The organism is Alsobacter sp. R-9 (genome assembly GCF_054612375.1).
Genome location: NZ_JBTSWJ010000006.1, coordinates 111,214 through 223,577, shown reverse-complemented (window position 1 = coordinate 223,577; position 112,364 = coordinate 111,214). Strand labels below are relative to the sequence as shown.

Below are 112,364 nucleotides of genomic sequence, written 5' to 3'. Positions count from 1 at the left end.
CACCCAGTTGGCGCCGGCGTTGAAGACGAGCGCGATGACGCAGGCGACGAGCGCCCAGCGCGGGCGCTCCAGCGCCGCCACGAATGAGCGCAGCACGAGATAGGCGAGAAAGGGCAGCATGCTCAGCATGAGCGTGCGCAGGTAGGCGCCGGCCATGGCGGCCAGCGCCGGCTCCTGGCCGAGCAGCAGCATGATGGCCTCGCCGTTCCACAGCACGACCCAGCTCGGCAGCGACACCATCACCGACGCCCACAGGCCCTGCCGGACCGTGCGGCGGACCTCGCGCACCGCGTACCGGTTGCGGCCGCGCTCGGCGGCGATCATCGCCGAGGTGGCGCTCATCACGCCGATGCCGAAGATGAGCACGGCGAAATAGAGGTTGGCGCCGAGCGCGCCCGCGGCGACCGCCTGCGGCCCGAGCCGGCCCATCATGAGCACGTCGGTCGCGGTCATGCCCGTCTGGGCCAGGTTCGTCAGGATCATGGGCCACGCCAGCACCAGCGTGGCCCGCGCCTCCGCCAGCCACGCCTGGCGCCCGGTCGCGGCCGGCACCGTCATGTCGCTCATGGCCGTCCTTCTAGGGGCAGAACGTGACGGTTCCAAGCATGAGCGTGGCGGCGGCCGGTCAGGCCCGGGCCTGCGGCGAACGGCTGCAGCCCTTGCGGGCGGGGGCGAGGACCCCCACATCCCCATCGAGGTTGCGTGGAGAACCCCCCGTCTCCGCAACCCAGCACCGCCAGGAACCCGCGGCCGACGCCGGATGAACGCGCCGCCGCAGGTTCTCTGGCGGTTTCTTTTTGTGCGGCCGTCAGGCCCCTCATCCGCCCCGCGGGCGCGGGCCTTGGCCCGCTCCCGCATCCTTCGAAGCACGAGCGGGGCAAGCCCGGCGCGTTCCGGGGCACCTTCTCCCCGCTGGCGGGGAGAAGGTGGCGCGAAGCGCCGGATGAGGGGCCTCTTGTGACGATCCTGCGAAGCGCCGGATGAGGGGCCTCTTGTGACGATCCTGAGAAGCGCCGGATGAGGGGCCGCTTCCTCGCGACGAGAAGAGCGGCACCGCGGTCGATGCCGGCTTGCCGGAACCTGCGTCCCGGCGCCCCTCCAGTGGAGCGGGCTGCCTCAGACGAAGGCGAACACGCGGGTCGGGCCTCCGGTCGCGCCTCGGATCTTGGGCGCGCCGACGACGAGCATCGCGCCCTTGGCGGGCAGGCGCCCGAGGTTGGCGGCGCATTCCAGGCCCCAGCGCCCGGCCGGCAGCCAGGCGTAGTGTGTGGCGAAGTCGGGCGAGGGACCGAAGTCGAGCGACAGCGTGTCGACCGCAATGCCCGACGCCGTGGTCGTCTCCAGCAGCATCTTCGCCGCCTCGACGTGGAAGCCCGGGAAGTGCATCACCTTCTTGTCGTCGGCGTTGCGGAACTTCGGGCCCGTCACGAAGGCGTCCCAGCCCGACAGCATGGCGACGCAGGCCTTGCCCGGGATCGGGCCGTTCCTGCCCACCCACGCCTTGATGTCGTCCGGCGTCACCTGCGCGTCGGGGTTGCCGGCGGCCTTCTCGCGGATGTCGATGACGGCGAGCGGCACCACGAGGTTCTCGACCGGAATCTCCGCGACGCTGCGCCCGTCCGCGGAGAAGTGCAGTGGCGCGTCGAGGTGGGTGCCCGTGTGCTCGTTCACCACCCACTCGTTCAGGTTGAACTTGTGCTCCTTGTAATTGAACTTGTTGACGATCTTCAGCTGCGGCTCGCCGAAGAAGGTCGGGAAGTCGGGGTAGAGCTCATGGGTCAGGTCGCGCACGCCCGCCGCCGAGACGGCGACGGTCGGCGCCTGGGCGGCGGCGGGCGTGACAGCCACGCCGGCTGCGGCGGTGGCCACGGCGGCCGCGGCTGCGCCGCGGAAGAGGCTGCGGCGGTCGAGCATCCGGCGCTTGACGCCTTCGATGACGCAATGCTGGCACATGATGGAGGCTCCCTCGGGGCCGCGGCCGTCGCTGCGTCGCCGGCCGTCGGCGCCTGAAAATCATGAGGCCGGGTTCTGCCAAGTCAACGGCTGCGCACGGGTGTCAGCCCGCGCGCTTGCCGCCTGTGAGAGCGAGCCGGCACGGATGCCGCGGGTTGTTCACGCAAGAATGCCGAACGCCGGTTTCCACGCGTCCGCCGCATGTTCTAGCGTGGCCCTGCCGAGGGAGACTCCGCATGGCCACCGTGAAACTGCTTGCCGACCACGAACTTTCGCCGGAGGCGAAGGCGGTCTTCGACGACATCCGGGCGACGCGGCGCAGCGACTACGTCAACGACTTCTGGCGCGCGCTCGCGCACGACCCGGCGACGCTGCGGCGCACCTGGGAGAGCATCCGCCAGGTCATGGCACCGGGCGCGCTCGATCCCAAGGTGAAGGAGATGATCTACGTGGCCGTGTCCATCGCCCACGGCTGCAGCTACTGCATCCATTCCCACACCGCGGCGGCCCGGGCCAAGGGCATGACCGACGCCGAGCATGCGGAACTCGTGGCGATCGTCGGCATGGCCTCGGAGACCAACCGGCTCGTCACGGCGCTGGGGGTCGAGGTGGACGACGTCTTCAAGGTCTGAGGCCTGGCGCCTCTTTCAAGGGACACGATGCCCGGTCGGACGCGCCGGGCCGGGAGGGGAGGGCGCATGGCGCTGGAATTCCTGCCGCCGCTGGAGCGGCTCACCCAGATTTTCGCCAACGCCACGGCCCCCGCCTTCTTTCTCGGCGCGGTGGCGGCCTTCGTGTCGCTGATGACCAGCCGCCTCGCCGTCGTGCGGGACCGCGCGGTGAAGCTGCAAGCAGCCGCGCAGACCAAGGAGAAACGCATTTTCATCAAGCAGATGAAACGGTTGATCCGGCGGGCCCGCCGCCTGAACGACGCCATCGTGCTGACGCTGGCCAGCGGCATCTGCGCGACGCTGCTGCTGACGGTGCTGTTCATGTCGCAGTTTCTCGGCGAGGACCACGCCTATGGCGCCGCGGTTCTCTTCTGCACGGCCACGCTGCTGCTGAGCGCAGCCTTGTACCTGTTCTTCGACGAGGCCCGCCTCGCCCGCTACGAGTCCGACGAGGAGGTCATCGCCGGGATCGACGCCGGCATGCTGGACGAGGGCTAGTTGGTGGGCGTGCGGGCGTTGTGGACCTGCACGCATTCGACGAACGCCTGCCACACCTTGACGTCGAAACCGGCAGGGTAGGTCTCGGATCGTCCTTCAAGCGTGATGACGACGTGAGTCGACAGACTAAAGACGTGGAATGCCTTCGGCGGAAGGAAGATCGTGATCCAGGTTACGCCCGGTGAGGACCAACGAGCCGACTGGATCATGATGTCTTGCCCCAACGACTTGTTGACGAAAGCAACCTTGGCCTGCCCCGACTGACCCTCCCGTGGCTGCAGTCCTCGAAGCCTAACCCACAGTTCGGTGTTGTCGCCCCACGCGCCGAGGGCGACGCGTCCCCCGCGGCGCTCGATCAGGCACGTCGTCTGGTACTGGCCCGGGGTGTAGGTGACGACCCACTCGCCGAACCGGCGATAGACGCTCGTCTTGTACTCGAAAGCCCCGGCCGGACCGACGAGCATCCACGCCGCCAGGACCAGGCGTGACACGCGTCGCATGAACATTCTCCCCCGGCCAGATGGACCGGAAGGCATTGTGGGACAGGCGTCTCTACGCGCTCCTTGATGCAGGACAACGCATGCGTCCGGGCGAAGATGTGGCCCGCGGTCGCTATGTCCCGACAGACCATTCCGCCCGGCTCACCCGGGCTCGCCCCATGAATGGTGTCGTGGGATCTGTCCCGGCGGCCCGCATCCGGGCCGGCGGACTCAGTTGTCGAGGAAGCTGCGCAGCTTGCGCGAGCGGCTCGGGTGCTTGAGCTTGCGCAGCGCCTTCGCCTCGATCTGGCGGATGCGCTCGCGCGTCACCGAGAACTGCTGGCCGACTTCCTCCAGCGTGTGGTCGGTGTTCATGCCGATGCCGAAACGCATGCGCAGCACGCGCTCCTCGCGCGGCGTGAGCGAGGCCAGCACGCGCGTGGTCGTCTCGCGCAGGTTCGACTGGATCGCCGCGTCGATCGGCAGGACGGCGTTCTTGTCCTCGATGAAGTCGCCGAGGTGGCTGTCCTCCTCGTCGCCGATGGGCGTCTCGAGCGAGATCGGCTCCTTGGCGATCTTGAGGACCTTGCGCACCTTCTCCAGCGGCATGGCCAGCTTCTCGGCCAGTTCCTCCGGCGTCGGCTCGCGGCCGATCTCGTGCAGCATCTGGCGGCTGGTGCGGACGATCTTGTTGATCGTCTCGATCATGTGCACCGGGATGCGGATGGTGCGGGCCTGGTCGGCGATCGAGCGGGTGATCGCCTGCCGGATCCACCACGTGGCATAGGTCGAGAACTTGTAGCCGCGGCGGTACTCGAACTTGTCGACGGCCTTCATGAGGCCGATGTTGCCCTCCTGGATCAGGTCCAGGAACTGCAGGCCGCGGTTCGTGTACTTCTTGGCGATGGAGATCACGAGGCGCAGGTTCGCCTCCACCATCTCCTTCTTCGCCTGCCGGGCCTCGCGCTCGCCCTTCTGCACCATGTGCACGATCTTGCGGAATTCCTGGATCTCCAGGCCCGTCTCGGAGGCGAGGTTGTGGATCTCCTGGCGGATGTCCTTGATGGCGTCCTTGTCGTTCGCCACGAAGTCCTTCCAGCCGCGGGTGCCGAGCTTGGAGACGCGCAGCAGCCACTTCGGGTCGAGCTCCGACCCCTGGTAGTTCTTCAGGAAGTCGTCGCGGGCGACCTTGTAGCTCTCGGCAAGCCGCATCAGCCGACCCTCGAGGCCGATCAGGCGCTTGTTGATGTCGTAGAGCTGCTCGACCAGCGCCTCGATGCGGTTCTGGTTGAGCGACAGGGACTTCACGTCCGTGACGATCTCTTCCTTGAGCTTCTTGTACTTGCGCTCCTGGGCCGGCGTCAGCGACGTGTTCTGCAGCTTGGACTCGACGTTCTGGTCCTGCAGGCGGCGCAGCTTCTTGTAGGCATCCGCGATGCGGTCGAAGGTCTCGAGCACCTTCGGCTTCAGCTCGGCTTCCATGGCCGACAGGGAGACGTTGTTCTCCATGTCGTCTTCTTCCATGTCGCCTTCGGGGATCGGCGGCTCGGCCCCCTCGGCGAGCGCCGTCTCCTCCTCGCCTTCCTCGGCCTCGCCGTCAGCCTTCGGGCCGCCCTTGCCGTCCGGGCCGGCATAGGTCGCCTCGAGGTCGATGATGTCGCGGAGAAGGACCTTCCCGTCGTTGAGCTCGTCGCGCCAGATGATGATGGCCTGGAAGGTCAGGGGGCTCTCGCAGAGCCCGGCGATCATCGCCTCGCGGCCGGCCTCGATGCGCTTGGCGATGGCGATCTCGCCCTCGCGGGAGAGGAGCTCGACCGAGCCCATCTCGCGCAGGTACATGCGGACCGGGTCGTCGGTGCGGTCGGCGGGTTCGGCGCGCTCGGCCTTGGCCACGACGGCCCGCGGCGCCGCCTCGACGAGGTCGCCGCCTTCCTCCTCGTCGTCGCCACCCTCGGCCGTCTCGGGCCGCTCGCCGTCAGCCTCCTCCGACTCGACGACGTTGATGCCCATCTCGTTGAGCATCGCGAGGATGTCCTCGATCTGCTCGGAGGTGACCTCCTCGGACGGGAGCACCTCGTTCAGTTCCTCGTACGTCACAAACCCGCGCTTCTTGGCGAGCTTGATCATGCGCTTGACGGCCTGGTCGGTGAGGTCGAGAAGCGGGCTGTCCGTCTGCGGGGCATCCGCCACGTCGCCGTCGGCCTTCTCGTTGCTCTTCGTCGCCATTGCCCGTTCGCTCCACGCATGCCGCGGACGGTGCAGGCACAAAGGCGCCCGGTCGGCCACGGAAGTTCCGTCCATGCAAGAGAGGGCGGGACAGGTGTCCCCGTCCGCCCGCTTTGCATCCCTTCGCCCATGAGTGTCGCGAATCGATTAAGTGAGCCTTAACCGTTCGATCGCCCCGACGGGCCGACCGCTGCGACGTTTCACGGGTTCTGCAACCCCGACCCGGCTCCGTCGCCGGCGCGACTGCGATCGGCAGTGGCACCGCAACCGGCACGCCGGAAGCTCTCAATCCCCCAGTGTCAGGCTTCGTTCCGGTCCGCGAAGGCGTCCCTGTCGGCCTCCACACCATCCAGCGCCGAAATCTGCACCTGCAGATCGCGAATCCAGGCGAGGTGGGGCTCGGTCGGGTCCTGCGCGAAGGCGGTCTCCGCCAGCCTGAGCTCGTTATGTAGCGTGAGGGCGCGCCTGTGCAAGGTCATCGCCTGTCGCAACGTATCCCTCACTTCCGTGGGATCGGCGCCCGAGTCAAGACACCATCGGTCCCCGGGGCGCACCGCGGCGACGAGCCGGCCAAGCCCGGGGCCGTGGCCGGCGGCCTCCAGGGCGGCACGCAGCCGGGCCGATGCGGCGGCAGGGTCGGCCTCGCCCACCTCGCCGGTGTCGCCCTCTGCCGCGGCGTCCACCAGCGCCTCGCGCAGGCGCAGGGCGTCGGCGTGGGCGAGGTCGAGCCCCGCAAGGGCCTCCACCTGCTCGGCGAGCAGCGCCGGATGGCTGGCCAGTGCCAGCACGATCAGCGCCTCGCGCGGGGAGGGGCCGGGCGAACGCGTGAACAGCGGGCTCGCGGCCAGGCTCTGGCTGGCGCGCAGCCGCTCCGGGACGCCGGTGGGGCGGCGCGGGTCGCGCCCGCCGCGCCGGTCCTGCTGCCAGCCGCGCCGTCCGGCGCCCTCGCCGCGGCCCCCGCCGGCCTGCGGCAGGATGGCGCGCAGCCGCGCGTCCATCTCGGCGCGGTAGTGCTTGCGAAGGTCCTCGTCCTTCACCGCCGACAGGATCTCGCGCAGCCGACGCTCCAGCGCGGCCCGGCGCTCCGGCGTGTCGAGCGGCCCGGCCTCGACCTCGCGGGACCACAGCACATCGACCAGCGGTTGCGCCGCCTCCAGCACCCGGGCGAGCGCCGGCTGGCCGCCGGAGCGGGCGAGGTCGTCCGGGTCCTGGCCCTCCGGCAGCATGGCGAAGCGCAGCGACTTGCCCGGCTGCAGAAGGGGCAGCGCCGTATCGACGGCGCGCCAGGCGGCGCGGCGGCCGGCCTTGTCGCCGTCGAAGCAGAGGATCGGCTCGTCGGCCATGCGCCAGAGCAGGCCGAGCTGGTCCGGCGTCAGCGCCGTGCCCAGCGGGGCGACGGTGTTGGGAAAGCCCGCGACGCTCATGGCAATGACGTCGACGTAGCCCTCCACGGCGATCACCGTCCCGCGGTCGTGTGACGCCTTGCGCGCCAGATGATGATTGTAGAGGACGCGTCCCTTGTGGAAGAGCGGCGTGTCCGGCGAATTCAGGTACTTGGCCGGGACGTCCTTCTCCATCGCCCGGCCGCCGAAGGCGATTACCCGGCCGCGCGCGTCGTGGATCGGGAACATGATGCGGTCGCGGAACCGGTCGTAGGGGACGGCCACGTCCTCCGCCGCGATCAGCAGGCCCGCCTCGATCATCACCTCCGCCGGCACGCCCTTGCCGGCGAGGTGGTCGCGCAGGGCGAAGCGCTCCGCCGGCGCGTAGCCGAGGCCGAACTGCTCGCGCGTCGCCGGCAGAAGCCCCCGCCCGTCCAGATAGGCCCGTGCCCGGCCCCCGCGGCCGCCCTTGAGCTCGGCCTGGAAGAAGGCGGCCGCCAGTGCCATGGCCTCGCCGAGGCCCTTGGCCTTCTGCTCGTGCTCCTCCGCCTCGCGCGACTGCTTCGGCAATTCGACGCCGGCGAGGCCCGCGAGCCTCTCGACCGCCTCGGGGAAGGGCAGGCCTTCCGTTTCCATGAGGAAGGTGAAGATGTCGCCGTGCTTGCCGGACGAGAAGTCGTGGTAGAAGCCCTTCTGGTCGTTGACGAAGAAGGACGGCGTCTTCTCGGCGTTGAAGGGCGACAGCCCTTTCCACTCGCGCCCCGCCTTCTGCAGCCGCACGCGCTTGCCCACGACCTCCGACACCGGAAGCCGCGCACGGATCTCGTCGAGGATGCCGGGCGGAAAGCGCATCGCTCCGCAATATAGGGCGGCGGCGAGTCGGCCGGGAAGCGCCGCGGCTTACTCCCGTTATCCACAGGGTGGGCGGTTCGCCGTTGCTGCCTCTAGGGCAGGTCGTCGAGATCGAGGTCCGCCAGAACGAGCGGCAGGTCGGGCGCCAGGGTCGGAACGAGGGGCGTGTCGGCCGCGTGAACCGTCAGGTGGGCGTATCCGGCATCCCCGGGCCCCGTGAAGACATGCGTTTCCCGTCGCACCGCGTCGATCACCCACAGTTCGCGCACGCCGAAGCGGGCGTAGACCGTCGGCTTGCGATGCAGGTCGTAGCCCAGCGACGAATCCGCCACCTCGACCGCCAGCAGGATCGAGGGGCCGGTGATGGTGCGCAGGGTGACGGGCGCGCGAAAGACGACAAAGTCGGGTTCGAGAAACGTATCCGGCGACAACCGGAACGTCGTCTCCGGCACGATCTGGAGGTCCGCGGCCGCAGCCCTGTTCCAGCTTCGGTTCACGGCCGCCTTCAGGACCTCGTGGTGAATTCCCTTGGCCGGCATGACGACGAGCTCTCCGCCGATGAGCTCCAGCCGGTCGTCCTCCGACAGCAGGCCGCACTCCACCATGCGCTCGACCTCCGCCACGCTGAAGGCGCGGCGGGGCAGGCCTTCGGCGGCCTGCGTCTGGCGGATCGAGCCGGGAAAGGGGACCGGAGCGTTCATCGGCATCAGGCTAGTATGCCGCAGGACGCGCCTTCCAGAAATCGGGAGTTGCAGTTCCGGGGCGACGCACGCCCCGAGACGCAGTGATCCGCGCTGCGGCGACGGGGCGCTCAGCCTGCCAGCTTGGCCTTGATGGCCGCGCTGGCCTTGCCGAAGTCCATGCGGCCGGAGAACTTCTCCTTGAGCGCCGCCATGACCTTGCCCATGTCCTTCATGCCTGCCGCGCCGGTCGCGGCGATGGCGGCGTCGATGGCGGCCGAGACCTGCGCCTCGTCCATCTGCTGCGGCATGAAGCCCATGATGATGGCGATTTCCTCGCGCTCCTGGGTCGCGAGGTCCTCGCGGGCGTTCTCCTCGTAGATCTTCAGGCTCTCCTGGCGCTGCTTCACCATCTTCTGGAGGAGACCGAGGATCTCGTCGTCGGAGAGCGGGTCCTTGCCTGCGCCGCGGGCCTCGATGTCCCGGTCCTTGAGGGCCGAGGTGATGAGACGGATCGTGGAGACGCGCCGCTTGTCCCCGGCCCGCATGGCGTCCTTCAGGGCGGCGGTGAACTCGTCGCGCATGGCGCTCTCCTGCGATGAGGGCTCCCGCCGACGGCGGAACGGCCCGTACGGCCGCGCATAAGTCTCTGCGCAGCCTTGTGAATTGTCCCTCAGGGCGGTTGACGCGGCGCGGCGACGCGCCTAGTGTCCCGCGCCATGACGCCGGACCATGGTCCGGTCGAAGGCGCACGGCCGCGAGCACGCGGGCCGGCCCGGGCCGCAGGACTTAGGACGAAAATGGCGACGCTTCAAGATCAGGCCACCTCCGGCCCGGCTTCCGCCGGCTGGGAAGAACCCCGTCCCACGGCGCTGCTCGTCCTGGCGGACGGCACGGTGCTGGAAGGCTTCGGGATCGGCGCGACGGGCGAGGCCGCGGGCGAGGTCTGCTTCAACACGGCCATGACCGGCTACGAGGAGATCCTCACCGATCCCTCCTATGCCGGGCAGATCGTGACGTTCACCTTCCCGCACATTGGCAACGTGGGCACCAACGAGGAGGACGTCGAGACGGTCAACATGGCCGCGGCCTCCGGGGTACGCGGCGTGGTGGTGCACACCGCCGTGACGAGCCCGGCCAACTGGCGCGCCACGCGCCACTTCGACGCCTGGCTCAAGGCGCGCGGCATCGTCGGGCTCGCCGGCATCGACACGCGAGCGCTGACCGCGCTCATCCGCGAGAAGGGCATGCCCAACGCGATGATCGCCCACGACCCGGCCGGGTACTTCGACGTCGCCGACCTGAAGGCCAAGGCCGCGGCGCTGCCGTCGATGGACGGGCTCGACCTCGTGCCGATGGTCACCGCCGCCCAGCGCTTCGACTGGGACGAGACGTCGTGGGTGCTCGGGCAGGGCTATGGCCGGATCGGCGAGGGCCGGCACCACGTGGTCGCGATCGACTACGGCGTGAAGCGCAACATCCTGCGCCTGCTGGCGGACCGCGGCTGTCGCGTCACGGTGGTCCCCGCGACGACCCCGGCCGAGGACATCCTGGCGCTGAAGCCCGATGGCGTGTTCCTGTCCAACGGCCCGGGCGACCCGGCTGCGACCGGCGAGTACGCCGTCCCGGTGATCCGCCGCATCCTCGACGCGCGCATCCCGACCTTCGGCATCTGCCTCGGCCACCAGATGATGGCGCTCGCGGTCGGTGCGAAGACGCGCAAGATGCACCAGGGCCACCACGGCGCGAACCACCCCGTGAAGGACTTCACCACCGACAAGGTGGAGATCGTCTCGATGAACCACGGCTTCGCGGTGGACCGCGAGACGCTGCCCGCCAACGCGAAGGAGACGCACGTCTCCCTCTTCGACGGGTCGAACTGCGGCATCGCGCTCACCGACCGCCCGGCCTTCTCGGTGCAGCACCATCCCGAGGCCTCGCCCGGCCCGCAGGACAGCCACTATCTCTTCGATCGCTTCGTGAAGCTGATCGAGGACCGCAAGGCAGCCTGACGCGGGGGCGGGCGCACCGCCTGCTTGCCGAGCCTCGTTTCTCCGGCGTCATCCCCGGCCGGAGCGTCGCAGGCGCGCAGGGACAAGGGATCCAGCGGGTCTCCGGATGCGAGGCGCCGGCGACGGCCAAGTGCCTCGATCTCCTTCCCGGCCTGCGGCGCAGGCCGCCGGGGATGACGGCGCCAGGCTCGCGCGGCGTCCCGGGCCGACGGGTGGGTCCGTCGGCGGTCTCGTCCCATACCCCCGCAGGCGGGGCCTTTTGGACGGCCTCCCGAAGTGCCACCATGGCGGCCCGACCCCCGGAGGCCCGACCATGCTCGATCACATCGGCTTTCCCGTCGCCGACTACCAGCGCTCGCGCGACTTCTACATCGCGGTGCTGAAGCCGCTCGGCTACGGGCTCGTGATGGAGGTGGGCCCCGACGACGGTGCGGACGGCTGGCACGCCGGCTTTGGCCGCCCCGGCCGCCCGCAGTTCTGGATCAACGCCGGCGAGCCCATCCAGGGACGCCTGCATGTCGCCTTCATGGCGGCGGACCAGGAGCAGGTGGATCACTTCTACTTCGCGGCCATGGCCGCCGGAGCCTTCGACAACGGCGCCCCGGGGCTGCGGCCGCACTACCACCCCCACTATTACGGCGCCTTCGTCATCGACCCGGACGGCCACAACGTCGAGGCCGTCTGCCACGACCCGCCGCGCTGATCGGTTCCGTTCCCAAGATACCGTTCGCTCCGTGCCTCCGCTGCCGCCATCGGCGGCGCGCTGCAGGGGCACGCACGGTTCGCGCTGTGTGCGTTATCGCACATCATCCGGCTTGAACGAGGCGCATGATGTTTTCCAGACGACGCGGGGATCACGCCGTGAGCCCGGACGTTGTCGGTACAAGGGTCGAAAATGACCCGCCAGGGAGCGTACGATGCCTCACCTCGATGCCTCGGCACTCGAGACCGACCCGGAAGGCATGGCGCTGTTGCGCGCCGCCATCCGCCCCCAGCCGGAGGGGGAGAGCTTCACGCTGGTTCTTGAACAGCCGCGCCCCCGCGCGAGCCTCGTGCGCGACGCCCTTCAGAGGGTTCGCCTCCACGTCGAGCCGCGAATCTGCCGTCTCGTGCGGCTCCCCGCCGCCCTCGCCTGAAGCCGGCAACCTTCGAACGTTGGCCGGGGCGCGCGTCGTTAAGCGCCCTCAGGCTCCCGCGCTTGACGCCGCGACCGCGATGCGGGCCGCCAGCCGCGCGTTGTTGCGCACCAGCGCGATGTTGGCGGCGAGGCTTCGCCCTCCCGTCAACGCCACGATCCGCCCCAGCAGGAACGGCGTGACCGCCTTTCCGGTGATGCCCTGAGCCGCCGCCTCGCGCAGCGCCGTCTCGATGACCGCGCCGATCTCGGCCGCGGGAATCTCGTGTTCTGCCGGAATGGGGTTGGCGATCAGCGCCCCGCCGGGCAGTCCCAGCCTCCACTTCGCGTTCAGGACCGCAGCGATCTCGGCCGGCGTGTCGAGCCGCAGCGGCGCGCGGAGCCCGCTGTCTCGCGAGTAGAAGGCCGGGAACACGTCCGTCCCTACGCCGATCACCGGAACGCCGGCCGTTTCCAGCGCCTCCAGCGTGACCGGAAGATCGAGGATCGCCTTTGCGCCGGCGGAGACGACCGCGACGCCGGTGCGGCCGAGCTCGGTGATGTCGGCCGAAATGTCGAAGGTCTCCTGCACGCCCCGGTGGACGCCGCCGATGCCGCCCGTGGCGAAAATGCGGATGCCGGCCATCGCGGCGATGCGCATGGTCGCCGCCACGGTGGTGGCTCCGTCGCGCCGCAGCGCCACCGCGAAGGGGATGTCGTGGGTGCTGAGCTTCAGCATCTGCGGCCCGTTTCGGGCGAGCCGCTCCAGCGCCGCGTCGTCGAGGCCGACCGCGAGCCGTCCGCCGAGCACGGCGATGGTCGCCGGCTCCGCGCCTTCCTCGCGCACGATGGCCTCCACCTCCCGCGCCGTCTCGAGATTGGCCGGCCAGTCCATGCCGTGCGCGACGATGGTCGATTCAAGCGCGACCACGGGCCTGCCCGCTGCGAGCGCCCCGGCGACGGCGGGTGAGACCAGGAGCTCGTCGGGTGCGCGGTTCATCGGCTGATCCTTTCGGCGGCGATGCAGCCGCCTTCGCTTGACGGACCGCGGATGCCTGTGGTCTCAGCGCCGCGACGGGCCGCCGCGGCGGCCGAGGCAAGCGGGGTTCCCGTGCTCATCGACGTGACCTCCAGGCGGGTCGATCTTGATCCGCGCGACCCTGGCTTCGTGCAGGATCCGTACGCCGCGTACCACGAGATCCGGGCGCAGGCACCCGTGTTCTTCTGGGAGCAGTACGGCTTCTGGTGCGCGGCGGGCCATGACCTCGTCTCCGCCGCCCTGCGCGACAGGCGCCTCGGCCGCCAGATCCTGCACGTCGCGACCCGCGAGGAACTGGGCTGGCCGGAGCCCGCGCCGCATCTTGCGCCGTTCGACGCGATCGAGCGGCATTCGCTGCTGGAACTGGAGCCGCCCGCGCATACACGGCTGCGCACGCTGGTGAACCGGGCGTTCGTTTCCCGGCAGGTGGAGCGGCTGCGCCCGCGCATCGGGGCACTCGCGGAGAGGCTTGTCGACGGCTTCGTCGGCGACGGCGAGGCGGACCTGCTGAAGGCGTTCTGCACGCCCATTCCCGTCATCACCGTCGCCGAGCTCATCGGCGTCGATCCGGCCATGGCGCCGCAACTGCTCGCATGGTCCCACGACATGGTGGCCATGTACCAGTTCCGGCGGGACCGGGAGGTGGAGGATCGGGCGGCGGCGGCCAGCGCAGCGTTCGCCGCTTTCCTGACGGACGAACTGGAAAATCGCAGGAGAAGGCCGCGGGAAGACCTACTCTCCCACCTCGCCGCCGCGAGTGCGGGGTCGGACCGGCTCTCACCGGACGAGACCGTCTCGACCTGCATCCTCCTGCTGAACGCCGGGCACGAGGCGACGGTGCATGCGTTCTCCAACGGCCTTGCCTCGGTCCTCTCGGCGGGATTTTCGCTGGGAGAGATCCTGTCCACCCCGGAAAGGGCCGAGACTGCGGTGGAGGAGATGCTGCGGCACGACGCGCCGCTGCACCTGTTCACCCGCTACGCGCTGGAGCCGGTGGAGCTTCCCGGCGGAGTTGTGCTGCGGAAGGGGGATCGGCTGGGGCTGCTGCTGGGCGCCGCGAACCGCGACCCCGCCCGCTTCCCCGATCCGGACCGGTTCGATCCGCTGCGCGAGGGGAATGCCCACGTCTCCTTCGGCGCCGGCATCCACTTCTGCCTCGGCGCGCCGCTGGCCCGCCTGGAGCTCGACGCGGCCCTGCCCGTGCTGGCGAAGCGCCTGAAGAACCTGCGTTTTGCGGAGCCGCCCCGCTACCGGGACAGCTACCACTTCCACGGCCTCGAAGAGCTGCGCCTCGCCTGGGACCGCTGACGCGGACGGTCAGCGGCCGTCGAAGTCCTCGACCCGCCCGACCCTCGGGCGTTCGGTGCGGCGCAGTTCGGCGCCGGTTTTCTCGACCTTGCGGAACACCCTGAGGAAGTTGCGGGAGGCGAGGCCGGCGAGGGCGTCGTCGCTCCAACCGCGCCGGATCAGCGCGGCGAAAAGGTGCGGAAAGCGACCGACATGCTCCAGCCCGTGCGGAGTCCGGCCGCCGAAGAAGTCCGACCCAATGCCGATGTGCGCCAATCCCGCCTTATCCGCGAGATATTCCACGTGCTCCACGAACTGATCCAGCGTCGCCAGCGGGAGAGAACCGGCCTGTTCCAGCAGCGCCTTCTCTTCCTCCGGTTGCAGATCCCGGGCCTTGCCCCACGGGTCGCAGAAGGGCCGGTACCAGTCGCGCATCTTCTGGTTGATGAACGCGGGCACGAACGTGGCCATGACGATTCCGCCGTTGCCGCGGACGCGTGCAAGCACGTCGTCCGGCACGTTGCGCGGGTGGTCGCAGAGGGCGTACGCATTACTATGTGAGAACACGACCGGCGCGCGGGTGATGTCGAGCACCTGGCGCATCACATCGTGGGACACGTGGGCCAGGTCCACGATCATCCCGAGCCGGTTCAGTTCGAGCACGACTTCACGACCGAAGGTTGAAAGACCGCCGCTGCGCGGGGCATCGGTTGCGCTATCGACCCAGTCCAACGTCTCGTTGTGGCAGAGCGTCATCAGCCGCGCGCCGGCGGCGTGCCAGACGCGCAGCGGGCCGAGGCTGTTCTCGAGCCCGACGCCGCCCTCGACGGCGATGAAGGACGCGATCTTCCCCATCCGCTTCGCGCGCGCCACGTCGGCGGCGCGGCGGGCCGGCAGGAAGGTGTCGGGATGGCCCTCCGTCAGCCGGATGATGACGTCGATCAGCTCCAGCGCCGTTCGGCCGGGGTGGTCGCTCAGGGTGGGCAGGAAGGCCGCCCACCACTGCGCCGCGACGCGCCCCTCCCGCAGGCGCGGCAGGTCGGTGTCGTGCTCCTGGTGGACGCGCGAGGGGTCCCAGGCGGCGACGTCGCCCTTCGCCTGCGGGTCCGAGTGGATGACCCACGGCAGGTCGTTGTGCCCGTCGACCAGCGGGACGCGGTCCAGCAGGTCGAGCGCGTGGGCGAGAGCGGGGTCACGGGCGGGGGTGCGGGCCGGCTTCGGCATGGGGCGCTCTGGGCTGTGGCGGATGGGAAGAGGAGACGGCGTCAGAGGGGCGGGACGGGCAGCGGATCGCGCCAGCCCCAGCGGGAGGCGAGGGCGAGGCAGTCGGCGGCGGGCTCGATGGACCCCACGGTCGACAGCGCCCGCAGGCTCGCCGCCGCCACGGCATGTCCGAGCGCCAGCGCCTCGCCGATGGGCACGCCGTCGTGGAGGGCCAGCAGGACCCCGGCGGCGAAGGCGTCGCCCGCCCCGTTGGTGCCGGCCACCGCGTCGGGCGGCACCGCGACCGAGGGCTGGACGGCGACGGTCCCGTCGCGCAGCGCCGCGACGGCGCCGCGCGGGAAGTGGACGACCACGGCTTCCATCGCCCCGGCCTCCATCACGCGCCTTGCGGCGTGGCAGCAGGCCGCGACGTCGGTGACCGCGCCTTCCACCGTGGCGATGCCCGCGACGGCGCCGATCTCGGCGTCGTTGACGACGAGCAGGTCGAGGTACGGCAGCAGCGGCTGGCCGGCGGCGGCGATCCGCTCGGGGGCCAGCGTCACCAGCTCGGCATTGGTGCGCAGTCCCGCAGCCCGGGCGCGGCGCAGGACGGTGACCCAGCCGCTCGGATCGCTGCCGTCGGGCCGGTCCAGACGCTCGTGCACGCCCGGCATGCCGAGGTGCAGCCAGCGCGCGGTGCTCGCCGCGACGTCGATGTCGTCGGGCCCCATCACCGCGTTGGTGCCGGGGCGCAGGAAGAAGGTGCGCCGCCCCGTCGAGGCGTCACTCATCACCTCGGTGTAGGACGTCGGTGCCGTCGCGGTGGTGGCGATGCCGGACACGTCGACGCCATGGGCGGCCAGCGTGTCGATGAGGAAGCGGCCGTCCGGGTCGGCGCCGACGAGACTGCGGACCGAGACGGGGAAGCCGGCGCCGAGCTTCGTGAGGTCGACGGCCATGTTGAAGGATGAGGCGCCGCCCTGGTTCTCCTCGGAGAGGATCTCGGCGAGCCCCTCCTGCGCGGGCCAGGCGGCGATCCGCTTGACCCGGTCGACGGTGAGCGCGCCTGCGCAGACGACGCCGCGGCGCATGGTCAGCCCGCCTTCAGCACCGGGTCGGTGATGACGATGTCCCGCTCCAGCGGCAGCGTCGGCCTGAGGCCGAGGCGGCCGAGCTCGGCGTGGTACGCCTTCACCGCCTCCTCCGCCGTCACCTCGCGGGCCACGACGCGGCGCATCAGCCCGACGAGGGCGACGGGCGCCTCGGCGAGGTTGATCTTGCGGCCGAACAGCGCGACCCGCGCCCCGTGCCGCTCGGCCTGTCCGACGAGTTCGAAGGTGTCGCGCGTGGTGCCCTTGGCGCCGCCGAGGATGCCGACGATGACCCTGGCCGGGTCGTAGGCGGCGAGTTCCTCCATCGCGCGCGGGCCGTTGTACTGCATCTTCAGGAACAGCGGCTGCTCGGCAGAGACGACGCCGGCCAGCGCGCGAATGATGCAGTCGTTGACATAGTCCCCGAGCCCGTCGTCGGCGATGCCGATGTCGATGGCCGGGTTGAACACCTCCAGGAAGTGCCGCATGCCGAGCGCCAGCGCCTCGGCGCGGAACGCCCGGTAGGCCTCGAGGCTCTCCAGATCCCGCGCCTGGTCGTTCATGAAGGTGACGGAGTAGAGCCCGAGGTCGGCGAAGGGCGCCACCAGCGGGATCGACGCCGTGCGGAAGGGGCGCGACGGGCTCGCCTTGTAGGCGCCGTGGCGCTGCGACCAGATGTCGGTGGTGTCGTTGAGCCGTACGGCCGGCGTGACCGGATGACCGGCGAAAAGGCCCTCGCCGGCCAGCGTCTCGGCGGTCGAGGCCGACATCAGCATGATGTCCACGAGCCCGCTGCGCGTCATGTCGCGCATGGCGTCGAGATAGTCCGCCTTCGTCTTCACGCCGTCGCCGGGCCTCGGCCCGGGCGCCGGAAGGCCGAAGCCCATGTCGCCGTCCTTGGCGTCGGCGATGATGAAGTCGTGGGCGGTGTAGCGGCCGGCGCGGATGCGCTCCAGCTTCGCGTCGAGGCTCTTCATGGCGATCCCGGTCACGCAGGCGGAAAGGGGCGGCGGGACCCTAGCAGCGATTCCGTGCCGCAGGAACGGGGCGGAGGGGCGCCTGGCCGCACGGGGCGGGAGGCATGGCGGAGCCGCCCCTCATCCGCCCCTCCGGGGCACCTTCTCCCCGCAAGCGGGGCGAAGGGGGCGCACGACCGTTGCGCCGGGGCGGAGGGGGCCGGCTTGTGCGACGGGGCGAAGGGGCGGGAGGTGGCCGACGGGCGAGCAGATGCCGGGCTTGCCCGGCATCTGCTCCGACGGATGCGGGAGCGGGCAGGGGATCCGGCCGACGGTTGTTCGACGCGTGCCGGGACGGGCCGATCGATCCTCTTTCCCGCGCCTCCGGCGCGCCGGGAATGACGGGGCATGGAGAGCGGCGCGGTCAGCCGCCCGCGCCGGCAGGGGGCTGTGACGACTGGTTCCGTCGCGGCGGCGGGCGGTTCGCGCAGGCATCGCGATGATGGGCTCTTGACGCCGGATCGGTCCTGAACGATCATCCAAAACGTTTCGGATCGCAGGGAGGGCGCGGTTTGTCGTCGTTGAAGACGCTCGCTCAATCACTGGGGCTGTCGATCACGACGGTGTCGCGGGCGCTCGACAACTATTCCGACGTGTCGGAAGCGACGCGGGCGCGGGTGCGGGCGGCGGCCGAGGCGGCGGGCTACCGGCCCAACGCCGCCGCACGACGCCTGCGCAAGGGCTCGACCGAGATGGTCACCATGGTCCTGCCGACGGAGCCCGGCCAGTTCAACGAACCCCTCTACATCGAGCTCCTCGCCGCGCTGGGGAAGCGTCTCGCGAAGGACGGCTACGACCTCACACTCCTGGCCTCGCCGCCCGGAACCGAGGAGATCAAGACCTACCGGCGCCTCGTCGAAGGACGGCGGACGGACGGCCTCATCGTGGTTCGTACCCGCCGCGACGATGCGCGCATCCGCTGGCTGCTCGATGCCGGATTTCCGTTCGTCGCGATGGGCCGCACGGAGGTGCCGGGCGCCATTCCCTTCGTCGACGGCGACGGCGAGGCCGGCTTCCGCGAGGCCACGCGGCGTCTGGTGGCGCTGGGCCACCGGCGCATCGCCCTGCTGGGCGCGCCGGCCGCCTTCACCTTCGCGACGCTGCGCCGCGCCGGCTATCTCGCCGCCATGGCGGAGGCCGGCCTCGCGCCGCGCGACATCGAGGTGGCGGCGGACGAGGAGGGGGGACACGAGGGCGCGACCCGGCTGCTGACCGCGCCTGACCGCCCGACGGCGCTGCTCTGCGCCACCGACCGCATCGCCTACGGCGCCCTGAGGGCGGCGCGGCGGTTGGGGCTGGCGGTGCCGGCGGACCTTTCGGTCGTGGGGCACGACAACCTGCCGGCGTCCGCCTTCAGCGATCCGCCTCTCACCACGATGGAACTGCCGATCGCCGAGACGGGCGACCTGCTGGCCGAGACGCTTCTGGCCCGGATCGCCGGGGAGGACGTGCGCGGCCTGCAGCGTGTGTGCCCGGTGCGGTTCGTCGAGCGGCAGTCGATGGGACCACCGCCGCCCTGACGGGCCGGCAACGCCGCCGCGCACCGGCCGCGGCGGCGACGGAACGAGACGCCGGACCATTCGCGACAAACCGGAGGAAACCAGCATGACCGACCGCTTCCCAGTCCCCCGCCGCGCCGCCCTTGGCGTCCTCGGCGCCGCCGTCGCCTCGGCCGCCCTCGCGGCGGGCGCCACGACCGCCTTGGCCCAGCAGGACCTCGTCTTCCTCTCGACGCAGCTGCGCCCGATCGAGGAGGCGCAGAAGGTGCGCGAGATGATCCTCAAGGGTGCGCCCAAGACGACCTACGTGGTCGACGAGCCGGCGCCCTTCACGGTGCGCATGAAGGCGGAGCAGGAGGCCGGCAAGCGCACGGTGAGCGTCGTCGGCGCGCTGCACGGCGAACTGCAGCCGCTGGTGCCGATGGGCGCGCTCGACGCCATCGACGACGTGGCCGCCAAGGTCGCGAGCCGCGGCATCCCGGCCGGCCTGATGGAGCTCGGCAAGCTCGGCACCGGCAAGCAGATGTACATCCCCTGGATGCAGGCCACCTACGTGATGGTGGTGAAGAAGGACGCGCTGCCCTTCCTGCCCGCGGGCGCCGACGTCAACGCGCTGACCTACGAGCAGCTCGCGGCGTGGGGCAAGGCGATCCAGGAGAAGACCGGCCAGCGCCGCATCGGCTTCCCGGCCGGCCCGAAGGGCCTGATGGCGCGCTTCCTCCAGGGCAACCTCTGGCCCTCCTACACGGGCTCGATGGTGACGGAATTCCGCTCCGCCGAGGCCGAGAAGATGTGGGGCGACTTCAAGGCCGTGTGGGCCAGCGTCAACCCCAACTCGACCAACTACGACTTCATGCAGGAACCGCTCATGGCGGGCGAGGTGTGGATCGCGTGGGACCACGTGGCCCGCGTGAAGGACGCGCTGCAGGCTGCTCCGGGCGACTTCCAGGTCGTGGCGCCGCCGGCCGGGCCGAAGGGCCGCGCCTACATGCCGGTGATCGCCGGCCTCGGCATCGCCAAGGGCGCGCCCGACCGCGCCGGGGCGGCTGCGCTCATCGAGCACCTGTCGAAGCCGGAGACGCAGGTCATCACGGCCCGCGAGGTCGGCTTCTTCCCGGTGGTCAACGCCACGCTCCCGGCCGACCTGCCGGCCGGCGTGAAGCTGCTGTCGGAGGGCGTCGCCAAGACACAGTCGGCGAAGGACGCGCTCGTCGCGCTGCTGCCGATCGGCCTCGGCGACAAGGGCGGCGAGTTCAACAAGGTCTACTTCGACACGTTCCAGCGGATCGTGCTGCGCAACGAACCGGTGCGCGCGACGCTCGACGCGCAGGCCGGCGTGCTGCGCGACATCATGACCGCGAGCAAGGCGCCGTGCTGGGCCCCGGACAAGGCCAGCGACGGTCCCTGCCCGGTGAAGTGAGGCGGTCGTAGCCTCTCCTCCGGCGGGCGCCTGCGCGCCGGAGGGCCGGCCGCCGTCGGCCCGGTCTCCGGCCGGGATCGCGCACCTGCTCACCCATGGCGAGGGGCCCGCGCAGCGGGCGTCCCGAACCACGCAGATTGCCGTTCGAAGCCGCGCTTCGCACGACGATCCTGCGCTCTTCGGGATGGTGAGGGGGGGAGTGCGGGCCGGATGACCAAGGCCGTGCCGGGGTTGTGGCAGGCAGGACGGACCGCGCCCGCGGGCGCAGCGTCCGGAACGATCGGGAGGGCTCGGGATGACGCATTCGCGATGGCTGCCCTATGCGCTGATCGCGCCGGCGATGGTGTTCCTCGCCGCCTTCTTCGTCGTGCCGCTGGTGCAGACGATCGCCCTGTCGTTCCAGGGCGACGCCGGCACCGGGCTCGGCAACTACGCCAAGATGGTCGGCGACCTGAACTTCGGCACCGCGATCCGCAACACGTTCCTGCTGGTGATCGTCGTGATCCCGCTGCAGGTGGCGCTGGCGCTGGCCATGGGGCTGATGCTGCAGAAGATGAGCGTCGGCCGCGACGTGGTGCTGTGGATCTGGACGATCCCGCTCGGCGTCTCGGACCTCGCAGCCGGCCTCGTCTGGCTCGCGATCCTGCAGAACACCGGCTATCTCAACAGCGTGCTCTTCGCGCTGGGGCTGGTCCCAGGCCCGACGGCCTGGCTCAACAGCGAGACGCCGCTGACGCTCTTCGCCGCCGTGGTGGCGGCCGAGGTGTGGCGCGCCACCGCCATCGTGCTGGTGATCCTCGTGGGCGGGCTGCAGCTCATCCCGAAGGAGTTCGGCGAAGCGGCGGAGATCTTCGGCGCGAAGCCGTGGACGCGCTTCACGCGGATCACGCTGCCGCTGCTGAAGCCGAGCCTGCAGTCGGCGCTGATCCTGCGCACGGTGCTCGCCTTCGAGGTCTTCGCCGTCGTCTACGCGCTCGGCGGGCGCAACTTCCCGGTGCTGGTGGGCGAGGCCTATGTCTGGCAGCGCGAGAACCAGAACTACGGCGTGGCCGCCGCCTACGCGGTCCTCGTGATGGTCATCTCGCTCGCCGCCACCGTGTTCTGGCTGAGGGCGCTCAGGACCAGGCCGGAGGCGCAGACATGACCGGGTCGCGGCGGTTCCTCTTCGTCACCGGCGTACTGGCGCTGTGCGCCTGGATCCTGGTGCCCATCTACCTCATTGCACTTGGCGCGTTCGGCGGGCGCCCTGCGGCCTTCCGCTGGCCGAAGGACTGGCTGCCGTGGAACGCCTCGCTCGACGCGATGATGCTGTTCCTGCGCATCGAGGGCGTGTGGAACGCGGCGATCAACTCCGTCATCGCGGCCGGGCTGACGATGCTGTTCTCCATCGCGCTCGGGGCGCCGGCGGGCTACGCGCTGGCGCGCTTCCAGTTCCGCGGCGCCAACGCCTTCCGGCTGATGGTGCTGCTGACGCGCGCCTTCCCGCTGGCGATCCTCGCGCTGCCGCTGACGGTGATCTTCATCCGGCTCGGCCTCTACGACACGCCGTTCGGCGTCTCGCTGGTGCACACGGCGCTGGCGCTGCCCTTCGCAGCGCTTGTGACGGCGAGCCTCTTCGTCGGCATCCCGCGCGAGCTGGAGGAGGCGGCGTGGGTGTTCGGCTGCACGCGCTTCCAGGCGTTCCGGAAGGTCGTGCTGCCGCTCGCCCTGCCGGGCATCGCCGCGGCGGCGATCTTCGCCTTCGTCATCTCGTGGAACGAGGTCTTCGCCGCCTCGGTGCTGACGGTGCGCGAGCGGACGCTGACGGCCTACCTGCTGACGGTGCTCAGCGAGAGCCCGCTGCACTACCGGTTCGCCGGCGGCTTCATCCTGATCGTGCCGTCGGTGCTCTTCATCTTCGCGGTGCGCAAGTACCTGTTCGCCATGTGGGGCGTCTCGAGCAAGTGAGGGAACGGCCATGGCCGGAATCGTCATCGACCGGATCGCCAAGAGCTTCGGCGCCACCACGGCGCTGAAGGAGGTGTCGCTCGAGATCGCCGACGGGGAGTTCGTCGCCCTGCTCGGCCCCTCGGGCTGCGGCAAGACCACCCTGCTGCGCATCATGGCGGGGCTGGAGACCCGTTCGTCGGGGCGGGTCCTCATCGGCGGGCGCGACGTCAGCGACCTGAAGCCGCGCGAGCGGGGGCTCGCGATGGTGTTCCAGAACTACGCCGTCTTCCCGCACATGACGGTCTACGACAACGTCGCCTTCGGCCTCGCCATGCAGGGCAAGCCGAAGGACGTGATCGACCGGCAGGTGAAGAAGGCGGCGGCGCTGCTGCACATCGAGCCCTACCTGGAGCGCTACCCGGCGAAGCTCTCCGGCGGCCAGCGCCAGCGCGTGGCGGTGGCGCGCGCGCTGGCCGTGGAGCCGGCGGTGCTGCTGATGGACGAGCCGCTGTCGAACCTTGACGCGCTCCTGCGTCTCGAGATGCGGGCGGAGCTCAAGAGCGTGCTGCGCGAGGCGGGGACGACGACGGTGTACGTCACCCACGACCAGACCGAGGCGATGGGCCTCGCCGACCGGATCGCGGTAATGTACGGCGGGCGCATCGTGCAGATCGCGCCGCCGACGCAGGTCTATTCGCGGCCGGCGACGACCTTCGTGGGCGGCTTCGTCGGCTCGCCGCCGATGAACTTCATCCCGGTGGAGGCGAAGGGCGGGGCGGTTCAGCTCGGCGGTCAGGCGCTGACGGCGCCGCGCGAGGGTGCCGCCGTGCTCGGCTTCCGCGGCGAGGACGTGACGCTGGTCGGCACCGGCGAGGGCCTGCCGATGACCGTGCGGGTCGCCGAACCCATGGGCTCTCACCTGCTGCTGACGGGGCGCATCGGCGAGGCGCTGGTGCGCGTCGTGGCCCCGCCGGCCGCCAAGGTCGCGGCGGGCGACGCCGTCGGCCTTCGACTCGACCCCACCCGCGTGGTCTACATGGACCCCGCCACCGGAGACGCGCTGGACCACGCCGCATGATGACGCCCGACGATCTCGACCGCCTCGCGAGGGACATCCTCGTCCGCAACGACCGCGGCGGCTACACCGTGCCCAACGAGAAGGTCTACCCGTTCCAGTGGAACTGGGACTCGGCCTTCGTCGCCATGGGCTTCGCCACCTACGACGTCGACCGGGCCTGGCAGGAGCTCGAGACGCTGTTCCTCGGCCAGTGGGACGACGGCATGGTGCCGTCGATCGTGTTCCACCGCCCGGCCGACAACTACTACCCGGGCCCGCCCGCGTGGGGCACGACGCACGAGCCGCCGACGACCGGGATCTCGCAGCCGCCCGTGGCGGCCACCGCCGCGCGCGTGGTGCTGGCGGCCGAGGACACGCCGGCCTCCCGGCGCCGGTGCGCCGCGCTGTTTCCGAAGCTCTTCGCCTCGCACCGGTGGTGGCACGAGGTGCGCGACCCCGACGGCACCGGGCTCGTCACCGTGACCCACCCGTGGGAAACGGGGCGCGACAACTCGCCCGAGTGGGACGCGCCGCTGGCGGCCGTCACCCCGACCGTCGACGTCGCGGCGCTGCGCAAGGACAAGACGCACGTCGCCGCCGCCGAGCGGCCGACGGACGACTTCTACAACCGCGTGATGACGCTGGTGCAGGAGGCGCGGGCGCTCGACTGGGACGGCAAGGCGGTGGCGCGGACGCTGTCGCTGCGCGTCTGCGACATCGGCGTCCAGTCCATTCTCGTGCGTGCCGACCACGACCTCCTGTGGCTGGCGCGGACGCTCGGCTTTACGGCAGAGGCGGTCCAGCTCGAGGCCTGGATCGATCGCTCGACGAAGGCCTTCGATCGGCTGCGCGCCCCGGACGGGACGTGGCGCTCGTTGGACCTGCGCACCGGGGCGCTGGCGCCGACCGCCTCGTCGGGCTCGTTCCTGGCGCTCTACGCCCATGTCGGCGGGCGGGAGGGGGCGGACCGCATGGCGGCCGTGCTCGACGGGTGGGCCTCGTCCATTACCTACGCCGTGCCGAGCAGCGACCCCGGCGCGCCGACCTACGACCCCTGCCGCTACTGGCGCGGGCCGGTGTGGCTCGTCGTCAACCGCATGATCTGCGACGGCTTCGCCCGGGCCGGCCGGGAGGACGTCGCCGCGCGAATCGCCGAGCAGTCGCGGGCGCTGGTGCTGCGGCACGGCCTCGCGGAGTACTTCGACCCGCGCACCGGCGAGGGCCTCGGCGGGCGCGACTTCACGTGGAGCGCGGCCATGTGGCTCGCCTGGCTCGCCGGCCGGGGATCGAGGCCGCTGCTGACCTGACGCTGCGGCGGGCCACCCCTGCACGGATCGCGCCCGCTCCGCGTTGAGCGCCGGCGCGGCGCCCCCTATGCTTGGGCCGAAGCCGGGACCACGCCCGGCACAGGGGGGCCGTCATGCTCGTCCGTTCGCTTGCCGCCGCCGCGGCGCTCGCCCTGCTCGCCGGCCCGGCCGCCGCCCAGCAGCAGATCGTCCTGTCCGCCTTCGGCATCAGCCAGGACCTGCTGCGCAAGCACCTCTACACGCCCTTCGAGAAGGAGTGCGGCTGCAAGGTGGTGGTCGAGGTCGGCAACAACACCGACCGCCTCGCCAAGATGGAGGCGCGCAAGGACAACCCCAACGTCGACGTGGCCGTGTTCACCGAGACGGCGGCACTGGAGGCGGCGCGCAAGGGGCTGATCGAGCCCATCGACACCAAGGCGCTGGCCAACTTCGCGAAGATCTATCCTTTCGCGCAGGACCCCATCGGCGGCAACATGGGTGTCGCCTACACCTTCTACTCGACGAGCATCGTCTACCGGACCGACAAGATTCCGGCCGTGAAGAGCTGGAAGGACCTGCTCCGGCCGGAACTCAAGTCCCGCGTGTCGCTGCCGGCGATCAACACGTCGCAGGCGCCCCTCATGCTGATGATGCTGGAGATGGCACTGAAGGGGCAGTCGCCCTTCTTCGGCACCGCCATCGACGCCATCGCGGCGTCCAAGGACGGCATCGTCACCTTCTACGGAACCGGCTCGCAGCTCGTGCAGCTGTTCCAGCAGGAGGAGATCTGGGCGGCGCCGGTGGGCCGCTTCTCCTGGGGCAACCTGAAGAAGCTCGGCCTGCCGCTCGGCTGGGCGCAGCCGGAGGAGGGGCTCACCGGCGGCGTCAACGTGATGGTCGTCGTGAAGGGCACCAAGCAGCGCGAGCTGGTGCACAAGTTCATGGACTTCTGGCTCTCCGCGCCGGTCCAGACGGCGCTCGCCAAGGATCTCGTCGACAGCCCGGTCAACAAGGACGTGAAGCTCGACGCCGAGACGCGCGACCTGATGTCGGATGCGGGCGACATCGCCGGCTCGCTGAAGCTGCTCGCGCCGGACGTGGCGCTGGCGCAGCGCGACGCGTGGCTCGCCCAGTGGAACGCCAAGGTCGCCAAGTGACGGTCGGTGCGGCGCCGGGGGCCGGGGGCTGATGGACCGGTCGGCGCGCACGGGCCTTCTGCTCACGCAGCCGGCCATCGTGCTGGTGGCCGGCGTCTTCGTCGCGCCGGTGCTGATCTTCTTCGGCCGCAGCGTCGAGACGCCGACCGGCTACGGGCTCGCGAACTTCGTCGCGTTCTTCGGCGACCCGCTGAACCAGACGGTCTTCCTGCGGACGCTGCGGCTCGCGCTGCTCGTCACGGCCATCTGCGCCGCCATCGGCTATGCCACGGCCTTCGCCATCATCGCCATGGGACCGCGCTGGCGCGGCAGCCTCGTGGGCCTCGTGGTGCTGCCGCTGATGATCTCGCCCGTGGCGCGGACCTACGCGTGGATCGTCGTGCTGGGGCGCACCGGGCTCGTCAACAAGGCGGTGGTCGGCCTCGGCCTGTCGCCCGAGCCGCTGCGCATTCTCTTCACCGAGACGGCGGTGGCGATCGGCCTCGTCCAGCTGTTCCTACCGCTGATGATCCTGTCGCTCCTCTCCTCGCTGGAGAACCTGCCGCGCGACGTGGTGCCGGCGGCGCGCACGCTCGGCGCGGGGTGGGGCACCGTGTTCCTCAAGGTCGTGCTACCGCTGACGCGCGAGGGGCTGGTGATCGGCGGCACGCTCGTCTTCACCGGCGCCGCGACCGCCTACATCACCCCCGCCGTGCTCGGCGGCTCCAAGGTGCTGATGCTGGAGACGCTGCTGGTGCAGCGGGTCAACGTCGCCAACGACATGGTGAGCGCGGCGGTGATCGCGGTGATCCTCGTCGTCACGACGCTCGCCGTGCACGGCCTGCTGAAGCGTCTCGGCGGAGGGAGGACCTGATGCGCAGCGCCTCCTTCGCCGTCCTGGGGCTGGTGCTCCTGTTCCTCATCGGGCCCTTCGTCGTCATCCTGCTCGCGGGTCTCAGCGCCGGCGAGACGCTGGCCTTCCCGCCGCAGGGCCTGTCGCTCCGCTGGTTCGCGGCGGTGCTCGAATCGGACTCGCTCTGGGACGCCTTCGTTCTGAGCCTGTGGCTCGCCATCGGCTCGACGGTGCTGGCGCTGGCCGTCGGCGTCCCGGCAGCCTATGCGCTCGCCCGCCATCGGCTGCGCTACGGCGAGGCGGCGCGGGCGCTGCTGACGTCGCCGGCCATCGTGCCGGGGCTCGTCGTGGGCCTCGCGCTGCTGCGCTACTTCGTGGTGCCGCTGGACGTCCCGGTCATCACGGCCCTCGTTCTCGCGCACACGGCGCTGCTCGTGCCCTACGCGGTGAGGGTGGTGGGGGCGAGCCTCGCCAACCTCGGCGTCGACATCGAGGAGGCGGCCGTGACTCTCGGCGCCTCGCGCTGGCGCAGCTTCGTCCTCGTGGTGATGCCGAACATCCGCTCGGGCCTGCTTGCGGCGTTCATCCTCGGCGTGGTGACGTCGTTCAACCAGCTGCCCGTCTCGCTGTTCCTCACGGGGCCGGGCGTGGCGACGCTGCCGGTCGAGATGATGGTCGCCATGGACTACACCTACGACCCGTCGCTGGCGGCGCTGTCGTCGCTGCTGGCGCTGCTCTCGGTCGCCGTCGTCTTCGCCGCCGAGCGCACGCTCGGCCTGTCGCGGCACATGTGAGGCGGGCATGGCCGAGGCGCTCCTCTCCCTCTCCGGCATTCGCGTCGATTTCGGCGGCGAGCGGCCTGCCGTCGACGGCCTCGACCTCGACGTGGCGCGGGGCGAGATCGTCTCGCTGCTCGGCCCGTCGGGCTGCGGAAAGACGACCACCATGCGCGTCGTCGCGGGGCTCGCGACGCCGCAGGCGGGGAGGGTCCGGCTGGCGGGGCGGGACATCACGCAGGAGCCGCCCAACAAGCGCGGCGTGGGGCTCGTCTTCCAGTCCTACGCGCTCTTCCCGCATCTCTCGGTGTTCGACAACGTGGCCTTCGGCCTGCGGTTGCGCCGGCAGGCGGCGGACGCGGTGGCGAGCAGGGTCGCCGCGATGCTGGCGATGGTCGGCCTGACGGGGCTCGAGGGCCGGCTGCCGCGCGAGCTCTCCGGCGGCCAGCAGCAGCGCGTGGCGCTGGCCCGCGCGGTGGCCATCGCGCCGGACCTGCTGCTGCTCGACGAGCCGCTCTCCAACCTCGACGCCCGCCTGCGGCTCGACATGCGCGCCGAGCTCGCCCGCATCCAGCGCGAGAGCGGAGTGACCATGCTCTACGTCACGCACGACCAGGCCGAGGCGCTGGCGCTGTCGACGCGCATCGCCGTGATGTCGCAGGGGCGCATCGAGCAGCTGGGGCCGCCCGAGGCGGTCTACGCGGCGCCGGCAACGGCGTTCGTCGCGCGGTTCATGGGCTTCGAGACGATCCTCGCGGTGCGGGACGGCGTGCTGGCGGGGCCGACGGCGGCGCTCGGGCCCGCGCCCGCCACCGCCGCGAAGGCCCTCGCCTGGCGGCCCGCGCAGGTGCGGCTGGGGCAGGGGCCGTATTCCGGGCGGGTGCTCGCGGCGTCATTCCAGGGCGAGACGGTCGAATACCTGCTCGACACCGCCGCCGGCCCGGTGAAGGCGGAGGCGCCGGCCTCCGCGCCGCGCTGGCGCGACGGCGAGACGCTCGCCTTCGACCTCCCGCTCGACGCGGCCGCGCCGCTGCCTTCGGTGTAGGATGGCGCGAAGATGAGAGTCTTCATCGACACCGACTGCGGCTTCGACGACATGGCGGCGATCGCCATGGTGGCGGCGCAGCCGGCCTTCGACATCGTGGGGCTGGGGCTCGTCGCCGGCAACGCGCCGCTGCCGACGGTGATCGACAACGCTGCCCGCATGGCTGCCTTCTTCGGATGGACCATGCCGCAGCACGCCGGCCGGGACCGGCCGTTGCTCGGGCCGCTGGTGACCGCGCAGGACGTGCTGGGGGAGGATGCGCTCAAGAGCGCGGGCCGCACCTTGCCGCCGGCGCCCGCGCGGCTCTCCGGCCTGTCCGCGCACGAGGCCCTGTCGCGGGCGGCGGAGGGCGGGTCGCTCGACGTGCTGGCGCTCGGGCCGCTGACCAACGTGGCCGTTGCGCTGCTCGCCGACCGTGCACTCGCCGGCCGGCTCGGCCGCGTCATCTGGATGGGCGGCAGCGCGGGTGCCGGCAACCACACGGCCGCGGCCGAGTTCAACGCGGCGGTCGATCCCGAGGCGGTGCAGGTCGTGATCGAGAGCGGGGTCCGGCTCACGATGGTGGGGCTCGACGCCTGCCGCACGGTGCCCGTGACCCTGGACGACGTGGCCCGCTGCCGTTCGTTCGGCGGCGAAAGGGCCGAGACGCTGGCGGATCTGCTCGAGGGCTACGTGCGCATCGCGCAGGGACGGCCCATGGCGCTCTACGATCCCGTGGCGGCGGCGGCGCTGGTGGCGCCGGACCTCGTCGAGGTGGCGCCGGCGCATGTCCGGGCCGAGTGTGCCGGCGCGGCGACACGCGGAATGACCGTGTGCGAGTTCCGCGCGCGCAAGGCGGAGCCGAACGCGCTGGTGGCGCGGCGCGCCGAGGCCGCGCGCGTGATCGACCTGATGCTGGACGCCTTCGCGTCGGCGAGCCGAGGGAGCCTGTCATGACCGAGGAGGACATCCTTCCGCTGCGCCGCCGCGCCGTCGACGCGGCCATGGGGCGCGCGCCGTTCGACGTGCTGATCACCGGCGGCACGGTCGTCGACGTGGCGACCTGCGAGCTGCGCGACGCGGACGTGGGGCTTGTCGGTCCCATCGTCGCGAGCGTCCATCCGCGCGGCGCCCGCGGCGACGCCCGCCGGATGCTGGACGCGTCGGGCGGCTTCGTGGCGCCGGGGCTGATCGACGCTCACATGCACGTCGAGAGCTCGATGATGACGCCGCGCGGCTATGCGCGCACCGTGGTGCCGCAGGGCACCACCACGGTGGTGTGGGACCCGCACGAGTTCGCGAACGTGCTGGGGCTCGGCGGCGTCGGCTACGCCATAGAGGCGAGCCGCGACCTGCCGCTGCGAATGCTGGTGCTGGCCCCGTCCTGCGTGCCGTCGGCGCCGGGGCTCGAGCGATCGGGCGCGAGCTTCGGCGGCGACGAGATGGCCGCCATGCTCGCCATGCCCGAGGTGGTCGGCGTGGCCGAGGTGATGGACATGCGCGGCGTGCTCTCCGGCTCGCCCCGCATGGCCGCCATCGTCGGGGCGGGGCTCGCCAGCGGCAAGCTCGTCTGCGGCCATGCGCGCGGGCTCGCGGGGGCCGAGATCGAGGGCTACCTCGCGGCCGGGGTGGCCTCCGACCACGAGATCGTCTCGGCGGACGACCTCCTCGCCAAGCTGCGGGCGGGGCTCACGGTCGAGTTGCGCGGCAGCCATGACTACCTGCTGCCCGACTGCGTCGCGGCGCTGAAATCCCTCCCGCTGATCCCGCAGACGCTGACGCTGTGCACCGACGACGTCTTCCCCGACGACCTCGTCGAGCGCGGAGGCATGATCGACCTCGTGCGGCGGCTCGTGCGCTACGGGCTCGACCCCGTCCAGGCGATCCGCGCCGCGACATTGAACGCGGCAATGCGCCTTCGTTTGCCCGACCTCGGGCTCGTCGCGGCCGGCCGGACGGCGGACCTCATCGTGCTCGACGACCTTGCTGATTTCGGCGTGCGGCATGTCGTGGTCGCCGGCGAGCCGGTGGCCATGCGCGGGCGGCTGCTGCAGCCGCTGCGGCCCGACGCCGTTCCCCCGCCCACACACACCATGAAGCTTGGGCCCCTCTCGACGGCCGACTTCATGCTGACCGTGCCGTTCACGCCGGACGGTCCGATCGCACTGAACGCCATCCGCGGTGCCCGCTTCACAGCGTGGTCGCGGCTGGAAACCACGCTGGAGCGCGGGGTCGTCGCCTTGCCCGACGGGGTGTCGGTGATGGCGATGGTGCATCGCCACGGGCTCGCCGACCCGCAGCCGAAGCTGGCTCCGGTGGAGGACTGGGGCCATTTCCGCGGCGCATTCGCCACCACCGTCTCGCACGACAGCCACAACCTATGCGTGTTTGGTCGCGACCCGCGGGACATGGCGGCGGCTGCCAATGCGCTGATCGAGTGCGGCGGCGGGATGGCCGTCGCGAAGGACGGCCGGGTCACCGCGCTGCTTCCGCTCCCCGTCGCGGGGCTCGTCGCGGACGACGATCCCGAGGCGATCGCCGAGGGCTTCAAGGCCGTGAAGGCTGCCGCCGATGCCGTGGCCGAATGGCAGCCGCCCTATCGCGTCTTCAAGGCCTTCGTCGGCGCGAGCCTGGCCTGCAATGCCGGGCCGCACCTGACGGATGTGGGTCTCACCGACGGCGGCTCGCGCGAGATCCGGCCGCTCGTGATCGCCTGAGCCTCAGGCGCAGATCGCATCGCCGACGGCGCGGCGCAGCGCGACGATGCCGCTGTCGCGATGCCGCGTCGGGTGGACGCGGTTCGTCAGCAGTGTCCAGGCGCGGCCGTTCTCGCGGTCGAGCCAGAGCCCCGTGCCCGTGAAGCCGGTGTGCCCGATCGTCGTTGCCGTGGCGGCATTGCCGCCCGACCAGCCAGGATAGGCCATCTCCCACCCGAGCGACCGCGTCGGCGCCTGGCGGGTCCAGAGCGCGTCGCGCGCGGCGTCGGAGAGAACCGCTCCCGACAGCAGCGCCCCGGCGAAATCCAGGAGGGCGTCCGCCGTGCCGAAGAGCCCGGCGTGGCCCGAGGCGCCGCCGAGCGCGAACGCGTTCTCGTCGTGAACCTCGCCACGCATCACGCGTCCGCGCCATGTGCAGCGCTCGGTGGCCGCGCAGGCCGCCGGGTCGGGTCGGAAGGTGAAGCCGGGGAGCAGCGGCTGCTCATGCAGCGGGCGCCCCGTCAGGCGCTCGATGACGATGCCGAGCAGGATGAAGTTGATGTCCGAATAAACCGGCGGGCCCTGCTTCCAGACCCGCTGGAGCACGAAGGCGCGCAGCGTCTGCGGGTCCTGGCCGTAGGTGTAGAGCGGCTCCACAGCGGGCAGGTGGGTCTGGTGAGTCAGGCACTGGCGGAGAGTCAGCCGGCGTTCCAGCGCTCCGGCCACGTCGTATTGGCGCAGGTCCGGTATGGCGGTCGCGAGCGGATCGTCGAGACCGATGAGGCCGTCGTCGACGAGCCGCAGGATGGCCGTGGTCGTGAACACGACCTTGGTCAGCGAGGCGAGGTCGAACACGGTGTCGGCCTGCATCGGGACGGGCTCCGGCTCGACCTGCGCGAGGCCCGCGACGCGAAGGCTGCGCTGGCCGCTTGGCTCCAGCAAACCGAGCACGGCGCCGGGTATGCGTCCCTCGCGGACGGCGTCCTCGACGGGCGCGAAGGCGCGGTCGATGCGGCTTCCCGCGCTATGGGTCATGGCAGTGCGCTTCCGGTGGCAGGAGCGTCCGACGGCGCAACCGGCTCGAGAAGATGGCACGCCGTCTCCCGCGTTCCGTCGGGCGTCCGTCGCGGCAGGAGGACGGGGCGTTCTGAAGAGCACCTTGGCATGGCGTGGCGGCAGCGGCCATGGAAGGCGCAGCCGGGCGGCGGCGACGACGGGTCGGGCAGGTCGCCTTCCAGCACGATGCGCTCGCGTGCGGCTTCGCCGGGGCGGCGCGGCACGGCCGAGAGCAACGCCTGCGTGTAGGGATGCGCCGGGCGCTCGAAGACGTCCGCGGCGGCGCCGATCTCGACGATGCGGCCGAGATACATCACGGCGATGCGGTCGCTGACATGCCGGATGACCGACAGGTCGTGGCTGATGAACAGCATCGACAGCGCCAGCCGGCGCCGCAGGTCTGCGATGAGGTTGATGATCTGCGACTGGATCGAGACGTCGAGCGCGGAGACGGGCTCGTCCGCGACCAGCAGCTTCGGGGAGAGCACGAGGGCGCGGGCGATGGCGATGCGCTGGCGCTGGCCGCCGGAGAACTCGTGCGGGAAGCGGTCCGCCGCGTCGGCGGGCAGGCCGACCAGCGCGAGCATCTCCGCGACGCGGTCCTTCACGTCCGGGACGCCATGCACGGTGAGCGGCTCGCCGACGAGGGTGCGCACCTTGTGGCGGGGGTTGAGCGAGCCGAACGGATCCTGGAAGACGATCTGCAGGTCTTTCCGCCGCTTCTTCATGGCGGACGCGGACAGGGCGAGGAGGTCTTCCCCGGCGAAAAGGACCGCGCCTGCCGTCGGCTCGACGAGGCGCAGCACGGCGCGGCCGAGCGTGGTCTTGCCGCATCCGGACTCCCCGACGATCCCGAGCACCTCGCCCTCCTGCAGCGAGAAGCTGACGTCCTCGAGTGCGCGCAGCACGCGTCCGCCGGCACCGGGGTAATGCTTCGTCAGGCCACGGACGTCGAGGAGCGCGCTCATGCGGCAGGGTTCCAGCACGCGGCCCGGTGGGAGCCGCCGGCGAGCGGCGGGCGCTCCGCGCGACAGCGGTCGACGGGTGCCGCGCAGCGGGGGGCGAAGGCACAGCCGTGGCCCCGGCTTCCCGGCGGCGGCACCATGCCCCGGATCGACGGCAGCAGCGCTCCCGGCGGATTCATGGCGGGCATCGTGTCGAGGAGAGCCCGGGTATATCGGTGACGGGGCGCCGCAAACAGCTCGGCGACCGGCGCCTCCTCGACGATGCGTCCGGCATACATCACCGCGGCCCGGTCACAGACCTCGGAGACCACGCCGAGATCGTGGGTGATGAGCAGGCACGCCATGCCCATGTCGCGGCGAAGCCGGTCGATGAGGGCGAGGATCTGCGCCTGAACGGTGACATCGAGCGCGGTGGTCGGCTCGTCGGCGATGAGCAGTCGGGGCTCGCAGGCGAGCGCCATCGCGATCATCACGCGCTGGCGCTGGCCGCCCGACATCTGGTGGGGGTAGCGCGCCAGCTGTTCGCGCGGCGCGGGCAGGTTCACCAAGGCGAGGAGCTCGGCCGCGCGGTCGAGCGCCTGCGCGTGGCCGAGGCCGCGATGGATCTCGAGCACCTCGGCGATCTGGTCGCCGACCGTAAACACGGGGTTCAGCGAGGTCATCGGCTCCTGGAAGATCATCGCCATCCGGTCGCCACGCAGGCGGCGGATCGCCTCGTCGGCGAGGCCCGGCACGTCCGTGCCGTCGAAGAGGATCCGCCCCGCGGTGATGCCGACCGGAGGAGGAAGAAGCCGCATGATGGAGAGGGCTGTGACGCTCTTCCCACAGCCCGACTCCCCCACGAGCCCCACCATCTCGCCGGCGCGGATCGAGAGGCTGACGTCCTCGGCGAGGGTGCGCCCCCCGACGGCGATGGAGAGACCCTCGACCTGCAGGACGGGAGGCTCGGAGGTGCCCGTCACGCGGCTTTCCAAAGCTCGCCGCCCGTCATCGGCTCGGGCACGCCGGTCGTCGTCGGCACGCTGAGCGGGAGGCCCTTCAGCGACCGCAATGCGAGGTAGCCGAAGCACTGCGCCTCCAGGTAGTCGCCGTTCCAGCCGACGGCCTCCACGGGCTCCACCGGCACGCCGAGACGTTCGGCGAGCGAGCGCATGAAGTGTCCGTTCAGGCGACCGCCGCCCGTCACGAGCCAGCGCTGCGGGCGCTTCGGCACGTGCATGAGGGCGTAGACGGCGGACTCCACCGTGAAGGCCGCCAGCGTCGCCGCGCCGGTCGGGTCGTCCAGCCCGTCGACCGCCGCGGCCCAGGCGTGGAAGTCGTTGCGGTCGAGCGACTTCGGCGCCGGCCGGTCAAAATAGGGGTGCTGCATCAGCCGCGAGACGAGAGCGCGGTCAGGCTTGCCGGAGGCGGCGAGGGCGCCGTCGCGGTCATAGCGTTCCCCGCGGCGCTTCAGCATGAAGTCGTCGAGGAGCGCGGACGCCGGGCCGGTGTCGAAAGCGATGACCGTGTCGCGGTCGATGTAGGTGACGTTCCCCACGCCACCGAGGTTGAGAACCATCACCGGTTGCGGAAGCCGGCTGGCCAGAGCCCGGTGGTAGAGCGGCGCGAAGGGCGCCCCCTCGCCGCCCGCGGCGACGTCGGCGTGGCGGAAGCGGTTGACGACGTCGAGCCCGAGCGCGCGGGCGACCCGCGGCCCGTCGCCGAGCTGGCGGGTGAAGCGCCGCTCGGGCCGGTGCCAGACCGTCTGCCCGTGCAGGCCGACGACGGTCACGGAGGCGGGATCGACGGAGAAGTCCTGCATGAACGACCGGATGGCGGCGGCGTGGGCGTCGCTGACGCGGGCCTCGAGTTCGCGCAGCGGATCGGTCTCGGCGCGGACCGGATCGGCGATGAGCGCGAGAAGGTCGCGCCGGAGGTCGGCCGGGTAGTCGTAGGTCCGGCCGGGGCCGGGCTCGACCCGGTCCAACCCGTCGGAGCGGATGACGGAGACGTCGATGCCGTCCATCGAGGTGCCGCTGATTGACCCGATGGCGGTGGACAGCCCGTCTGGAGTCATGGCGGCATCTCCCGGTGTGTTCGGCGCCAGGACGGGAGCCCACGGCGGCTTGCAATTGGTATTATACCGGCATAGCCTCCGGCAATACCACCATCAAGAGACGGGGAGAGACAGGATGGTCCGCACCACGCTTCGTTCGATGCTGCTTGCGGGCGTCGTCGCCCTTGCCGCGGCACCGGTCTCGGCCCAGGTCCTCGAGGCCGCGATCGACCAGTCGCCGGCCGGCCTCGACCCGCACATCATCACGGCGTTCTCGTCCTTCATGGTCGTCAACCGGACGATCTACGAGGGGCTCACCTCCATCGACAAGGACCTGCGCGTCGGGCCCGGCATCGCCGAATCGTGGACGGTCTCGCCCGACGGCAAGACTTATGTCTTCAAGATCCGCTCCGGGGCGACGTTCCACAACGGCGCGCCGGTGCAGGCCGAGGACGCCGCCTCCTCGCTGCGGCGCGTGCTCGCCAAGGAGATCGCGTCGCCGCTGGCCAGCCGCCTCGCCGCCGTCGACACCATCGCGGCGTCCGGTGACAGCGTCACGCTGACGCTGAAGGAGCCGGCGGCGCCGCTGCTCGTGTCGCTGGCGACCATCGCGGTCGTGCCGCGCACCTTCGAGACGGACAAGGACGGCCTGCAGAAGCTGCCGGTCGGCACCGGGCCGTTCAAGTTCAAGGAATGGCAGCCGAACGGCTTCATCCAGCTCGCCAAGCACGACGGCTACTGGCGCAAGGACGCGCCGAAGCTCGACGGCGTGAAGTTCAACATCGTGCCGGAGTCGGCCACCCGCCAGGTCGGCCTCTCCAGCGGCCAGTACGCGATGCTGCCGAACATCGACGCGGCGACCGCGATCCAGCTCAAGGGCAAGCCGGGCGTGAAGCTCGCCGAGACGCTGGAACTCGCCTACACGCTGATCGGCCTCAACACGTCGAAGCCGCCGTTCGACAACGCCAAGGTGCGCGAGGCGGTGAACTACGCCGTCAACCGCGACGAGATCGTCGCGGCCGCGCTCTTCGGGGCGGGCGTGCCAGGCGGCCCGCTGTCCCCGGCCCTGAAGGACTGGGCCGTGCCGGTCTCCGACTTCCCCTGCTACAAGCCCGACCCGGCCAAGGCGCAGGCTCTGCTGAAGGAAGCCGGGGTTGCGACTCCCGTCACGGTGACCATGAGCGTCCTGCCGCGGCAGGACATCAAGGACATCGCGCAGGTCGTCCAGCAGCAGCTCGGCAAGGCGGGCTTCAAGGTCGAGCTGAAGACGCCGGAACTCGGCCAGTTCATCCAGGACTGGCGCAACAGCAACTTCGACATGTTCGCCTCGACGAACGCGGGCAGCCCGGACCCGGACGACTACTTCTTCCGCACCTTCCGCACGGGTGGGTCGACGAACGTCTTCAAGTACTCGAACACCGAGATCGACGCGCTGCTCGACAGGGGCCGGGCGACGATGGACCCGGCGGCCCGCAAGGCGGACTATGCCAAGGTGCAGAACGTGCTGGCCTGCCAGGGGCCGATCGTGCATCTCACCTACGGCCAGCTGTTCACCGCCATGCGGCAGAACGTGCAGGGCTTCGAGATCGTCGCCAACCGGTCGCTGTCCTATCTCGCCGACACGTCCGCGAAGTGATCGGCGACGCATGACGTCGCGCCTCGTCCGCGGCCTGCCTCCCGTCGCCTTGTGCGCAGGGCGGCGAGCGGGCCTGCACGGGGCTCCTCCCCGGTCCGCGAGCGGATCCCTGCCATGACGCTGCGCCGCCTCGTCCTGACGCGGCTTCTCGATCTCGTGGTGGTGCTGGCCTGCGTCAGCATCATCGTGTTCTTCATGATCCGCCTCATCCCCGGCGATGCCGTGGCGATCATGCTCGGCGCCAACACCGAGGTGACGCCGGAGCGCGTCGCCGAACTGCGCGCGCGCATCGGCCTCGACCAGCCCATTCCCGTGCAGTACGCCGGCTGGGTGACGCGGGCGTTGTCGGGTGACTTCGGCACCTCGCTGTGGACGGGGCGACCCGTCATCGAGGAGATCGGCCAGCATGTGTGGCCGACCCTGCAGCTCACGGTGCTGGCGCTCGTGATCGGGGCGGGGCTCGCCGTGCCCACGGGCGTGCTGATGGCGCGCCTGCGCGGCCGGTTTGCCGACGGCGCCATGCGTGTCGTCACCGTGGCCGGCCTCACCATCCCGTCGTTCTGGCTGGGGATCGTCATGATCCTTGCGCTGGCGACGTGGGCCCCGACCATCCAGGCGCTCGGTTACGTGCCCTTCTGGCATGATCCGCGAGGCAATGTCGTGCGGCTCATCCTTCCGGCGACGGCCCTCGCGCTCCCGATCCTCGCCAACCTCTCGCGCCTCGTGCGCTCGGCGATGCTCGACGCGCTGGGGCAGGACTACATCCGCACGGCGCGGGCAAAGGGCGCGACGGAGCGTTCCGTGCTGTACCGGCACGCGCTGCGCAACGCGCTCATCCCGTTCATCACGTCCGTCGGCATCATGACGGGCTACCTCCTCGGCGGCGCCATCGTCGTCGAGCAGGTCTTCGCCATTCCGGGGCTCGGGCGGCTCATCCTCGGGGCCATCGCCGAGCGCAACTACCCCCTGCTGCAGGCGACCATCCTCGTCGTCACCTGCGGCTTCGTGGTGGTCAACTTCGTCGTCGACCTGCTCTACCTCTTCATCGATCCGCGGGTGCGGGCATGAAGGCGCTCGCGCAGCACCGGCTCCTGGCCTTCGCGGTCGTGTTCGTCGGCCTGCAGGGCGTGATCGCCCTGCTGGCGCCATGGGTCGCGCCCTACGACCCCCTGCAGCAGAACGTGCTCGCCCGCCTGAAGGGGCCGAGCGCGCAGCACTGGCTGGGCACGGACCAGTTCGGGCGCGACATCCTCTCGCGCATCATCCATGGCTGCCAAGCGTCCCTCGGCGTGTCGCTCGGGGCGGTGCTCTCGGCGCTGGTGGTCGGCGGGACGCTGGGGCTGCTCGCGGCCTACTACCGCGGTTGGACCGACCGCCTCCTGATGCGCGCGATGGATGTCATCTTCGCGTTCCCCGTACTGCTGCTCGCCATTGGCATCGTCGCGGTGCTCGGCCCCCGGTCGTCCACCGCGGCCATCGCCATCGCCATCGTCTACGTGCCGATCTTCGCACGTCTGCTGCGCGGGCCGGCGCTCGTGGTGTGCGAGAGCGACTACGTGACGGGAGCCCGGGCGATCGGCGCGGGCGACGCGCGGATCATCCTGCTCCACGTGCTGCCGAACCTCGCGAGCGTGGTCCTCGTGCAGACGAGCCTGCTGCTCTCGGCCGCCATCCTCGTGGAGGCCTCGCTGTCCTTCCTCGGCCTCGGCACCCAGCCCCCGACGCCGTCACTCGGCCTGATGCTCTCGGAAGGCCGCAACTTCCTGATGATCTCGCCGTGGAGCGCGATCTTCTCCGGCTTCGCGATCCTGTTCCTCGCCTTCGGCCTCAACCTTCTCGGCGACGCGCTGCGCGACACGCTCGACCCGCGGCTGAGGGGCCAGTCGTGATCGTCCGGCGGGCGCGGGAGGCGGACATCCCGGCGATGGCGGCCGTTGCCGTCGCGGCCTACCGGTCCGGCTTCGCCGGCATCCTCGAGCCGCTGACGCTGGTCGGCTTCGATGCCTCGTTCTTCCGCACCCGGTTCGCCGACGCGCTCGCGTCACTGACGGTGGCGGAGGAGGACGGAGCCGTCGTCGGCTTCGCCAAGACGACAGGCGAGCACCTCGACATGCTCTTCGTGCTGCCGCGCCTTCACCGCGGCGGCGCGGGGTCCGCGCTCCTCGCGGAGGCAGAGGCGAGGGGCGTGCGGACGCTGGAGTGCTTCCGCGACAACGAGGCGGCGCGCCGGTTCTACGAGGCACGTGGCTGGCGCCTGCTGCGCGCCTATGACCGTGACTTCGCGGGGCGGACGCGCTCGTTCGTCTTCTACGGCAAGGACCCGGTTGTCAGAGGGTCCGCGTGACCTTCTGCAGGAAGGGCGGGCGATCGGGGTCGAACCCCTTCGCGCGGGCGGCAGCCTCGATCGCCGCGTACGCGGGCACGAGCATCACCACGGGATCGAGCACCGGATGGTCGTCGCCGATCCAGGGCAGTCGGGACGCGGGTCCGCCGGCGCAGAAGATGGGCTCTCCGGCCGCCGTCAGGTCCTCCACCAGCCCGTCCACCGTGGCGGCCGTGCCGTCGTCCTGGCGCAGGGCCAGCACGGGCGTGTCGGCGGCGATGGCCGCGCGGGGTCCGTGCCGCAATTCCGCGGCACTGTAGCCGAGTGCGGGCAACCGTACCGTCTCCGACAACTTCAGGGCGAGTTCGCGCGCCGGTCCGAAGCCGTAGCCGCGCGCAGCGACATAGGCCGCGCGGGCGTCGGCAAGGCTCCGGCCCCATGCGGACCAGTCGAGGGTCTTGGCGGCGTCCAGCCGGTCGGCGACGCCCGCGCAGGCGCGGTCCAGCCCGTCGTCGCCGGCGATCCGCGCCACGAATCGCGCACCGGCCAGCATCGACGACACCACCGACTTGGTGGCGGCGACGGAGAGTTCCGGCCCCGCGCGCAGCGGCACGACGTGGCGGGCCGCGTCCGCCACGGGTGAGTTCGTCTCGTTGACGAAGGCGACGGTGAGGGCGCCAGCCTTGTCGGCGGCGCGGGTCGCGGCGACGAGGTCGGGGCTTCCGCCGCTCTGCGAGATGACGACGAAAAGCGCGCCGGCGAGGGCGGACGGCCGGTCGTAGCTGGTGACGACCGATGGCGCGGCGGCGGAGACGGCGATGCCGAGATGGGTCTCGATGCAGTAGCGCAGGTGGACGCCTGCATGACCCGAACTGCCGCGCCCGCAGATCACGGCGAAGCGCGGGGCGAGCGCGCGCACGGCGCCGGCGGCGGCGTCGGTGGATGCCTCGTCGGCCATCAGCCGACGCGCTGCCTCGGGGATCTCCGCGATCTCCCGGGCCATCAGGGTTCCGGTCATCGGGCAGGGTCCTCGGCGGGCCGCATCGAAGGATCGCGCACCTCGGTGACGAAGTCGTAGCGGTCGCCGCGATACGCGGACCGCGTGAACTCGACCGGCGCGCCTGAAGGCAGGAAGCTGCGGCGCTCGATGCGCAGGATCGCAGCGCCGACCGGAACCGAGAGAAGCTGCGCTTCTGCCGGCGTCGCCAGCGAGGACTGCAGGCGCTGGAGGCCGCGCACCGGCCGGTTCCCGAGCCGGCTCAGCGCGCCGTACAGCGATTCGCCGATTTCCTCGACGGGCGGCAGAAGGGCGGCAGGAACGACGGCACGCTCGATTGCCAGCGGCTCGTCGTCCGCGGTCCGTACGCGCGACAGCCGAACCACATGGCTGTCGGGAGCAAGCGCCAGTGTCATCGCTTCCTCGGGCGTCGGGGGCCCGACGGTCTTTTCGATCCAGATCGAGCCCGGGCGGCTTCCGCGGTTCGCCATGTCGGCGCTGAAGCCGGCGAGGAGCGAGGCGGGCTGCTCGATGCGGGTGGAGACGTAGGTTCCCGACCCCGGCCGTCGCGACAGCATGCCCTCACGCAGGAGCGTGTCGATGGCCTTGCGGACCGTGACGCGCGAGATCTGCGTCATCGCGCTCAGTTCCCGCTCCGACGGCAGCGCCTCGCCGACGCGGACGTTGCCGGCGTTGATCATGCTGCGCAGGCTCTCGGCCAGCTGCAGGTAGAGCGGCGTGGGGCTCGAGGCGTCGACGCTGAGGCGGGACGGGTTGAGCATCGGCCTAGTCCGCGGCCACCGCGGCCAGCGCCGCCCGCAGGCTGCCGCCGCTGCGCGCGAGCAGCTCGGCCGACCTCTCCGGCTTCTGGCCCCGAACCACGAGCACGGCCCGCTTCACCTCCCAGCTGCAGCGCGCGAGGGCATCGACGGCCGTCGCATGATCGCAGCCGGTGATGCGGATCACCATGTCGGCGGCGCGGCGGTGAAGCTTGGAATTGGACGCGTGCATGTGGACCATCAGGCCCGAATAGACGCGCCCAAGGCGGATCATGATGGCGGTCGACAGGAGGTTCAGCACGACCTTCTGCGCCGTGCCGGCCTTCATGCGCGTCGACCCCGCCACCACCTCCGCGCCGGTCTCGGCCAGCACCGCGTGCTTCGCCGCCGCGAGCAGCGGCGCGCCGGCATTGTTGGCGATGCCGATGGTGACCGCGCCGCGCTCTGCCGCGCGGGCCACCGCGGCGACGGTGTAGGGCGTCGTGCCACTCGCGGCGACGCCGACCACGACGTCGTCGGGGCCGATCCCGGCCTCGTCGATGACCCTGGCACCGGCTGCCGCGTCGTCCTCGGCGCCCTCGGCGCTCTTCACGAGCGCGCCCTGTCCGCCCGCCATGGCGAAGACGAGCCGGTCGAGCGGCCAATCGAAGGTCGGCGGCAACTCCGCGCCGTCCTGTACGCCGACACGGCCCGATGTGCCGGCGCCGGCGTACACCAGCCGTCCTCCGCGGCGCAGCGCGCCGGCTGCCTCGTCGGCGGCCGCGGCGATCACCCCGAGCGCGGGCCGCACGGCTGCGACAGCCGACAGCTGCGCCTCGTACATGGCCTCGACGGCATCGCGGGTCGGCCAGTCGTCGAGGTCGACGTAGCGGGCGCTGACATCTTCGGTGGGCATGGGGCTCGGCCGCTGGCGATAATACCGGTTCAACGCCAGTCTAATGCCATTTGCGCCGTGACGCCAAGCGGCGCCGGGCACCTCAGGCCCCCGAGGTCTCGCGGGCGAGGCGGATGGCGCCCGACACGGCGTCGCCGTCGAGCGGCTTGAGGCGGCGCCGGACGTCCGGGGCGAGCCATGGCTCGATGGCGCTGGAGAGGCCGCCGATGAGGGCGATCCGCGGCGCGCCCCGCTCCACCAGGGCGCGCACCAGCGCATCGACCTGCTCGGCCGCGCCCTGCACGATGCGGCGGCCCACGGGGTCGCCGTTGTCGGCGTGTCGCATCACCAGCGGCGCGAAGGTGGCGTAGTCGGTGGCGCTGGCGCGGTCCATCCAGGCGACCGCTTCGAACGGGTCGTCCTGGAAGCGCGCGAGCACGTCCGTGAGCAACGCCGTGCGGTCGATGCGGCCGTCGAGGGCGCGCAGGGCGAGGCGGATCGCCTGCAGGCCAAGGTCGGCGCCGGAGCCTTCGTCGGAAATCGGGAAGCCGTAGCCGCCGACGCGCAGCTCCTGTCCTCCGACGCGGCCGAGGCCGCAGGTGCCCGTGCCGACGATGACGATGCCGCCGTCGGCACCCGAGTGCGCGCCGATGCAGGCGACGAGCCCATCCGACGCGAAGGCGATCGAGGCGAAGGGATGGGGCCGGGCCTCCAGCGCCTCGCGCACGCCCTTGCGGCCCATGCCGGCGAGGCCGATGCCGCAATGGACGTGGCCCGCGGTGTCGAAAGAGAGGCCGGCTTCGGCGAGGGCGGCGAGGCAGGCGGTCTCGACCGAGGCCATCGCACCGTCGACGCCCAGCCGGGTCGTCGCGGGTCCGGCCACGCCGGCGCCGAGCACGGTGCCGTCGGCGTCCTCGAGACGGGCGCGACAGCCGGTGCCGCCGCCGTCGACGCCGAGGAAGAGCGGGGCGGGCGCCCCGGCCATCACGCGTCCTCCCGGCGGATGCGCGCGCCGCAGCGCACCAGCTTGCGGTCCAGCGCCTCGTAGCCGCGGTCGAGATGATAGACGCGATTGACGATGGTCTCGCCCTCGGCGACGAGCCCGGCGAGCACGAGGCTGACGGAGGCGCGCAGGTCCGTCGCCATGACCGGCGCGCCCTTGAGAGTGCGCACGCCGCGCACGACGGCGGTCGTCCCCTGGAGGGTGATGTTGGCGCCGAGGCGCGACAACTCGGGGACGTGCATGAAGCGGTTCTCGAACACCGTCTCCCGGATGAGCGACGCGCCGTCCGCGATTGTCATCAGGGCCATGAACTGCGCCTGCAGATCCGTCGGGAAACCCGGATAGGGCTCGGTCGTCACGTCGATCCCGCGCAGGGGGCCGGTGCGCGACACCATCAGCCCCCGGTCCGTCGGCCAGATCTGGACGCCGGCTGCCTCCAGCGCCGCCCCGACGGCCGCGAGGTGCTCGAGGCGGGCGCCGGTGAGTTCGAGGTGACCGCCGGTGATCGCGGCGGCGACCGCGTAGGTTCCCGCCTCGACCCGGTCCGGAATGATCTCGTGGCGGGCCTTCCGCAGGCCGTCGACACCCTGCACCAGCACGCGATGCGTGCCGGCCCCCTCGATGCGGGCGCCCATGGCGACGAGGCAGGCCGCGAGGTCGCAGACCTCGGGGTCGCGGGCGGCGTTCAGGATCTCGGTCTCGCCGCGCGCCAGCACGGCCGCCATCAACGCCGTCTCGGTGGCACCGACGGACGGCGTCGCGAAGACGATGCGGCCGCCGACGAGGCCGCCCTCGGGGGCGCGGGCGTCGATGGTCCCGCCGTCGAGCGAGACGGTCGCCCCCAGCGCCTGCAGCGCCTTGATGTGGAGGTCCACCGGCCGCGCGCCGATGGCGCAGCCGCCCGGCTGCGAGACGCGCGCATGGCCGAAGCGGGCCAGCAGCGGCCCGAGCACCAGCACGGTGGCGCGCATGCGCCGGACGATGTCGTACGGGGCCTCGACATTGCGCGCGCCGGACGCATCGAGCGTCAGCACCGCGTGGGACGGTCCGGACACCGCCACGCCGTAGTGCTCCATCAGCGACAGCATGGAGCGGATGTCGGCGAGTTCCGGCACGTTGGCGAGCGTCAGCGGTTCGCCGGAGAGAATGGCTGCCGCGATCTGCGGGAGCGCGGCGTTCTTGGCGCCGCAGATCTGCACCGTGCCTTCGAGCCGGTGACCGCCCTGGATGACGAGACGTTCCATGGAGACCTCCCGGCCGGGCACGCGGGCCTGCCTTGTCGCGCCCCAACTGGTGCTATACTGGTCTTGTCGCACAAAGCCAACCGGAATGCGGGAGGGACCCGTGCTCGCCATTCGCGCCCCCCGCCTGTTCGACGGTGCCGGCTTCCTCGACGACCGTGTCGTCGTGGTGGACGGTGGCCTCGTGACGGCGGTCCTCCCGCCGGACATGCCGGCGCCCGTCCCGGCCGAGACGCTGGCACCGGGGACGTTGCTGGCGCCCGGGTTCATCGACGTGCAGGTCAACGGCGGCGGCGGCGTCCTGCTCAACGATGATCCGACGCCTGCCGGCGCGGCCGCCATCGTGGCGGCGCATCGACGGCACGGCACGACGGGCTGCCTGCCGACGCTGATCACCGACCGGCCGGAGGTGCTGGAGAGGCTCGTTGCCGCATCGCCCGACATCCTGAAGGTGCCGGGCGTCCTCGGGCTCCACATCGAGGGGCCCTTCATCAATCCGGCCCGCAAGGGCGCGCACCGGGAGGACTACATCCGCCGGCCGGACGCTGCCGACCTCGCTCTGCTCTCCCGTCTCGGTCGGGCGGGGCGGTCGCAGGTCACGCTGGCGCCGGAACGGATGCCGCCGGGTTTCGTGCGGGCGCTGGCCAACGCCGGGGTGCGGGTATCCATCGGTCATTCCGAGGCGAGCGCCGAGGAGGTCGCGGCCGCGGCGGCGGAAGGCGCCACCGGCGTCACCCACCTCTTCAATGCGCAGTCGCAGATGCAGGGCCGCTCACCCGGCGTGGTGGGCGGAGCGATGGCAGACGACCGGCTCTTCGTCGGAATCATCCCCGACGGGCTGCACGTCCACCCGGCGAACCTCAAGGTTGCGTTCCGGGCAATTGGCCCCGAGCGCCTGATGCTCGTGACCGACGCCATGTCGTCGGTGGGCGCGACGAGCGACCGCTTCATGCTCATGGGCCGCGAGGTGCATCTTGCCGACGGTCGACTGACCACGGCCGACGGCACGCTGGCGGGAGCCCACCTCGGCATGAACGAGGCCGTCCGGAATGCCGTGTCCATGATGGGTGCGACGCTGTCGCAGGCGCTGGCGATCGCCAGCGCCACGCCGGCTGCCTATCTCGGCCTCGCCGGATCCCATGGTCGGATCGCGCCTGGCTATGTCGCCGACCTCGTCGCGCTGACCCCGGCCCTTGACGTCGTGGGGACGTGGATCCGCGGCGAGTGGGAGCCCGCAGCCGAGGCGTGACGGCTTCGCCCGCAGGACACCAGGCGTCGGCTCGGCGGGTTGTGCGGTGTCGCGCGGTCGTCATAATCGCGGCTCCACCGCAGCCGTCGCAACCGCGCCGGCGTCCACCGCCCTCGCCCGGAGCCCGTCAGCCATGGCCGGCAATCTCACCTTCGACGCCCTCAAGAAGGCCGTCGCGGACGGCAGCATCGATACCGTCGTCGTCGCCATGACCGACATGGCGGGCCAGCTCATCGGCAAGCGGTTCCACGCGCAGCATTTCGTCGATTCGGCCCACGAGGAGACGCACGGCTGCAACTACCTGCTGGCCAACGACATCGACATGGAGCCGGTGCCGGGATACGCCGCGGCGAGCTGGTCGCAGGGCTACGGCGACTTCGTGCTCAAGCCCGACCTCGCGACGCTGCGCGTGATTCCGTGGCTGCCTGCCACGGCGCTCGTGCTCGCCGACGTGCTCGACCACCATCACCACGAGGACGTGCCGCATTCGCCCCGCGCCATCCTGAAGAAGCAGGTGGCGCGCCTCGAGGCGATGAAGATGAAGGCGTTCTTCGCCTCCGAACTCGAGTTCTACCTGTTCGACGAGAGCTACGAGGCGATCCACGCCCGCGGCTACCGGGACCCGAAGACCGTCGGCTACTACATCGAGGACTACCACGTCTTCCAGACATCCAAGGAGGAGCCCGTGATGCGCGCCGTGCGCAACGGGCTGCAGGGCGCGGGCATCCCGGTCGAGAACTCGAAAGGCGAGTGGGGGCCGGGGCAGGAGGAGATCAACGTCCGCTACGCCGACGCGCTGGAGATGGCGGACCGGCACGTCGTCATCAAGAACGGCATCAAGGAAATCGCCTACGGCGCCGGCAAGGCGGTCACGTTCATGGCGAAGTGGCGCTACGACCTCGCCGGTTCCAGCAGCCACGTCCACGCCTCGCTCTGGGACGCCGCGGGGAAGAAGCCGCTGTTCTTCGACCCGAAGGCTCCCCACACCATGTCGCCGCTGGCGCGGCAGTTCCTCGCCGGGCAACTGGCCTACGCCCGCGACATCACCTATTTCCTCGCGCCCTTCATCAACTCCTACAAGCGCTTCCAGGCGGGCACCTTCGCGCCCACCCGTGCCGTGTGGAGCATCGACAACCGCACCGCGGGCTTCCGGCTGTGCGGGGAGGGGACGAAGGCGGTGCGGGTGGAATGCCGCGTCGGCGGGGCCGACCTCAACCCCTACCTCGCCTTCGCGGCGCTTCTCGCTGCGGGGCTCGCGGGCATCGAGCAGAAGCTGGAGCTCGAGCCCGCCTTCAGCGGCGACGCCTACCAGGGCCGCCGGCTGCGCGAGATCCCCAAGACGCTGCGCGAGGCGACCGAGACGCTGCGCAAGTCGAAGATGCTGCGCGCCGCGCTCGGCGACGCCGTGGTCGACCACTACGTGCATGCTGCGGAATGGGAGCAGTTCGAGTACGACCGTCGCATCACGGACTGGGAGCTGAAGCGCGGCTTCGAACGCTACTGATCCGCCCACGCCCCAGTCTTCGCAGGTTGCCATGACCGACATCATCCGCTGCGTCTCCCCCGTCGACGGCCGCGTCTATGCGGAGAGGCCCGCCGCCTCGGCGTCCGAGATCGAGCGCGCCATCGCCGCGGCCCGGACGGCGCAGGCGGCATGGCGGCGCGAGCCGATTGCCGCGCGCGCCGCCGTCGTTTCGGCGGCGGTCGACGCCATGCTCGCGATGAAGGACGAAATCGTCCCCGAGCTCGCCTGGCAGATGGGTCGGCCGGTGCGCTACGGCGCGGGCGAGCTGCGCGGCTTCGAGGAGCGCGCGCGCTACATGATCGGCATCGCCGCGGACGCGCTGGCGCCGGTGAAGCCGGAGCCGAAGGACAAGTTCCAGCGCTGGATCGCGCGCGACCCGCTCGGCGTCGTCTTCGTCATCGCTCCGTGGAACTACCCGTACCTCACGGCCGTGAACTCGGTCGTGCCGGCGCTGATGGCCGGCAACGCGGTGATCCTCAAGCACGCCGCCCAGACGCTGCTCGTGGGCGAGCGCTTCCGCATGGCCTTCGAGAAGGCTGGGCTGCCCGCGGGTCTCTACCAGACGCTCGCGCTCACCCATGACGCGACGGCGAGGATCATCCGCGGCGGCGAGGTCGACCAAGTGAACTTCACCGGCTCGGTGGCGGGCGGTCGTGCGATGGAAGCGGCGGCGGCCGGCACCTTCACCGGGCTCGGGCTTGAACTCGGCGGCAAGGATCCCGCCTATGTCCGCGCCGACGCCGATCTCGCGCAGGCGATCGAGAACCTCGTCGACGGTGCGTTCTTCAACTCCGGGCAGTCGTGCTGCGGCATCGAGCGGATCTACGTCCATCGCACCCTCTTCGACGCCTTCGTCGACGGCGCGGTGGCGCTCACGAAGACCTACGTTCTGGGCGACCCGCTCGACGAGGCGACGACGCTGGGGCCGATGGTCAAGGCCGATGCGGCCGCGTTCTGCCGCGGGCAGGTGGCCGAGGCCGTTGCGGCCGGTGCCCGCGCGCTCGTCGATCCGTCGCTTTTCGCCCGCGACGCAGCGGGAACGCCCTACATGGCGCCGCAGATCGTGACCGGCGTGACGCACGCCATGTCGATCATGCGCGAGGAGAGCTTCGGGCCGATCGTCGGCATCATGCCCGTCGAGAGCGACGAGGAGGCGATCCGCCTCATGAACGACAGCGACTACGGCCTCACGGCCTCGATCTGGACGAGCGATCCCGAGGCGGCCGCGCGCATCGGCGCCGAGGTCGAGACGGGCACCGTCTTCATGAACCGGTGCGACTATCTCGATCCCGCGCTCGCCTGGACCGGCGTCAAGGACACGGGCCGCGGCGCCACGCTGTCGCGCGTCGGCTACGAGACATTGACCCGGCCGAAATCCTTCCACCTTCGCGTGTCCTTCTGACACCTCCTGACCTGCGGTGCCCCGATGACCCTTTCCGCCAACTGGAACTATCCCACCTCCGTGCGCTTCGGCGCGGGCCGCATCGCCGAACTGGCGAAGGCCTGCAAGACGGCGGGCATCTCCCGGCCGCTGTTCGTCACGGATCCCGGCATCTCCGGGCTGCCGATCGTGAAGAAGGCGCTCGCGGTGCTCGCCGAGGCCGGCATCCCCACGGCCGTGTTCGACCGCGTGCAGCCCAACCCCGTGGACGCGAACGTCGAGGACGGGCTCGCGGTCTACCGCGCGGGCGGCCATGACGGCGTCATCGCCTTCGGCGGCGGCTCGGCGCTCGACTGCGGCAAGGTCATCGCCTTCATGGCGGGGCAGACCCGGCCGATGTGGGACTTCGAGGACATCGGCGACTGGTGGACTCGGGCCAACCCCGCCGGCATCGCGCCCATCGTCGCCGTGCCGACGACGGCCGGAACCGGCTCCGAGGTGGGGCGCGCCGGCGTCATCACCAATGCCGCCACCCACACCAAGAAGGTGATCTTCCACCCGAAGATGATGCCTGCGGTGGTGATCTGCGATCCCGAGCTGACCGTCGGCCTTCCGGCCGGCGTCACGGCCGGCACGGGCATGGACGCGCTGGCGCACTGCCTCGAGGCCTATTGCGCGCCGGGCTTCCATCCGCTCGCCGACGGCATTGCCGCCGAGGGCATCCGCCTCGTGAAGGACTACCTGCCTCGCGCGGTGAAGAACGGCTCGGACATCGAGGCGCGGGCGCAGATGATGGCCGCCGCCGCCATGGGCGCGACCGCGTTCCAGAAGGGTCTCGGGGCCATTCACGCGCTGTCCCACCCGGTCGGCGCGCTCTACGGCACGCATCACGGCATGACGAATGCGGTCTTCATGCCCTACGTGCTGGCGTTCAATCGCCCGGCGGTTGCGGAACGCCTCGGGCGCCTCGCCGGCTATCTCGGGCTGCCGGCGACCTTCGACGCCTTCATGGGCTGGATCCTCGCGCTGCGGACCGAGGTCGGGGTGCCTGCCACGCTGGCCGGGCTGAACGTCGACGACGCCCGCATCGGCGAGATCGTCGAGATGGCGGTCGTGGATCCCACGGCGGGCGGCAATCCGGTGGAACTCACCAAGGACGCCGCTCGGTCGATCTTCGAGGCTGCGCTGGCGGGGCGGGTGGCCTGAGCGTCAGGCTTCCAGCCTCACGGCCGAGGAGACACCCTTCCACTCCGGCAAGGCGACGACATCGCCGACGTCGTCGTCCACCACCGCGAAGCCGGAGACGGGCTCGAACTCGGGCGAACTCAGGAGCAGGTCGCGCGGCAGCGGGAGCATGTGGCTCTCGCTGCGCGTCAGTAGTCCGACGAGACGGGTGCCGATCTCCACCACGTGGAGGAAGAGCGGCGCGAGCGGATCCTGGTCTGCGGCGCGGTCCAGGTCGAAGATCGTCACGATCCGATTCTCGAACCGCATGACGGCCACGGCGCACGGCGCCCCGACATGCCAGAGCTCTTCCGGCAACCCCTGGTCGAGGCGGTAGATGGCGCGGCGCACGAGCTGGTGCGGCCGGCCCTCGACCAGAACCGTCGTCGAGGAAGCCCCCATCACCGCGTCCCGTCCGTCCATGGAGACCCGCCCCGGCGCAGGACTACCTGCCGCCCACACTGCGCTGCACTGTGACCGAGCCTAGCGTCGGGTTCGTGAATAAAGTGAGAACTGCTTCGAATAGAGCTCGATACTTCAACCTGTAGTTGTTCTCTTCGAGTATTGACGAATGTCTATTGCGGCGTTGTGCTGCTACGCGGCGGCAAGGGCCGAGACCTCGTCGTCGGACAGGTCGACGCGCAGCGATCCCCAGCTCCAGGCCACCTGCTCCGGGGTCCGGCAACCGACGATCGGGATGGTGAGGAACGGTGAGCGCATCATGGCGGCCAGCATGACCTGCGTGGGCGTCGCGCCGTGGCGTCGCGCCATTTCGGCGACGGCGTGCCCCTTTCGCCGGTTCACCTCGTTGTCGTATCTCGCGGCCGTGACCGCATCGACCTGGCCTGCCGCGAACTTGTCGAAGAAGCCGCGCGCCTGCGACGAGTAGGGGATCGCGGGCAGCGACAGCCGCTTGTGGGCGAGCATCATCGCGTCGTTCATCTGCAGCAGGTCGTCGGACGCGGTGCCCGGATTGCGCACGGCGAGGCTCCACTCGGACTGGCTGGCGACGAAGCCGCTCCAGCCGTTGCGGCGGGCTATCTCGGCGGCCTCCTCCATCCGGATGCCGGGCCAGTTCGAGCAGGCGTAGTGGCGGATCAGGCCCTCCCGCCGCAGCGTTTCCACCACGCCCAGCATCTCCTCCACCGGCCGATCGGGGTCGTCGCGGTGCAGGTAGAAGAGGTCGAGGGAGGCCACGCCGAGGTTCTCGAGGGCCTCGGTGACGTCGCGGCGGATCGACGTCTCGTCGAGACGCCGGACCTCCGGCGTCTCGGGCTCCGGCGATCCGCCCTTGGTGGCGATGACGACACCATGCGCGCCGCCCCGCGCCTTCAGCCAGCGTCCGAGCGTCTTCTCGCTGCTGCTGCGCTCGTTCCCCTTGATCCAGTTGGCGTAGACGTGGGCGCTGTCGATGAACGTCCCGCCCCGCTCCACGAACGCGTCGAGCAGTGCGAACGACGCCGACTGGTCGAGTTCTCCGCCGAGCCGGTTCCCGCCGAGGCAGATGCGCGAGACCTGCAGGTCCGTGCGCGGGAGGGTGACGTAGTCGCGGTCGGTCATGGCGGGCTCCCGGGGTCCTGTCGCCGTTCATTCTCGCTGACTCAGGCCGCGTCGCAAGCGGTCGGGCCAAGGGGCAGCCCCGCCGTCGGCGCCGGGCTCAGCCGCCGGGCGTGTCCGCGGCGGGCTGTTCCCGCGTCTGTCCGTCGTCCGGCGGGGCCGGGTCGTCCGCGTGGTTGGCGCTGTGGTCCTGGAACTGCTCGGTCTGGACACTCTTGCCGTCGAGGCCGCGCTCGGCGGTGTGCATCGCCTTGTCGCGGTTCGACAGCACCATGTTCTCGCCGAGGCGCCCCTCGACGATGCTGTCGTCCGTCATCGCGCCGCTGCCGTCGCCCTTGCCGGACGGCGCGGGCCCCATGTGCGTCTTGCTGGCGTTGGCCATGCCGTGCTCCTCCTCGGGTTGGGCACGGTCAACGCCGCCGGGCGCCCGGCGTTCGTCAGGCGGGTTCGGTGTTGCGCGCGGCCATCATGGCCTGGAACGCGGGGCGCGCCTGGCACGCCTCGATCCACGCCTTCACCGAGGGGGCCTCGGCGAAGAGTTCCGGCGCCGGCTGCGCGTAGCGGAAGATCTCCGCGAGGTTGATGTCGCAGACGGTGAAGCGCCCGCCGACGACGAAGCCGCCGCCCGAGGAGAGCGTCTGCTCGAGCACGGCGAAGGGCCGGCGCAGCGTCGCGATGCAGGTCTCCACCAACTTCGGGTCGCGCTCCTCCGGCGGCTTCGCCACGCGGTGGTAGAGGATCTGCAGCGCGTGGGGCTCGCACTCGGTCACGGCCCACAGCGCCCACATGGTCATCAGCGCATCCTCCTGCAGGTCGCGGGGAGCGAGGGGGCCGCCGGCCTTCTTGGCGAGGTAGAGGTTGATCGCGAGCGACTCGTTCAGCCGGAAGCCGTCGTCGTCGAGCGTCGGGATGAGACCGTTCGGGTTGACCGCCCGGAAGGACGGGGAGGCCGTGTTCAGCGGCGCGTCGGCGGCGGCCGGGTCGGACAGGCGATAGGCCTGGATGACCGGGATGCTCTCGAAGGGCAGCCCCAGTTCATGGGCCAACCACACGTTGCGCGAGGCGCGGGACCGAAGGACGCCATAGATCTTGAGGGACACGCCGGTTCTCTCCTGCTGCGAATCTGCGACCCCACGCTAAGGCCCCGGCTCGTCCGAAGCGAGACGCGACCATCCGGTTGACCTCCGTCAATGACGTTTGCTGCAGTGCACACTATCCTGCCTGCAACCATGAGCCGACCGACGGTCCGCCCTGATGGACAAGCGGGGTGACTTTCGAGCGGCCGAACCGACAGGAGAGCAGCGTGTCGTTCCCCCGCGAGCACGAGAAGTACGGCCGCCTTCTGGCCGCCGCACGTGCCTTGCCGAAGCTGAAGGTGGCGGTCGCGCACCCCTGCGACGAGGTGTCGCTCGGTGCCGCCGTCGAGGCGGCGGAACTCGGGCTGATCGAGCCGATCCTCGTCGGTCCGCCGGCCAGGATCGAGGCAGCCGCCGCCAAGGCGAAGCTTGATCTCACGCGCTTCCGGCAGGTCCCTTCCGACCACAGCCACGATTCCGCCGCGAAGGCCGTTGCGCTTGTCCGCTGCGGGGACGCGGAGGCGCTGATGAAGGGCAGCCTGCACACCGACGAACTCATGGGCGCCGTGGTCGGGCGCGAGGGCGGCCTGCGGACAGCACGGCGCATCAGCCACTGTTTCGTCATGGCCGTTCCCGACCACCCGGACCCGCTCATCATCACTGACGCTGCGGTCAACATCGCGCCGACGCTGGAGGAGAAGGTCGACATCGTGCAGAACGCGATCGACCTTGCCCATGCGCTGTTCCTGCCGGAGGTGCGGGTCGCCATTCTCTCCGCGATGGAGACGGTGAACGCCAAGGTTCCCTCGACCATCGAGGCTGCGGCCCTGTGCAAGATGGCGGACCGCGGGCAGATCACGGGCGCGCTCGTCGACGGGCCGCTCGCCCTCGACAACGCCATCGACCTCGGCGCCGCGCGGATCAAGAAGATCCAGTCGCCCGTCGCCGGACGGGCCAACGTTCTCGTCGTGCCCGATCTCGAGGCTGGCAACATGCTGGCCAAGAGCCTGACCTTCCTGGCCAACGCCGACGCCGCGGGCATCGTGCTCGGTGCCCGGGTGCCCGTGATCCTGACGAGCCGGGCCGACAGCGAGACGACGCGCCTCGCGTCCTGCGCGGTGGCTTCCCTCGTCGCGGATGCCGCCCGCAAGCGCGCCGCGCTCCCGGCGGTGTGACATGGGCGACATCTCCCTCGTCCTCAACGCCGGGTCGTCGAGCCTCAAGGTCCAGGTGTTCGACGCCGATGGCCGTGGCGAGAAGGCCCTCTTCAAGGGACTGTTCGAGGGGCTGTCGGGCGCCACGCACGATGCGCCCGCCCGGGGCGCCCTGCGTGATGCGGCCGGCGCCACGGTGGCCCGGATGGAATGGGTGCCGGACGCCGGGCAGGGCCACGCCGACGCGCTGGAGCGGCTCTTCGGCTGGGCCCGCGACGCGCTGTCAGGCCGGAGGCTGGCGGGCGTGGGCCATCGTGTCGTTCATGGCGGGCGCGAGTTCTCCGCCCCGGTGCTCGTCGACGACGCGGTCGTCGCGGCGCTGGAGCGATACGTACCCCTCGCGCCGCTGCACCAGCCGCACAACCTCGCGCCGATCCGGATCATCCGCGACCGGATGCCCGCGATGCCGCAGGTGGCGTGCTTCGACACCGCCTTCCACCGGACCCAGGACCGCCTGGCGCAGCTCTTCGCGCTTCCCAGGGAACTGACCGAGAAGGGGGTCGTTCGCTACGGCTTCCACGGCCTGTCCTACGAGTTCATCTCGGGCTCGCTCGCCCGGTTCAGCCCGGACCTCGCGCAGGGGCGCGTCGTCGTCTGCCACCTCGGCAACGGGGCCAGCGCCTGCGCGATGCAGGCAGGGCGGAGCGTCGCCTCGACCATGGGCTTCTCCGCCCTCGACGGACTGATGATGGGCACCCGCAGCGGGGCCATCGATCCGGCCGTGGTGTTCTACCTGATGCGCGAGCTGGGCCTCACGCCCGACGCCGCCGAGAAGTTCCTCTACACGAAGTGCGGTCTCGCCGGGGTCTCGGGCCTGTCGAACGACATGCGCGCGTTGCGCGAGGCTGCGGGGGAGAACCCGGACGCGCGAACGGCGCTCGATCTCTTCGTGTATCGGATCGCCCGCGAGGTGGGCTCGCTGGCCTCCGCTCTCGGAGGACTCGACGGCCTCGTCTTCACCGCAGGCATCGGCGAGAATGACGCGGCCACGCGGGCCGAGGTGCTCGCGAGGCTGGAGTGGCTGGGCTTCCGGCTCGATCCGGATGCGAACGGTGCCGGCGGGCCCTGCATCACGCGCGGCGAGGGGCCGGCGGCGTGGGTCATCCCCACCAACGAAGAACTTGCGATCGCGCGGCACATGGCCGCCCTTCTCGGCGCCAGAAAACCCTGAAGAGAACGGAGAACGACGATGTCCGACACCAGCGTCCACGGCCAGCTCGGCGACGAGTCCTTCATGTCCGCCAACGAGCTGCGCTCGTACATGAACCAGATGGAGATGGCGAAGGCGTCCAAGGCGGTGGATGCCATGGACAGCGCCGAGAAGGCGCGTCGCGAACTGATCAAGCAGCTCTCCGAGCCGATGAAGCTCACGCCGGAGGTGATCAAGACCGTGGCGGATCGCCTGAAGGCCGCCGTACGCCGCGCGGCGGAGCGCGGCGAGACGGAGGTCCTCGTCATGCGCTTTCCCGTGGCGCTCTGCTCCGACCATGGCCGCGCGATCAACAACGGCGATGCCGAGTGGCCGGACTCGCTGACGGGCCGTCCGCGACAGGCCTACGAGTTCTGGCGCGACCACGTGCGCCCGGCTGGCTATCGCCTCAAGGCCCTCATCATCGAGTGGCCGGGCGGCATGCCTGGCGACGTCGGCATGTTCCTGAGCTGGGCCGATCAGAAGAAGCACTGACGGTGTTCCTTACCGGCGCGGGCGCCATCGGCCCCGCGCCCGCCACGGAGGTCGAGATGACGACCCAGACCGAGACCACCTTCCTCCACGCGCGGCTGGCCCGGCTCTTCCACGAGCGGCTGGCGACGGCGTCGACGGCCTACTTGCACACCACCCAGGCCGCCGGCCGCGCCATGATGGAAGGGCTGGCCGCCCGGCACCCGGAGCCGGCGGGCCTCTGGAAGGATGCCACCTCCTACTGGATCGACTTCGCCCAGCGCAGCGCCCTGTTCTGGGACACTTTGCGCCAGCGCGGCGACAACTGGCTGGAGCATGAGAAGGCCGGCAAGCCGCCGCTCCTCAAGTTCCCGTACGAGACGATCGCCGATGCACGCACCTTCGAGCGACCGGTGAACTACGTCCTGCTGCGGATCCTGCCGGGCGACGACACCCCGGTCGATCCCCGGCGGCGTCCGTTCGTCATCATCGACCCGCGCGCCGGCCACGGGCCGGGCATCGGCGGCTTCAAGGCCGACTCCGAGGTGGGCGTCGCGATGAAGGCCGGCCACGCGGTGTATTTCGTCTCCTTCTTTCCTCGACCCGAGCCGGGCCAGACGCTGGCGGACGTGTCGCGGGCGGAAGCTGAGTTCCTGCGCATCGTGCGCCAGCGCCATCCCGACACCGGCCGGCCGATCCTGATCGGCAACTGCCAGGGCGGCTGGGCGGCCATGCTCGTGGGCGCCATGGAACCCGATCTCGTCGGACCGATCGTCATCAACGGCGCGCCCATGTCGTACTGGGCGGGCAACGACGCCGAGAACCCGATGCGCTATGCGGGCGGCCTGCTCGGCGGCGTGTGGCCGGCGCTGCTCGCCGCCGACCTCGGCGGTGGCGTCTTCGACGGCGCCGATCTCGTGTCGAACTTCGAGAACGCAAATCCGGCGAACACCTTCGTCGACAAGTACTACACGCTGTTCTCGCGCATCGACACGGAGCCCGAGCGCTTCCTGGACTTCGAGCGGTGGTGGGGCGGCTACTTCCTGCTCAACCGGTCCGAGATCAAGTGGATCGTCGAGAACCTGTTCATCGGCAACAAGCTCTCCGCCGGCGAGGCCGAGTGGTCCGAGGGACGGGCGTTCGACCTGCGGTCGATCCGCTCCCCGATCGTCGTCTTCGCGTCGCTGGGCGACAACATCACGCCGCCCCAGCAGGCGATTAACTGGGTGACCGACCTCTACCAGACCACCGAGCACCTCAAGGCCAACGGGCAGGTGATCGTCGGCCTGATGCACCAGAGCGTCGGCCACCTCGGCATCTTCGTGTCGGGCAGCGTGGCGACGAAGGAGCATGCGCAGATCGTCGAGCTGCTGCACCAGATCGAGACCCTTCCGCCGGGCCTCTATGCGATGCAGATCGACGAGAGGAAGGACAAGGCGGGCAACGTCCACTACGACGTCTCGCTGGTCGAGCACCGGGTCGAGGACCTGCGCAAGCTCCAGAAGTACGACCGCAAGGACGAGATTCCGTTCACCTCGGTCGCGCAGGTCTCCGAGGTTTGGGAGACGGCCTACGAGGCCTTCGTGCATCCGTGGCTGTCCGCAACCGTGAGCCCGGCCTCCGCCGAGATCGTGCGGGCCTTCCACCCTCTGCGCGTCCAGCGCTGGGCCCTGTCGGGGCTCAACCCGGCGATGACGGGGGTGAAGTCCGCGGCGGAACTCGCCAGGGTCAACCGCGCGCCGCGCGACGACCGGGGGCCGGCCGTCCTCGGCGAGCGCTTCGCCGTCACGCTCGCCAGCAGCGCGCTGGAACTCTACCGCGCCACCCGCGACGCCCTCGGCGAGTACCTCTTCTTCAGCATCTACGGCTCCATGGCCGTCGCCGAGGCGGTCGGCCGGCCGCCGCGGACCGTGACGCTGCCCGAGGAGGAGGTCCCGGGCGAGGCCTTCGTGCGAGACGCCATCGCCCATGCCGACAGGGGCGACTTCTACGATGCGGCGGCGCGCATGGCGATGCTGGCCATCAAGGCGGGCACGGGGCGCCGGCGACTGTCCACGTCCCAGGCGGCCATCGACGTCGTCGCGCGCGAGTTGAACATCGTGGCGCTCGACCCCGATGTCCTGCGCCAGCGGGTGCGGCAGCAATCCGCGATCGTGGAGTTCGCGCGCGAGAAGGCCATTGCCACGCTGCCGAGCCTCCTCACGACTCCCGCGGACCGCAAGGCCGCGCTCGACCTGTTCGACAAGCTCGGGCAGACGCTCGACCTCAACGAGAGCCAGAAACGCCTGCTCGCCCGCTTCCACGAGTTGCTGGGTCCGGAAACGGCACGCGACGACCGCGTGGTGTCGCTCGCGGTCGCCGCACGTCCGAAGCGCGCCGGGCGGGGAGGGCGGTCATGATCGAGCTTCCGGCCGGACTCCCGCTTGCGGGCAAGAAGGTGCTCGTGCTGGGCATCGCCAACGAGTCCTCCATCGCCTATGGCTGCGCGCGCGCCTTCCGCCGCATCGGCGCCGACCTCGCGGTCACGTGGCTCAACGACAAGGCTCGACCGCATGTCGAGCCGCTGGCGAGGGAGCTGGAAGCGTCGATCATGATGCCCTGCGACGTCTCCGTTCCCGGAGAGCTGGAAGCGGTCTTCGACCGCATCCGGTCGACCTGGGGTCGCCTCGACGTCGCCCTGCATTCCATCGCCTTCGCGCCGAAGGAAGACCTGCAGGGCCGCCTGGTCGACAGCTCCGCCGAGGGCTTCGCCAAGGCGATGGACATCTCGTGCCACTCGTTCCTGCGCATGGCGCGGCTCGCCGAGCCGCTCATGACCGACGGCGGCACCCTGCTCGCCATGAGCTACCTTGGGGCGGAGCGGGTGGTTCCCAACTACAACCTGATGGGCCCGGTGAAGGCGGCGCTCGAGAGCAGCGTGCGGTACCTCGCGCACGAACTGGGGCCGAAGCACATTCGTGTGCATGCGGTCTCGCCCGGCCCGCTCAAGACCCGCGCGGCCTCGGGGCTCAAGGACTTCGACCAGATGCTGGCCGAGGCGGTCGACCGCGCGCCCGTCGGTGAACTCGTGGACATCGACGACGTTGGCGTGACGACGGCCTATCTCGCCACGCCCTTCGCCCACCGGCTGACGGGCATGACGGTCTACGTGGACGGAGGCCTGAGCATCATGGCGTGAGGTTCGGCCATCGCGGGTGCACTGCTGCGACAGCACGAAGCGGTTGACAGCCGGCGCGGCGAGCCTGAGCGTGACGTTGGCGCGACGCGACGGAGGCGACGATGTTCACCGTGTCAGAACTGGCCGCCGATGCGCTGGGGCCCTTCCTGGCCGAGGATTTTCGCCGGACGTTCGGATCGTCGGAGGCCCCGCTGGCCGAGGGCATCGAGACGGCGGCGCGGCTGGCGCTCGAATGCATCGGGCTCAGCGACGCGCCGTACCACAACGTCGAGCACACCATGATGGTGACGCTCGTGGCCCGTGACATCATGCGCGGCCGCTACCTCCTGAAGAAGACGACGCCGCAGGACTGGCTGCACGTCCTCATTTCCTGCCTCTACCACGACATCGGCTACGTCCGGGGCGTGCTGAACGACGACCGGCCGCCGCGCTACGTCGCCAGCATGCACGGAGAGACGGTGGAGCTGCCGCGCGGCGCCTCGGACGCCTGGCTCTCGGCTTACCACGTGGACCGCAGCAAGCTCTTCGTGCTGGAGCGCCTCGGCGACGGGGCCGGGTTCATCGATGCCCGGCGGATCGCCAACGCCATCGAGTCCACGCGCTTTCCCGCGGCCATCAGCAACGATGAGACCGAGGACGGCGTCCTCGTGCGCGCCGCCGACCTGATCGGACAGCTCGGCGACCCGGCCTACCTGCGCAAGGCCTTCGCGCTGTTCTGCGAGTTCCGCGAGACGGGGCTCGACGTGCAACTCGGCTACACCTCCGCCGCCGACGTCATCGAGCGCTATCCGGACTTCTTCTGGAAGTCGATCTCGCCCCACCTGGGGCTCGCCATGCGCTACCTCAGCGTCACCGCCGACGGACGGGCGTGGATCGCCCGCCTCGACAGCAACGTCTTCGCCGCCGAGCGTGGGCGCACGACGCTGCAGGCCGACCCCACGACCTGAGCGACGCGGGAGTCCCGTCTCCGTCCGCGGCGCGGGCTGTGCCGTCTGCGGCAGGCGGCCGTGCCGGCAGGATCGGGCGGCTCGATCCGAGGCCCTTGCCGCCACGGAGGGTGATGCGCCACCATGTGCGCCGTCGCGGTGGCCGGACGGTCGCCCGCATCTTTGCCATCGCAGTGCCGTGCCATGACATCCGCCGCCTCCCACCAGGGCCCCGTCGACTTCGAGCCCGCCGCCCTGGCCGAGTACCTGGCGGCCCGGCTCCCCTTCGCCCGGGGGCCGATGCAGCTGACGCGGATCAGCGGCGGGCAGTCCAACCCGACCTACATCGTCTCCTTTCCTGACGGCGGCGCCGTGCTGCGCAAGAAGCCTGCGGGGGTGACGCTTCCCTCGGCGCACGCCGTGGACCGCGAGTTCCGCGTGCTGAGCGCCCTCGCGGGCACGCCCGTGCCGGTGCCCCGCCCGCTGCTCTACGAGGCCGATGCGGGGGTGCTTGGCACGCCCTTCTACGTCATGGAGAAGCTCGAGGGCCGCGTCTTCCACGACTGCGCGCTGCCCGGCATCGCCCCGGCAGACCGGACGGCGATGTACTTCTCGATGGCGGAGACGCTCGCTGCGCTCCATGCGGTCGATCCGGCCACGGTCGGTCTCGCGGACTTCGGCCGGCCGGGCAGCTACTTCGCGCGGCAACTGGCGCGCTGGTCGCGGCAGTGGGAGGAGTCCCCCACGGACGACATCCCGGAGCTCGACGCCGTCGTGGCCTGGCTCTCCGACAAGCTGCCGCCGGACGACGGGCGCGTCTCCATCGCGCATGGCGACTTCCGGCTCGGCAACCTGATGTTCCACCCGGTCGAGCCGCGGGTCGTGGGCATCCTCGACTGGGAGCTCGCGACGCTGGGCGATCCGCTCGCCGACCTCGGCTTCTGCTGCATGACGTGGCATTCGAGCCCGGACGAGTATTCCGGCATCCTCGGCCTCGACATCGAGACGCTCGGCATCCCGGCGCAGGACGCGTTCGTGGCGCGCTACGAGGGGCTGCCGGCGCCGTCCGGGCGGCTCCGGCCCTTCCACGTCGTCTTCGCGCTGTTCCGCTTCGCCGTGATCTTCGTCGGCATCGCGGACCGGGCCCGGACCGGCACGGCGGCGGATGCCAACGCGGCGAAGACGGGGCGGCTGGCAGTCAACTTCGCCCGGCGGGCCCATGCGCTCGCCATGGCGTCGTCCTGAGCGGGGAACGGTCCATGGATCTCGGCGCACGCATGCGCGACCGGCACGTGCTCGTCACGGGGGCGTCCGGCGGCCTCGGCGAGCATTTCGCGCGGCTTCTGGCGGGCTGCGGCGCGGCCGTGACGGTGGCCGCCCGGCGGATCGACAGGCTGCAGACGCTCGTCAACGAGCTCGCGGCGGCCGGGGCGCCGCATGCGCGGGCGGTCGCCCTCGACGTGACGGACGAGGGCTCCATCGCGTCGGCGCTCGCCACCGCCGTGGCCGACGGCGCGCCGCCGCTCGACGTCCTGGTCAACAATGCCGGCGTCGCGGCGAGCGAATCCGCCATCGACGTCGACGCCGCCATCTTCGACCGCGTGCTCGACACCAACCTGCGCGGGCCCTTCCTGCTCTCGGTGGGGGCGGCGAGGGCATGGCGTGACGCCGGCCGGCCGGGCGTCATCGTCAACGTCGCCTCCATCCTCGGGCTCAACGTCGCCAAGGGCGTGGCGCCGTACACCGTGTCCAAGGCCGGCGTCGTGCAGATGACGAAGGCCATGGCGCTGGAGTGGGCGCGCTACGGCATCCGCGTCAACGCGCTCTGCCCGGGCTACGTCGCCACCGACATCAATGCCGCCTTCTTCGCCACCGAGGCGGGGCAGCGCACGATCCAGCGCATCCCGATGCGCCGGATCGGGACGCCGGAGGACATGGACGGCGCCTTCCTGCTGCTGGCGTCGGACGCCTCCGCCTTCATGACCGGCTCGGTGCTGGCCGTCGACGGTGGGCATCTGGTGACGGGACTCTGACAGACACGAAGGACGCATCGGCCATGGACTTCACCCTTCCCGCCCGGATCGAGGACATCCGAGCCCGCATCGCCGCGTTCGTCGAGCGCGAGGTCATGCCGGTGGAAGCCGACCGCTCCACGTGGGACGCTCACGGCAACATTGCCGCGGCGCCTCTGGCCGCACTCCGCGACAAGGCGAAGGCCGAAGGCCTGTGGTGCCTGCAGCTGAAGCCCGAGACGGGTGGTCTGGGCGTCGGCAAGATCGGCATGGCGGCGTGCTACGAGACGATGAACCGGTCCATCTTCGGGCCCGTCTGCTTCAACTCGGCCGCACCCGACGACGGGAACATGATGGTGCTGGAGAAGACGGCGACGCCCGCCCAGCAGGAGCGCTGGCTGCAGCCGATCGTGCGCGGCGAGGTGCGGTCCGCCTTCGCCATGACCGAGCCCCATCCCGGCGGCGGATCCGACCCGCAGATGATCGACACGCGGGCGGTGCGCCGCGGCGACGTCTATGTCGTCACGGGCCGCAAGTGGTTCATCACCGGCGCCGAGGACGCGGCGCACTTCATCCTCATCGCGCGGACCTCGGACGATCCGCGCCACGGCCTGACGGCGTTCCTGTTCCATCGCGACCAGCCGGGATGGCGCATCGTCCGGCGCATCGGGATCATGGGGCCGGAGGAGCACGGCGGCCACTGCGAGCTCGCCTTCGAGGGTCTCGAGATTCCGGTCGAGAACCGGCTGCTGGAGGAAGGGCAGGGGATGCGCTTCACGCAGATCCGGCTGGGACCGGCGCGCCTGACGCATTGCATGCGCTGGCTCGGCCTGTCGAAGCGCTGCGTCGAGATCGCCAAGGAGTACGCGGCGGTCCGCACCGGGTTTGGGGTGCGCCTCGCCGACCGGGAGAGCATCCAGCTGATGCTGGGCAAGCTCGCCATGGACATCGAGATCGGCCGTCTCCTCGTCATGAAGGCGGCGTGGGAGCTCGACCGCGGCGGCTTCGCGCGCAAGGAGGTCTCGATGGCCAAGGTGCACGTCGCCAACCTCCTGCACCAGGCGGCGGACGTCGCGATCCAGATCAACGGTGCCCGCGGCTACTCGACCGACACCGTGCTGGAATGGATCTACCGCTATGCCCGGCAGGCGCGCCTCGTGGACGGCGCGGACGAGGTGCACCGCATGGTGCTGAACGGCTTTCTCGACAAGGAGGGCAGCGGCTTCTGGTCGTGGCCAGCGGCCTGAAGCCCCCGGTGCATGCCGCGGCATTTCCGCGACGCCAGCGGCTTGGCGTGCGGACCCGAATGTGAGAGAACCGATGGCCTTCGGTCGTGGTCGCCTGAGCCCCATGAAGAGCATCGCCGCCCTGCTGCTGACGATCGCGCTGGCCCTGTTCCCGCTGTCGGGGACGCGTGCCGTCGCGGCTGCGGCGCCTCAGGCCCACGGGATCACGACCGGGCATGGCCACGCCGCGGTGCAAAGCCACGATGCCCACCATGTCGCCGCCCAGGCCGATCATGCCGGCCACCTCCACGACGGGGGCGGACACGCGCATGCAGCCATGGACGCAGGTGCGGATCACGACGGCGGGCAGAAGCACTGCGGCAGCGACGCGGCGTCCTCCACCTGCTGCAACGTGACCTGCCACGCCATGACCCAGCAGGTTTCGCAGGGCGTTGCCGTGCGGGCGCCCATGGCCGCGATCGTGGTGATGGTCGCGCTGCCCCTTCCGAGCGGGATCGCCTTCGACGGGCTCCTGAGACCGCCGAAACCGGCCTGAGCGACTGCGGGCCGCGGCCCGCCCGCCGGACCCCGTCGGGTCCATGGTCGAGGTCAGGCTTCGGCGCTGCGCTCCCATCCGTGGAGGCGGCATGTCAGAGCCCACCCATCCGGATTATCCATGCCCAGACTGTCGCCCCTGGTGCTGGCGACGATCGGCCTTGCGGGCTGCGCGCCCGCGGTGCCGGCCTACCTGGCCGGGCCAGCCGACGCCACGCACGTCGTCCGCCCCGTTCCCGCAGCCCCCGTCACCGCCGGTGTGGGACGGTTCGAGGTCGTCGAGCCGAAGGGCTGGGACGAACTCAACAGGACTGTCGCGCCCAAGGGGAACGCGCATGCCGAATGATCCTCGTGCGCGGGGTTCAGCTCCCGCCCGCCTCTGCGGCGTCGGCGTGCTCGCCGTCGTGCTGTCCGGCTGCGTCACGACGGGCCCCGAGGGCGCGCTCGCGCCGGTCGACTCCGTCGCGAAGGCCGAACTTGGCCAGGGCGTGACGCGCATCACCACCGACGCGGAATCCGCGGAGGCGGCGGGCCGCGTCAGGGCCGCGCTGAAGCGGCCGCTGACCGCCGAGGCCGCGGTGGGCGTCGCGCTTGCCAGCAACCGCGGATTGCAGGCCGCCTACAACGAGGTCGGCGTTTCGGAGGCGGCGTTGCTGCAGGCGAGCCTGCCGCCGAACCCGAAGGTCGGGTTGTCCCGGCTCGGCGGCGGCCTCGAGCTGGAGCTCGAGCGTGCCATCCTCCTCAACCTGTTCCAGCTGGCCACGTTGCCGGCCCGGCGCGAGATCGCGGGCGACGCCCTGCGGGCCGCCCAGATGCGCGCCGCCGAGGCCACGCTGAAGCTCGCGACGGACGTGCGGCGGCAATACTTTCGCACCGTCGCCGCCAACCAGCAGGTGGCGACGCTGCAGCAGGCGAAGGTGACCACGGATGCCACGGCCGAACTCGCCCGCAAGCTCGGCGAGACCGGCGGAATGAACAAGCTCGACCAGGCCCGCGACTACGCGCTGGCCGCCGAGCTCGATTCCCAGCTGGCGCGGGCGCGGCTGCAGCAGCGGCTGGAGCGCGAGCGACTCATCCGCCTGCTGGGTCTGTGGGGGCCTGACACCGACCTGCGGCTGCCGTCGTCGCTGCCGCCGCTGCCCGCCGCCGTGAAGACTGCGCGGGACGTGGAAGCGCAGGCGCTGGCGCGTCGCGTCGACCTCGAGGCGGCGCGGATCGACCTGGAGGCCCTCGGCAAGTCGCTCGGCCTCACCCAGGCGACGCGCTTCACCACCGACGTCGAGCTGGCGGGCACGAGCAAGTACGACCGCAAGATCGGCGTCGCCGAGAATGGCGGGATCGAGAAGGAATCCCTCACCCGCCGCGGGCTCGCCATCGACTTCGAGATCCCGCTGTTCGACTTCGGGCAGGCGCGTGTGATGGACGCCGAGCAGCGCTACATGCGCGCCGCCAACCGCCTCGCCGAGAAGGCGGTCAACGTCCGCTCCGAGGCGCGCGAGGCCTATCTCGCCTATCGCGGCACGTGGGACATCGCGCGCCACTACGAGACGACGGTGCTGCCGCTGCGCAAGCAGATCCAGGAGGAGGCGCTGCTGCAGTACAGCGGCATGCTCGTCGACGTGACGAGCCTCGTCGCGGACGTGCGCGGCCGCATCCTCGCGCAGGCGCAGGCCATCGACGCGCGGCGGGACTTCTGGATCGCGGACGCGGAGCTGCGCGCCGCTCTTGCCGGGGGCGGGGCAGGGGCCTCCAGCGGCGGGGCCGGAGCCGTGACCGCCAGCGCCGAAGCGGCCGCCGGCCACTGAGAACGGGACTGATCGACATGGACATCTCGCGCAGACATCTCATCCGGGCCGGCGGCGGCCTCGTCGTCACCGGTGCCGCCATGGTCAGCGGCCGGGCGCAGGCGGCGGCGATCCCCGAGGCGCCGGTCAGTCCCGGCCCGGCGACCCAGCCGCCGCTCGTCCCAGGCTCGGGTCCCGACTACCAGCCGACGGTCACCGTCAACGGCTGGACGCTCCCCTGGCGCATGAACGGCGACTGGAAGGAATTCCACCTCGTCGCTGAGCCCGTCATCCGCGAGATGGCGCCCGGCATGAAGGCGCATTTGTGGGGCTACAACGGCCAGTCGCCCGGCCCGACCATCGAGGCCGTGGAGGGGGACAAGGTCCGCATCTTCGTCACCAACCGGCTGCCTGAGAACACGGCGGTGCACTGGCACGGGCAGCGGCTGCCCAACGGCATGGATGGGGTCGGCGGGCTCACCCAGCCGCACATCCCGCCTGGGAAGACGTTTGTCTACGAGTTCCAGCTGCGTCGCAGCGGCACCTTCATGTACCACCCGCACTCCGACGAGATGGTGCAGATGGCGATGGGCATGATGGGTCTCTTCATCGTGCACCCGCGCGACCCTGCGTTCCGCCGTGTCGACCGCGATTTCGCCTTCCTGCTCAACGCCTTCGACATCGAGGCGGGCAGTTACGTGCCGAAGGTGAACACCATGCTGGAGTTCAACCTCTGGTGCTGGAACAGCCGCGTGTTCCCGGGCATCGACCCGCTGGTCGTGGGCAAGGGGGACAAGGTGAGGATCCGCTTCGGCAACCTCACCATGACGAACCATCCGATCCATCTGCACGGCTACGAGTTCAAGGTCTCGGGCACGGACGGCGGCTGGGTGCCGGAGGAGGCGGCGTGGCCGGAGGTGTCCATCGACTGCGCGGTGGGGCAGATGCGCTCGTTCGATTTCGTCGCCGACGAACCGGGCGACTGGGCCATCCACTGCCACAAGTCGCACCACACGATGAATGCCATGGGCCACTCGGTGAAGAACTACATCGGCGTCGACAAGAAGGACCTCGCCCAGCGGCTGAAGAAGCTCGTTCCCGGATACATGCCGATGGGATCGACGGGCATGGGCGAGATGGGCTCCATGGAAATGCCGCTTCCGGACAACACCTTGCCGATGATGACCGGCTTCGCGCAGTTCGGTCCGGTGGAGATGGGCGGCATGTTCTCGGTCGTGAAGGTGCGCGAGGGCCTGGCAAAGGACGACTACAAGGACCCCGGCTGGTTCAGCCACCCGCCCGGGACCGTGGCCTACGAGGCGAAGGGCGCGGTGCCCGCGCCGCCGCGGGCGGGACGGCCGCCGGACGATGCCAGGGGACAGACGTTCTCCGTCGTCGACCCGCGCAGGCGGCCGTCGCAGGGCGGACATGGACAGCATTGATTTCGAAGGAGTTTCGACCGTGAAGAGACATCGTCTTGCCGCGCTCATCGCCGCGTTCGCCTGCGCGGCGGTGACTGGCGGCGCGGCATGGGCCGGTTCCGGGCCCGCCGGCCACAAGCACGCGATGGACGCCTTCGGGCGCCCGGGGGACCCCCGCAAGCCTGCAAGGACCGTCGAGGTCGTGATGCAGGAGGGGAGCGGGACGATGGCCTTCGTCCCGAACCGCATCGAGGTGAAGAGGGGCGAGCAGATCCGCTTCCGGCTCAGGAACGACGGGCTGCTCGACCACGAACTCGTGCTCGGCACGCTGGAAATGAACCTCCGGCACGCCGAGGAGATGAGGAAGAACCCCGACATGGAGCACGACGACCCGAACGCGAAGCGAGTAGAGCCAAAGAAGAAGTCGGAGATCCTGTGGCGCTTCGACAAGGCCGGAACGTTCGATTTCTCGTGCCTCATCCCCGGTCATCGTGAAGCCGGCATGACCGGAACCGTCATCGTCAAGTAGCGAGGAGATCAACTCATGACCCGCAGCAAGACCCGGAGCACCGTTCTCGCCGCCCTGGTGGCCGTTTCCACTGCGATTTCGCCCGTTTTCGCGCAGGAAACGCCGAAGGTGAGGGGGACGATCGAGAAGGTCGACGAGAGCGCCGAGAAGATCACCATCGACCACGCGGCGATCCCCAATCTCGACATGGGCGAGATGAAGATGGTCTTCCGGGCCGGGGACAAGTCCATGCTGAAGCAGGTGAAAAAGGGCGACAAGGTGCTCTTCACCGCCGCCCGGGTGAACGGCCAGCTCACCGTCACGTCCATCGCCAAGGCGAACTGAACCGTATCCTTCCGGGGCGTTTTCGACCCTTTCCGAGGCCGGCGGAGACACTCTCCGCCGGCCTTTTCGCGTTTGAACCGCCCGTTCCCGGCTCTTCCACCGCCTTCCCACGGCCTCTCCAGCGGCAACCGGAAGGCGAAACGTCTCCGAGAACGCCCGCCTTCGGCGTTGACGAAACCCCTCATCGCGTCTATTGAACTCTGAATTCAGAGTTCAAGGAAGCGCCCATGAAGCTGTTGCCGGCCCAGCCGAGCCTGACGCAGCAGGTGTACGACGTGATCGTCGACGCGATCTGCGACGGCTCGCTGAAGCCCGGCGCGCATCTGGTGCAGGAGCAGCTGGCGGCGCAGTTCGGCGTGTCGCGGCAGCCCATCCAGCAGGTGATGGCGCTGCTGAAGGCGGACGGGATGGTGGAGGAGATCGGGCGGCGGGGCCTGCAGGTGACGCCGCTCGACCTCGACCTGATGCGCCATCACTACGACATCCGCGCCGCGCTCGACGGGCTTGCCGCGCGGCGGGCGGCGGCGCAGGTCCGGGACAATCCCTCCGCCGCGGCGGCGATCGGCGCCGAGGGGCGGGCGCTGCTGCGGCGCGGGCAGGCGGCGGTCGAAGCCGGCGACGTCGGCGGGCAGGTGCGGGCCGATGCCGAGTTCCACGGCCTGATCTACCGCGCTTCGGGGAACCCGCTGCTGGCCCGCACGGCGGAGCCGCACTGGCGGTTCCTGCGGCGCGCGATGGGCGAGGTGCTGCGCCTCGGCGAGGCGCCGGCCGAGATCTGGCGCCAGCACGCCGACATCCTCGCCGCCATCGTCTCGGGCGAGTCGATCCGGGCGGAACGTCTCGCCGTCGAGCACGACGTGACGGCGGCCGAGGCGCTCAGCGCTGCTCTGGCCGAACGCGAGACGAGCGCCGCTCCGGCGGCCTGAGGGGAGGACCGCCATGATCCGACTGCTCACGGCCGGCGAGACGCTGACCGCGCAGGCCCGCCTGCAGCCCGACCGCATCGGTGCGCGCGACCTCGAGCGGACCATGACGTTCGCCGCCTGGAACGACCGCGCCTGCCGGCTCGCCAACGGCCTGCTCGGGCTCGGCCTGAAGAAGGGCGACCGCGTCGCCGTGCTGGCCTACAACAGGGTCGAGTGGGCCGAGATCTACGTCGCCGTCGCCAAGGCCGGGCTGATCGCGGTGCCGGTGAACTTCCGCCTCACGGGCGCGGAGGCGCGCTTCATCGGCCTCGACTGCGGCGTCGCCGCCTTCATCGCCGAGGAGGCGCTGCGCGGCCTCGTCGAGGGCATCCGCGACGCGCTGCCCGTCCCGGCCGACCGCTACGTGCTGATCGGCTCCGCACCGGCGCCCGGCTGGCTGCCCTACGAGACGCTGCTGGCCGGCGCGTCCGCCGCCGAGCCCGCCGTGCCGGTGTCGCCGGACGACCCGTGGTGCCTGATGTACACCTCCGGCACCACCGGCAACCCGAAGGGCGCGATCCGCAACCACCGCGGCATGGCGATGCTTGCGTACATGACGGCGGTGGAGCTGAAGCTCGGGCGCAAGGACGACGCGCTGCTCGTCATGCCGATGTGCCACGCGAACTCGCTGAACTTCTTCACCTCGTTCCTCCATGTCGGCGCGGCCGTGACGGTGTTCTCGCGGGCGAACTTCGATGCCGCGCTGTGCCTGCGCACCATCGGCTCGATGGGCGTGACCTTCACCTCGCTGACGCCCACCCACTACATCATGATGCTCGAGGTGCCGGCCGCCGAGCGCGGCACGGCGGGCTTCGAGCGCGTCGAGAAGCTGATGATCTCCTCGGCCCCGGCGCGGGTCGAGACGAAGCGCGCCGTCATGGAGATGTTCCCCAACTCCGGGCTTTTCGAGCTCTACGGCTCGACGGAGGCCGGCTGGGTGACGATGCTGCATCCCGACGAGCAGTTCGACCACCTCGGCACCGTCGGTCGCGAGGTCGTCGGCTCGGCACCGATCCGGCTCCTCGACGACGATGGCAACGAGGTGCCCGACGGGCAGATCGGCGAGCTCTACTCCTGCGGGCCCTACGCGTTTGAGGGCTACTGGAACCTGCCGGCCAAGACGGCCGAGGCGTTCCGCGGCGAGTACCTGACGGTGGGCGACATGGCGCTGCGCGACCCGCAGGGGTTCATCCGCCTCGTCGACCGCAAGAAGAACATGATCATCACCGGCGGCGAGAACGTCTATCCCACCGAGGTGGAGGCCGTGATCGGCCAGCACCCGGACGTGCGCGACGTCGCCGTGGTCGGCTGCCCGGACGCCAAGTGGGGCGAGCGGGTCGAGGCCGCCGTGGTGCTGCGCGAGGGCGCCACCGTCACCGAGGCCGAGCTGATCGCGTTCACGCGCGACAGGCTCGCCGGGTTCAAGCGGCCCAGGGCCGTCCTGTTCCTCGAGCACCACGAGATGCCGCGCAACGCGACGGGCAAGATCCTGCATCGCGTCCTGCGGGACATGCTGGCGGGGCGGGCGACGTAGCCCGGGCTGCCGACCCCGGGGGCGACGGCGCCCGGCCGTGCGACCCCCACCCCCAACCCCTCCCCGCAAGGGGGAGGGGAGCAGGGGGCGGACTTCGTCGACGGCCTGTTTCCGCGGGGAGGCTGCTGTCGGCGACCCCCACCCCCAACCCCTCCTCACAAGGGGGAGGGCAGCAGGGGGCGGACTTCATCGACGGGCTGTTTCCGCGGGGAAGCGGCTGTCGGCGACCCCTACCCCCAACCCCTCCCCACAAGGGGGAGGGGAGCAGGGGGCGGACTTCATCGACGGGCTGTTTCCGTAGGGACGCGGCCGTCGCAAGACCCCCACCCCCGGCCCCTCTCCACGAGGGGGAGGGGAGGATCATCCGAGATGCATCGCGCACCCGTCATGACGGGAGGATGCACGAACCGAGGAGAACGCCCATGTCCGTCCAGCAGGACCTCAACAGGGACGAGGACACCATCGCGGCGTGGATCGCGCACGCGCTGCAGCTGCGCGGCATCGACCGCATCTTCGGGCTGCAGGGCGGCCACATCCAGCCGATCTGGGACCACCTCGCCCGGCGTGGCATCCGCATCGTCGACGTGCGCGACGAGGGGGCGGCCGTGCACATGGCGCACGCCCATGCGGAGCTGACCGGGACGCTCGGCGTCGCCATGGTGACGGCCGGCCCCGGCGTCACCAACTGCGTGACCGGCATTGCGAATGCGTCGCTCGCCCGCGTGCCGCTGCTGCTGATCGGCGGCTGCACGTCGCGGCCGCAGGCCAACATGGGGCCGCTGCAGGACATCCCGCACGTCGACATCCTGCGGCCCGTCACGCGCTACTGCCGCACCGCGCGCGTCGCCGACCAGGTGATCCGCGAGCTCGACGAGGCGATCGCTCGGGCGGAGGGCGACATGGGCGAGCCTGGCCCGTCCTACATCGAGGTGCCGACGGACGTGCTGCGCACCCGCGTCGCGCCCAACCTCATCCCCCGCGACTGGCTGGTGCCGAAGCCGCCGCGCCGGCCGGTGCCCGATGCCGCCCGCGTCGCCGAAGGCGTCGCGGCCCTGCGCGCCGCGAAGCGCCCGCTGGTCATCTCGGGCCGCGGCGCGCGCGGCGCGTCGGACGCGCTGGTGCGCTTCCTCGACGCGACTGGCGCACTCTACCTCGACACGCAGGAGAGCCGCGGCCTCGTGCCCGCCGAGCACCCCGCCGTCGTCGGCGCGGTGCGCGCCGCCGCGATGGCGCAGGCCGACCTCGTCGTCACGCTCGGCCGCAAGCTCGACTACCAGGTCGGCTTCGGCTCGCCGGCCGTGTTCCCCGACGCGACCTTCCTGCGCATCGCGGACACGGCGGGCGAACTGGTCGACAACCGCCGCGGCGAACCGGAGATCCTCGCCGCCGTGGACCTCGCGCTCGATGCGCTGACCGAAGGCCTCGGCAACGATGCCGGCGAGCGCGACACGGCGTGGTCCGACGGGCTCAGGGCCAAGCACCGCGAACGGATCGCCAAGGGCGCGGCGACGGCGGCGCCGCAGCGCGGCCCGGACGGCAAGATCCACCCGCTGACGATCTTCGAGGCGCTGAAGCGTGTGGCGGAGGAGGACTACATCGCCATCGCCGACGGCGGCGACCTGCTCAGCTTCGCCCGCGTCGGACTCAATGCGCGCACCTACATGGACGCGGGGGCCTTCGGCTGCCTCGGCGTCGGCGTGCCCTTCGCGGTGGCCGCGGCGCTCGCCTTCCCCGGCCGGCAGGTGATCGCGGTCAACGGCGACGGCGCCTACGGGATCAACGCCATGGAGGTCGACACGGCGGTGCGGCACGGCGCCAAGGCGGTGTTCATCGTCTCCAACAACGCGGCGTGGAACATCGAGCGGTTCGACCAGGAGATGAACTACGGCGGCCGCGTCGTCGGCACGACGCTGCGCCACTCCGACTACGCCGCGATGGCGCGGGCGCTGGGCGCGCACGGCGAGCGGGTCGAGGACCCGGCCGACCTCGAGGGCGCCATCCGCCGCGCGCTCGCCAACGCGCCCGCAGTCGTCGACGTGGTCACCTCGCAGGGGGCGGTGTCGTCGGACGCCGAGAAGGGCCTCGGCTTCGTGCCGGACTACCAGGCGCTCACCGCCTGGGACGACGCCGAGCGCCGTCGCCGCGGGCTGCTGTAGGCGGCGGGGCCGCGTGAGGCGCGGGGCCGCCGCGGCACCGTGCCAGCGCGTCAGGGGCGGGCGCGGAGGCGGTGGGTGCCGCCTTTCTCGGAGACGGCAGTGACCTCGACCGAGCCGTGGCCGCCGGGGAGGCGGACGAGCCATTCGACGGGCTTCGTCGTCGCCGTCCACTGCTGGCCCCAGGGCGACCACGGGTACTGCCGCTCGTTGCGGCCGGCGAGGTGGCCGAGGTCGGCCTCGACGGGGTTCATCACCACCTCGCCGCCGTCGACCGCGATGCGCACGCGCACCGGCTTCGCGACCTTGTTGGCGAGCGCCACGTCGGAGAGGTTGGTCGGCAGGTAGCCGTGGTTCCCGACGACGGCGCGGACACGGTAGAGGTCGGCCCCCAGCGCCTCCAGCGTCACCTCGTCGACGCGCACCCGCGGCGCGCAGGCGGCGTGGCGGAGGTTGAAGAGGACGTTGCGGCGGCAGATGTCCTCCAGCAGGCGTCCCGGCGGGTTGCGGTAGGTCCAGATGTTGACCATGCCGCCGATCTCGACGGGGCCGAGCTGCGGGTGGTCGAAGGGCGTCCAGTCGCGGAAGCCCTTCTCGCCGACGTTCTCCAGCACCCAGCCGAAGACCTTGATCTGGATCTCCTCCGTGCGCGGGTAGAGGTTCATGTAGCCGACCTTCTGGACCCCCGCCTCGCGCTCGAGGTCCCACAGCTCGGTGCCGAACGAGATGATGCCGAGCTCCTCGTAGGTCCAGTCCATCAGCCCGCCGCGGCGGATCTTCGTCTTGTCCGGCGTGAAGTCCTCGTAGATCGACACGGTGGGATAGCCGGTGAGCTCGGTGCCGACCTTGCCGATCTCCTTGAAGAGCGCGATGTCGCGCGCGCCCATGGCGCTGTCGGGCTTGGTCATGCTCGGCCGCATGATGATGCCGCCATGCGTGTGGTAGGCGCACATGCCGCAGATGTTCGGATGGTCGAGGATGAGGCGCGCCATGGCGTGCGCCTCGGGCTCGGAGAGCGGGTGCTCGCCGGCGCCGTACTCCTGCGGCGACCAGTGCGTCGGGAAGTTGCGGTTCATGTTGCCGTCGAACGGCATCTCGACCGGCACGTTGACGCCGTCGAAGTTGCGAATCCGCCCCTCGGGATAGATGCGATAGTACTCGCCGCCCTCCTCGCCGGGGCGGCGCTGCACCATGATGCGGGGATCGACCTCGCTCTTCTTCCACTCGCCCTTGCCGTCGGGCACGCGCATCCAGACGATGGTGCCGTCGCCGTCGAGGTCCTCCGGGATGAGGCCCTCGATGCGGTCGAAGCCGGGCATGAAGCGGCCGTTGCCGCACCAGTTGTAGTAGGGCGGCACCAGCGACAGCTCGGCCCCGTCCGGGTTGATGCGCGGCAGGATGTAGAACACCTGCTGGTCGACGAGGCGCGTCACCTCCGGGTCGCGGCCGTAGCCGGTCAGCAGGTGCCAGATGGCGTAGAGCGCCGTGGCGCTGGTGGCGTGCTCCTCGGCGTGGATCTGCGCGTCGATGTAGTAGCCGGGCTTCTCGGCCGCCGGGCCGGTCTTCGGGTTGGTGATCTCGACGAGCCAGACGTCGCGGCCCTGGAAGGTCTTGGCCAGCGAGCGCATCGTCGCGAGGTGAGGGTGGGCCGCGACCAGCGCCTTCAGGCGCTCCGTCATCTCGGCGTAGGTGTAGTAGCGGTCGAAGGCGATGTCCGGCAGGGCAGGGGCAGAGCTGGCCACGGGCGCGTGTCCTCGGGGTGGGGAAGGTGCGCGCATCGTCCCCCACGCGGCGCCGGGGGCGCAAGCGGCGCGGCGGGATGGCGGAGCTGCGGCCCATGGTGCCGCGCCTCCTGTCGCAGGGCGTGCACAGGGCTTTCCGGCCGCTGCGGAGATCGCGCTAGGCGGGGCAGGCGAATTGCGTCAATATGTCGCGCATCATCGATCACTTGGACATGCCGCCGCAGCGGCGCACGGTGATGCGTGGAGGGGAATATGCAGATCGCAGGTCTCCTCTACGGCGCGCCGTTGCTGAAGCACGTCGACTTCCCCGTGGCGGAGGTTCTCGGCCCCGGGGCGAGCGAGGACGAGATCAAGGACCTCATCACCCGGCACCGGCAGATCTTCATCAAGCCGCTGTTCAAGGGCGCCATCGGCAAGAAGGGCAAGGCCGGGCTGATCGGCCGGGCGACGGACCTGAAGACCGCGCTCGCCGAGAAGGAGCGGCTCTACTTCGTCGAGCACCGGCACGGCGAGGCCATCGCGAAGTCGAACGGCGTCACCTTCGAGGGCGGCGTGCCGGCCGAGCACGAGGTGTACTTCTCGATCACGGACTCGACCGTCTACCGCGCCCCGACGATGACGCTGACGCACCGCGGCGGCATGGAGATCGAGGAGGTGGACCGGCGCGAGATCGCGGAGGTGCCGTTCGACGCGCTGACGGGGCTCAAGGCCTTCGTCGTGGCGAACGCGCTCTCCGACATCGGCGCACCGAGGGAGATCATCTCGCCGCTGGTGCAGTACCTGCCGAAGCTGTGGGAGCTGGTGCACCACTACGGCATGACGACGCTGGAGCTGAACCCGCTGCGCATGCGACCGGGGCGCGACGGCCGGCTGACGCCGGTGGCCTGCGACTTCAAGTGCGGGTTCGACCGCGACGACCAGCGCTGGCAGCGGCTCGACCTGCCGCAGCACATCTTCACCGCCGACACCTCCGACTTCGAGCAGGAGGTGAACGAGCTGCGCACGCACCAGGGGCAGTCGGACGTCTTCGTCGTCAACGACCGGGGCACGATCCTGGCGCCGACCTTCGGCGGCGGCGCGAACTCGCTGGTCACCGAGGTGCTCGGCGACGCGGCGATCATCTCCTCGGACTTCGGCGGCAACCCGCCCTACGAGAAGATGAAGCAGGTGGCGAAGATCTGCTACAAGCACTGGCTGCGCCAGGCCAACGTGCTCTTCATCATCGGCGGCAAGTCCAACAACACCGACATCTACGAGACCTTCCGCGCCATGGGCGACGGGCTGCGCGAGCATTGCAGCGCGCATGGCCGCACGCCGCTCTACGTGGTGGTGGGCCGCGGCGGGCCGAACCTCATCCGCGGCATGGGCGCGCTCGCCGAGACCTGCGACGCGCTGGGGGTGCCGTACCGCTTCTTCGGCTTCGACAGCGCCATCTCGGAGGTCGTGAACTACGCCCGCAAGGTGGACGAGTGGATGAAGGCGGGCGGCCGCGCCGAGGTGGCGCGGCGGATGGGGCTCGTCCCGGCGTCCCACGCCGCGGCGCAGTGAGGGAGGCCGACATGCCCCGCAACGGACTCCCCGGCTTCCCCTACTATCTCGGCATCCCCTCGCTGGAGGAGGTGGCGCGGCGCGACGACCGCGTCTGCGTGCTCAACATCCTGGGCGGCGAGTCCCGTCAGGTGACGCCGGTCAGCCACGCCTTCTCCGGCGGGAACGTCGTGTTCGGCACCTCGCCCGGGCGGCGGGGGCAGGTGCTGCCGACGCCCATCGGCGACATCCCCGTGTACAACAGCGTGCGCGAGGGCCTCGACGACGGGCACGCCTTCGACACCGGCGTCGTCTACCTGCCGCCGCCCAGCGTACGCGACGGCGTCGCCGAGCTGATCCGCGTCAACCGCGGCATCCGCAAGATCGTGATCGTGACGGAGAAGGTGTCCGTGCACGACGCCCGCGAGATCCGGGCGATGGGGCAGGCGAACGGTGTCGACATCATCGGCGGCAACTGCCTCGGCGTCGCGGATTCATGGAACCGCGTGCGCATCGGCGGTGCGCTCGGCGGCGACAAGCCGGACGAGGTGCTGCTGAAGGGCTCCATCGCGATCTTCTCCAACTCGGGGAGCTTCACCACCACCATCGCCCAGTACCTCGCCTCCGAGGGGTGGGGGACGACGACGCTGATCTCGTCGGGCAAGGACGTCTACATCCACTACGCGGCGCGCGACTTCGCGCATGCCTTCCACGCCGACCCGCGCACGCGGGCCGCGGTGCTCTACGCCGAGCCGGGCGGCTACTACGAGGCGGGCGTCGCCTTTGACAAGCCGATCGTGGCCTGCGTGGTGGGGCGGTGGAAGTCGAAGCTCACCCGCGCCGTCGGCCATGCCGGCGCCATGGCGGGCTCGGGCGACCGCGCGGAGGACAAGGAGCGCTGGTTCCGCGAGGCGGTCGGCGTGGAGGAGCTCTACACGCCCGAGCGGCCCTGCGTGTCGAAGCGCGGCGCGGTGGTCACCAACATCGCCGACATCCCGGCGGCGCTCACCGCGGTGATGGCGCTGAATGGCGTGAAGCCCGACTTCGCCGGTACGGGCTCGCTGTCGCTGAAGCCGTGGCTTGCCAACGACCAGGGCCTCGACCTGCCGCCCGACATCCGGCTGCCCGTCGTGCGCGCGATGGCGCCCTACGACGAGCAGATCGAGGCGCTGTCGCGCACCATCGGCGCGGTGATCCCGCGGCAGGGGATGAAGGACCGCTCGGGCGCCTCCGTGCTCAACACCGGCACGCAGGTGACGAGCGTGCACGGGCACCCGGTGACGGAGCTCGCGCTGCAGCCGGTGCAGGCGCACTTCGCCCTGCCGCTCGTGCACGAGATCGCGACGGAGAACGACCGGGCGATGCTCGACATCGCCGTCGCGGCCGAGATCAACCTCGTCGGCGATCCGGCCATCATGGCGGCGGACGCGGCACGCGAGGCGGGCAACTCGCCGAACACGGTGATGGCCGCGGCGGCCGCGATCATCGGGCCGAAGCGCGTCGAGCGGACGCTTGCGTGCGGGCGGCTGCTCATCGACCTCTTCGCCCATTCCGGGATGCAGGACGCCCACGACGAGGCGTTCGACCTTGCGCCCATCACGGTGACGGAGGAGCAGCGCGCGCTGTTCGCAGCATCGCCCGAGGAGGCCGCGGACCCGCGCCCCGAGGCCATGCTGCGGGCGGTGAAGACCCGCGGCGGCGCGTCGATCTTCCTCGTCTTCCTGTCGCGGCTCGGCGTGCAGCCGTCGCGCGACGCGGTGCTCGCCGCCATCGCGATGACGATCGCGTGGGGACCGCTGATGCGCAAGCGCATCTCGCGCCTGACGGCGGAGACGCTGCCCTGGTACCTGCGGCTCTACGGCGTGATGATCGGCGCCTCGATCCCCGGCCGGGAACACCAGCACGGCAGCCTCTGCGGCATCCCGCGCGACGAGCGCTTCGGCCACTGGACCATGGCCGACTTCCTGTGCCTGCCGCTCATCGGCAAGAAGCCCGGCGAGCGCGAGGCGCGCCTGCTGCAGATGCTGGTCGGCCTGCTCATCTCCAACGGCCCCGGCGCGATCTCGGCGCAGGGCGCCAAGGGTGCGGTCTCGGCGGACGGGCCGCAGACGCCGGGCCGGGTGCAGATCAACAAGGGCATGATCGGCTTCCTCAGCCACAGCGGCTACGCCCATGGCGGCAACGGCTACGAGGGCATCTCCTTCCTGCTGGAGCAGTTCCGCGACGTCCCCCTGGACGACCCGACGGACCCTGCCCACGGCATCGACCTGAAGGCCCTGGCCCGCGACTTCGCCCGCAGCTACCGGGCGGAGAAGAAGCGGTCCAAGGAGCTCGGCCAGAGCGAGCCGCGCGCGCTGCCCGGCGTCCACCACCCGGTGTTCCGCGGCAAGCCGGTGAACCACGATCCGCGCGAGCGATTCATCGCCGACGACATGGCGCGCCGGGGCGACTACAACGTCTTCCACGCCTTCTACGTTGAACTCGTGCACGCGCTCTACGAGGAGGGTGCGACCCCCACCGTCTTCTGCGTCAACGTCGACGCCGTGATCGCGGCGCTGCTGCTCGCCGTGCTGTGGAAGGACCATCGCGCCGGCCGGATCACCGACCACGAGCTCGAGACGGCGGCCTTCAACGTCTTCCTCTACGGCCGCATGATCGGCGCCGCCGCCGAGATCGACGACCACCTCAACCGCGGCCGCAACATGGACACGCGGACGCCGCAGGAGCAGTGCTCCTTCGTCGCCTGAGACGAACGGCCGGGGCGGCGCGCGGCCTCCGCACCCTCGCATGCGCTGTCTGCATCGGCGGCAGGCTCCCGCATGCTTCCGTCGCCCGCGGTCCCCATGCAAGATGACGGTGGCGGTCCCCTCGCTCGCTCCGGGCCGCGGTCGTTTCCGGGAGTCACGCATGATCTCGCTCGCCGTCGTCGGCCTCGGCCGCTGGGGGAAGGTTCTCGTCAACGCGGTGCAGGGGAAGAGCGACTCGGTGCGCTTCGCCGCCGCCGTGACGCGCGACCCGGCGTCTGCCGCCGCCTTCTGCGATCCGCTGGGCATCAAGCCGCTTCCCGGCCTCGATGCCGCCCTGGCCGATCCCTCCATCGACGGGATCGTCCTGGCCACACCCCATTCGAAGCACGCCGACGAGGTGGTGGCCTGCGCGCGCGCGGGCAAGCCTGTCTTCGTCGAGAAGCCCTTCGCCCTCAAGCGCGAGAGCGCGGCGCGGGCGCTCGACGCGGCGCGGGATGCCGGCATCATCGTCGCGGCGGGGCACAACCGCCGCTGGCTCCTGCCCGTCGCCGCGCTGAAGCGCATGATCGACGCGGGGGAGCTCGGCACGGTCCTCCATGTCGAGACGAACTTCTCTTTCAACGCCGTGGGCCGCTACACGAAGGAGATGTGGCGGGTGGCCCCGGGCGAGAGCCCGGCCGGGGGACTGGCGGGATCGGGCATCCACCACATCGACGCCATCATCCATTTCCTCGGACCGATCACCGAGGTCTTCGCCATCACCACGGCGCGGGTCCACGACATCCCGCTCGACGACACCACCGCCGTGCTCTTCCGGCTGGCCAACGGCGCGACGGCGTCGCTCCTCACCATGACGGCGACGGCGGCGACATACCGCATCCAGGTCTTCGGGACGAAGGCGAAGGTTGAGATCAACGGGCTCGCTGAGACGCGCGGATCGGAGACGATGGTGGTGACGCCGGTCTCCGGCGAGGCGACCACGCACCGGTTCGGGCCGCTCGACATCGAGCGCGCCGAACTGGAGGCGTTCGCCGCCGCCATCCGCGGAGACGCGCCGTATCCCATCACGCCGGAGGAGATCCTCAACGGCGTCGCGGCGTTCGAAGCCGTGCCGCTGTCGGCGGAGCGCGGCCTGCCCGTCCGGATCGGCTGAGGCGGCCGGCTCTTCCCCCCGGGTTCAGCGTCCCGACAGCTCGGTCTCGAGCCGCGCGATCTCGCCCATGAGGCGGGATCGGGCCGCCGCGGTGTCGCCGACGATGTCGTGCAGGGGCCTGACGCCCACCTTCGGCAGGTCCGGAACGACGGTCTCGTAGATCTGCCGGCGCCGCTCGGTGCGCATGTGGGTGCCGAGCTTCATCAGGAGCGCGTTCAGGCGGCTCATGCTGGCGTCGTCGAAGACGGCATCCCACGCCTCGCGCTCGGGGCCGAAGTCGAACGGCTTCAGCGGCCCGCGTTCGCGGGCCATGCACCCGCGCAGCGCGAGGGTCGCGGCCTCGTCGACGGCCTCGCCCTCGATCACGACGCCGTACTCCTCCCGCGCCGCCGGCACGGAGACGTAGCCGTCCAGCACGTCCTCCAGCACGAGCGCGGGCTCGCGCTCCAGCGGATCGCCATAGCCGCCGCCGCCAGGGGTCATGATGGTGACGATGTCGCCCACCTTCGGGTGGAAGATGTCGAGCTTGCCGAGCTCGCGCTCGTCCGGCTGGCCGAGGTTGACGACGACGCGAGCCTTCTCGCCCGGCCGTCCGCCGGCCATGCCCCAGGGGCGGAAGACGAAGCGCTCCATGCCGCGTCCGAGAACCGCCGACCCTTCCCGCGCGATGCGCACGGAGAACACCACGCCGGTGCCACCGCGCCAGCGTCCCGCGCCGCCCGAGTCCGGGCGCAGGGAGTAGCTGACGATGCTCGCCGCGGCTTCCTCCTCCGTCTTCTCGATGGGGGTGTTGCGCTGGTTGGCGAGGCTGGAATCGCGACCGTCCACGCCGTCGGCGCCGATGCGGGCACCGGTGCCGCCGACGAGCGACTGCAGCACCATCACGGCGCGGCGGCCGGTGACGGGGTCCTGCTCGACGAGCACGGAGGGGATCATGATGCCGCCCGAGGGCGCCGGCATCAGGTCGGGGCTGGCGATGTTGAGCGCGCCGACGATCGCCTCGTTGAGGCGGATCGCCGTGGCGCTGCGCACGCCCACGGCGGCGGGCGCCTCCGGGTTCACCACCGTGCCGGCCGGGGCCTCGACGGTGACGTGCTCGAACATGCCGTAGTTGATGGGGATCGTCTTGTCGTGGCTGTAGACGAAGTGCATCAGCTTCAGCGTCAGCCACGGATGCCGCTTGCCGGCCGTGGGGATGTTGTAGGCGGCCGCGACCTGCGGGTCCGACCCGGTGAAGTCGAGGTGCACGTGGCCGTCCTTCGCCGTCAGGCGGCAGCGCACGCGCACGGGGACCTTGGAGACGTAGTCGTCGTCCAGCAGGTCGGCGAACTCGTAGGTGCCGTCGGGGATGCGCCGCTGCACGGCGATCGCCTTCTCCGCTGCATAGTCCACGAGGCCGCGCTGCATGGCGAGGAAGCCGTCGACGCCGAGCTGGGCCACGAGCTCGCGCACGCGCTTGTCGCCCACGGCGAGCGCCGCGAGCATGGCCTTGATGTCGCCGAGGTTGGCGTCGGGCGTGCGGCAGTTGGAGCGGTAGAGCGTGATGAAGTCCTCGTTCATCCGGCCCGCCTTGACCAGCTTCATCGGCGGGATCTGGAAGCCCTCCTGGTAGAGGTCGGAGAAGCGGGGCGAGATGGAGGACGGCACGCCGCCGCCGATGTCCGCGGAGTGGATGAAGTCCCACGCGTGCGCCACGACCCTTCCGTCGATCACGATCGGCCGGATCAGGTGCAGATCCGGCATGTGCGTGGCGAGGCCTTCGCTCGCATAAGGATGGTTGGTGATGATGACGTCGCCGGGCTCCAGCTCCGGGATGCGGGAGAGCGCGGGGCCGACGTTGCTGTCGAGGAAGCCCGAGACGCCGAGCACCTTCGGATAGGCGAAGAACCGGCCCTCCGGCGTCGCCAGCGCGCAGCCGTAGTCGCCCGCCTCCTTCACGTAGGTAGTGCGGGCGGTGCGCTGCAGCGTGATCGCCATCTCCTCGGTGATGGCGGTGACCTTGTGGAAGAAGATCTCGAGGCTGACCCGATCGACGGTCATGGCTGGGTCTCACGCGTGAGGTGGAGGGTGCCGAGGCGGTCCGCGCGGGCCTGCCACCCGGGCAGGATGTAGACCGTGGTGTCCGGCTGCTCGACGATGGCGGGGCCGCGCACCAGGCTGCCGGCGCCGATGCCCGAGCGGGCATGGACGGCGGCCTCGATGTCGCGGCCGCCGAAGCGGACCGTGCGGTGCCCGATGGGCGCGGCCTCGCGCGGCGGCACGTCGGGCAGAGCGACGGGAGGCACGCGGCCGATGACGCCGAGGCGCACCGTCGTCACCTGGATGGCGCTCTGCGGCTCTGCGAAGCCGTAGAGCCTCTCGTGCTCGGCGTGGAAGAGCCGCGCCACCGTCGCAGCGTCGAGGCCGGCCCGCAGCTCCTGCGGCACGATCACCTCGAGCTCGTAGGCCTGCTCGGGGTAGCGCAGCTTCAGCGCCACGACGGTGTCGTGCTCGCCGATCAGCGCGCCCTCCTTCTCGACCCAGGCGACCGCCTCGCGCTCGAGATCGGCGATGATGGACGCGACCACGGGGAAGGCGTCCTTCGCCGCGTCGCGCGTCCCCGCCGGGGCGATCAGGTGCCGGGCGGTGTGGACGTAGTCGCGCCGCACGTCGGCGAGGATTGCGCCCATTGCGCAGAACGTGCCGGGGGCAATCGGCACCATGACGGCGTCGAGCCCGGCCTCCTCGGCGAGGAGGTTGGCGTGGGTGGGGCCGGCGCCGCCATAGGCCACGAGGGCGAAGTCGCGCGGGTCGACGCCGGCGGTCGCCATGAGCTTGGTGAGCTCGGTCGCCATCTTGGCGCTGGCGACGCGCAGCGCCGACTCGGCGACCTCGAGCGCGCGGTCGGGGCCGGTGAGGCCCAGCTTCCCCGCGATGGCGTCGAGGGCGCGGCGCGCGGCGTCGACGTCGAGTGGCATGCGCCCGCCGAGGAAGCGCCCGGCGTCGAGGATGCCGAGCGCGAGGTAGCAGTCGGTCACGGTGGGAGCGGTTCCGCCGCGCCCGTAGGCGACGGGGCCGGGGTCGGCGCCGGCCGAGAGCGGGCCGACCTTCAGCATGCCCTGCGCGTCCACCCACAGGATCGACCCGCCGCCGGCGCCGATGGCCCCGACGTTGACGACCGGCATCATCAGCGGGAAGTCGCCGACGAAGGTCTGCGTGGTGAACTCGGGCGTGCCGTCGGTGACGATGGAGATGTCGGCGGAGGTGCCGCCCATGTCGATGGTGACGAGCTTGCGGCGCCCGACCGCGACGCCGACGCGCGTCGACGCCACGACCCCGGAGGCGGGGCCGGACAGCACCGTGTCGATGGGGCGGCGGCGCGCCGAATCCAGCGACAGCGTGCCGCCGTTGTTGGCGGTGATGTAGATGGGACCTGCGACGCCCTTGCCCGCGACGCGAGCCGTGAGGCGGTCGAAGTAGCGCGTCATCAGCGGGTGGATGTAGGCGTTGAGGCCCGCCACGAGCGAGCGCTCGTACTCGCGGATCTCCGGCCAGAGCACCGCGGATTCGGTGACGAGCACGCCCGGCAGCCGCGCCCGCAGCGCCTCGCCGATCTCGCGCTCCAGCGCGGCGTCGCGGTAGGAGTTCAGCAGCATGATGGCCACGGCCTCGACGCCGGTCGCCGCGATGCGCCGGGCGAGATCGTCGAGCTCGGCGGTGTCGGGGCGGCTCTCGACGGTGCCGTCGGAGCGGACGCGGGCCGACACCTCGAACATCAGGCGCCGCGGGACGAGGGGCGCCTCGCGCGGCTCGGTGAAATCGTAGGAGGAGGGCAGGCGCAGCCGGGCGATCTCCAGCACGTCCCGGTTGCCCGGCGAGACCACCATCGCCATGCGCGAGCCGCGCCGCTGGATGATGGCGTTGAGGCCGATCGTGGTGCCGTGCACCACGAGCTCGAGGCCCGCGGGATCGACGCCGTGCTCGGCGACGAGGGCGGCGATGCCGCGCTCGACCGACGCCGAGGGGTCGGACGGGACGCTCGGCTCCTTGTGGAAGAGCAGGGTCCCGCTCTCCATGTCCGCGAGGACGAAGTCGGTGAAGGTTCCGCCCACGTCGATTCCGACGCGCGTGTGACGCCAGCTCATGCGGTTGTTCCAGTCCTCGTGGCCGAGAGAGTGTCCTTCAGCGCCGGCGCGAGGCCGGCATAATCGTCGTCCTCGTTGTAGGCGGCCGCCGAGATGCGGGCCCACAGGGCACCGGCGAGCGCCGTGACGTGCATCTCGATCCGGTGCCGCTCCCACAGCCGCTGGCGCAGCAGCCGCGCGACGTCCCAGTCGGCCGGGCCGTCCCACGGCAGGCGGATGGTCGCGATGGAGCCGAAGAGGGCCGTCGGCGCTCCGGTGTCGGTGCCGAGCTCCGTGGCGAGCCGGACCGCGTGTCGCCGCGCCAGCTCCATGTTTCGCGCGCGCAGCGCCGGGCCGCCCAGCCGTTCGTGGAAGGCGATGGCCGCGGGCGTCGCGAGCCAGGGCGCGTAGTCGCGCGTGCCGATCTTGTCGAACTCGGCCGCGAAGCCCTGCCCGTAGTTGTGGGAGATCACCGTCGGGTGCACCTCCCAGGCGGGGTTCGCCGACACCGCGATGAAGGCGGAGCCCTTGGGCGAGCAGAGCCACTTGTGGCAGTTGCCGACGTACCAGTCCGCGCCCAGCGCCTCGATGTCGAGGTCCATCATGCCGGGACCATGGGCCCCGTCCACGAGCACCGGGATGCCGTGGGCGCGGGCGAGGGCCACGATCGAGGGCAGCGGCAGCACGACGGCGGAGGCCGAGGCGATGTGATCGACGAGGATCAGGCGCGTTCGCGGCGTGATGGCCCGTTCGATGGCGTCGACGACGCACTGCCCGTCGGGCGTGGGGAACGGCACCTGCGCCTCGACGGCGACGATGCCTGTCATGCTTGCGAGCCATGCGAGGTTCTTGCGCACGGCGTTGTAGACGTGGCTCGTCGTGAGGATCTCGTCGCCCTCGCGCCAGCGCACCGACCGCAGCACGGCGTTGGTGCCGTCTGACGCATTCTCGACGAAGCCGAGGCGGTCCGCCGGAACGCCGACGAAGCCGGCGAGGCGCGTCGCGGCGTGGCGGATGGCAGCCGGCAACTCGTCGTTGAAGAAGCGCACAGGCTGGCTTTCCAGCCGCGCCCGCCAGCGGTCGGCCTCGGCCGTCACGTCCCGCGGCGTGGCGCCATAGGACCCGTGGTTGAGGAAGGTGATGCCCTCCTCGAGCGCCCACAGCGGCAGCAGGCTTCGTCCCAGTGCGTTCATCGCCAGTCCCCCGTCGCCGCGCGGGCGATCGCGTCCGGAAGGTTGCGCGCGGGGCGGAACCCCGTGTCCACGGCCAGCCGCGAGACGTCGAGCGGCGGACGTCCGAGCGCAGCGTCGAAGGAGGCGTCGGCGCGCGACGCGTCGGGCTCGATCCGGATGTCGAGGCCGGCCGACCGGAACAGGTCGAGCACCTGCGACCACCGCCACCCGACGCCACGCGACAGGTTGTAGACCGGGTGTCGCAGGCTCGGGGCCGCGAGCAGCGCGCAGAGGCCGTCGCCCACGTCGTCCGCATGCGTCCAGTCGCGCACCGTCTCGGAGGGCGTCGCCGAGATCGGCGTGCCGCGGCGCAGCGCCTCGAACAGCGGGTAGAGCTGGCTCATCGTCTCGCGGTGCGCCGTCGGCCGCTCCATCGGGCCGTAGACGGCAGTAACGCGAGCCGCCACGGTCGACACGCCGCGCAGCAGGCCGAAGCGCCGGGCGAGGCCCTCGCACGCCAGCTTCGACACCGCGTAGAGACCGAGCGGGTCGGCGGGGACGGTTTCCGGCACGGGGGAGGGGAGGTCGGGGCGGAACCCGTAGACGACGCTGCTCGACAGCACCGCGACGCGCTCGATGCCGGGGGATGCCGTGGCGGCGTCGATGACGTTCGCCGCGCCGCCGATGTCGACGTCGATGACGCGCAGCGGATCGGCCGTCTCCATCGCGAGGGACGGCGTGATGGCCGCCATGTGGATCACGGCGCGCGGCCGGTGCCGGTCGATGGCGCTGCGCACGCCGTCCCGGTCGACCACGTCCAGGGTCTCGAACGTGACCGGGCCGCTCGTCCAGAAGCCGAACACGGCCTCGGGCGGCGGCGCGAGATCAGTCGCCACCACGGCTTCGCCGGGGACATTCCGCAGGAGCGACGCGACGACGTGGGCACCCACGAAACCGCCGGCGCCCGTAACGAGGATTGTCATACAGTATTACATAGCTCAAAGTCGGAGCCGGCGTCATCTGCCGCTCGCACGGAATCCGGGGACGGCGTGACGGAGCGGTTCCGACGGGTGTCGAGGAGCGCGCACGGCCGGGCATCCGGCCGGCCGCGCGGCCGCTTCGCGGCGCCGCCGGGGGCGGGCGAAGGGCGTGGAGGCCGGCGGTCGCCGCCGGTTCTCGGGAGGAGGCGGGATGGACCTGTCGGGGCGAATAGCGGTCATCACGGGCGCGGCGACCGGCATCGGCGCCGCCACGGCGCGGCTGTTGGCCTCGCACGGCGCGAGGATCGTCGCGGTGGATCGCAACGGGGCGGCGCTTGACGCGCTGTGCGCCGAGCTACCCGACGCACTGGCCCTGGTCGGGGACGTCGGCGACGAGGCGACGGTGGCGGCGCACGCGGCCGCCGCCCGTGCCCGCTTCGGCACGCCCGACATCCTCGTCACCGCGGCCGGCTGGTCTACGGGGAAGAGCGTCGTGGACAGCACGCTCGACGACTGGCACGCGGTGCTCAACACCAACCTCACCGGGACGTTCCTCTGGTGTCGCGCCCTTCTCCCGGGGATGGTCGAGACGCAGAGGGGGTCCATCGTGCTGGTGGGCTCGCAGCTCGCGCTGGCCGGGGGGCGCTCGAATGCGCCCTACCTCGCCTCGAAGGGCGCCGTGCTCAGCCTCGCCCGGTGCATGGCGCTCGACCACGCCGGGGACGGCATCCGCGTCAATGCGGTCGTGCCCGGCGCCATCGACACCCCGCTGCTCGCTCGCGCCTTCAACCGGAGCCCGGATCCCGAGGGCGCGAAGGCACGCTCCGTCGCCCGACACCCGCTCGGCCGGCTGGGCCGTGCCGAGGAGGTGGCGCGGGCGATCCTCTTCCTGGCAGGCGACGACGCCAGCTTCACCACCGGCAGCTGCCTGATGGTGGACGGCGGGTGGCTCGCCGCGTGACGCCTTTCCTTCCCTGGTGGCCGCAGGCTTTTCGCAAAGAGCCGGCTTCCACCTTTTCGCAGCATGCCCTGGGGAGACACCCGTGATCGACGCCGCCGCCCTCGACCGCATCCGCCACCTGCTCGACGGGGTCGCCGTGCCCACCGTCGTCTCACTGCTCTACCGAAAGGGCCTGCGCGGGATGATGATGCAGGCCCCCAAGCCCCTGAACCCCGCCGCCGCCCGTTTCGTCGGCCGGGCCTTCACCGTGCGGACCATTCCCGTGCGCGAGGACCTCGTCGAGGCGACGGCGCGCGGCGAGCGGCCCAACCTGCAGGGCGAGGCGACCGCCCGGCTCGGCCCCGGCGACGTCCTCGTGGTCGCCATGGACGGCGAGACCCGCACGGCTTTCATGGGCGACATCATGACGACGCACTTCATGGCCAAGGGGGCGGCGGGCGCCGTGCTCGACGGCGGGGTGTCCGACGCCGCCGCCATCGCCACGATCCCGTTTCCGGTGTTCTGTTGCGGGACGGCGGGCACGCCGGTCACGTCGCACCGGCTCGTCGTCGAGCTGCAGGCGCCCATCGGCTGCGCGGGCGTTCCGGTGTTCCCCGGCGACATCGTCTTCGGCGATCCGAACGGAATCGTCGTGATCCCCGCACACCTTGCCGAGGAGATCGCGCAGGCCGCCGCCGACCGGGAGGCGTTCGAGGCGTGGGTCATCGCGCAGGCGCGGACTGGACGCCCGCTGAAGGGCCTCTATCCGGCGAACGAAGAGACGATGCGCGAATACGAGGCCTGGAAGGCGTCTCGGGGCTGACGGCCGCGGGGGGCGTCGGCCCGGGGGCCTCAGCCGCGCGCGCGGTACGCGGCGAGGGTCTCCGCATTCGGCGGATAGGTGCCCTCGAGCGGGGCCCCGGCCTGCAGGCGTTCGAGAAGGAAGGCCTCGAGCCGCTCCTTCTCCAGCGCCTTCTCAGCCACCGTGTCAGCCAGGTGCGCCGGCACCACGACCGCGCCCGCCGGATCGCCGACGACGATGTCGCCGTCGTAGACGGGAACGCCGCGACAGCTGATCGGCTGGCGGATGTCGACGACGACCACCCGGCCCGAGGCCGGCACCGGCGCGGACCCTGCGGAGAAGACCGGCAGCGGGACCGCGGCCAGCGCCGCGAGGTCGGCGACGCCGCCGTCGGTGACGATGCCCGCGACCCCGCGGTTGGCGAGGTGCGTGCCGATGAGGTCGCCGAACAGCGAGATGCGGGGAATGTCGCCGATGTCGGTCACGATCACCTCGCCCGCCTTCACGCCCGCGAGCGCCTGCCGGTGGGGATTGGGGAGCCTGCCCTCGGCGATCGCGACGCGGATGTCCTCGCGCATCGGGATGGCACGCAACGTGCAGGCCGGACCGGCGAAGCGACAGGTGTCGGGACTGGCGGGAGAGAGCCCCGGGATGAAGGCGTTCATGATGCCGAGGCCGAACAGCGTCTGGCTGACTGCAGGCACCCCGGCGGCCGACAGCATCTCGAGCGTCTGCTTCTCAACGGTCACCGCGTGCCTCGCGAACGTGTTCCCGACCCCGGTGCGGAACGACGCCGACAGCGTTGCGCATCGTCGGGTTCAAGTCCAGACTGTATGACAAGCTAACACTCGGGCGCGCCAATGACGCTGTTCATCCTCCGCAGATTGCTGCAGGGCGCACAGCTCATGATCGTGATGTCGATCATCGTGTTCATCGGCGTCTACCTGATCGGCAACCCGGTCGACATCCTCATCCATCCCGCGGCGACGCAGCAGCAGAAGGCCGAGATCATCGCGCGGCTCGGCCTCGACCGGCCCCTGTGGGAGCAGTACGGGCAATTCGTGCTGGGCGCCCTGCGGGGCGACCTCGGGACGAGCTACGTCTACCGGGTGCCAGCCTTCAGCCTCATCCTGAAGGCGCTCCCCGCGACGCTGGAACTGGCTCTCTCGGCGATGGTGATCGCCATCGCCATCGGCATCCCGCTCGGCCTGTGGGCCGGCTACCGGCCGAACAGCATTCCTGCGCAGGCCATCACGGCCTTCTCGATCCTGGGCTTCAGTCTTCCGACCTTCTGGGTCGGCCTGATGCTGATCGTGCTCTTCAGCGTCGACCTCGGGCTCGCACCATCGGGCGGGCGGGGCGCCACGGTCGACGTGCTGGGCGTCCCGCTGAGCATCCTCACGCTGGACGGCCTGCGCCACCTCATGCTCCCGGCGTTCAGCCTGGCCCTGTTCAAGATCGGGCTCGTCATCCGCCTGACCCGGGCCAGCATGCAGGAGACCCTGCGGCAGGACTACGTGCGGTTCGCCCGGGCCAAGGGCGTGCCCGAGCACCGGGTCGTGGTGTCGCACGTCTTCCGCAACATCCTTCTGCCCATCGTCACCGTCATCGGCATGGAGTTCGGCTCCCTCATCGCCTTCGCGGTCGTGACCGAGACGGTCTTCTCATGGCCGGGGATGGGCAAGCTCATCATCGACTCGATCGGCGTCCTCGACCGTCCGGTGATCGTCGCCTACCTCATGTTCACGGCGTTCCTCTTCGTGCTGATCAATCTCCTCGTGGACGTGGCCTATTCCGTCCTCGATCCGCGCGTGCGGCTGGCGGGGCGCTGATGACGGCAGCCGCCACCGCACCCTCGCCGCCGATCCAGCGCCCCGGACGGCTTCAGCGCGCCTGGCGCTGGATGACCGTGTTCTGCCGCAGCCCGCAGGCCGCGCTCGGCGCGGCGCTGCTCGCCCTGATCGCCGTGGTCGCCATCCTGGCGCCGTTGATCGCGCCGCAGAACCCCTACGACCTCGCCGCCCTCGACCTGATGGACAGCCGCCTGCGCCCGGGCGAGGTCGGCTCCACCGGCATGCACCACTGGCTCGGCACGGACGACCAGGGCCGGGACCTGTGGAGCGCCATCCTCCACGGATTGCGGATCAGCCTCGGCATCGGGCTGGGCGCCGGCCTGATCGCGGCCGTGATCGGCACCACCGTCGGCGTCCTCTCGGCCTACTGGGGAGGCGCTGCCGACACGCTCATCATGCGGGTCGTCGACTTCCAGCTGAGCTTCCCGGCCATCCTGATCGCGCTGGTGCTTCTCGCAGCCCTCGGCCCGGGGATCGAGAAGGTCGTGTTCGCGCTCGTGGCCGTGCAGTGGGCCTACTTCGCGCGGACCGTCCGCTCGACCGCGCTCGTCGAGCGCGAGAAGGACTACATCTCCGCCGTCCGTTCGCTGGGGATCGGCGGGCGGCGGATCGTGTTCGGCCATCTCGTGCCGAACTGCCTGCCGACCGTCCTCGTGGTCGCCGCCGTGCAGGTGGCCAACGCCATCGCGCTGGAGGCGACGCTGTCCTTTCTCGGGCTCGGCCTGCCGGTCACGCAGCCGTCGCTCGGCCTGCTGATCGCCAACGGTTTCCAGCATATTCTCGCCGGACGCACGTGGATCAGCGCCTACCCCGGGGTCGCGCTCGTGCTGCTGATCGTCGCCATCAACCTCGTCGGCGACCGCCTCCGCGACATGCTGGACCCGAGGTCGGGCTCGTGAGCGACGTCGCGCTTGCCGTCCGCGATCTCACCGTCGAGGCGGTGACGAGGGACCGCCGGGTCACGCTGGTTGACGGCATCTCGCTCGCCGTCGGGCGCGGCGAGATCCTGGCGGTGGTCGGGGAGTCGGGTTCCGGCAAGTCGATGACGGCGCTGGCCGTGATGGGGCTGCTCGAGCCGCCGGTCCGGATTGCCTCCGGCGGGGCGACGCTCGCGGGCCGGTTGATCGATCCGACGGACCGGCGCGCCATGCGCGCCATCCGCGGGCGCGACATGGCGATGATCTTCCAGGATCCGATGATGACGCTCAATCCCGTCATGCGGATCGACGAGCAGGTGTGCGAGGCGGTCACGGTGCACGATCCCTCCGTCTCTCGCGCCGAGGCCCTGCGGCGGGCGCGGGAGGCGCTGGTCACGGTCGGGATACCTGCGCCGGACGAAAGGCTCGCCGCCTATCCGCACCAGCTCTCGGGAGGCACGCGCCAGCGCATCGTGATCGCCATCGCGCTCATCAACCGCCCCGCCGTGGTGCTGGCGGACGAGCCCACGACGGCGCTCGACGTGACCACGCAGGGGCAGATCCTGCACGAGGCGAAGCGGCTGTGCCGGGAGACGGGCACGGCGATGGTGTGGATCACGCACGACCTCGCCGTGGTCGCCAGCCTCGCGGACTCCATCGCGGTGATGTACGCGGGCCGCATCGTGGAGCAGGGACCCGCCGAGCGCATCCTCTCCGCGCCCCTGCATCCCTACACCCGCGGGCTCCTCGACAGCGTGCCGATGATCGACACGAAGACGGCGCGCCTGCGCTCGATCCCCGGCATGCCGCCGGTGGCGGGGTCCATCACGGCCGGCTGCCGTTTCGCGCCGCGCTGCGGGCGCGTCGTCGACGCGTGCCGCACGGCCGAGCCGGCGCTCGTGACGTCCGACGCCGGCGACCGCCTCGTGCGGTGCCTCAGGCCCCTCGAGCCGGCGGGAGAGGCCGGATGACTGCTCCCACGCGCACACCGCCCATCCTCGCGCTCGATGGGCTCGAGATGAAGTTCGTCACGGAACTCGACGTGGCGGCCCGCCTGCTCAACCTTCTCGGCGCCCAGCACCGGCGCAAGGTTGTGCACGCGGTCGACGGGGTGACGCTGTCCGTGCAGCGCGGGGAGGTGCTGGCGCTGGTCGGCGAGTCGGGGTGCGGCAAGAGCACGCTCGGCCGGGTCGTCGCCGGGATCCTCGGGGCGACGGGCGGCACCATCCGCTACGACGGGATGGACGTCGCCGCGATGGACGGCGCCTCGCGCCGGCGCTTCGTGCGCGAGGTCCAGATGATCTTCCAGGACCCGATGACCTCGCTCAACCCGCGTCGGTCGGTGCACGACGCGATCGCGGAGGCGCCGGTCGTCCACGGGATCATCACACAGGCGGAGGCGCCGGCTACCGTCCGAGACCTCCTTGCGCGCGTCGGGCTGGACCCGAGCTACGCGGACCGGTTCCCGCACGAACTGTCGGGCGGCCAGCGCCAGCGCGTCGGCATCGCGCGGGCGCTGGCGGTGAAACCGGCGCTCATCGTCTGCGACGAGGCGACGGCGGCGCTCGACGTCTCGATCCAGGCGCAGGTCCTGAACATGTTCATGGACCTCAAGGACGAGTTCGACCTGACCTACCTGTTCATCAGCCACAACCTCGGGGCGGTGCGGCATGTCGCCGGCCGGGTGGCCGTGATGTATCTCGGCCGGATCGTGGAACTGGCTCCGGCCGACGCGATGTTCGGGCAGCCGTCGCATCCCTACACGCAGGCCCTGCTGCGCGAGGCGCCGAGCCTGAACCGCCGCAGGGCGTTCGAGCCCATCAAGGGGGAAATCCCGTCCCCGCTCGCGCCGCCGCGGGGTTGCCACTTCCACCCGCGCTGTCCCTTCGCGGTGGAGCGCTGCCGCACGGAGCGCCCCGAACTGGGGCCGCTGCAAGGCGCGGCGGCGGATCACATGATCGCCTGCCACCGCGGCGGCGAACCTGAGCTCGCCGCCGCGGCAGGGTCCGTCACTTCGGCTTGACGTTGATCGCCAGCGTCTCCTCGTCAACGCGCGGCGTGAACGTGATGGTGTCCGTGCGCGCGCCCCACAGGACGTTCAGGTGCACCAGCGGGATGACGGCCGTCTCGGCCATCACGGCGCGGGTCGCCTCCTCGAGCAGCTGCTTGCGCTGGGCCGGGTCGAGTGTCGTCGACGCCTTCTGGATCAGCGCGTCGATGGCGGCGTTCGAGTGGTGCCAGTGGTTGAAGCCGCCGAAGCCCTTGTCCTTGTCGCGGGTGTGGACGGCGGTGGTGATGAAGTAGCTGCCCTCGCCGGTCGGGGTCGAGAAGCCGTTCATCATCAGGCTGTAGTCACCCTTCGCCTGCGCCGGGATGTAGACCGCGCGCGGCGTCGCGTTGACCGTGACCGTGATGCCGATGCGCGCCAGCATCGGGCCGAGCGCTGCGCACACGGCGCCGTCGCCGGGCAGGCGGTCGGACGTGCAGTGCAGCGCGACCTTGAAGCCCTGCGGATAGCCGGCCTCGGCCATCAGCGCCTTGGCCTTTTCCACGTCGTTGGCGATCGGCTTGAGGCCGTTGTCGTAGCCGAGGAAGCCCTTGGTGAGGAACTGGTTCGCCGGGGACGCCGCGCCCTCCAGCACGCGCGAGGCCAGCGCCTCGCGGTTCACGGCCATCGAGATCGCCTCGCGGACGCGCTTGTCCCGGAAGGGGTTCTTGGCCATCGGCTGGCCGGCGTTGTCGGTGATGGTGGGCGAGGGCTCCCGGTAGTCGGTGAACAGGAAGAAGATGAAGATGCCGGAGCTCTCCACGACGCCCATGCCCGGCGTCGACTTGACGCGCGGCACGTCCGCCGCGGGAAGGCCGTTGATCAGGTCGACGCGCTTGGACAGCAGCGCGGCGACGCGCGCGCTGTCATTGGTGATCTCCGTGATCGTGACCTTGGAGAAGCCCGACTTGGGACCCCAGTAGCCGGCATAGGGCTCCAGCACCATGTCGGCGCGCGGGGTGAAGGACACCAGCTTGAACGGCCCGGTGCCGATCGCGTACTTGCCGTTGTTGAAGTCGGCCGGCGTCGCGTCGAGCGGCGTCTCCGACGGAATGACGAGCAGGCGCCCGAGATCCTGCGGCAGGGACGCGGTCGGGCCCGCGGTCTTGATGGTGACCGTCAGCGGGTCGTCCGCCGTGATGGTCTCGATGCGGCGGAGGAACGGCACGAGTCCGCCGTCGGTCGGGGCGACCTTGCGGATGCGGGCCAGCGAGTGGACCACGTCCTGCGCGTCGAAGCTGCTGCCGTCATGGAACTTGACGCCGGGACGCAGCTTCACCTTCCACGTGACGGGGTCGACGAGTTCCCACGACAGGGCGAGGCCCGGCGAGGGCTGCAGGCTGTCGTCGAGCGCGACGAGCGACTCGAACACGTTCTTGGCCGAACCGATGTTGGAGCCCACGCCGGAAGCGTGGGGATCCATGCTTTCGCCGCCCGCGCGGACACCGATCTTCAGCTCCTGCGACATGGCCGGCGTCGCCAGGAAGATCCCCAGCGCCAGCGTCGCGACAATGCTCCTGCTTCGCATGTTCCGTGTCTCCTGAGTGAAGGACCGCGCTGTCCGGCGCGTCGGCAGGCGTCTTGGTATTCCTGTATTCAATCTTACAGCCAGAACGGGACGCAAGACCGAATCGGCTTCCGCGCCATGATCGGACCGCTGCCGGAACGAGCCGCCGCTTCCTTGGGCAGCGGACGGTCCCGGATGCTCACTGACGCGGCAGAAGGCGGTCCATCATCGACGCCAGCCGGCGCCGCTGCTCCGCCGGATCGGGGAACAGGTTCGCCATGCCGCGCTCGCCGACCTCTGTGATTCCCGGGACCACGGCTTCGACGATCTGACGCTTCACCTCGATGCGCCTCGGCGGCGAGCGCAGCAGCAGGCGGCTGGCGAGATCGGTCGAGACCTCGTCGTCGAAGACGCTTTCCCAGGCGGTGCGCTCGGGCCCGAAGCCGAAGGCCGGCCGCGCGTCGCGCGGGGCGGCGCGCAACGCTGCCGTCGCCGTCGCGTCCAGGCGGCCGTCCTCCACCACGACGCCGTAGTCGCGGCGTGCCGCCGCGGCGCTGACGAAGCCGGCGCGCACGTCGAGAAGGACCTTTTCGGCCTCCCGTTCGAACGGATCGCCGAAGCCGCCTCCGCCGGCGGTCATCACCGTGATGGTGTCGCCGGGCTGCATCACGACCATGTCGATCTTGCCGATGTCGCGCGCGCCGGGCTTCCCCTGGTTCAGGATGACCCGGCAGGTGGCGCCAGGGCCGCCGCCGGCAGCGCCCCAGGGGCGGAAGACGAAGCGCTCGAGGCCGCGGGCAAGGACCGACGAGCCCTCCCGCAGGATGCGGAAGCGCATCACGAGCCCCGTCCCGCCTCGCCACCGGCCGGGACCGGCGCTGTCGACGCGCAGGCCGTATTCCTCGATCAGCACGCCGACGTCGGCCTCGCTGCGCTCCAGCGGCGTGTTGTAGAGGTTGGCCAGGCCGCTGTCGCGGCCGTCGACCCCGTCCATGCCCGACTGGGCACCGGTGCCGCCGACCAGCATCTGGATCACCGACAGCTTCCGGTTGCCTGTGCGAGGGTCCTGCTCGGCGATGACGATGGGCACGTTGGTGCCGCCGGACGGTGCCGGGATCAGCCCCGGCAGCGCGGTCGTCAGCACGCCGACGAGGGTGTCGTTGACGCGCACGGCCGTCGCGTGCCGCACGCCGACGGCTGCGGGGAACTCAGGGTTGAGAACGGTTCCCTTCGGCACCTTGACGGTGATGTTCTCGAAGAGCCCGTAGTTCAGGGGGATCGTCGGGTCCCACGTGCCGACGAGGTGCATCAGCTTCAGCGTCAGCCACGGGTGCCGGATGCCGCCCGTGGGCACGTTGTAGGCCGAGCCGACCTGCGGATCGGTGCCTGCATAGTCGAGGTCGACCATCCCGTCGCGGACCCGCATCGTGCAGCGGACACGGATCGGCACGCGGGTGGCGAAGTCGTCGTCCATATAGTCCCAGAAGCTGTATTCGCCGTCCGGGATGCGGCGCTGGACATCACGGGACTTCGCAGCGGCCCAGACCGTGAGGTCGTTCGCCGCTGCCTCGAAGGCCGCGATTCCATGGCGCTTGATGATGGCCGCCACCCGCTGCTCGCCGACTGTCAGCGCCGCCAGCATGGCGTTGACGTCGGCGAGGTTGAGGTCGGGCACGCGGCAATTGGCGCGGTAGAGGGCGAGCAGCGTCTTGTTGATCCGCCCCTCCTCGACGAGCTTCATCGGGGGGATCTGAAGCCCTTCCTGGAACAGCTCGTTGAAGCGGGGGCTGATGCTCGACGGCACGCCCCCTCCGATGTCGGCGGAGTGGATGAAATCCCAGCCGTAGCAGACGATCCGACCCTCGTGGAAATAGGGCCGGATCAGCTGCAGGTCCGGCATGTGCGTGGAGAGGCCGCCGCTCGCGTAGGGGTGGTTGGTGATGATGACGTCGCCGGGCGCGAGCTCGCCGACGGCCTCGATCGCCTGGCGGCAGTCGAGGTCGAGGAAGCCCGAGACCCCGAGGGCCTCCGGATAGGCGAAGAACTTCCCGTTGAGGTTGGCCAGTGCCGTCCCGAAGTCGTGCGCATCCTTGACGTAGGTCGAGCGCGCGGCGCGTGCCAGCGTGATCGCCATTTCCTCCGCGCAGGCCCGGAGCTTCTGGTGCAGGACTTCCAGCGTGACGGGATCGAGCTTCATGCCGGTGTCCTCTCGAGACGGAGGCTGCCGTGCCGGTCGCACACGATGTCCCAGCCGGCGAGCGCGAGCGTCGTGGTGTCCAGCTGCTCGACGATGGCCGGTCCGCTGAGCCGCGCGCCGCGCCCGATCGCGGCCCGGTCGTAGACGGGCACGTCGAGGCCGTCGTCGAGGTGGACGCGGCGCCACTCCTTCGGCGCCGGCGGCGCAATCTCGGCCGCGTCCGGGAGCGGCACGGGGGCGAGGAGGCCGGTGGCCGCGAGCCGCACGTTCATCACCTCCACCGCGCTGCCGACCTCGCGGAACCCGTAGGCCCGCTCGTGGGCGAGGTGGAACGCCTCGACGGCGGACGCCTCGTCGAGGCTGCCGTCCGCGCCGGGCGAAAGGCCTATCGGCAGCTCATAGGACTGCCCCGGATACCGCATGTCGCAGGAGAGCGTGAAGGCGTGGTCGCGGATCAGCTCGCCTTCCTGCACGATCCAGGCGGTCGCCTCGACGCGAAGGGTCTCGACGAGCTGGGACACGAGGGCGAACCCCGCGCCTGTGTCGCCGATGGGGACGCGCGCGGGCCGGACGAAATCGCGCCGGACGTCCGAGATGAGGGCACCCAGCGCACAGAAGGTGCCGGGCGAAGGCGGAATGAGGATCGAACCGACATGGGCCTCGTCGGCGAGGATGTTTGCCATCGTCGGTCCCGCGCCGCCAAAGGCGATCAGGACGCAGTCGCGCGGGTCCGTTCCCTTCTGGGCGAGGAACTTGGTGAGCTCGGTCGACATGCGCGCGGCGGCGATGCGGATGATCGCGTCGGCCGCCGCGGTCGCATCGGCAAGACCGAGCGAGGTGGCGGTCTCCGAGAGGGCGGCCCTCGCCTTCCCGGCGTCCAGTTTCATGCGTCCGCCCAGGAACCGGTCCGGATGGAGGACGCCGAGCACCAGCAACGCGTCGGTGATCGTCGGGACCGAGCCTCCGCGCCCGTAGGAGATGGGACCCGGGTCGGCGCCGGCACTGTCGGGGCCGACCTTGAGGATGCCCTGGCCGTCGAGCCAGGCGAGCGAGCCTCCGCCGGCGCCCACGGCCGAGACGTTCACGACCGGCAGCATCAGCGGGTAGTCGCCGACCATGGAGGTGCGTGCGAACTCGAACTCGCCATCGGTGACGGTCGCCACGTCCGTCGAGGTCCCGCCCATGTCGAAGGTGAGCAGGTAGGGCAACCCGTCGCCGAAATGGGCGGCAGCCCGCACGCCGGAGGCCGGCCCCGAGAGGATCGTGTCGATCGGCCGCTCTCGCGCGGTCGCCACGCTCATGGCCCCGCCATTGTTCGAGGTGATCGTCACGGGCGCGGTGACGCCCATGGCCGCGAGGCGCTCCGTGAGCCGGTCGAGGTACGACGCCATCAGCGGATGGACATAGGCGTTGAGGACCGCGATCAGGGCGCGCTCGTACTCGCGCAGCTCGGGCCACAGTGTCGCCGACGCGCTGACGAGCACGTCGGGCAGGCGGCGCCGCAGTCCCTCGGCCACGGCGGTTTCGAGTGTGGGGTCGCGATAGGAGTTGAGCAGCATGACGGCGACGGCGCCGAAGCCGCGCGCCCCCAGCTCGGTCGCCAGCCTGTCCAGCTCGGCCTCGTCGATCCCGGCCTCGACGGTGCCGTCGGCCATCATCCGCGCGCCGATCTCGTAGACGTTCTCGCGCGGGACGAGCGACTTCTCCCGCCCGATCCTGAAGTTGTAGGAGTTGGGGAGCCGGCCCCGCGCCAGTTCCATGACGTCGCGGTTGCCGCGGCTCACGACGAGCGCCACCGGCGAGCCGCGCTCCTGGATGACCGCATTGAGGGCGAGGGTGGTCCCGTGCGCGATGAGCGCGATGTCGGAGGCGACGGCTCCGGCCCGCTCCAGCAGGGCCGCGACGCCGCTGGCGACTGCCCGCGAGGGATCGGCGGGGACCGACGGCTCCTTGTGGAAGATGAGTCCGCCGGCCGCGAGGTCGGCCATCACGAAGTCCGTGAAGGTGCCGCCGACGTCGACGCCGATCCGGTAACGTCCCGGCCCGCTCCCCCTGCCGCCCATGCGCCGCTCCGCGTTGCCGTTCTCCAAGTTGTATGATTGTATACCAACGAGTCAATCGCCGTGGGCGAAGGACCAGAGCGGAGGATCGCAATGCCCGACCGGCGGCACGATTTCTATCTCCTGACGCCCGGCCCAGTGACCGTTGCGCCGTCAGTGAAGCAGGAAATGCTCCGGGACCGGAGCCCGAACGGCGACGAGATGATGGCGCAGGTCAACGCCATCCGCGCCTATCTCCTCGAGATCTGCAACGGCGTCGGCACCCACGAGTGCGTGCCCGTCCAGGGCAGCGCCACCTTCGCGATCGAGGGCGTGTTCCACACGCTGGTGCCGAAGGGATCGACGATCCTCGTGATCCAGAACGGCTTCTACGGCATCCGCCTGAAGGAGGTCGCGGAAGGTGTCGGTCACAGGGTCGTGATGCTGGAGCTGCCGCTCACGGTGACACCCACCGAAGCCGACCTCGACGCGGTGATCGACGAGAATCCCGGCATCACGCACATGATCATGTGTCACGTCGACACAGGCACCGGGATCTACAATCCCGTCGAGCCGCTGGCGGCCGTGGCGCGGCGGCGCGGCATCAGGCTGCTGATCGACGCCGTCGCCTCGTTCGGCTCCTTCCCCCTCGACGTGAAGGCCCTGGGCATCGAGGCAGTGATGATCTCGCCGAACAAGGGCCTGGAGGGTGTCCCCGGTGTCGGCATCGTGATCTGCCGGCGCGACGTGCTGGAGGCGTCGGCCGGGCGCTCGCCATCGGTGGTGCTCGACCTGCATGCCCAGTGGGCTTTCATGGAATCGCGCGGGTGGTGGCGCTTCACGCCCCCCACGCACGTGCTGGCCGCCCTGGCCAAGGCCTGCGAGCGTCACAAGGCCGAGGGCGGCGTCGCGGCGCGCGGCGAACGTTACCGGCGCAACTGGCGCCGCCTCGTCGACGGGCTGCGCCAGCGCGGGTTCAGGACGCTTCTGCCGGACACCGTCGCTGCGCCCATCATCGCGACCTTCATGGATCCCGACGATCCCGCTTACGACTTCCAGAAGTTCTATGCGGCGATGGAGCGGCGGGGGATCGTGATCTTCCCCGGCCGGCTCACGGCGGCAGGGACGTTCCGCATCGGCTGCATGGGCGACATCGTGGAGGACGACATCTCCGTCATCCTCGACGCGATCGAGGAGTCGATGCAGGAGATCGGCGTGACGCGCACGATTCCCCGCGTCGAAGAGAGGGCCTGACCGGCATGGCCAATCGCCACCGGGTCCTGATCATCGACCCGCAGTTCGCGACGGAGCCGGACGTCGAGCGTACCGTCCTGCACGAGGATCGCTACGACATCGCCATCTGGCGGCCGGAGGGCGCGGAGCCCGTCCCGGCCGAACGCCTGGCGTGGGCGGATGCGGTGCTGAACTGCCGCAGCCGGCACGGGCTGAAGGGCGGGGCGGTGGCGGCGATGGAGCGGACGCGGATCGTCGTGCAGGCCGGCGTCGGCTTCAACCACATCGATCTCGACGCATGCGGCGCGCGCGGCATCCCTGTGTGCAACACGCCGGACTACGGCACCATGGAGGTCGCCGACCACGCCCTCGCGATGACGCTCTCGATGCTGCGCGGCGTGACGGCCTACCACATGCGCCTGCTGACGCGCGACGATGCGTGGGCGACCCTGTCGCTTCCTCTCGCGCCCGTCCGGCGCCTGCGGGGCCTGACGTTCGGTGTCGTGGGGATGGGGCGCATCGGCACGGCCGCGGCCCTGCGGGCCAAGGCATTCGAGATGCGGGTCGCGTTCTTCGACCCCTACCTGCCTCCGGGCGCAGAACTGTCCTTCGGCTTCACGCGGGCGTCGACGCTCGACGAGCTCATGGCCATGAGCGACGTCGTCAGCATCCATTGCCCCCTGACGAAGGAGACGGCCGGCTTCATCAATGATCGCGCGCTGGCGGCGTCGAAGCCGGGCGCGGTCCTCGTGAACACGGCGCGCGGCGGCGTGGTCGATCTCGATGCGGTCGAGCGTGCCCTGCGCTCGGGGCGACTGGTGGGTGCGGCGCTCGACGTCCTGCCGGTCGAGCCGCTCGACCGCTCGCATCCGCTGATCGCGGCGTGGACGCGGCAGGAGCCGTGGCTCGAAGGGCGGCTGATCATCACCCCGCACGCAGCCTTCTTCACTCCCGAGAGCCTGTCCGACATGCGCCGGCTGTCGGCGCAGGCGATCTTCGACTTCTTCGAGGACGGCAAGCTGCGCAGCTGCGTCAATCTCGACAGCCTCGACATGCGCCGGATGGCGGGCGACGCAGAGGGCGGTCGCTGACGGCTGCTCCCGTCCCGGACGCTCAGGCCGTCACGCGCCCCGTGACGACGATGTGCTGCCCCTGCAGCACGGGGGCCGCCCAGGCCTGCGCGATGACCACGCCGTCGACGCCTGCGCGCGCCTTCCACGGGGGCAGGTCCAACCGCTCGAAGTCGTGCAGAAGGCCGACAGGCTCGCCCGCCCTCACCATCGTGCCGCAGGCCATCAGCGGTTCGTAGTGCCCAGCGAAGGGTGCGACCGTGAAGCAGTCGCGGTCGACCATCGAGGCCTTGATCTGCGTCCCCGCGGCGTGGTGCGCGATAGGCTGGATGTCGCCGGTGAGCTGCCCGTGACGGATTGCGGCGGCCAGGACGCCCTGGCGGCCGTAGCGGACGCCCTCGTGGCTCACGGCGCCGCCGTGGCCGAGTTCCGTCCCGACGGTGATCTTGCCCAGCCGTTCCGCCTCGCTGGGCAGCAGGCCCGGCGTCTCGTTCTGGTAGGTGATGACGAGCGGCGTGCCGAACCAGCGCGCCGTCTCCTCGATCAGCTTTCCCTGCACCGGATCGTCGATGGGATGGAAGCTCGCGGACGGAGCGAACCGCGCCACCTGCCCGCCGGAATGCAGGTCGATGACGACGTGGACGTGCGGCCAGATGAAGGTTCGCACGAAGTCGGCGATGCGGTGCGTGATGCCGGCAAGGGCCGGGGTCCTCCCGGCGTCGCGCACGAAGGCGCGGTTGAGATTGACGCGGTCGTCGAGCGTGGAGTCCCGCGTGCCGGCGCGGAACGCCGCGGGGTTGAGGACCGGCACGAGGATGATCCGGCCGCGGACGTCGGGCAGGGCGATCGTGTCCGTCAGATGCCGGAGCGCGATCGGCCCTTCGTACTCGTTGCCGTGGTTGGATCCGAAGGCCACGAGCCCCTGTCCCGGGCGCGCCTCCGGGCCGACGAAGACCGTGAGGGGGATCAGGTGGTCGCCCCAGATCGAATCGTGTTCCAGAGCGACGTGGTAGTCGCGCCGGCCGGGGCTCTCGAGGTCGAGGCCGGATGGGCGGACGATGCGGCGTTCGGCGGGCATGACGCCTCCTCAGTTGACGCGGTGGGAGCGCACGAAGTCGGTATCGATCTCGACGCCGGCTCCGGGCGCGTCCGGGATCAGCACGGTGCCGTCTTCCTCGAGCCGGAAGGGCGCGCCGCGGGTGACGCCGCGCGTCAGGGCGCTCTGGCTGACGTTGAATTCGACGAACCGGGCACGGGGCAGGGTGGCGATCAACTGGAGGCTGTAGCCCGTCAGAAGATGCGTGAGCCACGAATGCGGGACGAGGTCGATCCCCGCCTCCTCCGCCATCTGCGCGACGCGGCGCGCCACGGTGAGGCCGCCGCAGCGCGACAGGTCGGGCTGGATGACGTCGACGCAGCCGGCGCCGATGAAGCGCTCGAAGTCCCACACGGTGGCGACCTGCTCGCCGGCAGCGACGGGCACGGGGCTTTCCGCGCGCACGGCGGCGTACTCGTCGAACCGATCCGGGTGGATGAAGTCCTCCACCCAACCGACGCGGTAGTCCGCCAGCCACTGGCACAGGGCGATGGCCTCGCGGCGAGAGCGCATGGGCCCGGGCTTGGACCAGCCCACCGGATACCAGCCGGGATCGACGAGCAGGTGCCGGTCCGGCCCCAGCGCCTCCCGTGCGGCGGCGACGAGTTCACGGTCGCGGCCCGGATCCTCGCCGAAGACGCCCCAGCCAAACTTCACGGCCCGGAAGCCGAGGTCCACGTAGGCCCGTGCCGCTGCGGCCATGCCCTCCGGCGTGTCGCGGAACAGGGTCGACGCGTAGGCGGTGATCCGGTCGCGGCGGCGCCCGCCTAGGAGCGTCGCCAGCGGCATCCCCGCGGCCTGCGAGCGGATGGACCACAGGCAGTTGTCGATCGCCGAGATGCACTGCATCGCGATCCCGCGCCGCCCGTAGTAGGCGCTGCCGACGTAAAGCCGGTGCCACAGCCTCTCGACGTCCAGAGGGTTTTCGCCGACGAGCAACTCGGAGAGGGACTTGAACCCCATCACGGCCATGCCCGGGCCGGCGATGATGGCCACGGCGGGCGGGGCCAGCGTCTCCACGTCGGCCCAGCCCTCGAGCCCCTCGTCCGTCGCCACGCGGACCAGCAACTGCCAGTCGCCGTTGTCGGTGGCCTCCGCGCCCGTCGCCGTCGAGCCGTAGCTCTCCGCGCCCTTGAGCAGGATTGGTTCGACGGCGGTGATGCGCATGTCGCGTCTCCTCTGGTGGCGGGGTCAGGTCGGGTTCGGCCCTAGCCGGCCGGTGTTCTCCGCGAAGTGGCACGCAACGGCATGACCCGGGAGGATCTCCCGCAGCGGCGGCACCTCGGCGGAACAGATCGGCTGCGCCAGCGGACAGCGACGATGGAAGTGGCAGCCGGGCGGCGGGTCGAGTGGGGTAGGGATCTCCCCGCTCAGCCTCTCGCGCCTGCGCCTGTGCCGGGGGTGGGAGGCGGGCACCGAGTCGAGCAGCGCCTGGGTGTAGGGGTGGCGCGGATCGCGGTAGAGTTCCGGCTTGGCAGCGACCTCGACCAGGCGGCCGAGATACATCACCGCCACCCGGTCGCTGATGTGCCGGACGACCGCGAGGTCGTGGGCGATGAAGAGGTAGGAGAGACCGAGCTCCTGCTGGAGGTCCTGCAGCAGGTTGATGATCTGGGCCTGCACGGACACGTCGAGCGCGGAGACCGCCTCGTCGCAGACGACGAACCGCGGCTTCGGCGCAATGGCGCGGGCGATGCCGATGCGCTGGCGCTGGCCGCCCGAGAACTCGTGCGGGTAGCGCGAGACATGCGTCGCTGGCAGGCCCACGAGATCGAGCAGTCGCCGCGCTTCGCGCGCGAGATCGGCCCTGCTCCGGCCCCCCTGCACGACCAGCGGCTCCAGGATGATGTCCTCCACCGTCATGCGCGGGTCGAGGGCGCCGTAGGGATCCTGGAAGACGATCTGCATGGCGCTGCGCATCGTGCGCATCCGCTCGGGTGAGAGGGCCAGAAGGTCTTCCCCGTCGAACAGCACGCGGCCCGCGGAGGGCTCGATGAGGCGAAGAATGAGCCGGCCTGTCGTCGACTTGCCGCAGCCCGACTCGCCGACGAGCCCCAGCGTCTCGCGCCGGCCGACGGTGAAGGACACGTCGTCGACGGCCTTCACCCGTGCCACCTCCCGCTCGACGAGGAGGCCTTCCCGGATGGGAAAATGCTTGCCGAGGCCCTCGACCTGCAGCAGGGGCGCGTCCGCGTTCATCAGGCGCCGTCCCCCGTTGGCGCCGCCGCGCGAACGGCGTCCGTCCTGAGGCATGCCGCATCGTGGCCCGTGCCGACGCGCGTCAACGGTGGCCGCCCCTCGTCGCAGGAGGCAATTCGCCAGTCGCAGCGCGGCGCGAAGCGGCAACCGGGGGGAAGCGACCCGGGCGCGGGCAGCGTGCCGGGGATCGTGCGCAGCCGCGGCGCGTCCTGCGTGATGTCGGGCGTCGAAGCCAGCAAGCCGCGCGTGTAGGGATGCGACGGCGCGTCGAAGATCGCTTCGACGCCTGCGGCCTCGGCGACACGGCCCGCATAGAGGACGCAGACGCGGTCCGCGAACTCGGCGATCACGCCCATGTTGTGGGTGATTACGAGGACCGCCATGCCCAGCTCCGACTGCAGGTCGCGCAGCAGGTCGAGCAATTGGGCCTGGATGGTGACGTCGAGCGCGGTCGTCGGCTCGTCGGCGAGCAGCAACTGTGGCGAGCAGGCCAGCGCCATGGCGATCATCACGCGCTGCCGCATTCCACCGGACATCTGGTGGGGGTAGTCGTCGAGGCGTCGCCGGGGCGAGGGGATGCCGACGCGGGCCAGCATGTCGACGGCCCGCTCGCGCGCGGCGGCGCGTCCCAGCCCTTCGTGGTGGACGATGGTCTCGATGATCTGGTCTCCCACCGGGAAGACAGGGTTCAGCGACGTCATCGGTTCCTGGAAGATCATGCCGATGCGCCGGCCCCGGATGGCGCGCATCCGGCGCTCCGGCAGGGCGAGAAGGTTCTCGCCTGCGAACGTGATCGTTCCCGAGGTCACCTTCGCCCCGGTTTTCGGGAGCAGGCCCATGACGGCCAGCGCCGTGACGCTCTTGCCCGAGCCGGACTCGCCGACGAGCCCGAGGACCTCCCCGGGGGCGATGTCGAAGGAGACGTCGTCGACGGCCGTGACCTGTCCCTCGTCCGAGCGGAAGACGACGCCGAGGTTGCGTACGCTGAGCAGCGGTTCGCTCATCGCGCGTCGACCTTGAGCCGGGGGTCAAGCACGTCGCGCAGGCCGTCGCCGAGGAGGTTCAGGCCGAGCACCGTGACGCCGATCGCCAGTCCCGGGGCCGCGGTGAGCCACGCCGCCTCGCGGATGTAGCCGCGGCCCTCGGCGATCAGGATGCCCCAGCTCGGGACCGTCGGCGGGGCCCCGAGCCCGAGGAAGCTCAGCACCGCCTCCGACAGCACCGCGTAGGCGAACACGAAGCTCAGCTGCACGATCAGCGGCGGCATGCAGTTCGGCAGCACGTGGCGCAGCAGGATGCGGGCGTCTCCCGCCCCGCAGGCGCGGGCCGCCTGCACGTAGTCGAGCTCCCGGACGACGAGAACGGAGGCGCGCAGGACGCGCGCCGTGCGCGGGATGTAGACCACCGCCAGGGCGATCACGACGGTCGTCACGGACGGGCCGAGCGCTGCGGCGATGCCGATGGCGAGCAGCACCGACGGGAACGCCATCAGCGCGTCGGAGAGCCGCATCAGCGGGCCGTCCAGCCTTCGGAAATAGCCGGCTGCGGCACCGAGCAGGACGCCGAAGACGGCGTTCAGCATCACCACCCAGAAGCCGATCTCGAGGCTCAGCCTGCCGCCCCACAGGACGCGGCTCACCATGTTGCGGCCGAGGTTGTCGGTGCCGAACGGAAAGTCCCAGGAAGGTTCCCGGAACCTGAACCGCACGGCCATCCTGTTGGGGTCGGACGGCGAGATCCACGGCGCGAGGATGGCCGCGAGGGCCACGGCGCCGAAGAGGATCGCCCCGGTCATGAAGGCCCTGTTGCGCAGGAGCCGGCGCGTGGTGCGACCGGGGCGGAACCGCGCCAGCAGGCCCGGCCTGACGGCGTTGACCTCAGCCGCGGCCATCGACGCGCACCCGCGGGTCGAAGACGCCGTAGAGCAGGTCGACGACGAGATTGAGCAGCATCAGGGCGGTGGCGACGAACAGCAGGCCGCCCTGGATCATCGGGTAGTCGCGCCGCAGGATCGCGTTCCCGAGCAGGGAGCCGATCCCCGGAACGCTGAAGATGGTCTCGACGATGACGGACCCTGAGATCAGCACCGAGAGGATGAGGCCGATGACGGTGACGACCGGGATCATCACATTGGCCAGCGCGTGCTTGAGGACGACGCGTGTCTCCGGGAGGCCCTTGGCGCGGGCCGTGCGGATGTAGTCCTGCCCCAGCACGTCGAGCATCGTCGAGCGGGTGATGCGGGTGAGAAGCCCGATCTGCAGGAAGGCGAGCGAGAGCGCCGGCATCGCTGCGGTCCGCAGGAACCCGACCGGATCGGCCGAGGGCGCGACGTAGCCGCCGGTCGGCAACCATCCGAGCCAGACCGAGAACAGCACGATCATCATGAGGCCGAGCCAGAAGTTCGGCAGCGACACGCCGATGAGCGCGAAGATCGACACCGCCTGGTCGACCCAGGTGTTGTGACGCAGTGCTGCCACGATGCCGGTGGCGAGGCCGAGGACGACGGTCAGCACGAGCGACAGAAGGGAGATCCAGAACGTCACGGGTGCGCGCTCCACGAGCGCCTCCGTGACGGGCTGTCCGAGCAGCAGCGAGCGGCCGAGATCGCCGCGCGCGAGGTTGGCGTAGAACGATGCCAGCTGCTCCCACAGCGGCCGGTCGAGACCGAGGTTGCGCCGGATCGCCTCGATCTCCGCCGGCGTCGCGTTGGAGCCGCCTATCACCACCGCCGGGTCGCCCGGCACGAGCTTGATGAGCCCGAAGCTGAGCAGGCTGACGAGCAGCAGCAGCGGGATCATCTGGAGCAGGCGCTTGAGCGCGTAGCGGGCCATGGATGTCGCCCCGGGCGGATGCGCGCCGGCGAGGCCGGCGCGCCCGGTTCCGGATCAGCCCTTCAGCCAGACACCGGACATGCGCGGGATGTAGTAGGCCTTGAAGCCCTCGACGTTCGCGCGCACCGCCTGCGTCTTCGGCATGGCGCCGAAGGGGATGGCCATCACCTGGTCGAGCGCCCGAGCCTGCGCCTTGGCGAAGGCCGCCTTGCGCTCGTCGAGCGTCTTGCCGGACGACAGCGCCTGGAACGCGGCCTGGAAGTCGGCGTCCGGCTCCTTCGGCTTCCACACGAAGGACGGTGCCGCGAGCTGGCGCATCGTCTGCGGCCCGCCGAGCGCGATGACGGTGATCCAGCCCGTGTAGAAGAAGTTCCAGCCCTCCGTCTCCTTGATGCTCTTCTGGAGCGCGGCCGGCCAGTCCAGCACGAGAAGCTCGGCGTTGATGCCAGCGGCCTTGAGCTGCTCGGCCATGACCAGCGACGTGTTGTACATGTACGGGAACTCGCGGTTGGTCATGAGGACGACCTTCTCGCCCTTGTACCCCGCCTCCGCGAGCAGCTTCTTCGCCTTGTCCTTGTTCTTCTGGTTCAGGTTCTCGGAGCCGGCCTCGCTGTAGTAGTTCATGCCGGGGAACTGGAAGCCCTTGTTGAGCTTGTACTGCCCCTCGCTGGCGGCCTCCATGATCTCCTCGAAATCCATGGCGGCGAGGATCGCCTGCCGCACCTTCGGGTTGTCCGTGGGGGGCGCCGACGCGTTCGGGTAGGCCACGTTCATCGTGAACATCTCGAGGCGCGACAGCTTGATGTCCTTGTTGCCGGCAAGCCGCTTCTGCGAGGCGACGGGCACGTCCTCGACCCCCTGGATCTCGCCGACCTCGAGCGCCGCCGTCCGCGCGGCCGGCTCCGTCATCATGCGGAAGGTGACCGTGTCGACGCAGGCCTCCTTGTTGCCGCCGAACCCGCTGATGGCCTTGTGCCGGGTGTCGGGCTTGTAGCTGGCGAAGCGCTTCAGCTTCACGTGGCTGTCGGCCTTGAACTCCTCGAGCTGGAAGGGGCCGGTTCCGACGATGGGGAGCTGCTGCGCCGCGGCGTCCGCGTTCTCCGCCGGGATGATCACCACGGGCACCGTGAAGGCGGAGAGCTGCTCGATGAAGGTCGGCCGCGCTTCCTTCAGCTTCAGCACGAAGGTCGACGCGTCGGGCGTCTCCCACTTGTCGACCGGCTCGAGGATCGAGCGATCGACGCCGATCTTCGCATAGCGCTGGAATGAGGCGGCGACGTCGGCCGAGGTCATCGTCTTGCCGTTGTGGAAGGTGATGCCCTGGCGCAGCTTGAACGTGTAGGTCAGGCCGTCGGCGCTCTGGTCCATGCTCTCCGCCAGCTCGAGCACCGGGTTCATGTTCTCGTCGCGGGTCACCAGCGTCTCGAACATGTTCATGGCGACGTTGCGGGTCGCCGACGAGTTCGAGGCGTGCTGGTCGAGCCCCGGCACCCGCGCCTCGAGCGCGAAGACGAGGTCGCCGCCCTTGCGTCCGCACTGGCTTGCCTGGGCCATGGCGGTTCCGGCCATGAGGGTCGCCGCGAGGCCGCCGAGGACGGCCCGCGTGGCGTAGGTCCTGATCGTGTTCATCGTGCTTCTCCCCTTCCTCGCGAAATCGTTGCGGGCGCTGCCGCCCGGTCCGTGCCGCCCTGACCTGCAGGAGCGGGTTTCCAGTCCGCGAGCGTCGAGCCGTGCGCGGCGAAGCGCACCGGCAGGACGCGCCGGCGGAAATCGAAGGCGCCTTCGCGGAGCCGGCCGAGCATGGCCTCGGCCGCGACCTCGCCGATGGCGTAGGCCGGCGAGAAGACGGTCGTGAGCTCGGGTGACGCGTAGCGCCAGAAGTCGAGGCCGTTGAAGCCGGTGACACGGACGTCCCGTGGGATCGCGAGGCCTCGCTCGGCGAGAAGCTTCATCCCGGCGATCGCCATCTGGTCGTTGCCGCCGATGACGACGTCCGGGACGCCGTGACGCGCGACATGGGCGGAGAGAGCGGCCTGCGTGGATTCGAAGCCCTCGTCCCCGCAACGCAGGAGATGGAAGGCCGGCGCGGGGGCGATCCGCCGGAGCACCTCGCGGATTCCTGCTTCGCGCCGTTCCATCGCCGGCCAGCGCTGCGTCGGCACCAGCATCACCGCGTGGCGGGCCGGGCGGTCGAACAGGTGGCGGGCCAGTTCGGCGGCACCGCCGCGGTCATCCTGAAGGATGCTCGCCACGTCCGCGAGGTCGGCCGGGGCCTCCTCCTGCAGCAGGACCACGGGCTGTCCGAGGGCCTGCACGCGCTCGATCATCGCCCGGCGGCGCGCGGGATCGCCCGAGAGCATCAGGCAGATGCCGTCGCTCTCGATGTGGCGCAGCATCGGCGCCTCGTCGAGCTCGCCGGGCGCCACGCCGTGCAGCATGGTGCTGTAGCCCTCCCGGCCGAGGCTCGCGGTGAGGCCGGCCAGCATCGCGGCCGTGAGGGGATCCGAGACGTAGGAGGGGGACGGATCGACGATGACGACGCCGATCACCTGGCGCCGGTTCGTGCGCAGGCGCCTGGCGTTGGCATGGGGCCTGTAGCCGAGGCTCTCGCAGGCCTTCCGCACCCGCTCCGCCACCTCGCGTCCGACCTGGCCGGCGCGGCCGTTGACGACGTTCGACACCGTCATGGGCGTCGTGCCCGCGAGCGCCGCGACGTCGCGGAGGGTGGCGCGGCCGCGCATCTCCTCCGAGGGAGGGGCGCGGCGCGCGGTCATCAGTGGGACGTCCTGTCGACGTAGGGGCCGCTCGAACCGACCAGGAAATCGAGGTCGACCCCCTTGTCCGCCTGCATGACGTGCTCGACGTAGAGTTTCTCCCAGCCGCGCTGGTACGGCGAGACGAAAGGCGCGAGGGCTTCGCGGCGACGGGCCAGTTCCTCCTCGGGCACGTCGAGGTGCAGCCGCCGCCCGGGTACGTCGAGCTCGATCCAGTCGCCGTCGCGCACGAGCGCCAAAGGTCCGCCCGCCGCCGCCTCGGGCGCCACGTGGAGGACGACCGTCCCGTAGGCCGTGCCGCTCATGCGGGCGTCGGAGATCCGCACCATGTCGGTGACGCCCTGCCGCAGCAGCTTCGGCGGGATCGGAAGGTTGCCGATCTCCGCCATGCCCGGGTAGCCCCTGGGGCCGCAGAACTGCAGGACGAGGATGCTGTCGGCGTCGACCGGCAGGTCCGGATCGTCGATGCGCTTCTTCAGGTCGTCCGGACCCTTGAACACGACCGCCTTGCCGCGATGCTGCATCAGCCTCGGCGAGGCGGCGGACGGCTTGAGGACCGCGCCGTCGGGGGCGAGGTTGCCGCGCAGGACGGCGATGCCCCCCAGCGCCTTGAACGGCTCGGCGAGGGTGCGGATGACGCGCGCGTCGTGGATCTTCGCGTCCGCGTTGACCGCGCCGATCGGGCGGCCCGTCACCGTGACCTGGTCCGCGGCGAGACGCGACCTCAGCTCGTTGAGGACCGCCGGCACGCCTCCCGCATAGTAGAAGTCCTCCATCAGGTACTCGCCCGACGGCATCAGGTTGACGAGGCACGGGACGTCGCGGCCCCATCGGTCCCAGTCGTCGAGGTCGAGGGGAACGCCGAGGCGGCCGGCCAGCGCCAGCAGGTGCACCACCGCGTTGGTGGAGCCGCCGAGCGCGGCGTTGAGGACGATGGCGTTCTTGAACGCGTCGCGGGTGAGCACCTTCGGCAGCGTCAGGCCCTCGCGCACCATTTCCACGATGCGGCGGCCGGATTCGAACGACAGCGCCTGCCGGCGGCTGTCGACGGCCGGAATGGCGCCGTTGTCAGGAAGCGAGACGCCCAGCCCCTCGCAGAGACTCGCCATCGTCGACGCGGTGCCCATCGTCATGCACGAGCCCGCGCTGCGCGACATCGCCGCTTCCGCGGCCATGAACTGCTCGACAGACATGGTCCCGGCCCGCACCGCCTCCTTGAAGCGGATCACGTCCGTGCCCGAGCCGATCTGCCGGCCCTCCCAGCGTCCCGAAAGCATCGGGCCGCCGGAGACGGCGATGGTGGGCAGGCCGACGCTGGCGGCGCCCATCAGGCAGGCCGGCGTGGTCTTGTCGCAGCCGACGAGCAGCACGACGCCGTCCATCGGATTGGCGCGGATGGAGGCCTCGACGTCCATGCTCGCAAGGTTGCGGAAGAGCATGGTCGTCGGCCGCATCACCGGTTCGCCGAGCGAGGTGACGGGGAACTCCAGCGGGAAGCCGCCAGCCTCATAGATCCCCCGCTTCACGTGCTCGGCAAGGCCACGCAGGTGGCCGTTGCACGGCGTGAGGTCCGACCACGTGTTGCAGATGCCGATCACCGGGCGCCCGTCGAACATGCGGGCGGCGTGACCCTGGTTCTTCAACCACGAGCGGTAGATGAACCCATACGAATCCTGCCGCGCGAACCACTCGCTGGAGCGCGGTTTCTTGTCGTCGTCGTCCTTGCCGGCCATGGCGTGCTCCTCAGCCCGGATAGCCGCCGTGCCACCAGTGTTCGAGCGGGTTCGAATGGATGATCCGCTCGATCGTGGTCTCGGCAACGCGGGGCAGGGCGGTGCCCTCGACCTGGCGGTTGATGGTGCGCAGCCCCTCGATGGAGTCCTTCACGGAGGTGAAGGGGAAGTCCGTTCCGAAGAAGATCTTGTTCCACTCGGTGATGAGGTATTCCTGGGCGCAGATCAGGATGTTGTAGTACTGCCACGGGCGATAGTAGAGCGCCGATACCTCGCAGTAGACGTTGGGGTTCTTGCGGGCGACGACGATGCATTCCTCGTACCAGGGGTGGCCCATGTGGGCCATGATCATCTTCAGGTCCGGGTAGCGGTGGGCGATGGTGTCGACGTCCAGTGGCCGGCCGCAATGGATCGGGGCGTTCGTCCCGTAGGTCGTGCCCATGTGCATCGTCAGCGGCAGGTTGTTCTTCTGCAGGTAGGCGTAGACGGGCTCCAGTCGCGGATCGAGCAGCGACACGCCGTTGTAGATCGGCCCGAACTTCACGCCCTTCAGCTTCAGGTCCTCGATGGCGTGGACAAGGAGGTCCATGCAGTCGGGCATGCGCGGGTCGATGCAGGCGAAGCCGATGAACTTGTCGGGGTGCTTGGCCACGGCGCGCGCCGTGACCTCGTCGTCGCCGTCGATGCCGATCGAGTCCTTGTAGCGCAGCGAGAAGATGATCGCCTTGTCGACGTCCTGCATCGCGGCGAAGACATCCTCGCAGTTGCTCTTGAGCGGGAAGCCGCCGGGGCGGGCGCGGCGCGCCAGCTCCGCATAGAGCGGCAGCATCTGGTCGTCGTCGTAGATGTTGACGTGGCAGTCGACGATCATCGGGAACTCCGGGCGTTCAGAGGATGCCGTAGCGGGCGAAAACGTCGGCGAGCTTGTCGCCGCGCTGCAGGTCGCGCAGCGTGTTGCGCTCCCCGGTGACCTTGTGGAAGGCGAGGTCGAGCACCGCCTCCTCGACGGCCTTCGGCACCACGACGACGCCATCGGCATCGCCGAAGACGAGGTCGCCGGGCGAGACCTTCACGCCCCCGCACTGGATGGGCACGTCGAGGGCCATGATCTTGCCGCGCCCCTTGGAATCGAGCGGCGCGATGCCCTGGTGGAAAACCGGGAACTTCATCTCGCGGATCGCCTTGATGTCTCGCACGCAGCCGTCCATCAGCGCGCCTGCCGCGCCACGCACGCGAGATGCCGTGCTCAGCAGCTCGCCCCAGGGCGCGATGCGAGCCGGATTCGAGCAGGCGAAGACCGGGATCTCGTCGGTCTTGAGGCTGTCGATGAGGGCGATCTCGAGCTCGTACGGGTTCGAGCCCTCCGGGACGTGGTAGACCTCCATGAAGGCTGCGGTGCGCGCGCGGCCGACCATGACGAGCGTCTCGTCGAGCGGCCTCACGGCGGATGGCAGGGCCTGGTCCATGACGCCGACTTGGTCGAGGCAATCGGACAGAACGGCCGTGAACAGCGTGGAGCGGATGTCGGCGAGGCTGCGCTGGGCCATGTTGATCTCCCGGTTCAGGGCAGTTCGGAGCGGCGCCGGGTCGTGCCCGGATCGGCAAGGAAGGCAGGCGTGAGGTCGAAGCCGAGGCCAGGGCCGGGCAGGGGCCGGAGGACGCCGTTCTCGATCGGCGGCAAGGCCGTCGCGATGGCCGCGTACCAGCCCCGCGTGTAGGCGCGAACCGTCTCCTGGATCAGCGCGTTCGGGCTCGTCAGGGCGATGCAGGATCCGGCCACGTAGCCGACGGGACCCGTGCAGTCGTGAGGCGCGATCGGCACCTGCCAAGCGTCTGCCAGCGCTGCGATCTTGCGCGCCTCGGTGATCCCCCCGGACCATCCGACGTCGAAGGAGACGATCGAGACCGCACGCCGTTCTAGGAGGTGCCGGAAGGCCTCCTTCGTCGCGGTCGTCTCGGAGCCGTAGATGGGCAGGCGGGTGAAGGCTGACAGCGCCGCCAGCCCCTCCACGTCGTCCATGCGGACGGGGTCCTCGATCCACGCCGGTGCGTAGGGCTCAAGAGCGGCGATGATGCGCCGCGCGCTCTCCAGGTCCCACAGGCTGTGGAGCTCGACCATGA

Annotated in this window: 100 protein-coding genes (2 of these 100 only partly in view); 55 read left to right on the top strand and 45 right to left on the bottom strand. The window is 70.7% G+C overall.

Features of this window, described 5'->3' with window-relative positions; all coding sequences use genetic code 11:
* On the bottom strand, positions 1 to 567 hold the start of the coding sequence (locus ACX9GQ_RS12115; protein ID WP_459629799.1) for an MATE family efflux transporter. Its footprint begins 849 nt before the window's first position; 567 of the gene's 1,416 nt are visible here — the first part of the coding sequence; it begins with the start codon at positions 565 to 567; the stop codon falls past the left edge of the window.
* Between the two features lie 549 nt (positions 568 to 1,116).
* On the bottom strand, positions 1,117 to 1,953 hold the full coding sequence (locus ACX9GQ_RS12110; protein WP_459629798.1) for a cyclase family protein: 837 nt from the start codon (positions 1,951 to 1,953) through the stop codon (positions 1,117 to 1,119).
* Between the two features lie 236 nt (positions 1,954 to 2,189).
* Between ACX9GQ_RS12110 and ACX9GQ_RS12105 the strand changes: the two genes are divergently transcribed.
* Both ACX9GQ_RS12105 and ACX9GQ_RS12100 read left to right on the top strand, forming a co-directional pair.
* On the top strand, positions 2,190 to 2,585 hold the full coding sequence (locus ACX9GQ_RS12105) for a carboxymuconolactone decarboxylase family protein (protein WP_459629797.1): 396 nt from the start codon (positions 2,190 to 2,192) through the stop codon (positions 2,583 to 2,585).
* Positions 2,586 to 2,651: 66 nt separating this feature from the next.
* Entirely contained in the window at positions 2,652 to 3,122 is a 471-nt protein-coding gene (locus ACX9GQ_RS12100) for a DUF2721 domain-containing protein (RefSeq protein ID WP_459629796.1), read from the top strand.
* Here ACX9GQ_RS12100 and ACX9GQ_RS12095 read toward each other — a convergent pair.
* From ACX9GQ_RS12095 to ACX9GQ_RS12075, 5 genes are all read right to left on the bottom strand, one after another.
* Positions 3,119 to 3,622, bottom strand: a complete 504-nt coding sequence (locus ACX9GQ_RS12095) for a hypothetical protein (RefSeq protein ID WP_459629795.1) — start codon at positions 3,620 to 3,622, stop codon at positions 3,119 to 3,121. The genes ACX9GQ_RS12100 and ACX9GQ_RS12095 overlap by 4 nt on opposite strands.
* Before the next feature lie 210 nt (positions 3,623 to 3,832).
* The gene (gene rpoD / locus ACX9GQ_RS12090; RefSeq protein ID WP_459629794.1) at positions 3,833 to 5,827 is read right to left on the bottom strand and encodes an RNA polymerase sigma factor RpoD; all 1,995 of its coding nucleotides are present in this window, start codon (positions 5,825 to 5,827) and stop codon (positions 3,833 to 3,835) included.
* 299 nt (positions 5,828 to 6,126) lie between these two features.
* Entirely contained in the window at positions 6,127 to 8,061 is a 1,935-nt protein-coding gene (gene dnaG / locus ACX9GQ_RS12085) for a DNA primase (RefSeq protein ID WP_459629793.1), read from the bottom strand.
* Positions 8,062 to 8,153: 92 nt separating this feature from the next.
* Complete coding sequence (locus tag ACX9GQ_RS12080) at positions 8,154 to 8,762, bottom strand: Uma2 family endonuclease (protein WP_459629792.1); 609 nt, start codon at positions 8,760 to 8,762, stop codon at positions 8,154 to 8,156.
* Positions 8,763 to 8,872: 110 nt separating this feature from the next.
* The gene (locus ACX9GQ_RS12075; RefSeq protein WP_459629791.1) at positions 8,873 to 9,325 is read right to left on the bottom strand and encodes a GatB/YqeY domain-containing protein; all 453 of its coding nucleotides are present in this window, start codon (positions 9,323 to 9,325) and stop codon (positions 8,873 to 8,875) included.
* A 216-nt stretch (positions 9,326 to 9,541) separates the two neighbouring features.
* Between ACX9GQ_RS12075 and carA the strand changes: the two genes are divergently transcribed.
* The 3 genes from carA (at position 9,542) to ACX9GQ_RS12060 (ending at position 11,889) form a co-directional block, all read left to right on the top strand.
* A complete protein-coding gene (gene carA / locus ACX9GQ_RS12070) occupies positions 9,542 to 10,753 on the top strand; it encodes a glutamine-hydrolyzing carbamoyl-phosphate synthase small subunit (protein ID WP_459629790.1) in 1,212 nt (403 codons plus the stop codon).
* A 313-nt stretch (positions 10,754 to 11,066) separates the two neighbouring features.
* Positions 11,067 to 11,456, top strand: a complete 390-nt coding sequence (locus ACX9GQ_RS12065) for a VOC family protein (protein ID WP_459629789.1) — start codon at positions 11,067 to 11,069, stop codon at positions 11,454 to 11,456.
* A gap of 214 nt (positions 11,457 to 11,670) precedes the next feature.
* Positions 11,671 to 11,889 carry a hypothetical protein gene (locus ACX9GQ_RS12060; protein WP_459629788.1) on the top strand — a complete coding sequence of 73 codons (219 nt, stop codon included), beginning with the start codon at positions 11,671 to 11,673 and terminating at the stop codon, positions 11,887 to 11,889.
* A gap of 48 nt (positions 11,890 to 11,937) precedes the next feature.
* On the opposite strand, the gene ACX9GQ_RS12055 is transcribed toward ACX9GQ_RS12060, so the two are convergent.
* Positions 11,938 to 12,867 (bottom strand): pseudouridine-5'-phosphate glycosidase, encoded by a 930-nt coding sequence (locus ACX9GQ_RS12055; protein ID WP_459629787.1) that lies wholly within the window; start codon positions 12,865 to 12,867, stop codon positions 11,938 to 11,940.
* A 51-nt stretch (positions 12,868 to 12,918) separates the two neighbouring features.
* Between ACX9GQ_RS12055 and ACX9GQ_RS12050 the strand changes: the two genes are divergently transcribed.
* Positions 12,919 to 14,214: a cytochrome P450 gene (locus ACX9GQ_RS12050; RefSeq protein ID WP_459629786.1), complete on the top strand. Its 1,296-nt coding sequence runs from the start codon at positions 12,919 to 12,921 to the stop codon at positions 14,212 to 14,214.
* 9 nt (positions 14,215 to 14,223) lie between these two features.
* Here ACX9GQ_RS12050 and ACX9GQ_RS12045 read toward each other — a convergent pair whose 3' ends face one another.
* From ACX9GQ_RS12045 to ACX9GQ_RS12035, 3 genes are read right to left on the bottom strand one after another with little or no spacing between them, the layout of a single operon-like run.
* The gene (locus tag ACX9GQ_RS12045; RefSeq protein WP_459629785.1) at positions 14,224 to 15,417 is read right to left on the bottom strand and encodes a dipeptidase; all 1,194 of its coding nucleotides are present in this window, start codon (positions 15,415 to 15,417) and stop codon (positions 14,224 to 14,226) included.
* 41 nt (positions 15,418 to 15,458) lie between these two features.
* On the bottom strand, positions 15,459 to 16,487 hold the full coding sequence (locus tag ACX9GQ_RS12040; RefSeq protein ID WP_459629784.1) for a carbohydrate kinase family protein: 1,029 nt from the start codon (positions 16,485 to 16,487) through the stop codon (positions 15,459 to 15,461).
* Between the two features lie 2 nt (positions 16,488 to 16,489).
* Positions 16,490 to 17,464, bottom strand: a complete 975-nt coding sequence (locus tag ACX9GQ_RS12035; RefSeq protein WP_459629783.1) for a hypothetical protein — start codon at positions 17,462 to 17,464, stop codon at positions 16,490 to 16,492.
* Between the two features lie 551 nt (positions 17,465 to 18,015).
* Between ACX9GQ_RS12035 and ACX9GQ_RS12030 the strand changes: the two genes are divergently transcribed.
* The 12 genes from ACX9GQ_RS12030 to ACX9GQ_RS11975 all read left to right on the top strand — a co-directional run bounded on the left by ACX9GQ_RS12030 (position 18,016) and on the right by ACX9GQ_RS11975 (position 31,200).
* Positions 18,016 to 19,023, top strand: coding sequence for a substrate-binding domain-containing protein (locus ACX9GQ_RS12030; protein ID WP_459629782.1), 1,008 nt, complete (start codon positions 18,016 to 18,018; stop codon positions 19,021 to 19,023).
* A gap of 85 nt (positions 19,024 to 19,108) precedes the next feature.
* On the top strand, positions 19,109 to 20,422 hold the full coding sequence (locus tag ACX9GQ_RS12025; protein WP_459629781.1) for an ABC transporter substrate-binding protein: 1,314 nt from the start codon (positions 19,109 to 19,111) through the stop codon (positions 20,420 to 20,422).
* Positions 20,423 to 20,717: 295 nt separating this feature from the next.
* Positions 20,718 to 21,566, top strand: coding sequence for a carbohydrate ABC transporter permease (locus ACX9GQ_RS12020; protein ID WP_459629780.1), 849 nt, complete (start codon positions 20,718 to 20,720; stop codon positions 21,564 to 21,566).
* Entirely contained in the window at positions 21,563 to 22,369 is an 807-nt protein-coding gene (locus ACX9GQ_RS12015) for a carbohydrate ABC transporter permease (RefSeq protein WP_459629779.1), read from the top strand. Before ACX9GQ_RS12020 ends, ACX9GQ_RS12015 begins: the two co-directional genes overlap by 4 nt.
* Before the next feature lie 10 nt (positions 22,370 to 22,379).
* On the top strand, positions 22,380 to 23,429 hold the full coding sequence (locus tag ACX9GQ_RS12010; RefSeq protein WP_459629778.1) for an ABC transporter ATP-binding protein: 1,050 nt from the start codon (positions 22,380 to 22,382) through the stop codon (positions 23,427 to 23,429).
* Positions 23,426 to 24,715, top strand: coding sequence for an MGH1-like glycoside hydrolase domain-containing protein (locus tag ACX9GQ_RS12005; RefSeq protein WP_459629777.1), 1,290 nt, complete (start codon positions 23,426 to 23,428; stop codon positions 24,713 to 24,715). The genes ACX9GQ_RS12010 and ACX9GQ_RS12005 overlap by 4 nt, the downstream gene beginning before the upstream one ends.
* 113 nt (positions 24,716 to 24,828) lie before the next feature.
* Positions 24,829 to 25,851: an ABC transporter substrate-binding protein gene (locus ACX9GQ_RS12000; protein ID WP_459629776.1), complete on the top strand. Its 1,023-nt coding sequence runs from the start codon at positions 24,829 to 24,831 to the stop codon at positions 25,849 to 25,851.
* Between the two features lie 31 nt (positions 25,852 to 25,882).
* The gene (locus ACX9GQ_RS11995; protein WP_459629775.1) at positions 25,883 to 26,704 is read left to right on the top strand and encodes an ABC transporter permease; all 822 of its coding nucleotides are present in this window, start codon (positions 25,883 to 25,885) and stop codon (positions 26,702 to 26,704) included.
* Complete coding sequence (locus ACX9GQ_RS11990) at positions 26,704 to 27,477, top strand: ABC transporter permease (RefSeq protein WP_459629774.1); 774 nt, start codon at positions 26,704 to 26,706, stop codon at positions 27,475 to 27,477. The genes ACX9GQ_RS11995 and ACX9GQ_RS11990 overlap by 1 nt, the downstream gene beginning before the upstream one ends.
* Positions 27,478 to 27,484: 7 nt before the next feature.
* A complete protein-coding gene (locus ACX9GQ_RS11985; RefSeq protein ID WP_459629773.1) occupies positions 27,485 to 28,504 on the top strand; it encodes an ABC transporter ATP-binding protein in 1,020 nt (339 codons plus the stop codon).
* 12 nt (positions 28,505 to 28,516) lie between these two features.
* The gene (locus ACX9GQ_RS11980; RefSeq protein ID WP_459629772.1) at positions 28,517 to 29,440 is read left to right on the top strand and encodes a nucleoside hydrolase; all 924 of its coding nucleotides are present in this window, start codon (positions 28,517 to 28,519) and stop codon (positions 29,438 to 29,440) included.
* Entirely contained in the window at positions 29,437 to 31,200 is a 1,764-nt protein-coding gene (locus tag ACX9GQ_RS11975; protein WP_459629771.1) for an adenine deaminase, read from the top strand. The genes ACX9GQ_RS11980 and ACX9GQ_RS11975 overlap by 4 nt, the downstream gene beginning before the upstream one ends.
* 3 nt (positions 31,201 to 31,203) lie before the next feature.
* Here the strand turns inward: ACX9GQ_RS11975 and ACX9GQ_RS11970 are convergent, their stop codons facing one another.
* The 4 genes from ACX9GQ_RS11970 to ACX9GQ_RS11955 are packed head-to-tail and all read right to left on the bottom strand — an operon-like array spanning position 31,204 to position 35,256.
* Positions 31,204 to 32,214 carry a serine hydrolase domain-containing protein gene (locus ACX9GQ_RS11970; protein ID WP_459629770.1) on the bottom strand — a complete coding sequence of 337 codons (1,011 nt, stop codon included), beginning with the start codon at positions 32,212 to 32,214 and terminating at the stop codon, positions 31,204 to 31,206.
* A complete protein-coding gene (locus tag ACX9GQ_RS11965; RefSeq protein ID WP_459629769.1) occupies positions 32,211 to 33,203 on the bottom strand; it encodes an ABC transporter ATP-binding protein in 993 nt (330 codons plus the stop codon). The genes ACX9GQ_RS11970 and ACX9GQ_RS11965 overlap by 4 nt, the downstream gene beginning before the upstream one ends.
* Entirely contained in the window at positions 33,200 to 34,162 is a 963-nt protein-coding gene (locus ACX9GQ_RS11960) for an ABC transporter ATP-binding protein (RefSeq protein WP_459629768.1), read from the bottom strand. Before ACX9GQ_RS11960 ends, ACX9GQ_RS11965 begins: the two co-directional genes overlap by 4 nt.
* A complete protein-coding gene (locus ACX9GQ_RS11955; protein ID WP_459629767.1) occupies positions 34,159 to 35,256 on the bottom strand; it encodes an anhydro-N-acetylmuramic acid kinase in 1,098 nt (365 codons plus the stop codon). The genes ACX9GQ_RS11960 and ACX9GQ_RS11955 overlap by 4 nt, the downstream gene beginning before the upstream one ends.
* 115 nt (positions 35,257 to 35,371) lie before the next feature.
* Here ACX9GQ_RS11955 and ACX9GQ_RS11950 point away from each other — a divergent pair, with 115 nt between their 5' ends.
* The 4 genes from ACX9GQ_RS11950 (at position 35,372) to ACX9GQ_RS11935 (ending at position 39,215) form a co-directional block, all read left to right on the top strand.
* Positions 35,372 to 36,871, top strand: a complete 1,500-nt coding sequence (locus tag ACX9GQ_RS11950) for an ABC transporter substrate-binding protein (RefSeq protein WP_459629766.1) — start codon at positions 35,372 to 35,374, stop codon at positions 36,869 to 36,871.
* A 114-nt stretch (positions 36,872 to 36,985) separates the two neighbouring features.
* Positions 36,986 to 37,939: an ABC transporter permease gene (locus ACX9GQ_RS11945; RefSeq protein WP_459629765.1), complete on the top strand. Its 954-nt coding sequence runs from the start codon at positions 36,986 to 36,988 to the stop codon at positions 37,937 to 37,939.
* The gene (locus tag ACX9GQ_RS11940) at positions 37,936 to 38,760 is read left to right on the top strand and encodes an ABC transporter permease (RefSeq protein ID WP_459629764.1); all 825 of its coding nucleotides are present in this window, start codon (positions 37,936 to 37,938) and stop codon (positions 38,758 to 38,760) included. The genes ACX9GQ_RS11945 and ACX9GQ_RS11940 overlap by 4 nt, the downstream gene beginning before the upstream one ends.
* Complete coding sequence (locus ACX9GQ_RS11935; RefSeq protein ID WP_459629763.1) at positions 38,757 to 39,215, top strand: N-acetyltransferase family protein; 459 nt, start codon at positions 38,757 to 38,759, stop codon at positions 39,213 to 39,215. The genes ACX9GQ_RS11940 and ACX9GQ_RS11935 overlap by 4 nt, the downstream gene beginning before the upstream one ends.
* On the opposite strand, the gene ACX9GQ_RS11930 is transcribed toward ACX9GQ_RS11935, so the two are convergent.
* The 5 genes from ACX9GQ_RS11930 to murA all read right to left on the bottom strand — a co-directional run bounded on the left by ACX9GQ_RS11930 (position 39,199) and on the right by murA (position 44,091).
* Positions 39,199 to 40,212, bottom strand: coding sequence for an SIS domain-containing protein (locus tag ACX9GQ_RS11930; protein WP_459629762.1), 1,014 nt, complete (start codon positions 40,210 to 40,212; stop codon positions 39,199 to 39,201). The genes ACX9GQ_RS11935 and ACX9GQ_RS11930 overlap by 17 nt on opposite strands.
* A complete protein-coding gene (locus tag ACX9GQ_RS11925) occupies positions 40,209 to 40,973 on the bottom strand; it encodes a GntR family transcriptional regulator (protein WP_459629761.1) in 765 nt (254 codons plus the stop codon). The genes ACX9GQ_RS11930 and ACX9GQ_RS11925 overlap by 4 nt, the downstream gene beginning before the upstream one ends.
* A 4-nt stretch (positions 40,974 to 40,977) precedes the next feature.
* Positions 40,978 to 41,865 (bottom strand): N-acetylmuramic acid 6-phosphate etherase, encoded by an 888-nt coding sequence (locus tag ACX9GQ_RS11920; protein ID WP_459629760.1) that lies wholly within the window; start codon positions 41,863 to 41,865, stop codon positions 40,978 to 40,980.
* 82 nt (positions 41,866 to 41,947) lie between these two features.
* Entirely contained in the window at positions 41,948 to 42,829 is an 882-nt protein-coding gene (locus tag ACX9GQ_RS11915; RefSeq protein WP_459629759.1) for a glucosamine kinase nucleotide-binding domain-containing protein, read from the bottom strand.
* On the bottom strand, positions 42,829 to 44,091 hold the full coding sequence (gene murA, locus ACX9GQ_RS11910) for a UDP-N-acetylglucosamine 1-carboxyvinyltransferase (protein WP_459629758.1): 1,263 nt from the start codon (positions 44,089 to 44,091) through the stop codon (positions 42,829 to 42,831). The genes ACX9GQ_RS11915 and murA overlap by 1 nt, the downstream gene beginning before the upstream one ends.
* A 100-nt stretch (positions 44,092 to 44,191) precedes the next feature.
* On the opposite strand from murA, the gene nagA reads away from it, so the two are divergent.
* The 4 genes from nagA (at position 44,192) to ACX9GQ_RS11890 (ending at position 49,449) form a co-directional block, all read left to right on the top strand.
* Entirely contained in the window at positions 44,192 to 45,337 is a 1,146-nt protein-coding gene (nagA, locus tag ACX9GQ_RS11905; protein ID WP_459629757.1) for an N-acetylglucosamine-6-phosphate deacetylase, read from the top strand.
* A 133-nt stretch (positions 45,338 to 45,470) separates the two neighbouring features.
* Complete coding sequence (locus tag ACX9GQ_RS11900) at positions 45,471 to 46,841, top strand: glutamine synthetase family protein (protein WP_459629756.1); 1,371 nt, start codon at positions 45,471 to 45,473, stop codon at positions 46,839 to 46,841.
* A 31-nt stretch (positions 46,842 to 46,872) separates the two neighbouring features.
* Positions 46,873 to 48,264: an aldehyde dehydrogenase family protein gene (locus ACX9GQ_RS11895; RefSeq protein ID WP_459629755.1), complete on the top strand. Its 1,392-nt coding sequence runs from the start codon at positions 46,873 to 46,875 to the stop codon at positions 48,262 to 48,264.
* 24 nt (positions 48,265 to 48,288) lie between these two features.
* The gene (locus ACX9GQ_RS11890; protein ID WP_459629754.1) at positions 48,289 to 49,449 is read left to right on the top strand and encodes an iron-containing alcohol dehydrogenase; all 1,161 of its coding nucleotides are present in this window, start codon (positions 48,289 to 48,291) and stop codon (positions 49,447 to 49,449) included.
* Between the two features lie 3 nt (positions 49,450 to 49,452).
* Here the strand turns inward: ACX9GQ_RS11890 and ACX9GQ_RS11885 are convergent, their stop codons facing one another.
* The 4 genes from ACX9GQ_RS11885 to ACX9GQ_RS11870 all read right to left on the bottom strand — a co-directional run bounded on the left by ACX9GQ_RS11885 (position 49,453) and on the right by ACX9GQ_RS11870 (position 52,124).
* Entirely contained in the window at positions 49,453 to 49,890 is a 438-nt protein-coding gene (locus ACX9GQ_RS11885) for a hypothetical protein (RefSeq protein ID WP_459629753.1), read from the bottom strand.
* Positions 49,891 to 50,061: 171 nt separating this feature from the next.
* Positions 50,062 to 51,027, bottom strand: coding sequence for an aldo/keto reductase (locus ACX9GQ_RS11880; protein WP_459629752.1), 966 nt, complete (start codon positions 51,025 to 51,027; stop codon positions 50,062 to 50,064).
* A gap of 97 nt (positions 51,028 to 51,124) precedes the next feature.
* Entirely contained in the window at positions 51,125 to 51,406 is a 282-nt protein-coding gene (locus tag ACX9GQ_RS11875) for a hypothetical protein (protein WP_459629751.1), read from the bottom strand.
* A gap of 55 nt (positions 51,407 to 51,461) precedes the next feature.
* Positions 51,462 to 52,124, bottom strand: a complete 663-nt coding sequence (locus ACX9GQ_RS11870) for a glutathione S-transferase family protein (protein ID WP_459629750.1) — start codon at positions 52,122 to 52,124, stop codon at positions 51,462 to 51,464.
* Positions 52,125 to 52,291: 167 nt separating this feature from the next.
* Here ACX9GQ_RS11870 and ACX9GQ_RS11865 point away from each other — a divergent pair, with 167 nt between their 5' ends.
* From ACX9GQ_RS11865 to ACX9GQ_RS11780, 18 genes are all read left to right on the top strand, one after another.
* The gene (locus ACX9GQ_RS11865; RefSeq protein ID WP_459629749.1) at positions 52,292 to 53,275 is read left to right on the top strand and encodes a phosphate acetyltransferase; all 984 of its coding nucleotides are present in this window, start codon (positions 52,292 to 52,294) and stop codon (positions 53,273 to 53,275) included.
* 1 nt (position 53,276) lies between these two features.
* Complete coding sequence (locus tag ACX9GQ_RS11860) at positions 53,277 to 54,485, top strand: acetate/propionate family kinase (RefSeq protein WP_459629748.1); 1,209 nt, start codon at positions 53,277 to 53,279, stop codon at positions 54,483 to 54,485.
* 18 nt (positions 54,486 to 54,503) lie between these two features.
* Positions 54,504 to 54,998 carry a hypothetical protein gene (locus ACX9GQ_RS11855; protein WP_459629747.1) on the top strand — a complete coding sequence of 165 codons (495 nt, stop codon included), beginning with the start codon at positions 54,504 to 54,506 and terminating at the stop codon, positions 54,996 to 54,998.
* Positions 54,999 to 55,054: 56 nt separating this feature from the next.
* Positions 55,055 to 57,373, top strand: a complete 2,319-nt coding sequence (locus ACX9GQ_RS11850) for a DUF3141 domain-containing protein (protein WP_459629746.1) — start codon at positions 55,055 to 55,057, stop codon at positions 57,371 to 57,373.
* The gene (fabI, locus tag ACX9GQ_RS11845) at positions 57,370 to 58,152 is read left to right on the top strand and encodes an enoyl-ACP reductase FabI (RefSeq protein WP_459629745.1); all 783 of its coding nucleotides are present in this window, start codon (positions 57,370 to 57,372) and stop codon (positions 58,150 to 58,152) included. Before ACX9GQ_RS11850 ends, fabI begins: the two co-directional genes overlap by 4 nt.
* Positions 58,153 to 58,253: 101 nt before the next feature.
* Complete coding sequence (locus ACX9GQ_RS11840) at positions 58,254 to 59,099, top strand: HD domain-containing protein (protein WP_459629744.1); 846 nt, start codon at positions 58,254 to 58,256, stop codon at positions 59,097 to 59,099.
* Between the two features lie 183 nt (positions 59,100 to 59,282).
* Positions 59,283 to 60,323, top strand: coding sequence for a phosphotransferase family protein (locus ACX9GQ_RS11835; RefSeq protein WP_459629743.1), 1,041 nt, complete (start codon positions 59,283 to 59,285; stop codon positions 60,321 to 60,323).
* 14 nt (positions 60,324 to 60,337) lie between these two features.
* Positions 60,338 to 61,111: an SDR family NAD(P)-dependent oxidoreductase gene (locus ACX9GQ_RS11830; RefSeq protein WP_459629742.1), complete on the top strand. Its 774-nt coding sequence runs from the start codon at positions 60,338 to 60,340 to the stop codon at positions 61,109 to 61,111.
* Between the two features lie 23 nt (positions 61,112 to 61,134).
* Positions 61,135 to 62,337, top strand: coding sequence for an acyl-CoA dehydrogenase family protein (locus ACX9GQ_RS11825; RefSeq protein ID WP_459629741.1), 1,203 nt, complete (start codon positions 61,135 to 61,137; stop codon positions 62,335 to 62,337).
* A gap of 73 nt (positions 62,338 to 62,410) precedes the next feature.
* On the top strand, positions 62,411 to 62,872 hold the full coding sequence (locus tag ACX9GQ_RS11820; protein WP_459629740.1) for a hypothetical protein: 462 nt from the start codon (positions 62,411 to 62,413) through the stop codon (positions 62,870 to 62,872).
* Positions 62,873 to 62,992: 120 nt separating this feature from the next.
* On the top strand, positions 62,993 to 63,217 hold the full coding sequence (locus tag ACX9GQ_RS11815; RefSeq protein ID WP_459629739.1) for a hypothetical protein: 225 nt from the start codon (positions 62,993 to 62,995) through the stop codon (positions 63,215 to 63,217).
* Positions 63,207 to 64,676, top strand: a complete 1,470-nt coding sequence (locus ACX9GQ_RS11810) for a TolC family protein (protein ID WP_459629738.1) — start codon at positions 63,207 to 63,209, stop codon at positions 64,674 to 64,676. Before ACX9GQ_RS11815 ends, ACX9GQ_RS11810 begins: the two co-directional genes overlap by 11 nt.
* Positions 64,677 to 64,693: 17 nt before the next feature.
* Positions 64,694 to 66,097 carry a multicopper oxidase family protein gene (locus tag ACX9GQ_RS11805; protein ID WP_459629737.1) on the top strand — a complete coding sequence of 468 codons (1,404 nt, stop codon included), beginning with the start codon at positions 64,694 to 64,696 and terminating at the stop codon, positions 66,095 to 66,097.
* A gap of 19 nt (positions 66,098 to 66,116) precedes the next feature.
* Positions 66,117 to 66,605, top strand: a complete 489-nt coding sequence (locus tag ACX9GQ_RS11800) for a cupredoxin domain-containing protein (RefSeq protein WP_459629736.1) — start codon at positions 66,117 to 66,119, stop codon at positions 66,603 to 66,605.
* A gap of 15 nt (positions 66,606 to 66,620) precedes the next feature.
* Positions 66,621 to 66,929, top strand: a complete 309-nt coding sequence (locus tag ACX9GQ_RS11795; RefSeq protein WP_459629735.1) for a copper-binding protein — start codon at positions 66,621 to 66,623, stop codon at positions 66,927 to 66,929.
* A 227-nt stretch (positions 66,930 to 67,156) separates the two neighbouring features.
* Complete coding sequence (locus ACX9GQ_RS11790) at positions 67,157 to 67,855, top strand: GntR family transcriptional regulator (protein WP_459629734.1); 699 nt, start codon at positions 67,157 to 67,159, stop codon at positions 67,853 to 67,855.
* A 13-nt stretch (positions 67,856 to 67,868) separates the two neighbouring features.
* Positions 67,869 to 69,428, top strand: coding sequence for a class I adenylate-forming enzyme family protein (locus ACX9GQ_RS11785; RefSeq protein WP_459629733.1), 1,560 nt, complete (start codon positions 67,869 to 67,871; stop codon positions 69,426 to 69,428).
* A 422-nt stretch (positions 69,429 to 69,850) separates the two neighbouring features.
* Complete coding sequence (locus ACX9GQ_RS11780; RefSeq protein ID WP_459629732.1) at positions 69,851 to 71,584, top strand: thiamine pyrophosphate-binding protein; 1,734 nt, start codon at positions 69,851 to 69,853, stop codon at positions 71,582 to 71,584.
* Between the two features lie 50 nt (positions 71,585 to 71,634).
* On the opposite strand, the gene ACX9GQ_RS11775 is transcribed toward ACX9GQ_RS11780, so the two are convergent.
* Positions 71,635 to 73,323 (bottom strand): M14 family metallopeptidase, encoded by a 1,689-nt coding sequence (locus tag ACX9GQ_RS11775; protein WP_459629731.1) that lies wholly within the window; start codon positions 73,321 to 73,323, stop codon positions 71,635 to 71,637.
* 252 nt (positions 73,324 to 73,575) lie between these two features.
* Here ACX9GQ_RS11775 and ACX9GQ_RS11770 point away from each other — a divergent pair, with 252 nt between their 5' ends.
* The 3 genes from ACX9GQ_RS11770 (at position 73,576) to ACX9GQ_RS11760 (ending at position 78,750) form a co-directional block, all read left to right on the top strand.
* Positions 73,576 to 74,871 carry an ATP citrate lyase citrate-binding domain-containing protein gene (locus tag ACX9GQ_RS11770; protein ID WP_459629730.1) on the top strand — a complete coding sequence of 432 codons (1,296 nt, stop codon included), beginning with the start codon at positions 73,576 to 73,578 and terminating at the stop codon, positions 74,869 to 74,871.
* Between the two features lie 11 nt (positions 74,872 to 74,882).
* Positions 74,883 to 77,597 (top strand): CoA-binding protein, encoded by a 2,715-nt coding sequence (locus ACX9GQ_RS11765; RefSeq protein ID WP_459629729.1) that lies wholly within the window; start codon positions 74,883 to 74,885, stop codon positions 77,595 to 77,597.
* 160 nt (positions 77,598 to 77,757) lie between these two features.
* Positions 77,758 to 78,750 (top strand): Gfo/Idh/MocA family protein, encoded by a 993-nt coding sequence (locus ACX9GQ_RS11760; RefSeq protein WP_459629728.1) that lies wholly within the window; start codon positions 77,758 to 77,760, stop codon positions 78,748 to 78,750.
* Between the two features lie 24 nt (positions 78,751 to 78,774).
* Here ACX9GQ_RS11760 and ACX9GQ_RS11755 read toward each other — a convergent pair whose 3' ends face one another.
* Genes ACX9GQ_RS11755 through ACX9GQ_RS11740 form a run of 4 tightly spaced genes read right to left on the bottom strand, consistent with a single transcriptional unit; the run spans position 78,775 to position 85,008 of the window.
* Entirely contained in the window at positions 78,775 to 80,790 is a 2,016-nt protein-coding gene (locus tag ACX9GQ_RS11755; protein ID WP_459629727.1) for a hydantoinase B/oxoprolinase family protein, read from the bottom strand.
* Positions 80,787 to 82,874 (bottom strand): hydantoinase/oxoprolinase family protein, encoded by a 2,088-nt coding sequence (locus tag ACX9GQ_RS11750; RefSeq protein ID WP_459629726.1) that lies wholly within the window; start codon positions 82,872 to 82,874, stop codon positions 80,787 to 80,789. The genes ACX9GQ_RS11755 and ACX9GQ_RS11750 overlap by 4 nt, the downstream gene beginning before the upstream one ends.
* Positions 82,871 to 84,046: an aminotransferase class V-fold PLP-dependent enzyme gene (locus ACX9GQ_RS11745; protein ID WP_459629725.1), complete on the bottom strand. Its 1,176-nt coding sequence runs from the start codon at positions 84,044 to 84,046 to the stop codon at positions 82,871 to 82,873. Before ACX9GQ_RS11745 ends, ACX9GQ_RS11750 begins: the two co-directional genes overlap by 4 nt.
* Positions 84,043 to 85,008, bottom strand: coding sequence for an NAD-dependent epimerase/dehydratase family protein (locus ACX9GQ_RS11740; protein ID WP_459629724.1), 966 nt, complete (start codon positions 85,006 to 85,008; stop codon positions 84,043 to 84,045). The genes ACX9GQ_RS11745 and ACX9GQ_RS11740 overlap by 4 nt, the downstream gene beginning before the upstream one ends.
* 208 nt (positions 85,009 to 85,216) lie before the next feature.
* Between ACX9GQ_RS11740 and ACX9GQ_RS11735 the strand changes: the two genes are divergently transcribed.
* The gene (locus tag ACX9GQ_RS11735) at positions 85,217 to 85,966 is read left to right on the top strand and encodes an SDR family oxidoreductase (protein WP_459629723.1); all 750 of its coding nucleotides are present in this window, start codon (positions 85,217 to 85,219) and stop codon (positions 85,964 to 85,966) included.
* 82 nt (positions 85,967 to 86,048) lie between these two features.
* Positions 86,049 to 86,768 carry an RraA family protein gene (locus ACX9GQ_RS11730; protein ID WP_459629722.1) on the top strand — a complete coding sequence of 240 codons (720 nt, stop codon included), beginning with the start codon at positions 86,049 to 86,051 and terminating at the stop codon, positions 86,766 to 86,768.
* A gap of 29 nt (positions 86,769 to 86,797) precedes the next feature.
* Here ACX9GQ_RS11730 and ACX9GQ_RS11725 read toward each other — a convergent pair whose 3' ends face one another.
* On the bottom strand, positions 86,798 to 87,496 hold the full coding sequence (locus ACX9GQ_RS11725; RefSeq protein WP_459629721.1) for an RraA family protein: 699 nt from the start codon (positions 87,494 to 87,496) through the stop codon (positions 86,798 to 86,800).
* 111 nt (positions 87,497 to 87,607) lie between these two features.
* Between ACX9GQ_RS11725 and ACX9GQ_RS11720 the strand changes: the two genes are divergently transcribed.
* The 4 genes from ACX9GQ_RS11720 to ACX9GQ_RS11705 are packed head-to-tail and all read left to right on the top strand — an operon-like array spanning position 87,608 to position 91,540.
* A complete protein-coding gene (locus ACX9GQ_RS11720; protein WP_459629720.1) occupies positions 87,608 to 88,579 on the top strand; it encodes an ABC transporter permease in 972 nt (323 codons plus the stop codon).
* Positions 88,579 to 89,499 (top strand): ABC transporter permease, encoded by a 921-nt coding sequence (locus ACX9GQ_RS11715; protein ID WP_459629719.1) that lies wholly within the window; start codon positions 88,579 to 88,581, stop codon positions 89,497 to 89,499. Before ACX9GQ_RS11720 ends, ACX9GQ_RS11715 begins: the two co-directional genes overlap by 1 nt.
* Positions 89,496 to 90,488, top strand: a complete 993-nt coding sequence (locus tag ACX9GQ_RS11710; protein WP_459629718.1) for an ABC transporter ATP-binding protein — start codon at positions 89,496 to 89,498, stop codon at positions 90,486 to 90,488. Before ACX9GQ_RS11715 ends, ACX9GQ_RS11710 begins: the two co-directional genes overlap by 4 nt.
* On the top strand, positions 90,485 to 91,540 hold the full coding sequence (locus tag ACX9GQ_RS11705; protein ID WP_459629717.1) for an ABC transporter ATP-binding protein: 1,056 nt from the start codon (positions 90,485 to 90,487) through the stop codon (positions 91,538 to 91,540). Before ACX9GQ_RS11710 ends, ACX9GQ_RS11705 begins: the two co-directional genes overlap by 4 nt.
* Here the strand turns inward: ACX9GQ_RS11705 and ACX9GQ_RS11700 are convergent.
* The 3 genes from ACX9GQ_RS11700 to ACX9GQ_RS11690 all read right to left on the bottom strand — a co-directional run bounded on the left by ACX9GQ_RS11700 (position 91,527) and on the right by ACX9GQ_RS11690 (position 97,331).
* Positions 91,527 to 93,092 (bottom strand): ABC transporter substrate-binding protein, encoded by a 1,566-nt coding sequence (locus ACX9GQ_RS11700; protein WP_459629716.1) that lies wholly within the window; start codon positions 93,090 to 93,092, stop codon positions 91,527 to 91,529. The two genes, ACX9GQ_RS11705 and ACX9GQ_RS11700, sit on opposite strands and share 14 nt — an antisense overlap.
* A 178-nt stretch (positions 93,093 to 93,270) precedes the next feature.
* Positions 93,271 to 95,268, bottom strand: coding sequence for a hydantoinase B/oxoprolinase family protein (locus ACX9GQ_RS11695; protein ID WP_459629715.1), 1,998 nt, complete (start codon positions 95,266 to 95,268; stop codon positions 93,271 to 93,273).
* Positions 95,265 to 97,331: a hydantoinase/oxoprolinase family protein gene (locus ACX9GQ_RS11690; RefSeq protein ID WP_459629714.1), complete on the bottom strand. Its 2,067-nt coding sequence runs from the start codon at positions 97,329 to 97,331 to the stop codon at positions 95,265 to 95,267. The genes ACX9GQ_RS11695 and ACX9GQ_RS11690 overlap by 4 nt, the downstream gene beginning before the upstream one ends.
* 90 nt (positions 97,332 to 97,421) lie before the next feature.
* On the opposite strand from ACX9GQ_RS11690, the gene ACX9GQ_RS11685 reads away from it, so the two are divergent.
* Together ACX9GQ_RS11685 and ACX9GQ_RS11680 are read left to right on the top strand one after the other, a co-directional pair.
* A complete protein-coding gene (locus tag ACX9GQ_RS11685) occupies positions 97,422 to 98,561 on the top strand; it encodes a 2-aminoethylphosphonate--pyruvate transaminase (RefSeq protein WP_459629713.1) in 1,140 nt (379 codons plus the stop codon).
* 5 nt (positions 98,562 to 98,566) lie between these two features.
* Positions 98,567 to 99,631, top strand: a complete 1,065-nt coding sequence (locus ACX9GQ_RS11680) for a C-terminal binding protein (protein WP_459629712.1) — start codon at positions 98,567 to 98,569, stop codon at positions 99,629 to 99,631.
* 22 nt (positions 99,632 to 99,653) lie between these two features.
* On the opposite strand, the gene ACX9GQ_RS11675 is transcribed toward ACX9GQ_RS11680, so the two are convergent.
* The 12 genes in view from ACX9GQ_RS11675 to ACX9GQ_RS11620 are tightly spaced (at most 54 nt apart) and all read right to left on the bottom strand, a layout consistent with a single transcriptional unit that may run on beyond the window.
* On the bottom strand, positions 99,654 to 100,688 hold the full coding sequence (locus ACX9GQ_RS11675; RefSeq protein ID WP_459629711.1) for a M14 family metallopeptidase: 1,035 nt from the start codon (positions 100,686 to 100,688) through the stop codon (positions 99,654 to 99,656).
* Positions 100,689 to 100,697: 9 nt separating this feature from the next.
* Positions 100,698 to 101,873 carry a mandelate racemase/muconate lactonizing enzyme family protein gene (locus ACX9GQ_RS11670; RefSeq protein ID WP_459629710.1) on the bottom strand — a complete coding sequence of 392 codons (1,176 nt, stop codon included), beginning with the start codon at positions 101,871 to 101,873 and terminating at the stop codon, positions 100,698 to 100,700.
* Positions 101,874 to 101,897: 24 nt separating this feature from the next.
* Entirely contained in the window at positions 101,898 to 102,905 is a 1,008-nt protein-coding gene (locus ACX9GQ_RS11665; protein ID WP_459629709.1) for an ABC transporter ATP-binding protein, read from the bottom strand.
* Positions 102,905 to 103,909 carry an ABC transporter ATP-binding protein gene (locus tag ACX9GQ_RS11660; RefSeq protein ID WP_459629708.1) on the bottom strand — a complete coding sequence of 335 codons (1,005 nt, stop codon included), beginning with the start codon at positions 103,907 to 103,909 and terminating at the stop codon, positions 102,905 to 102,907. Before ACX9GQ_RS11660 ends, ACX9GQ_RS11665 begins: the two co-directional genes overlap by 1 nt.
* Entirely contained in the window at positions 103,906 to 104,796 is an 891-nt protein-coding gene (locus tag ACX9GQ_RS11655; protein ID WP_459629707.1) for an ABC transporter permease, read from the bottom strand. Before ACX9GQ_RS11655 ends, ACX9GQ_RS11660 begins: the two co-directional genes overlap by 4 nt.
* The gene (locus ACX9GQ_RS11650; RefSeq protein WP_459629706.1) at positions 104,783 to 105,736 is read right to left on the bottom strand and encodes an ABC transporter permease; all 954 of its coding nucleotides are present in this window, start codon (positions 105,734 to 105,736) and stop codon (positions 104,783 to 104,785) included. Before ACX9GQ_RS11650 ends, ACX9GQ_RS11655 begins: the two co-directional genes overlap by 14 nt.
* Positions 105,737 to 105,790: 54 nt before the next feature.
* The gene (locus tag ACX9GQ_RS11645) at positions 105,791 to 107,365 is read right to left on the bottom strand and encodes an ABC transporter substrate-binding protein (RefSeq protein ID WP_459629705.1); all 1,575 of its coding nucleotides are present in this window, start codon (positions 107,363 to 107,365) and stop codon (positions 105,791 to 105,793) included.
* A complete protein-coding gene (locus ACX9GQ_RS11640; RefSeq protein ID WP_459629704.1) occupies positions 107,362 to 108,510 on the bottom strand; it encodes a LacI family DNA-binding transcriptional regulator in 1,149 nt (382 codons plus the stop codon). Before ACX9GQ_RS11640 ends, ACX9GQ_RS11645 begins: the two co-directional genes overlap by 4 nt.
* A complete protein-coding gene (locus ACX9GQ_RS11635; RefSeq protein ID WP_459629703.1) occupies positions 108,510 to 110,243 on the bottom strand; it encodes an IlvD/Edd family dehydratase in 1,734 nt (577 codons plus the stop codon). Before ACX9GQ_RS11635 ends, ACX9GQ_RS11640 begins: the two co-directional genes overlap by 1 nt.
* A 10-nt stretch (positions 110,244 to 110,253) precedes the next feature.
* Positions 110,254 to 111,114, bottom strand: coding sequence for an amidohydrolase family protein (locus ACX9GQ_RS11630; protein ID WP_459629702.1), 861 nt, complete (start codon positions 111,112 to 111,114; stop codon positions 110,254 to 110,256).
* Between the two features lie 16 nt (positions 111,115 to 111,130).
* On the bottom strand, positions 111,131 to 111,790 hold the full coding sequence (locus tag ACX9GQ_RS11625; protein ID WP_459629701.1) for an RraA family protein: 660 nt from the start codon (positions 111,788 to 111,790) through the stop codon (positions 111,131 to 111,133).
* Between the two features lie 14 nt (positions 111,791 to 111,804).
* Positions 111,805 to 112,364, bottom strand: the final stretch of a protein-coding gene (locus ACX9GQ_RS11620) for a mandelate racemase/muconate lactonizing enzyme family protein (RefSeq protein ID WP_459629700.1). The gene runs 646 nt beyond the window's last position; 560 of the gene's 1,206 nt are visible here — the last part of the coding sequence; its start codon lies beyond the right edge, outside the window; the stop codon is at positions 111,805 to 111,807.

Bases quoted from the DNA above. Each gene is read 5' to 3' on its own strand.
- ACX9GQ_RS12110 (WP_459629798.1), bottom strand. From the start codon at position 1,953: ATGTGCCAGCATTGCGTCATCGAAGGCGTCAAGCGCCGGATGCTCGAC.
- ACX9GQ_RS12105 (WP_459629797.1), top strand. From the start codon at position 2,190: ATGGCCACCGTGAAACTGCTTGCCGACCACGAACTTTCGCCGGAGGCG.
- ACX9GQ_RS12100 (WP_459629796.1), top strand. From the start codon at position 2,652: ATGGCGCTGGAATTCCTGCCGCCGCTGGAGCGGCTCACCCAGATTTTC.
- ACX9GQ_RS12095 (WP_459629795.1), bottom strand. From the start codon at position 3,622: ATGCGACGCGTGTCACGCCTGGTCCTGGCGGCGTGGATGCTCGTCGGT.
- rpoD (WP_459629794.1), bottom strand. From the start codon at position 5,827: ATGGCGACGAAGAGCAACGAGAAGGCCGACGGCGACGTGGCGGATGCC.
- dnaG (WP_459629793.1), bottom strand. From the start codon at position 8,061: ATGCGCTTTCCGCCCGGCATCCTCGACGAGATCCGTGCGCGGCTTCCG.
- ACX9GQ_RS12080 (WP_459629792.1), bottom strand. From the start codon at position 8,762: ATGAACGCTCCGGTCCCCTTTCCCGGCTCGATCCGCCAGACGCAGGCC.
- ACX9GQ_RS12075 (WP_459629791.1), bottom strand. From the start codon at position 9,325: ATGCGCGACGAGTTCACCGCCGCCCTGAAGGACGCCATGCGGGCCGGG.
- carA (WP_459629790.1), top strand. From the start codon at position 9,542: ATGGCGACGCTTCAAGATCAGGCCACCTCCGGCCCGGCTTCCGCCGGC.
- ACX9GQ_RS12065 (WP_459629789.1), top strand. From the start codon at position 11,067: ATGCTCGATCACATCGGCTTTCCCGTCGCCGACTACCAGCGCTCGCGC.
- ACX9GQ_RS12060 (WP_459629788.1), top strand. From the start codon at position 11,671: ATGCCTCACCTCGATGCCTCGGCACTCGAGACCGACCCGGAAGGCATG.
- ACX9GQ_RS12055 (WP_459629787.1), bottom strand. From the start codon at position 12,867: ATGAACCGCGCACCCGACGAGCTCCTGGTCTCACCCGCCGTCGCCGGG.
- ACX9GQ_RS12050 (WP_459629786.1), top strand. From the start codon at position 12,919: ATGCCTGTGGTCTCAGCGCCGCGACGGGCCGCCGCGGCGGCCGAGGCA.
- ACX9GQ_RS12045 (WP_459629785.1), bottom strand. From the start codon at position 15,417: ATGCCGAAGCCGGCCCGCACCCCCGCCCGTGACCCCGCTCTCGCCCAC.
- ACX9GQ_RS12040 (WP_459629784.1), bottom strand. From the start codon at position 16,487: ATGCGCCGCGGCGTCGTCTGCGCAGGCGCGCTCACCGTCGACCGGGTC.
- ACX9GQ_RS12035 (WP_459629783.1), bottom strand. From the start codon at position 17,464: ATGAAGAGCCTCGACGCGAAGCTGGAGCGCATCCGCGCCGGCCGCTAC.
- ACX9GQ_RS12025 (WP_459629781.1), top strand. From the start codon at position 19,109: ATGACCGACCGCTTCCCAGTCCCCCGCCGCGCCGCCCTTGGCGTCCTC.
- ACX9GQ_RS12020 (WP_459629780.1), top strand. From the start codon at position 20,718: ATGACGCATTCGCGATGGCTGCCCTATGCGCTGATCGCGCCGGCGATG.
- ACX9GQ_RS12015 (WP_459629779.1), top strand. From the start codon at position 21,563: ATGACCGGGTCGCGGCGGTTCCTCTTCGTCACCGGCGTACTGGCGCTG.
- ACX9GQ_RS12010 (WP_459629778.1), top strand. From the start codon at position 22,380: ATGGCCGGAATCGTCATCGACCGGATCGCCAAGAGCTTCGGCGCCACC.
- ACX9GQ_RS12005 (WP_459629777.1), top strand. From the start codon at position 23,426: ATGATGACGCCCGACGATCTCGACCGCCTCGCGAGGGACATCCTCGTC.
- ACX9GQ_RS12000 (WP_459629776.1), top strand. From the start codon at position 24,829: ATGCTCGTCCGTTCGCTTGCCGCCGCCGCGGCGCTCGCCCTGCTCGCC.
- ACX9GQ_RS11995 (WP_459629775.1), top strand. From the start codon at position 25,883: ATGGACCGGTCGGCGCGCACGGGCCTTCTGCTCACGCAGCCGGCCATC.
- ACX9GQ_RS11990 (WP_459629774.1), top strand. From the start codon at position 26,704: ATGCGCAGCGCCTCCTTCGCCGTCCTGGGGCTGGTGCTCCTGTTCCTC.
- ACX9GQ_RS11985 (WP_459629773.1), top strand. From the start codon at position 27,485: ATGGCCGAGGCGCTCCTCTCCCTCTCCGGCATTCGCGTCGATTTCGGC.
- ACX9GQ_RS11980 (WP_459629772.1), top strand. From the start codon at position 28,517: ATGAGAGTCTTCATCGACACCGACTGCGGCTTCGACGACATGGCGGCG.
- ACX9GQ_RS11975 (WP_459629771.1), top strand. From the start codon at position 29,437: ATGACCGAGGAGGACATCCTTCCGCTGCGCCGCCGCGCCGTCGACGCG.
- ACX9GQ_RS11970 (WP_459629770.1), bottom strand. From the start codon at position 32,214: ATGACCCATAGCGCGGGAAGCCGCATCGACCGCGCCTTCGCGCCCGTC.
- ACX9GQ_RS11965 (WP_459629769.1), bottom strand. From the start codon at position 33,203: ATGAGCGCGCTCCTCGACGTCCGTGGCCTGACGAAGCATTACCCCGGT.
- ACX9GQ_RS11955 (WP_459629767.1), bottom strand. From the start codon at position 35,256: ATGACTCCAGACGGGCTGTCCACCGCCATCGGGTCAATCAGCGGCACC.
- ACX9GQ_RS11950 (WP_459629766.1), top strand. From the start codon at position 35,372: ATGGTCCGCACCACGCTTCGTTCGATGCTGCTTGCGGGCGTCGTCGCC.
- ACX9GQ_RS11945 (WP_459629765.1), top strand. From the start codon at position 36,986: ATGACGCTGCGCCGCCTCGTCCTGACGCGGCTTCTCGATCTCGTGGTG.
- ACX9GQ_RS11940 (WP_459629764.1), top strand. From the start codon at position 37,936: ATGAAGGCGCTCGCGCAGCACCGGCTCCTGGCCTTCGCGGTCGTGTTC.
- ACX9GQ_RS11930 (WP_459629762.1), bottom strand. From the start codon at position 40,212: ATGACCGGAACCCTGATGGCCCGGGAGATCGCGGAGATCCCCGAGGCA.
- ACX9GQ_RS11925 (WP_459629761.1), bottom strand. From the start codon at position 40,973: ATGCTCAACCCGTCCCGCCTCAGCGTCGACGCCTCGAGCCCCACGCCG.
- ACX9GQ_RS11920 (WP_459629760.1), bottom strand. From the start codon at position 41,865: ATGCCCACCGAAGATGTCAGCGCCCGCTACGTCGACCTCGACGACTGG.
- ACX9GQ_RS11915 (WP_459629759.1), bottom strand. From the start codon at position 42,829: ATGGCCGGGGCGCCCGCCCCGCTCTTCCTCGGCGTCGACGGCGGCGGC.
- murA (WP_459629758.1), bottom strand. From the start codon at position 44,091: ATGGAACGTCTCGTCATCCAGGGCGGTCACCGGCTCGAAGGCACGGTG.
- ACX9GQ_RS11900 (WP_459629756.1), top strand. From the start codon at position 45,471: ATGGCCGGCAATCTCACCTTCGACGCCCTCAAGAAGGCCGTCGCGGAC.
- ACX9GQ_RS11895 (WP_459629755.1), top strand. From the start codon at position 46,873: ATGACCGACATCATCCGCTGCGTCTCCCCCGTCGACGGCCGCGTCTAT.
- ACX9GQ_RS11890 (WP_459629754.1), top strand. From the start codon at position 48,289: ATGACCCTTTCCGCCAACTGGAACTATCCCACCTCCGTGCGCTTCGGC.
- ACX9GQ_RS11885 (WP_459629753.1), bottom strand. From the start codon at position 49,890: ATGGACGGACGGGACGCGGTGATGGGGGCTTCCTCGACGACGGTTCTG.
- ACX9GQ_RS11880 (WP_459629752.1), bottom strand. From the start codon at position 51,027: ATGACCGACCGCGACTACGTCACCCTCCCGCGCACGGACCTGCAGGTC.
- ACX9GQ_RS11875 (WP_459629751.1), bottom strand. From the start codon at position 51,406: ATGGCCAACGCCAGCAAGACGCACATGGGGCCCGCGCCGTCCGGCAAG.
- ACX9GQ_RS11860 (WP_459629748.1), top strand. From the start codon at position 53,277: ATGGGCGACATCTCCCTCGTCCTCAACGCCGGGTCGTCGAGCCTCAAG.
- ACX9GQ_RS11855 (WP_459629747.1), top strand. From the start codon at position 54,504: ATGTCCGACACCAGCGTCCACGGCCAGCTCGGCGACGAGTCCTTCATG.
- ACX9GQ_RS11850 (WP_459629746.1), top strand. From the start codon at position 55,055: ATGACGACCCAGACCGAGACCACCTTCCTCCACGCGCGGCTGGCCCGG.
- fabI (WP_459629745.1), top strand. From the start codon at position 57,370: ATGATCGAGCTTCCGGCCGGACTCCCGCTTGCGGGCAAGAAGGTGCTC.
- ACX9GQ_RS11840 (WP_459629744.1), top strand. From the start codon at position 58,254: ATGTTCACCGTGTCAGAACTGGCCGCCGATGCGCTGGGGCCCTTCCTG.
- ACX9GQ_RS11835 (WP_459629743.1), top strand. From the start codon at position 59,283: ATGACATCCGCCGCCTCCCACCAGGGCCCCGTCGACTTCGAGCCCGCC.
- ACX9GQ_RS11830 (WP_459629742.1), top strand. From the start codon at position 60,338: ATGGATCTCGGCGCACGCATGCGCGACCGGCACGTGCTCGTCACGGGG.
- ACX9GQ_RS11825 (WP_459629741.1), top strand. From the start codon at position 61,135: ATGGACTTCACCCTTCCCGCCCGGATCGAGGACATCCGAGCCCGCATC.
- ACX9GQ_RS11820 (WP_459629740.1), top strand. From the start codon at position 62,411: ATGGCCTTCGGTCGTGGTCGCCTGAGCCCCATGAAGAGCATCGCCGCC.
- ACX9GQ_RS11815 (WP_459629739.1), top strand. From the start codon at position 62,993: ATGCCCAGACTGTCGCCCCTGGTGCTGGCGACGATCGGCCTTGCGGGC.
- ACX9GQ_RS11810 (WP_459629738.1), top strand. From the start codon at position 63,207: ATGCCGAATGATCCTCGTGCGCGGGGTTCAGCTCCCGCCCGCCTCTGC.
- ACX9GQ_RS11805 (WP_459629737.1), top strand. From the start codon at position 64,694: ATGGACATCTCGCGCAGACATCTCATCCGGGCCGGCGGCGGCCTCGTC.
- ACX9GQ_RS11795 (WP_459629735.1), top strand. From the start codon at position 66,621: ATGACCCGCAGCAAGACCCGGAGCACCGTTCTCGCCGCCCTGGTGGCC.
- ACX9GQ_RS11790 (WP_459629734.1), top strand. From the start codon at position 67,157: ATGAAGCTGTTGCCGGCCCAGCCGAGCCTGACGCAGCAGGTGTACGAC.
- ACX9GQ_RS11785 (WP_459629733.1), top strand. From the start codon at position 67,869: ATGATCCGACTGCTCACGGCCGGCGAGACGCTGACCGCGCAGGCCCGC.
- ACX9GQ_RS11780 (WP_459629732.1), top strand. From the start codon at position 69,851: ATGTCCGTCCAGCAGGACCTCAACAGGGACGAGGACACCATCGCGGCG.
- ACX9GQ_RS11770 (WP_459629730.1), top strand. From the start codon at position 73,576: ATGCAGATCGCAGGTCTCCTCTACGGCGCGCCGTTGCTGAAGCACGTC.
- ACX9GQ_RS11765 (WP_459629729.1), top strand. From the start codon at position 74,883: ATGCCCCGCAACGGACTCCCCGGCTTCCCCTACTATCTCGGCATCCCC.
- ACX9GQ_RS11760 (WP_459629728.1), top strand. From the start codon at position 77,758: ATGATCTCGCTCGCCGTCGTCGGCCTCGGCCGCTGGGGGAAGGTTCTC.
- ACX9GQ_RS11755 (WP_459629727.1), bottom strand. From the start codon at position 80,790: ATGACCGTCGATCGGGTCAGCCTCGAGATCTTCTTCCACAAGGTCACC.
- ACX9GQ_RS11750 (WP_459629726.1), bottom strand. From the start codon at position 82,874: ATGAGCTGGCGTCACACGCGCGTCGGAATCGACGTGGGCGGAACCTTC.
- ACX9GQ_RS11745 (WP_459629725.1), bottom strand. From the start codon at position 84,046: ATGAACGCACTGGGACGAAGCCTGCTGCCGCTGTGGGCGCTCGAGGAG.
- ACX9GQ_RS11740 (WP_459629724.1), bottom strand. From the start codon at position 85,008: ATGACAATCCTCGTTACGGGCGCCGGCGGTTTCGTGGGTGCCCACGTC.
- ACX9GQ_RS11735 (WP_459629723.1), top strand. From the start codon at position 85,217: ATGGACCTGTCGGGGCGAATAGCGGTCATCACGGGCGCGGCGACCGGC.
- ACX9GQ_RS11720 (WP_459629720.1), top strand. From the start codon at position 87,608: ATGACGCTGTTCATCCTCCGCAGATTGCTGCAGGGCGCACAGCTCATG.
- ACX9GQ_RS11715 (WP_459629719.1), top strand. From the start codon at position 88,579: ATGACGGCAGCCGCCACCGCACCCTCGCCGCCGATCCAGCGCCCCGGA.
- ACX9GQ_RS11705 (WP_459629717.1), top strand. From the start codon at position 90,485: ATGACTGCTCCCACGCGCACACCGCCCATCCTCGCGCTCGATGGGCTC.
- ACX9GQ_RS11700 (WP_459629716.1), bottom strand. From the start codon at position 93,092: ATGCGAAGCAGGAGCATTGTCGCGACGCTGGCGCTGGGGATCTTCCTG.
- ACX9GQ_RS11695 (WP_459629715.1), bottom strand. From the start codon at position 95,268: ATGAAGCTCGATCCCGTCACGCTGGAAGTCCTGCACCAGAAGCTCCGG.
- ACX9GQ_RS11690 (WP_459629714.1), bottom strand. From the start codon at position 97,331: ATGGGCGGCAGGGGGAGCGGGCCGGGACGTTACCGGATCGGCGTCGAC.
- ACX9GQ_RS11685 (WP_459629713.1), top strand. From the start codon at position 97,422: ATGCCCGACCGGCGGCACGATTTCTATCTCCTGACGCCCGGCCCAGTG.
- ACX9GQ_RS11680 (WP_459629712.1), top strand. From the start codon at position 98,567: ATGGCCAATCGCCACCGGGTCCTGATCATCGACCCGCAGTTCGCGACG.
- ACX9GQ_RS11675 (WP_459629711.1), bottom strand. From the start codon at position 100,688: ATGCCCGCCGAACGCCGCATCGTCCGCCCATCCGGCCTCGACCTCGAG.
- ACX9GQ_RS11670 (WP_459629710.1), bottom strand. From the start codon at position 101,873: ATGCGCATCACCGCCGTCGAACCAATCCTGCTCAAGGGCGCGGAGAGC.
- ACX9GQ_RS11665 (WP_459629709.1), bottom strand. From the start codon at position 102,905: ATGAACGCGGACGCGCCCCTGCTGCAGGTCGAGGGCCTCGGCAAGCAT.
- ACX9GQ_RS11660 (WP_459629708.1), bottom strand. From the start codon at position 103,909: ATGAGCGAACCGCTGCTCAGCGTACGCAACCTCGGCGTCGTCTTCCGC.
- ACX9GQ_RS11655 (WP_459629707.1), bottom strand. From the start codon at position 104,796: ATGGCCGCGGCTGAGGTCAACGCCGTCAGGCCGGGCCTGCTGGCGCGG.
- ACX9GQ_RS11650 (WP_459629706.1), bottom strand. From the start codon at position 105,736: ATGGCCCGCTACGCGCTCAAGCGCCTGCTCCAGATGATCCCGCTGCTG.
- ACX9GQ_RS11645 (WP_459629705.1), bottom strand. From the start codon at position 107,365: ATGAACACGATCAGGACCTACGCCACGCGGGCCGTCCTCGGCGGCCTC.
- ACX9GQ_RS11640 (WP_459629704.1), bottom strand. From the start codon at position 108,510: ATGACCGCGCGCCGCGCCCCTCCCTCGGAGGAGATGCGCGGCCGCGCC.
- ACX9GQ_RS11635 (WP_459629703.1), bottom strand. From the start codon at position 110,243: ATGGCCGGCAAGGACGACGACGACAAGAAACCGCGCTCCAGCGAGTGG.
- ACX9GQ_RS11630 (WP_459629702.1), bottom strand. From the start codon at position 111,114: ATGATCGTCGACTGCCACGTCAACATCTACGACGACGACCAGATGCTG.
- ACX9GQ_RS11625 (WP_459629701.1), bottom strand. From the start codon at position 111,790: ATGGCCCAGCGCAGCCTCGCCGACATCCGCTCCACGCTGTTCACGGCC.